Source organism: Streptomyces sp. NPDC093221 (assembly GCF_044753885.1).
Lineage (GTDB): Bacteria > Actinomycetota > Actinomycetes > Streptomycetales > Streptomycetaceae > Actinacidiphila.
The window spans coordinates 1-113,309 of the sequence record NZ_JBIVOA010000011.1; the positions used below are offsets into that span (position 1 = coordinate 1).

Annotated in this window: 96 protein-coding genes and 1 pseudogene (1 of these 97 running past the window's edge); 42 read left to right on the plus strand and 55 right to left on the minus strand. The window is 71.8% G+C overall.

The annotated features are described in order from the left end of the window. Together ACIQCJ_RS31260 and ACIQCJ_RS31265 are read right to left on the minus strand one after the other, a co-directional pair. The coding region (locus tag ACIQCJ_RS31260; RefSeq protein ID WP_402713202.1) for an alpha/beta fold hydrolase at window positions 1-598 on the minus strand (598 nt) is incomplete at its 3' end. A 279-nt stretch (window positions 599-877) separates the two neighbouring features. Beyond that, window positions 878-1,570 carry a PRC-barrel domain-containing protein gene (locus ACIQCJ_RS31265; protein ID WP_401720281.1) on the minus strand — a complete coding sequence of 231 codons (693 nt, stop codon included), beginning with the start codon at window positions 1,568-1,570 and terminating at the stop codon, window positions 878-880. Window positions 1,571-2,164: 594 nt separating this feature from the next. On the opposite strand from ACIQCJ_RS31265, the gene ACIQCJ_RS31270 reads away from it, so the two are divergent. Further along, window positions 2,165-2,650, plus strand: coding sequence for a hypothetical protein (locus ACIQCJ_RS31270; protein WP_402713422.1), 486 nt, complete (start codon window positions 2,165-2,167; stop codon window positions 2,648-2,650). Here ACIQCJ_RS31270 and ACIQCJ_RS31275 read toward each other — a convergent pair. Both ACIQCJ_RS31275 and ACIQCJ_RS31280 read right to left on the minus strand, forming a co-directional pair. Next, window positions 2,541-3,023 carry a helix-turn-helix domain-containing protein gene (locus tag ACIQCJ_RS31275; RefSeq protein WP_402713203.1) on the minus strand — a complete coding sequence of 161 codons (483 nt, stop codon included), beginning with the start codon at window positions 3,021-3,023 and terminating at the stop codon, window positions 2,541-2,543. The genes ACIQCJ_RS31270 and ACIQCJ_RS31275 overlap by 110 nt on opposite strands. Window positions 3,024-3,048: 25 nt before the next feature. Continuing rightward, window positions 3,049-3,582 carry a universal stress protein gene (locus tag ACIQCJ_RS31280; RefSeq protein ID WP_402713204.1) on the minus strand — a complete coding sequence of 178 codons (534 nt, stop codon included), beginning with the start codon at window positions 3,580-3,582 and terminating at the stop codon, window positions 3,049-3,051. A gap of 337 nt (window positions 3,583-3,919) precedes the next feature. On the opposite strand from ACIQCJ_RS31280, the gene ACIQCJ_RS31285 reads away from it, so the two are divergent. From ACIQCJ_RS31285 to ACIQCJ_RS31310, 6 genes are all read left to right on the plus strand, one after another. Next, the gene (locus tag ACIQCJ_RS31285; RefSeq protein ID WP_402713205.1) at window positions 3,920-4,783 is read left to right on the plus strand and encodes a slipin family protein; all 864 of its coding nucleotides are present in this window, start codon (window positions 3,920-3,922) and stop codon (window positions 4,781-4,783) included. Between the two features lie 94 nt (window positions 4,784-4,877). Then, entirely contained in the window at window positions 4,878-6,365 is a 1,488-nt protein-coding gene (locus ACIQCJ_RS31290; RefSeq protein ID WP_402713206.1) for an APC family permease, read from the plus strand. Further along, window positions 6,362-7,681 carry an arginine deiminase gene (locus tag ACIQCJ_RS31295; protein WP_402713207.1) on the plus strand — a complete coding sequence of 440 codons (1,320 nt, stop codon included), beginning with the start codon at window positions 6,362-6,364 and terminating at the stop codon, window positions 7,679-7,681. The genes ACIQCJ_RS31290 and ACIQCJ_RS31295 overlap by 4 nt, the downstream gene beginning before the upstream one ends. 55 nt (window positions 7,682-7,736) lie before the next feature. Continuing rightward, entirely contained in the window at window positions 7,737-8,759 is a 1,023-nt protein-coding gene (argF, locus tag ACIQCJ_RS31300; protein ID WP_355335120.1) for an ornithine carbamoyltransferase, read from the plus strand. 1 nt (window position 8,760) lies between these two features. After that, entirely contained in the window at window positions 8,761-9,729 is a 969-nt protein-coding gene (locus ACIQCJ_RS31305) for a carbamate kinase (RefSeq protein WP_402713208.1), read from the plus strand. 125 nt (window positions 9,730-9,854) lie between these two features. After that, window positions 9,855-10,343, plus strand: a complete 489-nt coding sequence (locus tag ACIQCJ_RS31310; RefSeq protein WP_402713209.1) for a universal stress protein — start codon at window positions 9,855-9,857, stop codon at window positions 10,341-10,343. 35 nt (window positions 10,344-10,378) lie between these two features. Here the strand turns inward: ACIQCJ_RS31310 and ACIQCJ_RS31315 are convergent. Further along, window positions 10,379-10,468: pseudogene (locus ACIQCJ_RS31315) on the minus strand (IS5/IS1182 family transposase); the annotation flags it as partial. 547 nt (window positions 10,469-11,015) lie between these two features. Between ACIQCJ_RS31315 and ACIQCJ_RS31320 the strand changes: the two are divergent. Then, entirely contained in the window at window positions 11,016-12,530 is a 1,515-nt protein-coding gene (locus ACIQCJ_RS31320; protein WP_401307627.1) for an endo-1,4-beta-xylanase, read from the plus strand. A gap of 209 nt (window positions 12,531-12,739) precedes the next feature. Beyond that, window positions 12,740-15,208 carry an excinuclease ABC subunit UvrA gene (gene uvrA, locus ACIQCJ_RS31325; protein ID WP_402713210.1) on the plus strand — a complete coding sequence of 823 codons (2,469 nt, stop codon included), beginning with the start codon at window positions 12,740-12,742 and terminating at the stop codon, window positions 15,206-15,208. 30 nt (window positions 15,209-15,238) lie between these two features. Here uvrA and ACIQCJ_RS31330 read toward each other — a convergent pair whose 3' ends face one another. After that, entirely contained in the window at window positions 15,239-16,537 is a 1,299-nt protein-coding gene (locus ACIQCJ_RS31330) for an amidohydrolase (protein WP_402713211.1), read from the minus strand. A gap of 394 nt (window positions 16,538-16,931) precedes the next feature. On the opposite strand from ACIQCJ_RS31330, the gene ACIQCJ_RS31335 reads away from it, so the two are divergent. Continuing rightward, entirely contained in the window at window positions 16,932-17,885 is a 954-nt protein-coding gene (locus ACIQCJ_RS31335) for a DUF5996 family protein (RefSeq protein ID WP_402713212.1), read from the plus strand. A 71-nt stretch (window positions 17,886-17,956) separates the two neighbouring features. Here the strand turns inward: ACIQCJ_RS31335 and ACIQCJ_RS31340 are convergent, their stop codons facing one another. Beyond that, window positions 17,957-18,589, minus strand: a complete 633-nt coding sequence (locus ACIQCJ_RS31340; protein WP_402713213.1) for an NADPH-dependent F420 reductase — start codon at window positions 18,587-18,589, stop codon at window positions 17,957-17,959. A 349-nt stretch (window positions 18,590-18,938) separates the two neighbouring features. After that, window positions 18,939-19,067, minus strand: coding sequence for an LPFR motif small protein (locus ACIQCJ_RS31345; protein ID WP_355335140.1), 129 nt, complete (start codon window positions 19,065-19,067; stop codon window positions 18,939-18,941). A gap of 227 nt (window positions 19,068-19,294) precedes the next feature. Between ACIQCJ_RS31345 and ACIQCJ_RS31350 the strand changes: the two genes are divergently transcribed. The 7 genes from ACIQCJ_RS31350 (at window position 19,295) to ACIQCJ_RS31380 (ending at window position 24,577) form a co-directional block, all read left to right on the plus strand. Further along, the gene (locus ACIQCJ_RS31350) at window positions 19,295-20,362 is read left to right on the plus strand and encodes an acyl-CoA dehydrogenase (protein ID WP_402713214.1); all 1,068 of its coding nucleotides are present in this window, start codon (window positions 19,295-19,297) and stop codon (window positions 20,360-20,362) included. Further along, window positions 20,359-21,129, plus strand: coding sequence for a PIG-L deacetylase family protein (locus tag ACIQCJ_RS31355; protein WP_402713215.1), 771 nt, complete (start codon window positions 20,359-20,361; stop codon window positions 21,127-21,129). Before ACIQCJ_RS31350 ends, ACIQCJ_RS31355 begins: the two co-directional genes overlap by 4 nt. Window positions 21,130-21,173: 44 nt before the next feature. Continuing rightward, complete coding sequence (locus ACIQCJ_RS31360; protein ID WP_402713410.1) at window positions 21,174-21,761, plus strand: class I SAM-dependent methyltransferase; 588 nt, start codon at window positions 21,174-21,176, stop codon at window positions 21,759-21,761. Next, window positions 21,758-22,480, plus strand: a complete 723-nt coding sequence (locus ACIQCJ_RS31365; RefSeq protein ID WP_402713216.1) for a glycosyltransferase — start codon at window positions 21,758-21,760, stop codon at window positions 22,478-22,480. The genes ACIQCJ_RS31360 and ACIQCJ_RS31365 overlap by 4 nt, the downstream gene beginning before the upstream one ends. 264 nt (window positions 22,481-22,744) lie before the next feature. Then, window positions 22,745-23,269: a hypothetical protein gene (locus tag ACIQCJ_RS31370; RefSeq protein ID WP_355335148.1), complete on the plus strand. Its 525-nt coding sequence runs from the start codon at window positions 22,745-22,747 to the stop codon at window positions 23,267-23,269. Between the two features lie 238 nt (window positions 23,270-23,507). Continuing rightward, entirely contained in the window at window positions 23,508-24,242 is a 735-nt protein-coding gene (locus ACIQCJ_RS31375) for a hypothetical protein (RefSeq protein ID WP_402713217.1), read from the plus strand. A 182-nt stretch (window positions 24,243-24,424) separates the two neighbouring features. After that, window positions 24,425-24,577, plus strand: a complete 153-nt coding sequence (locus ACIQCJ_RS31380) for a hypothetical protein (RefSeq protein ID WP_402713218.1) — start codon at window positions 24,425-24,427, stop codon at window positions 24,575-24,577. A 96-nt stretch (window positions 24,578-24,673) separates the two neighbouring features. Here ACIQCJ_RS31380 and ACIQCJ_RS31385 read toward each other — a convergent pair whose 3' ends face one another. After that, window positions 24,674-25,045 (minus strand): helix-turn-helix domain-containing protein, encoded by a 372-nt coding sequence (locus tag ACIQCJ_RS31385; protein WP_355335155.1) that lies wholly within the window; start codon window positions 25,043-25,045, stop codon window positions 24,674-24,676. Between the two features lie 83 nt (window positions 25,046-25,128). On the opposite strand from ACIQCJ_RS31385, the gene ACIQCJ_RS31390 reads away from it, so the two are divergent. Further along, window positions 25,129-26,037, plus strand: coding sequence for an NAD(P)-dependent oxidoreductase (locus ACIQCJ_RS31390; RefSeq protein WP_402713219.1), 909 nt, complete (start codon window positions 25,129-25,131; stop codon window positions 26,035-26,037). Window positions 26,038-26,077: 40 nt separating this feature from the next. Here ACIQCJ_RS31390 and ACIQCJ_RS31395 read toward each other — a convergent pair whose 3' ends face one another. From ACIQCJ_RS31395 to ACIQCJ_RS31405, 3 genes are all read right to left on the minus strand, one after another. Next, window positions 26,078-27,070: a GNAT family N-acetyltransferase gene (locus ACIQCJ_RS31395; RefSeq protein ID WP_402713220.1), complete on the minus strand. Its 993-nt coding sequence runs from the start codon at window positions 27,068-27,070 to the stop codon at window positions 26,078-26,080. A gap of 251 nt (window positions 27,071-27,321) precedes the next feature. Then, on the minus strand, window positions 27,322-28,221 hold the full coding sequence (locus ACIQCJ_RS31400) for a dihydrodipicolinate synthase family protein (protein ID WP_402713221.1): 900 nt from the start codon (window positions 28,219-28,221) through the stop codon (window positions 27,322-27,324). 28 nt (window positions 28,222-28,249) lie between these two features. After that, a complete protein-coding gene (locus ACIQCJ_RS31405) occupies window positions 28,250-29,869 on the minus strand; it encodes an amidohydrolase family protein (protein WP_402713222.1) in 1,620 nt (539 codons plus the stop codon). Between the two features lie 56 nt (window positions 29,870-29,925). On the opposite strand from ACIQCJ_RS31405, the gene ACIQCJ_RS31410 reads away from it, so the two are divergent. Together ACIQCJ_RS31410 and ACIQCJ_RS31415 are read left to right on the plus strand one after the other, a co-directional pair. After that, window positions 29,926-30,063, plus strand: coding sequence for a hypothetical protein (locus ACIQCJ_RS31410; RefSeq protein ID WP_402713223.1), 138 nt, complete (start codon window positions 29,926-29,928; stop codon window positions 30,061-30,063). 385 nt (window positions 30,064-30,448) lie between these two features. Beyond that, window positions 30,449-30,856, plus strand: a complete 408-nt coding sequence (locus ACIQCJ_RS31415) for a hypothetical protein (protein WP_402713224.1) — start codon at window positions 30,449-30,451, stop codon at window positions 30,854-30,856. Between the two features lie 25 nt (window positions 30,857-30,881). Here ACIQCJ_RS31415 and ACIQCJ_RS31420 read toward each other — a convergent pair whose 3' ends face one another. From ACIQCJ_RS31420 to ACIQCJ_RS31430, 3 genes are all read right to left on the minus strand, one after another. Beyond that, the gene (locus ACIQCJ_RS31420; RefSeq protein WP_402713225.1) at window positions 30,882-31,559 is read right to left on the minus strand and encodes an HAD-IA family hydrolase; all 678 of its coding nucleotides are present in this window, start codon (window positions 31,557-31,559) and stop codon (window positions 30,882-30,884) included. A 10-nt stretch (window positions 31,560-31,569) separates the two neighbouring features. After that, on the minus strand, window positions 31,570-32,619 hold the full coding sequence (locus ACIQCJ_RS31425) for an NAD(P)-dependent oxidoreductase (protein WP_402713226.1): 1,050 nt from the start codon (window positions 32,617-32,619) through the stop codon (window positions 31,570-31,572). 214 nt (window positions 32,620-32,833) lie between these two features. Continuing rightward, window positions 32,834-33,763, minus strand: coding sequence for a helix-turn-helix transcriptional regulator (locus ACIQCJ_RS31430; protein ID WP_402713227.1), 930 nt, complete (start codon window positions 33,761-33,763; stop codon window positions 32,834-32,836). Between the two features lie 250 nt (window positions 33,764-34,013). Between ACIQCJ_RS31430 and ACIQCJ_RS31435 the strand changes: the two genes are divergently transcribed. The 5 genes from ACIQCJ_RS31435 to ACIQCJ_RS31455 all read left to right on the plus strand — a co-directional run bounded on the left by ACIQCJ_RS31435 (window position 34,014) and on the right by ACIQCJ_RS31455 (window position 38,076). Continuing rightward, on the plus strand, window positions 34,014-34,343 hold the full coding sequence (locus ACIQCJ_RS31435) for a carboxymuconolactone decarboxylase family protein (protein WP_401854580.1): 330 nt from the start codon (window positions 34,014-34,016) through the stop codon (window positions 34,341-34,343). A gap of 185 nt (window positions 34,344-34,528) precedes the next feature. Beyond that, window positions 34,529-34,933 carry a cupin domain-containing protein gene (locus ACIQCJ_RS31440; RefSeq protein WP_391162779.1) on the plus strand — a complete coding sequence of 135 codons (405 nt, stop codon included), beginning with the start codon at window positions 34,529-34,531 and terminating at the stop codon, window positions 34,931-34,933. A 206-nt stretch (window positions 34,934-35,139) separates the two neighbouring features. Beyond that, window positions 35,140-35,907, plus strand: coding sequence for a glucose 1-dehydrogenase (locus tag ACIQCJ_RS31445; RefSeq protein WP_401720177.1), 768 nt, complete (start codon window positions 35,140-35,142; stop codon window positions 35,905-35,907). 67 nt (window positions 35,908-35,974) lie between these two features. Continuing rightward, window positions 35,975-37,066, plus strand: coding sequence for an aldo/keto reductase (locus tag ACIQCJ_RS31450; RefSeq protein WP_402713228.1), 1,092 nt, complete (start codon window positions 35,975-35,977; stop codon window positions 37,064-37,066). A 38-nt stretch (window positions 37,067-37,104) separates the two neighbouring features. After that, on the plus strand, window positions 37,105-38,076 hold the full coding sequence (locus ACIQCJ_RS31455; RefSeq protein WP_402713229.1) for an aldo/keto reductase: 972 nt from the start codon (window positions 37,105-37,107) through the stop codon (window positions 38,074-38,076). Window positions 38,077-38,157: 81 nt separating this feature from the next. Here the strand turns inward: ACIQCJ_RS31455 and ACIQCJ_RS31460 are convergent, their stop codons facing one another. Then, window positions 38,158-38,520, minus strand: a complete 363-nt coding sequence (locus ACIQCJ_RS31460; protein WP_391048055.1) for a hypothetical protein — start codon at window positions 38,518-38,520, stop codon at window positions 38,158-38,160. 153 nt (window positions 38,521-38,673) lie between these two features. Further along, window positions 38,674-39,330 (minus strand): TetR/AcrR family transcriptional regulator, encoded by a 657-nt coding sequence (locus ACIQCJ_RS31465; protein ID WP_402713230.1) that lies wholly within the window; start codon window positions 39,328-39,330, stop codon window positions 38,674-38,676. A 97-nt stretch (window positions 39,331-39,427) separates the two neighbouring features. Between ACIQCJ_RS31465 and ACIQCJ_RS31470 the strand changes: the two genes are divergently transcribed. Together ACIQCJ_RS31470 and ACIQCJ_RS31475 are read left to right on the plus strand one after the other, a co-directional pair. Then, window positions 39,428-40,078, plus strand: coding sequence for a CatB-related O-acetyltransferase (locus ACIQCJ_RS31470; protein ID WP_402713231.1), 651 nt, complete (start codon window positions 39,428-39,430; stop codon window positions 40,076-40,078). Between the two features lie 287 nt (window positions 40,079-40,365). Beyond that, window positions 40,366-41,499 carry a phosphatase PAP2 family protein gene (locus ACIQCJ_RS31475; protein WP_401307729.1) on the plus strand — a complete coding sequence of 378 codons (1,134 nt, stop codon included), beginning with the start codon at window positions 40,366-40,368 and terminating at the stop codon, window positions 41,497-41,499. 96 nt (window positions 41,500-41,595) lie between these two features. Here ACIQCJ_RS31475 and ACIQCJ_RS31480 read toward each other — a convergent pair whose 3' ends face one another. Beyond that, entirely contained in the window at window positions 41,596-42,840 is a 1,245-nt protein-coding gene (locus tag ACIQCJ_RS31480) for an MFS transporter (RefSeq protein ID WP_402713232.1), read from the minus strand. 53 nt (window positions 42,841-42,893) lie between these two features. On the opposite strand from ACIQCJ_RS31480, the gene ACIQCJ_RS31485 reads away from it, so the two are divergent. After that, the gene (locus ACIQCJ_RS31485) at window positions 42,894-43,718 is read left to right on the plus strand and encodes an AraC family transcriptional regulator (protein ID WP_402713233.1); all 825 of its coding nucleotides are present in this window, start codon (window positions 42,894-42,896) and stop codon (window positions 43,716-43,718) included. Here the strand turns inward: ACIQCJ_RS31485 and ACIQCJ_RS31490 are convergent. From ACIQCJ_RS31490 to ACIQCJ_RS31500, 3 genes are all read right to left on the minus strand, one after another. After that, complete coding sequence (locus ACIQCJ_RS31490) at window positions 43,671-45,200, minus strand: GDSL-type esterase/lipase family protein (RefSeq protein ID WP_355335236.1); 1,530 nt, start codon at window positions 45,198-45,200, stop codon at window positions 43,671-43,673. The genes ACIQCJ_RS31485 and ACIQCJ_RS31490 overlap by 48 nt on opposite strands. Window positions 45,201-45,339: 139 nt before the next feature. Then, window positions 45,340-46,485: a permease gene (locus tag ACIQCJ_RS31495; protein ID WP_402713234.1), complete on the minus strand. Its 1,146-nt coding sequence runs from the start codon at window positions 46,483-46,485 to the stop codon at window positions 45,340-45,342. Further along, window positions 46,385-47,056: an STAS domain-containing protein gene (locus ACIQCJ_RS31500; RefSeq protein WP_402713235.1), complete on the minus strand. Its 672-nt coding sequence runs from the start codon at window positions 47,054-47,056 to the stop codon at window positions 46,385-46,387. The genes ACIQCJ_RS31495 and ACIQCJ_RS31500 overlap by 101 nt, the downstream gene beginning before the upstream one ends. Window positions 47,057-47,186: 130 nt before the next feature. Between ACIQCJ_RS31500 and ACIQCJ_RS31505 the strand changes: the two genes are divergently transcribed. Further along, window positions 47,187-47,585: a helix-turn-helix transcriptional regulator gene (locus tag ACIQCJ_RS31505; RefSeq protein ID WP_402713236.1), complete on the plus strand. Its 399-nt coding sequence runs from the start codon at window positions 47,187-47,189 to the stop codon at window positions 47,583-47,585. A gap of 167 nt (window positions 47,586-47,752) precedes the next feature. After that, window positions 47,753-48,655, plus strand: a complete 903-nt coding sequence (gene htpX, locus ACIQCJ_RS31510; protein ID WP_402713412.1) for a zinc metalloprotease HtpX — start codon at window positions 47,753-47,755, stop codon at window positions 48,653-48,655. Window positions 48,656-48,831: 176 nt separating this feature from the next. Here htpX and ACIQCJ_RS31515 read toward each other — a convergent pair whose 3' ends face one another. From ACIQCJ_RS31515 to ACIQCJ_RS31540, 6 genes are all read right to left on the minus strand, one after another. After that, window positions 48,832-54,552 (minus strand): family 78 glycoside hydrolase catalytic domain, encoded by a 5,721-nt coding sequence (locus ACIQCJ_RS31515; protein ID WP_402713237.1) that lies wholly within the window; start codon window positions 54,550-54,552, stop codon window positions 48,832-48,834. Window positions 54,553-54,904: 352 nt separating this feature from the next. Continuing rightward, on the minus strand, window positions 54,905-56,272 hold the full coding sequence (locus ACIQCJ_RS31520) for a sulfatase (RefSeq protein WP_402713238.1): 1,368 nt from the start codon (window positions 56,270-56,272) through the stop codon (window positions 54,905-54,907). After that, window positions 56,269-57,759 (minus strand): sulfatase, encoded by a 1,491-nt coding sequence (locus ACIQCJ_RS31525; protein WP_402713239.1) that lies wholly within the window; start codon window positions 57,757-57,759, stop codon window positions 56,269-56,271. The genes ACIQCJ_RS31520 and ACIQCJ_RS31525 overlap by 4 nt, the downstream gene beginning before the upstream one ends. Beyond that, window positions 57,756-58,643 (minus strand): carbohydrate ABC transporter permease, encoded by an 888-nt coding sequence (locus ACIQCJ_RS31530; RefSeq protein ID WP_355335253.1) that lies wholly within the window; start codon window positions 58,641-58,643, stop codon window positions 57,756-57,758. The genes ACIQCJ_RS31525 and ACIQCJ_RS31530 overlap by 4 nt, the downstream gene beginning before the upstream one ends. Window positions 58,644-58,657: 14 nt before the next feature. Continuing rightward, complete coding sequence (locus tag ACIQCJ_RS31535; RefSeq protein WP_401307757.1) at window positions 58,658-59,665, minus strand: carbohydrate ABC transporter permease; 1,008 nt, start codon at window positions 59,663-59,665, stop codon at window positions 58,658-58,660. Further along, window positions 59,662-60,978 carry an ABC transporter substrate-binding protein gene (locus ACIQCJ_RS31540; RefSeq protein WP_402713240.1) on the minus strand — a complete coding sequence of 439 codons (1,317 nt, stop codon included), beginning with the start codon at window positions 60,976-60,978 and terminating at the stop codon, window positions 59,662-59,664. Before ACIQCJ_RS31540 ends, ACIQCJ_RS31535 begins: the two co-directional genes overlap by 4 nt. Before the next feature lie 246 nt (window positions 60,979-61,224). On the opposite strand from ACIQCJ_RS31540, the gene ACIQCJ_RS31545 reads away from it, so the two are divergent. Continuing rightward, complete coding sequence (locus tag ACIQCJ_RS31545; RefSeq protein WP_402713241.1) at window positions 61,225-62,400, plus strand: substrate-binding domain-containing protein; 1,176 nt, start codon at window positions 61,225-61,227, stop codon at window positions 62,398-62,400. Between the two features lie 21 nt (window positions 62,401-62,421). Next, entirely contained in the window at window positions 62,422-63,411 is a 990-nt protein-coding gene (locus tag ACIQCJ_RS31550; RefSeq protein WP_402713242.1) for a Gfo/Idh/MocA family protein, read from the plus strand. 86 nt (window positions 63,412-63,497) lie between these two features. Here ACIQCJ_RS31550 and ACIQCJ_RS31555 read toward each other — a convergent pair whose 3' ends face one another. From ACIQCJ_RS31555 to ACIQCJ_RS31565, 3 genes are all read right to left on the minus strand, one after another. After that, window positions 63,498-66,716 (minus strand): chondroitinase family polysaccharide lyase, encoded by a 3,219-nt coding sequence (locus ACIQCJ_RS31555; RefSeq protein WP_402713243.1) that lies wholly within the window; start codon window positions 66,714-66,716, stop codon window positions 63,498-63,500. An 82-nt stretch (window positions 66,717-66,798) separates the two neighbouring features. Further along, entirely contained in the window at window positions 66,799-68,280 is a 1,482-nt protein-coding gene (locus ACIQCJ_RS31560; protein ID WP_391162801.1) for a sulfatase-like hydrolase/transferase, read from the minus strand. A gap of 113 nt (window positions 68,281-68,393) precedes the next feature. After that, window positions 68,394-69,866 carry a sulfatase-like hydrolase/transferase gene (locus tag ACIQCJ_RS31565; RefSeq protein WP_402713244.1) on the minus strand — a complete coding sequence of 491 codons (1,473 nt, stop codon included), beginning with the start codon at window positions 69,864-69,866 and terminating at the stop codon, window positions 68,394-68,396. A 249-nt stretch (window positions 69,867-70,115) separates the two neighbouring features. Here ACIQCJ_RS31565 and ACIQCJ_RS31570 point away from each other — a divergent pair, with 249 nt between their 5' ends. Both ACIQCJ_RS31570 and ACIQCJ_RS31575 read left to right on the plus strand, forming a co-directional pair. Next, on the plus strand, window positions 70,116-71,495 hold the full coding sequence (locus ACIQCJ_RS31570; RefSeq protein ID WP_402713245.1) for an ROK family transcriptional regulator: 1,380 nt from the start codon (window positions 70,116-70,118) through the stop codon (window positions 71,493-71,495). Beyond that, window positions 71,492-72,481, plus strand: a complete 990-nt coding sequence (locus ACIQCJ_RS31575) for a formylglycine-generating enzyme family protein (protein WP_402713246.1) — start codon at window positions 71,492-71,494, stop codon at window positions 72,479-72,481. Before ACIQCJ_RS31570 ends, ACIQCJ_RS31575 begins: the two co-directional genes overlap by 4 nt. A 181-nt stretch (window positions 72,482-72,662) precedes the next feature. On the opposite strand, the gene ACIQCJ_RS31580 is transcribed toward ACIQCJ_RS31575, so the two are convergent. The 6 genes from ACIQCJ_RS31580 to ACIQCJ_RS31605 all read right to left on the minus strand — a co-directional run bounded on the left by ACIQCJ_RS31580 (window position 72,663) and on the right by ACIQCJ_RS31605 (window position 81,790). Next, a complete protein-coding gene (locus ACIQCJ_RS31580; RefSeq protein WP_402713414.1) occupies window positions 72,663-75,209 on the minus strand; it encodes a collagenase in 2,547 nt (848 codons plus the stop codon). 484 nt (window positions 75,210-75,693) lie between these two features. Continuing rightward, window positions 75,694-76,833 carry an ABC transporter ATP-binding protein gene (locus ACIQCJ_RS31585; RefSeq protein WP_402713247.1) on the minus strand — a complete coding sequence of 380 codons (1,140 nt, stop codon included), beginning with the start codon at window positions 76,831-76,833 and terminating at the stop codon, window positions 75,694-75,696. After that, window positions 76,830-78,008, minus strand: coding sequence for an ABC transporter ATP-binding protein (locus tag ACIQCJ_RS31590; protein WP_402713248.1), 1,179 nt, complete (start codon window positions 78,006-78,008; stop codon window positions 76,830-76,832). The genes ACIQCJ_RS31585 and ACIQCJ_RS31590 overlap by 4 nt, the downstream gene beginning before the upstream one ends. 1 nt (window position 78,009) lies before the next feature. After that, window positions 78,010-78,996: an ABC transporter permease gene (locus tag ACIQCJ_RS31595; protein WP_402713249.1), complete on the minus strand. Its 987-nt coding sequence runs from the start codon at window positions 78,994-78,996 to the stop codon at window positions 78,010-78,012. Continuing rightward, complete coding sequence (locus tag ACIQCJ_RS31600; protein ID WP_402713250.1) at window positions 78,993-80,039, minus strand: ABC transporter permease; 1,047 nt, start codon at window positions 80,037-80,039, stop codon at window positions 78,993-78,995. Before ACIQCJ_RS31600 ends, ACIQCJ_RS31595 begins: the two co-directional genes overlap by 4 nt. A gap of 14 nt (window positions 80,040-80,053) precedes the next feature. Further along, window positions 80,054-81,790: an ABC transporter substrate-binding protein gene (locus ACIQCJ_RS31605; protein WP_401307785.1), complete on the minus strand. Its 1,737-nt coding sequence runs from the start codon at window positions 81,788-81,790 to the stop codon at window positions 80,054-80,056. A gap of 224 nt (window positions 81,791-82,014) precedes the next feature. On the opposite strand from ACIQCJ_RS31605, the gene ACIQCJ_RS31610 reads away from it, so the two are divergent. Then, window positions 82,015-83,469, plus strand: a complete 1,455-nt coding sequence (locus tag ACIQCJ_RS31610) for an aminopeptidase P family protein (protein ID WP_402713251.1) — start codon at window positions 82,015-82,017, stop codon at window positions 83,467-83,469. 143 nt (window positions 83,470-83,612) lie between these two features. Here the strand turns inward: ACIQCJ_RS31610 and ACIQCJ_RS31615 are convergent, their stop codons facing one another. Next, window positions 83,613-84,323 carry a GntR family transcriptional regulator gene (locus ACIQCJ_RS31615; RefSeq protein ID WP_402713252.1) on the minus strand — a complete coding sequence of 237 codons (711 nt, stop codon included), beginning with the start codon at window positions 84,321-84,323 and terminating at the stop codon, window positions 83,613-83,615. Window positions 84,324-84,450: 127 nt separating this feature from the next. Further along, window positions 84,451-86,139 (minus strand): carboxylesterase/lipase family protein, encoded by a 1,689-nt coding sequence (locus tag ACIQCJ_RS31620; protein ID WP_402713253.1) that lies wholly within the window; start codon window positions 86,137-86,139, stop codon window positions 84,451-84,453. Between the two features lie 106 nt (window positions 86,140-86,245). On the opposite strand from ACIQCJ_RS31620, the gene ACIQCJ_RS31625 reads away from it, so the two are divergent. Then, window positions 86,246-86,989, plus strand: coding sequence for a TetR/AcrR family transcriptional regulator (locus tag ACIQCJ_RS31625; protein ID WP_402713254.1), 744 nt, complete (start codon window positions 86,246-86,248; stop codon window positions 86,987-86,989). 3 nt (window positions 86,990-86,992) lie between these two features. Here the strand turns inward: ACIQCJ_RS31625 and ACIQCJ_RS31630 are convergent, their stop codons facing one another. After that, the gene (locus ACIQCJ_RS31630; RefSeq protein WP_355335301.1) at window positions 86,993-87,541 is read right to left on the minus strand and encodes a DUF4383 domain-containing protein; all 549 of its coding nucleotides are present in this window, start codon (window positions 87,539-87,541) and stop codon (window positions 86,993-86,995) included. A 153-nt stretch (window positions 87,542-87,694) separates the two neighbouring features. Beyond that, the gene (locus tag ACIQCJ_RS31635) at window positions 87,695-88,393 is read right to left on the minus strand and encodes an RNA polymerase sigma factor (RefSeq protein ID WP_402713255.1); all 699 of its coding nucleotides are present in this window, start codon (window positions 88,391-88,393) and stop codon (window positions 87,695-87,697) included. A gap of 168 nt (window positions 88,394-88,561) precedes the next feature. On the opposite strand from ACIQCJ_RS31635, the gene ACIQCJ_RS31640 reads away from it, so the two are divergent. Further along, window positions 88,562-89,587: a MerR family transcriptional regulator gene (locus tag ACIQCJ_RS31640; RefSeq protein ID WP_402713256.1), complete on the plus strand. Its 1,026-nt coding sequence runs from the start codon at window positions 88,562-88,564 to the stop codon at window positions 89,585-89,587. Between the two features lie 224 nt (window positions 89,588-89,811). On the opposite strand, the gene ACIQCJ_RS31645 is transcribed toward ACIQCJ_RS31640, so the two are convergent. Next, complete coding sequence (locus ACIQCJ_RS31645) at window positions 89,812-91,908, minus strand: glycosyltransferase (protein ID WP_402713257.1); 2,097 nt, start codon at window positions 91,906-91,908, stop codon at window positions 89,812-89,814. 217 nt (window positions 91,909-92,125) lie between these two features. Between ACIQCJ_RS31645 and ACIQCJ_RS31650 the strand changes: the two genes are divergently transcribed. Continuing rightward, a complete protein-coding gene (locus ACIQCJ_RS31650) occupies window positions 92,126-93,475 on the plus strand; it encodes a glycosyltransferase (protein WP_402713258.1) in 1,350 nt (449 codons plus the stop codon). Between the two features lie 3 nt (window positions 93,476-93,478). Here the strand turns inward: ACIQCJ_RS31650 and ACIQCJ_RS31655 are convergent, their stop codons facing one another. Further along, the gene (locus ACIQCJ_RS31655) at window positions 93,479-95,008 is read right to left on the minus strand and encodes an SDR family oxidoreductase (RefSeq protein WP_402713259.1); all 1,530 of its coding nucleotides are present in this window, start codon (window positions 95,006-95,008) and stop codon (window positions 93,479-93,481) included. A 267-nt stretch (window positions 95,009-95,275) separates the two neighbouring features. Here ACIQCJ_RS31655 and ACIQCJ_RS31660 point away from each other — a divergent pair, with 267 nt between their 5' ends. The 4 genes from ACIQCJ_RS31660 to ACIQCJ_RS31675 are packed head-to-tail and all read left to right on the plus strand — an operon-like array spanning window position 95,276 to window position 100,174. Continuing rightward, window positions 95,276-96,568 (plus strand): polyprenyl synthetase family protein, encoded by a 1,293-nt coding sequence (locus ACIQCJ_RS31660; protein WP_401307811.1) that lies wholly within the window; start codon window positions 95,276-95,278, stop codon window positions 96,566-96,568. Beyond that, window positions 96,565-98,103: a phytoene desaturase gene (locus ACIQCJ_RS31665; RefSeq protein WP_402713260.1), complete on the plus strand. Its 1,539-nt coding sequence runs from the start codon at window positions 96,565-96,567 to the stop codon at window positions 98,101-98,103. Before ACIQCJ_RS31660 ends, ACIQCJ_RS31665 begins: the two co-directional genes overlap by 4 nt. Then, entirely contained in the window at window positions 98,100-99,170 is a 1,071-nt protein-coding gene (locus ACIQCJ_RS31670) for a phytoene/squalene synthase family protein (protein ID WP_402713261.1), read from the plus strand. Before ACIQCJ_RS31665 ends, ACIQCJ_RS31670 begins: the two co-directional genes overlap by 4 nt. Further along, a complete protein-coding gene (locus ACIQCJ_RS31675) occupies window positions 99,167-100,174 on the plus strand; it encodes a DUF5914 domain-containing protein (RefSeq protein WP_402713262.1) in 1,008 nt (335 codons plus the stop codon). The genes ACIQCJ_RS31670 and ACIQCJ_RS31675 overlap by 4 nt, the downstream gene beginning before the upstream one ends. Window positions 100,175-100,188: 14 nt before the next feature. Here ACIQCJ_RS31675 and ACIQCJ_RS31680 read toward each other — a convergent pair whose 3' ends face one another. The 13 genes from ACIQCJ_RS31680 to ACIQCJ_RS31740 form a co-directional block, all read right to left on the minus strand. Further along, entirely contained in the window at window positions 100,189-101,736 is a 1,548-nt protein-coding gene (locus tag ACIQCJ_RS31680) for an FAD-dependent oxidoreductase (protein ID WP_402713263.1), read from the minus strand. Next, the gene (locus ACIQCJ_RS31685; RefSeq protein ID WP_402713264.1) at window positions 101,733-102,611 is read right to left on the minus strand and encodes a class I SAM-dependent methyltransferase; all 879 of its coding nucleotides are present in this window, start codon (window positions 102,609-102,611) and stop codon (window positions 101,733-101,735) included. Before ACIQCJ_RS31685 ends, ACIQCJ_RS31680 begins: the two co-directional genes overlap by 4 nt. A 59-nt stretch (window positions 102,612-102,670) precedes the next feature. Continuing rightward, window positions 102,671-103,954: a lycopene cyclase family protein gene (locus ACIQCJ_RS31690; protein ID WP_402713265.1), complete on the minus strand. Its 1,284-nt coding sequence runs from the start codon at window positions 103,952-103,954 to the stop codon at window positions 102,671-102,673. A 595-nt stretch (window positions 103,955-104,549) separates the two neighbouring features. Continuing rightward, a complete protein-coding gene (gene dmpG / locus ACIQCJ_RS31695; RefSeq protein WP_402713266.1) occupies window positions 104,550-105,572 on the minus strand; it encodes a 4-hydroxy-2-oxovalerate aldolase in 1,023 nt (340 codons plus the stop codon). A 1-nt stretch (window position 105,573) separates the two neighbouring features. Next, complete coding sequence (locus ACIQCJ_RS31700; RefSeq protein ID WP_402713416.1) at window positions 105,574-106,527, minus strand: acetaldehyde dehydrogenase (acetylating); 954 nt, start codon at window positions 106,525-106,527, stop codon at window positions 105,574-105,576. A 95-nt stretch (window positions 106,528-106,622) separates the two neighbouring features. Then, window positions 106,623-107,483: a 2-keto-4-pentenoate hydratase gene (locus ACIQCJ_RS31705; protein WP_402713267.1), complete on the minus strand. Its 861-nt coding sequence runs from the start codon at window positions 107,481-107,483 to the stop codon at window positions 106,623-106,625. A gap of 187 nt (window positions 107,484-107,670) precedes the next feature. Continuing rightward, the gene (locus ACIQCJ_RS31710) at window positions 107,671-109,158 is read right to left on the minus strand and encodes an MFS transporter (RefSeq protein ID WP_402713268.1); all 1,488 of its coding nucleotides are present in this window, start codon (window positions 109,156-109,158) and stop codon (window positions 107,671-107,673) included. A gap of 210 nt (window positions 109,159-109,368) precedes the next feature. After that, window positions 109,369-110,181, minus strand: coding sequence for a 3-(cis-5,6-dihydroxycyclohexa-1,3-dien-1-yl)propanoate dehydrogenase (gene hcaB, locus ACIQCJ_RS31715; RefSeq protein WP_391048151.1), 813 nt, complete (start codon window positions 110,179-110,181; stop codon window positions 109,369-109,371). Beyond that, entirely contained in the window at window positions 110,181-111,038 is an 858-nt protein-coding gene (locus tag ACIQCJ_RS31720) for an alpha/beta hydrolase (RefSeq protein WP_355335344.1), read from the minus strand. The genes hcaB and ACIQCJ_RS31720 overlap by 1 nt, the downstream gene beginning before the upstream one ends. Then, entirely contained in the window at window positions 111,035-112,300 is a 1,266-nt protein-coding gene (locus tag ACIQCJ_RS31725) for an NAD(P)/FAD-dependent oxidoreductase (RefSeq protein ID WP_402713269.1), read from the minus strand. Before ACIQCJ_RS31725 ends, ACIQCJ_RS31720 begins: the two co-directional genes overlap by 4 nt. Continuing rightward, window positions 112,297-112,611 carry a bifunctional 3-phenylpropionate/cinnamic acid dioxygenase ferredoxin subunit gene (locus ACIQCJ_RS31730; RefSeq protein WP_355335349.1) on the minus strand — a complete coding sequence of 105 codons (315 nt, stop codon included), beginning with the start codon at window positions 112,609-112,611 and terminating at the stop codon, window positions 112,297-112,299. Before ACIQCJ_RS31730 ends, ACIQCJ_RS31725 begins: the two co-directional genes overlap by 4 nt. A gap of 49 nt (window positions 112,612-112,660) precedes the next feature. Beyond that, window positions 112,661-113,224 (minus strand): 3-phenylpropionate/cinnamic acid dioxygenase subunit beta, encoded by a 564-nt coding sequence (locus ACIQCJ_RS31735; protein WP_391048156.1) that lies wholly within the window; start codon window positions 113,222-113,224, stop codon window positions 112,661-112,663. A gap of 15 nt (window positions 113,225-113,239) precedes the next feature. Further along, window positions 113,240-113,309, minus strand: partial view of a Rieske 2Fe-2S domain-containing protein gene (locus ACIQCJ_RS31740; RefSeq protein ID WP_355335354.1) — the end only. The gene runs 1,289 nt beyond the window's last position; only the last 70 of its 1,359 coding nucleotides appear in the window; its start codon lies off the right edge, out of view — the gene reads right to left on this strand; the stop codon is at window positions 113,240-113,242.

The following is a 113,309-nucleotide window of genomic DNA, read 5'->3' on the forward strand; positions in this document are numbered from 1 at the left end:
CGCGGCTGTCGGACAGGAACGTCGCGCGGGCGAAGACGCGAGCCATGTCCGGGTCGGTCGCGCAGAACGAGGCGGTCAGCTCCTGGCCGAGTTCCGGGCGGTCCGCGTTGCCCATGATGACCGGGGCCATCGCCGCCGACCAGCCCAGATAGTTCGACTCCAGCGACTCCAGCAGCTCGTCGATGTCCTCGGCGCTGAACCCGCCCCGGTAACCGTCGTCGTCGATGTAGCAGGGCGACGGCGCGACCATCACCAGCCGGGACAGACGCCGCGGGGCCTTCGCCGCGGCGAGCACCCCGACCATCGCGCTGACCGAGTGCCCCACAAACGTCACGTCCCGCAGGTCCAGCTCCTCGCAGACCTCCAGTACGTCCCGCGCGTAGCCCTCCAGGGAGCTGTAACGCCGCTCGTCCCAGGCCGACGGGTCCGCCCGGCCGGAACCCACGTAGTCGAAGAGCACCACCCGGTAGCTCTCAGCCAATGCGGGAACCACCGTGCGCCACATGTTCTGGTCACAGCCGAACCCGTGCGCCAGCAGGAGCACCGGCCCGTCTGCACAGCCGGTGACGGTGACGTTGTTCCTGCGACGGATATCCATACCCGCCAGTTTCCCATCCCCCCGCCCCACCCCGGGCAGCGACCCGAGGCCGTGGCGGACTGCGGCCCGGCTTCCATCACCGCCGTCCGGCGGAGCGCCGTGCGAAGGGGGGCTCCGATCCCGTTCCGCCCGGATCGGCCGCTCTGCTGTTCCCTGGCCGTCAGGGGCGAGAGCAGCCATTGGCCCGCGTCAACGCCTGAGGGCACCGCAGGAGCCGAGACGTCGACACAGGGTCGCGGCTCGTGCCGTGCCGGTCAGCGGAGGCTCCCCCCCTGCGGCTCAGACAGGGTCTCCGTCGGCGACGCTCGGTGTGGGGTCATGGGCGAGGTCGACCGGCGGCAGGTCGCGTACCTCGTCCTTGGTCAAGCTGAGCCGGACGTCGCCGGTGACGCTGACGACCGCGTCGATGGGGATCGCGACGCGTCGCTTTCCCCACAAGTGGCCCTCGTCCAGCAGCACATGGCTGACGTGGTAATCACCCGTGTCCACGGCCAGGCCCTGGACCCGGCCGATCTCACCGTCGGTCGCGTGCACGGCGTCACCCCGGCGGATCTCCACCTCGCCGGTGGGAATACGGTCCCGCGTGATGAGGCGCGGCCCAGGAACCGGGAGAACGGGCCTCATGGCGACCGCGCCTGTCCCCATACCGAGTCCGTAGTAGGGGAGAGCGAAAATCTCGCCGCCCGCATAGCCCCACTCATTGTCCGGTGCGGGCACAAAATGCTTCTCGTCGGCGCTCGACAGAGCCTCGAACTCGGCCGTGGTGCAGTGCAGTGCGATCCGTGCGGCGGACTGGTCGATCAGACCGACAGGTACGAGGCGGCCGGCCGCGTGGTGGTACTTGGGCTCGATCACCAGGTGAGTGAGGGTCCTGGCGACCGGGTCGACGACCACCCGGCGCAGGACCCCGAAGGCGCCGTCCTCGTCGGAGACTTCTGCGCCGATGGTGAAGGGCCTCGTCGTGAGTGTCATGGCTTTTCCTCGTTCCGCATCGTGTGCGGACGCCCAGTGAGATCAGTGCGGGCGCCGGGGCGGTCGGTTGCGTACGTCGTACGTCCGGCCCCGCTGCGCAGTCTGTCCCGCGCACCCGCGGTCCGCGCAGATGCCGAACGGCCCTTCCAGGGGCCGAAGGGCCCTGCTCGGCAGTTCCCGTCGATCCACCGTCGCGGATGGATGCGTCCGATGGGATTATCACCTCGGGCCATGGTCGACGTGGTCGAACGCCGCTACAGTTGCCGTGACGTCCGTGACCCCGGCGGCATACCGCACAGTCGATACGGACGTACCTGAGGCGAGTGAGACGATGATCCATCGCCCGACCATCCGAGTGCTTCCGAGCGAGCTTCCGGACCGGCCCTGTCGCCTCCGGACTGCGCTGTTGGCGTGGTTGCCTCCACTCGCGTAACCGGGCCGCATGCCTCGCCACAGGCTCCGCACCAGTGCCCGGGCACCGCGTGACCGGAGCGCGGCACCGCGCGGCATTCCTTCCGCAGGTTCGCTCAACTCGTGCTCAATTCAGCGCCCGCGCCCGGTGACCGGGACCCGCGCTTCGAAAAGAGGTCCGCAGTGACTCTGCGCAGAACGAAGCCGGCCGCCGCTTCCACCCGGAACCGCGAAACCGAGCGACTCCTCGCCCGCCGACGCTCGATCATCATCTGGTGCGACCGCCACCTGATCGCCATCCACGCCCTGTCAGCCCTGATAACGGACGATCCGGTCGTGGTCGAAGCCGCCATGGCCGAAGTGCTCGCCGCACCGGACTCCGTCATCACAACGCATCGGACGCGCTCTTCACCTGTCCCACCTCACGTCCCCCACATAAGGGACCGGTGCCCCGAGACGGCGTCGGTCGCGCTCGACCGGGTGGAGCTGGCGCTGATGCTGATCGGTGACCAGAGCTGCGCCGACGCCTCGCAGCGGCTCGGAGTCTCCGAACGCTCCGTCAGCGTCCGCCTGAACGCGGGGTTGTCGGCCCTGTTCGCCCCGTGCGACGGCGATTCGGTCCGCTCCGTACTCCATGGTCTCCCGACCGTCCCCGTCCGCCGCGATTGACCCTGTCCGGCATTGAGGTCGCAAGCGGACGAACCGGTCCCCCGACGGCGCGTCTCACCGCGGCTTTCCTGACGGCCCCGCCGCGGCGGGATTCTGCCGCACGGCGATCCTGCGACCGGTGACCCGCCGGGGCACGATGGTGATCCGCCTCGAATGCGGTATCCGTGCCCGCCGCCTGTGCGGGCAGCGCGTCCGGTGCGGTTCTGAACGACACATTGCCCTGCGCAACCAGCTCCGCGACCGTCGTCTCCAGCGCGTTCGCCAACCGCGGCAGGAACGTGACGCCGGGCACAGCGGCCTCCTCCTCCACAAGCTGGAGGTAGCCACCCGCGGAACCAGCCCGTCCGGCGACCTCCTCGCGACTCAGCCCCAACTGCTCGCGCCGCGGCCGCAGGAGGTCAGCCGGCCAAGGCCGTCGCCACGGGGGCCACGGGCGGGAGTTCGCTGTGCCGGGCTGTGGTGCGGAGCTCCGGAACCGTAACGACGGGGCAATGGGATTCCCTGACGCACGCGCGGGTCACCGGACCGAGTTCGGTCGGCGAGCCGTCCCTGTACAGGCTCTGCCCGAGCGTCAGAAGCAGAGCGTCGTCGCTGTAGCGCAGGAGTACCGCGACCGGCGGCCCCTCGGCCAGCACCGCCCGCACGTCGGCGCCCGGATGGGCCATCCGGACTGCGGCCACCGCGACTTGGACCAGCCTCTGCCCGGACTCCCGGTCCTCGGCCGGTGTACGGCGCTCCGCCACGGTGGCATACGGCGCACGCCGACGGACCGACGGCTCCCAGGCGTGCACCGTCACCAGGGGCACCTTGCGTGCCTCCGCTTCCGCCACGGCCCATCGCAAGGCAGCAAGGGACGCACGGGAACCGTTCACCCCGACGACGATCGGCCGCGCTCCGGAAAATTCCCTCAGCTTGGTCTTTTGGATTTTCATAACTCCACGATGGTGCGGCACCGGTACGGCGGCCAAGGGCCGACCGGCTCTCCGAAATGGATTTGCGGCCAGTCCTCAGGAGAATCCGGTGGACGCAGGGGGCCGCTGAGCCGGAGAGGAGGGACCACCCGGCCCTACCGACGACGATCTGGCGCGGCGACGATGCGGATATGAACTACAGGACTGCGCAGACGAGTTGGACGAACGGGAGCGTCTGAGGGCTGCTGATACGACCTCCACCGGTCACATCCTCTCCGCCCGTCACGCACCGCCCGCGGTCCTGCCAGTCGATATGTCCTGGACCAGGAATCCGCCATCCTTTCTGAGGAGCAACGCAATGGCACTTCTGATTTTCCTTCTCGTCATCGTGGTCATCCTGGCCATCGTGGCCATCGCCATGGCGGTCAAGGTGATCAAGCAGTACGAGCAGGGAGTTCTGTTCCGGTTCGGGCGGCCGGTCGGTGCTCGTCCGCCGGGGCTGCGGTTCATCGTTCCGTTCGTCGACGTCCTGCACCGGGTGTCGCTGCGGACGGTCACCATGCCCATCCAGTCCCAGGGCATCATCACCCGGGACAATGTGAGCGTCGATGCGTCGGCCGTCGCCTATTTCCGAGTGGCGGACGCCGTGAAATCGGTGATCGCGATAGAGAACGTGAACACGGCGATCAATCAGATAGCGCAGACGACCCTGCGCAAGGTCGTCGGCCAGAACACCCTCGACCAGACGCTGTCAGAAACTGACCGGATCAATCTGGACATCCGCGAGATCCTCGACGTGACGACCACCGAATGGGGCGTCGAGGTCACCTTGGTCGAACTCAAGGACATCCAACTGCCCGACAGCATGAAGCGCGCGATGGCCCGCCAGGCGGAAGCCGAGCGGGAGAAGCGAGCGAAGATCATCAACGCCGAAGGCGAATCGATGGCCGCCGCCGCGCTCGGCGACGCCTCGGACATCATGATGGACCACCCGCTGGCGCTCCAGCTCCGCAACCTGCAGAGCCTGGTCGAGATAGGCGTCGACAAGAACACGACCGTGGTCTTCCCCGCCCCCCTCATGAGCACCATCGGCGAGCTCGGATCCTTCCTCGCCCGTGAGAAGGCAGCCGCCGCGGCCCCCGTACCGCCGACCGGCATGGTGAAGACCGTCCCCGTCCCCGTCCCCGTACTGAACGGCTCCAACGCCAACGCATCGGTGTGATCGACCGGTAGCGGCAGCCCGACGTGGACCGCCGGACTGCCGCTGCCGAGCCCCCAGCGTGGGCCGTCGTGAACAGAGGCGAGGAGGAACTCAGTTGAGTACGCAGGTGCACGATGAGGCGTCCGGAGAAACCTCGCACCCGACGAGTACGCACAAGACGGCGAAGAAGCGGCAGTTCGGACTGCCGACGGCCACCGCACTGGTCATCGGATCGGTGATCGGCACGGGAGTCTTCGCGCTGCCGAGTGCCTTGGCGCCGTACGGCCCGATCAGTCTGGTCGCGTTCGTCCTGGTCACCGTAGGCGCTCTGGCGCTGGCGTTCACCTTCGGGTCGCTGTCGAAGAGAGTGCCGGGTTCCGGCGGCCCGTACGTCTACGCCAGAGACGCCTTCGGGGACTTCGGCGGCTTCCTCAACGCGTGGTCCTACTGGATCACCGCCTGGGCCGGCAACGCCGCGATCGTCGTCGCGTGGGTCGGATACGTCGAGGTCTTCTGGAACACCGGGCACGCCAAGCTCTGGTCCGTCGTGATCGCCATGGCGGGTCTGTGGATACCCGCGGTCATCAATCTCTCCGGGGTGCGGAACATCGCCATCACGCAGAACGTCACGACCGTGCTCAAATTCATTCCCTTGCTGTTCATGGCCACCGTCGGGCTGCTGTTCATCAAGGCGCACAACTTCGGGCCGCTCAACCCCACCGGCACCTCGGCGACCGCGGCGATCTCGGCCGCCGCGGCCATCGCGCTGTTCAGCTACATCGGCATCGAGACCGCCTCGGTGGTGGCCGGCCGCGTACGTGACCCTCGGCGCAATGTCGGACGGGCCACGGTGCTGGGCACCATCGGCTGCGCCGTGGTGTACATCCTGGGCACGGTCACCGTGTTCGGCACGGTCTCCAACGCCGCCCTGCAGAAGTCCACAGCGCCGTTCACCGACTCGGCCGACGCCATCTTCGGCGGCCGTTGGGCCGGCCAGACCGTCGCCGTCGCGGCGATCGTCTCCGGCCTGGGCGCTCTGATCGGCTGGACCCTGGTCGTCGGCGAAATGCCCATGGCAGCCGCGAAGGACCGCCTGTTCCCGGCGGTGTTCGCCCGCGGCCGACGCGGCATACCCGCGTTCGGCATCATCAGCTCGACCTTCCTCGCCTCGGTCCTGACCGTGGTCAGCTACACGCGCTTCGAGAAGGTCTTCACCACGCTCGTCCTGCTCTCCGTGGTCACCGCCGTCATCCCCTATCTGTTCAGCGCGGCCGCGCAGTTGTACTGGCTCCTCACGCGCGGTCGGCAGACCCACTGGCAGCACCTGGTCCGCGACTGCGGAGTGTCCGCGGTCGCCCTCGTCTTCTCCTTCTGGTCGCTGGCCGGCAGCGGGTACCAGGCCGTCTACTACGGCCTGTTCTGCGTCCTGCTGGGTCTGCCCGTCTACATCTGGCTGAAGTCGGGGCGGGGCGAGTACGGCGAGAGCCTCGTCGTGCCCTTCGACAGCGCCGCCCTTCCCGAGGTCCCTGAGACCCCGGTGGGCAGTCGGCTCACCCCGGCGCCCGCCACCCGCACCACCGACACCGGAGAGATCCCGTCATGACGCGACCGACACAAGCTGTTCCCGCCGCCGAGCGCCCCGCCGACCGAGCCGCCGGGCAGACCAGGTCGACCCGCACGCCGGGAGTCCACTCCGAGGTCGGCCAACTGCGTGAAGCCGTTGTCCACCGCCCCGGGCTGGAACTCAGCCGCCTGACTCCCGGCAACTGCGACCAACTGCTCTTCGACGACGTGCTGTGGGCTGCCAGAGCCCGCGAAGAACACGACGCGTTCACCCAGGCCCTCCGCGACCGCTTCGTCACCGTGCACCATTTCGACGTACTGCTCGCCGAAACACTGGCCCTCCCCGAGGCCCGGGCGTTCGTGCTGGACCGCGTCTGCACGGCCGAACAGGTCGGACCCACCCTGGCAGCCCCGTTGCGGGCGCTCGCCGACGACACCGACTCCGCGACACTGGCCGAGCTGCTCATCGGGGGCGTCACTCGCACGGACCTGTCACCGCTGCGGGTACGCAGCCTGCGCTGGCAGACCCTGGACCCCGACGACTTCGTACTGGCGCCCTTGCCCAACACGCTCTTCCAACGCGACAACTCCGCCTGGATATACGGCGGCGTCACCATCAACCCGATGGCCAAGTCCGCCCGGCAGCGCGAATCGCTGCACAGCAGGGCTGTGTACGACTTCCATCCGCTCTTCGCCGACCGCACGTTTCCCCGCTACTACGGAGACGACGACAGCAATCACCAGCCGGCCACCTTGGAAGGCGGTGACATCCACGTCCTGGGGCGAGGCGCCGTCCTGATCGGAATGGGAGAGCGCTCCACCCCCATGGGCGTGGAAATCCTGGCCCGAGAGCTCTTCCGGACCGGTCAGGCCACCACCGTCATCGCCGTGCAGCTCCCGAAGTCCCACGCGTTCATGCACCTGGACACCGTCCTGACCATGATCGACACGGACACCTTCGTCCGCTACCCCAACCTCGACCCGAAGGACATGCGTACCTGGGTGATCGAGCCGGCCGACCCGCACGAGGTCGTCGAGCACGACACCGCGGCGCTGCACGTGGAGCAGCGCGACGACCTCTTCGCCACCATCGCCGACGCCTTGGGCATCGAGAAACTACGCGTCCTGTCCGCCGAGGAGGACGCGCGAGCCGCCGAGCGAGAGCAGTGGGACGACGCCAACAATTTCCTCACCATCGCCCCCGGCATCGTCGTCGGCTACGAACGCAACACCGTCACCAACAGCATGCTGCGCGACAACGGCATCGAGGTCATCAGCATCCCCGGCAGCGAGCTGGGCCGAGGCCGCGGCGGAGCCCGGTGCATGACCTGTCCCACTCAGCGCGACGGCATCTGAACCAGCTCCGCCCCGCCCGCACGCCGCCGTACCGCTCAGAAACGAGGTCCGCCCCATGACGACGACCACCGCCCCGACCACAGCCTTTCGGCATCCCGGTTCGCTCCTGAAGGAGACCGACCTCGACAAGCAGCAGTTCCTCGCGCTGATCACGCGCGCGGCGCAGCTCAAGCGCGACAGGGCCGGCGGCACCGAACGGCCCGCGCTGACAGGCCGGAACATCGCGCTGGTCTTCGAGAAGAGCTCCACCCGCACCCGCTGCGCATTCGAGGTCGCCGCACACCAGCAAGGCGCCCATGTCACCTACCTCGGGCCCGAGGGCTCCCACATCGGTCGTGAGGAGTCGGTACGCGACACGGCGCGGGTGCTGGGCCGGATGTTCGACGGCATAGAGTTCCGCGGTTTCGCCCAGGACACCGTGGAGCAGCTCGCCGACCATGCCGGCGTCCCCGTATGGAACGGGCTCACCGACTCCTGGCACCCGACCCAGACGCTTGCCGACGTGCTCACCATGACCGAGCACCACCCCGGCCCCATGTGGCAGATCGCGTACTGCTTCCTCGGGGACGGCCGCAACAACGTCGCCCGTTCGCTTCTCGTCACCGGCGCCCTGCTGGGCATGGATGTGCGGATCGCGGCGCCGCGCGAACTGTGGCCCCCCGACGACGTCATCGCCACCGCCCGGAACCTCGCCACGAACAGTGGCGCGCGCGTCCTGGTGACCGAGGACGTCGAGCAGGCCACAGCGGGCGCCGACTTCGTCTACACCGATGTGTGGGTCAGCATGGGCGAGTCCGACGAGCAGTGGAAGACGCGCATTCCGCTGCTCCTGCCGTACCGCGTCACCGAGAAGGTCCTGCTCGGCTCCGGCAAGCCCGACACCAAATTCCTGCACTGCCTGCCCTCGGTCCACGACAGCAGCACACCACTCGGTCAGCGCCTCAACGACCAGTACGGGCTCACCGGCGCCGAGGTCACCGACGAGGTCTTCGAATCCGCTCGATCGATCGTCTTCGACCAGGCGGAGAACCGCCTGCACACCATCAAGGCCGTCCTCGTCGCCGCGCTGGGTGACTGAGGTGCGCATCGTCGTCGCACTCGGCGGCAACGCGCTCCTGCGTCGTGGCGAGAAGCCCGATGCCGCGCTCCAGATCGGTCACATCCGCGCCGCGGCTGAGGCCCTCGCCCCGCTCGCCGCCGAGAACGAACTGGTCATCTGCCACGGAAACGGACCGCAGGTCGGCATGCTCGCGCTCGAAAGCGAGAGCGACACCTCGTTGACGCGCCCCTACCCGCTGGACGTACTCGTCGCCCAGACCCAGGGAATGATCGGTTACTGGCTGGTCCAGGAACTGCGCAACGCCGGGGTGACCAAGCCGATCCTCAGCATCGTGACCCAAACGGTCGTGGACGCGGAGGACCCGGCCTTCGCCAGACCGACGAAGTTCGTCGGACCGGTCTACGACCAGCCGCAGGCCCGCCTGCTCGCCGAACTCCACGGCTGGGACATCGCCCCCGACGGCGGACGCTGGCGACGCGTCGTGTCCTCGCCCCACCCGCAGCGCGTCCTCGAACAGGGCACCATCACCCACTTGCTCAGGCAGCAGTCCGTGATCATCTGCGGTGGCGGCGGCGGAGTACCGGTCACCGAAGACGACGCCGGACGGATCCACGGCGTGGAGGCCGTCGTCGACAAGGACTTCACCGCGGCGCTGATCGCCATCAAGGTGAACGCCGACCGGCTGCTCGTCCTCACGGACGTGCCGGGCGTGATGGAACACTTCGGCACACCCCAGGCGATGCTGCGCAGGCGGATCAATGTGGACGACATGAGCCGGATATCCGTCCCTGACGGCTCCATGGGCCCCAAACTCACCGCCTGCGCCCGATTCGTCACCGCGACCGGCCGGAAAGCGGCCATCGGCTCGCTGTCCCAGGCCGCCGCGGTCCTGAACGGCAGCGCCGGGACCACCATCGCCGAACACCGGCTCGGACAAGTGGACGCGCGCTCCCGAAACGGTGGCCGACGCGCCTCGGTGGACGGGTGACTCGAAGGAAGTGCGCACGGTCGACTGAGACCGAACAAAGGGCATGACCCGCACAATTCGAGCTTGAGACCCGAGCTTGAGATCCGAGCTTGAGATCCGAACGCAAACGATCAGCAGGAGTTCCGATGAAAGATTTGCCCGTGGACCAGACCGACCGGATCGTCGTGGGAGTGGACGGCTCCGCCGGGTCCGAGGCCGCGCTGCACTGGGCGATGGAGTACGCCCGACAGGTGGGGGCGTCACTCTCGGCGGTCGCCGCATGGCAATACCCCAGTATGTACGGATACTCCTGGGGCTACCTGCCGTCCATGCCCGACGGCGGAAACTTCGCCATTTCGGCCGAGAAATGCCTGGAAGAAACCGTCGCGCGCGTCGTGAAGAACCAGAACGGCAGCACGGTCCAGGTGGCAACCCGCTCGGTGGAGGGGCACCCGGCACAAGTCCTCACTGACGCCGCACGCGACGCCCGGCTGCTGGTGGTGGGAACCCGGGGACACGGCACCTTCGCCGGCGTCCTGCTCGGTTCCGTCAGCCAGCACTGCGTCCAGCACGCGTCCTGCCCCGTCGTAGTCGTTCCGCAGCCGGTCGCGACCAGCGACCCGGCCGACGAATAACCTCGCAGGAAGCAGGTGACCCCACCTCGATCAACCGCGCCCGCACACCGCAGAACCGGCACCAGCTTCCCGAACTGGCGCGGGCTCAGCCCGGTGACCGGGACTATCCAGGACGGCTCGCCGATCTGCGTTGGTTCGCCCGGACAGGGCGGGGCATGCAGATGTCAGACCCGCGGACGTACGAGGCGCAGCTCGCCTCGATCGCGAAAGCCAGGGCTCGGGAGAACGACGTTGCTGAAGCCCAGGCCCGGAGGATGCCCGAGCCCCAACTCCGTTCTGCCGGGGCGCGGGCGCGGCAGCGCCGCAGGAGCTTCACCGGCCTCGACGGGTACGGGCTGCCGCCTGCGGTGCGGCTGCTCGTTGCCGTGCGCACCCGGCCCGGTGGGACCGGAACATCTGGCGCGGCTGCGCGAGCGCGGCGAGGTGACCCATGGGATCGAAACTTTCGGTGCCTCGGACGTGCTCAGAAGCCGTCCAGCTATCACCCTGACCAGCAATAGTTTCCGAAACTTCTCCGAAAGTGTTGACACGTTTCGCGGGCGTTTCCACACTGAGTCCCCGAGGCGACGGCCCTGCCGACTCGGTGGAGCCGGAACGGTCGACGCCTACGAATCCGCGGGCGTGTCCCGCGTGTCCCCCCACGTTCTGTGAATCGGTTACGGAGGCTCTGCGATGAGCACAAAGGCCATACCCCCGCCCCCGCCCGGGACCCGACGACGGCTCAGCCGTGTCCACCGGGCCGTCGTCGCCGTCGCGACCGGCTCGGTCGTGGCGGCCACGGCGGTCCTGGTGGCGGCGGCTCCCTCGGGCGCCGCCGCGACGTCCCTCGGCGCGGCAGCCGCGCAGAGCGGGCGGTACTTCGGCACCGCCATCTCCTCGGGCAAGCTCGGCGACTCGGCCTACACGACGATCGCCGACCGCGAGTTCAACATGGTGACGGCCGAGAACGAGATGAAGATCGACGCCACCGAGCCCCAGCAGGGCCAGTTCAACTTCAACGGCGGCGATCAGGTCTACAACTGGGCCGTACAACACGGCAAGCAGGTACGCGGCCACACCTTGGCCTGGCACAGCCAGCAGCCGGGCTGGATGCAGTCCCTCAGCGGCAGCGCGCTGCGCCAGGCGATGATCAACCACATCAACGGCGTGGTAGGTCACTACAAGGGCAAGCTCGCCCAGTGGGACGTGGTGAACGAGGCGTTCGCCGACGGCGGTTCCGGTGGACGACGCGACTCCAACCTTCAGCGCACCGGCAACGACTGGATCGAGGTCGCCTTCCGGACGGCGCGGGCGGCCGATCCGAACGTGAAGCTCTGTTACAACGACTACAACATCGAGAACTGGAACGACGCCAAGACACAGGGCGTCTACAACATGGTCAAGGACTTCAAGGCCCGCGGCGTTCCGATCGACTGCGTCGGCTTCCAGTCCCACTTCAACAGCGGCAGCCCGTATAACAGCAACTTCCGTACCACGCTCCAGAGCTTCGCCGCTCTCGGCGTCGACGTGGCCATCACCGAGCTGGACGTCCAGGGCGCGTCGCCGACCACGTACGCCAACATCACCAACGACTGCCTGGCGGTCTCGCGATGCCTCGGCATGACGGTATGGGGCGTCCGGGACAGCGACTCGTGGCGCAGCCAGGACACGCCGTTGCTGTTCGACAACAGCGGCAACAAGAAGGCCGCGTACACAGCCGTCCTGAACGCTCTCAACGCGGCCGGAGGTGGCACGACCACGCCTCCCACCACACCTCCGACCACGCCCCCGACCACTCCTCCCACGACCCCGCCGGGCGGCGGAAGCAACGGTCAGATCAAGGGGACGGGTTCGGGGCGGTGCCTGGACGTGCCCAACTCCACGACGACCGACGGCACGCAGGTCCAGTTGTGGGACTGCTCCGGCGGCAGCAACCAGAAGTGGACCTTGACGTCGGACGGCGAACTCAAATCCCTCGGCAAGTGCCTGGACGCGGCCGGCACCAGCAACGGCGTCAAGGCGCAGATCTACTCCTGCTGGGGCGGCGCCAACCAGAAGTGGCGCCTGAACTCCGACGGCTCCATCGCCAGCACCCAGTCGGGACTCTGCCTGGACGCGGTCGGCACCGGGACCGCCAACGGCACCCAGATCCAGATGTACTCCTGCTCCGGCGGCAGCAACCAGAAATGGACATGGGCCGGCAACTGACCGCGCCCCGCTTCATCCGATGAGGTGAGGGACGTCTTCCGGCGCCATGGGGCCGCGCCGGAAGACGTCCCGTCGCGTGGACAGAAGGGGCCCGCGCGGCGCCCGGAGCACGGTCGCCGAAGGGGCCATTCGTGATCCGCCGGACAGAACCTAGGCCCGGTGGCGGCGCCTGTCGCGCGAATGCGGGCGCGATCGGGTAGTCAGGAATAGTGGACAAGGACGCGACCGACCCCTTCGTGCATGTCCGGGGCGCCAGTGAGAACAATCTGCGGAACATCGATGTCGACGTTCCGCGGGACGCGATGGTCGCCTTCACCGGCGTCTCCGGTTCGGGCAAGTCCTCGCTCGCGTTCGGCACCCTCTACGCGGAGGCCCAGCGGCGCTACTTCGAGTCCGTGGCACCGTACGCCCGAAGGCTGTTGCAACAGGTCGGCGCTCCGCATGTGCGGGAAATCACCGGACTGCCACCGGCCGTCGCCCTGCAGCAGCGACGCGGCTCCCCCAGCTCGCGCTCGACGGTCGGCACCATCACGACGCTGTCCAATCTGCTGCGCATGCTGTACTCCCGCGCCGGCACCTACCCGCCGGGGGCCGCGCGGCTGGAGGCCGAGTCGTTCTCACCCAACACCGCGGCAGGCGCCTGCCCGCAGTGCCACGGACTGGGCGTCGTGCACGACGTCGCCGAGGACCTGCTGGTCCCGGACCCCTCGCTGAGCATCCGCGAGGGGGCGATCGCCGCCTGGCCGGGCGCCTGGCAGGGCGCCAATCTGCGCAGTGTCGTGAGCGGCCTGGGGATCGACATCGACCGGCCGTGGCGCAGGCTCAGGAAGAAGGACCGGGACTGGCTGCTGTACACGGACGAGCAGCCCTCCGTGTACATCCAGCCGCAGGAGGACCGCGTCGACTACGGCTATCAGGGCACGTTCTGGAGCGCGCGCAAGCACGTCATGCACGTCCTCGCCGACTCCAAGAGCGACAAGATGCGCGAACGGGCGCTCCGGTTCGTCAGGAGTGTGCCCTGCCCCGAGTGCCACGGCAGCGGACTGCGGCCCGAGGCAATTGCGGTGACCTTCGCCGGACGTTCCATCGCCGAGATCAACGCGATGCCGCTCACCGAGGTCGTGGCGCTGCTGCGGCCCGTCGTGGAGCGGTCCGAGGCCGACGCCACCACGTCGACCGCCCGGTCCGGGGAGACGACCGAGGCCGCGGTCCGGATCTGCGGCGATCTCGTCGCGCGGATCGACGTACTGCTCGACCTGGGCCTGGGATATCTCAGCCTCGGGCGCCGCTCGACGACCCTGTCGCCCGGCGAGGCGCAGCGCCTGCGGATCGCCACCCAACTGCGCTCGGGGCTGTTCGGCGTCGTCTACGTCCTCGACGAGCCCTCCGCCGGGCTGCACCCGGCCGACGCGGAACCGCTGCTGGACGTGCTGGACCGCCTCAAGGCGGCGGGCAATTCGCTGTTCGTCGTGGAGCACGACATGGACGTCGTGCGGCGGGCGGACTGGGTGGTGGACATCGGCCCCGGCGCGGGTGAGGGCGGCGGACGCGTGCTGTACAGCGGCCCGGTCGCCGGTCTTGAGCGGGTCGCGGAGTCGGCCACGAGCCAGTACCTGTTCGGGCGCGCCCAGCCGCTCGAACATCGCCCGCGCACACCGCACGGCTGGCTGCGCCTGAGCGGCGTCTCACGCCACAATCTGCGCGATGTGTCCGTCGACGTGCCGCTGTGCGTGCTGACGGCGGTGACGGGTGTGTCCGGTTCCGGGAAGTCGACGCTGGTGACGCAGGTGCTCGCCGAGGTCGTGCGCGGCCACCTCGGGCTCGTACCCGAGGAGCCCGACGAGGCGGAGCTGGAGGTCGACGTCCAGGACGCGTCGGGGGTCGAGTCGTTCGACCGGCTGGTCCGGGTCGACCAGCGGCCCATCGGCCGGACTCCCCGGTCCAACCTGGCCACGTACACGGGGATGTTCGACGCGGTGCGCAGGCTGTACGCGGGGACGGAGGAGGCCAGGGCGCGCGGCTACTCGGCCGGGCGCTTCTCCTTCAACGTGCCCGAAGGGCGGTGCGAGACGTGCCAGGGCGAGGGATTCGTCGCGGTGGAGCTGCTGTTCCTGCCCGGCACCTACGCGCCGTGCCCGACCTGCCGGGGCGCCCGCTACAACGCCGAGACGCTGGAAGTCACCTACCGCGGCAAGAACATCGCGCAAGTGCTGGGAATGTCCGTCGACGACGCCGCCGGGTTCCTGTCCGCCGTCCCGGCCGCCTCCCGCAGTCTGGAGACGTTGCGCGAGGTGGGACTCGGGTACCTGCGGCTGGGGCAGCCCGCGACGGAACTCAGCGGCGGCGAGGCGCAACGCATCAAACTGGCCACCGAATTGCAGCGGGCCCGCCGCGGGCACGCGCTCTACCTGCTCGACGAGCCGACGGCGGGGCTGCACCCCTCGGACATCGCGCTGCTGCTACGACAGCTGCACCGGCTCGTGGACGCCGGCAACACGGTCGTCCTCGTCGAGCACGACCTCGACACGATCGCCACCGCCGACTGGGTCATCGACCTCGGACCGGGCGGCGGCGACGCGGGCGGGCGGGTGGTCGCGGCGGGGCCGCCGGACAAGGTGGCGAAGGCCCGCCGCAGCGCCACCGCGCCCTACCTCGCGGCCCGGCTCGCACGCTCCTGACGACGGAGCGAATCGCTGGCCACCGGCGCTTCAGCCGCGTCGGTCGTCGGGGCGGGCGAGCCGGGTCAGGGAGGCGACGACCAGGGCTTGCACGCCGGTGTCCAAGGTGGGCTGGAGGACCGGGGCGAAGCGGGCGCTGTGGTTGACGGGGATGTCCTGGGCGACGGTGCCGCGCCGCTCGGCCGCACGGTAGGCGTCGGGGTCGGTGCAGCCGATGCCCCAGTAGGTGTACGGGGTGCCGAAGGCGTCAGGGATGCGGCTGAAGTCCTCGCTGGCGCTCTGCAACGCGCTGGTACGGGCCCGCTCGCCGAAGTAGGCGGTGAATGCGGCGGAGACGTCGGCGGTGACGGCCTCGTCGTTGACGGTCGGCGGGAAGCGGCCGCCCTCTTCGTACTGCGGGTCCCGGGTCGCGCGGGAGGCGTCGCACTCGGCTGTGACGATGCGCCGCACGGCGGCCAGGACGGCTTCACGGGTGCCTTCGTCGTAGGTGCGCACATTGAGCTGGATCTCGGCCGTGTCCGGGATCACGTTGCCGGTCGTACCGGCGTGGACGGAACCCACGGTCAGCACGGCGGGCTCGGTCGCGGCCAGCTCTCGGGAGACGATCGTCTGAAGGCGGACCACGATCATCGACGCCATGACCACCGGGTCGATCGCGGCCTGGGGAGCGGAGCCGTGGGCACCCCGGCCGTGGACGGTGATCTTCAGATTGTCCGCCGCCGAGAGGAACGACCCGGAGCGGGTGCCCAGAGTCCCGGCGGGATAGGGCAGTACGTGCTGGGCGAACGCCACGTCCGGGCGGGGGACGCGGTCGGCGAGACCGTCGGCGAGCATGCGGTCGGCGCCGTCCCCGGGTTCTTCCGCGGGCTGGAACAGGGCGACGAGCGTGCCCTGCCACGACGTCGGGGAGGCCGCCATCAGCCTGGCCGCGCCCAGCAGACAGGTGACGTGCATGTCGTGGCCGCAGGCGTGGGCCACGGGGACGTCCCGGCCGGACGCGTCCGTGGCGGTGGCCGTGCTGGCGTACGGGAGACCGGTGTCCTCCCGGACCGGCAGCGCGTCCATGTCGGCCCGCAGCAGGACGACCGGCCCGTCGCCGTTGGCGAGTACGCCGACCACGCCGGTGCCGCCGACACCCGCGTGCACCCTGTAGCCCCACTCCGTCAGGCGCTCGGCCACCCGGGCCGCGGTCCTGTGCTCCTGGTGGCCCAGCTCGGGATGGGCGTGCAGGTCCCGGTAGACGTCCTCCAGCTCGGAACGGATTTCCGGCAGTCCGGCCAGGACGACGTCCGCGGGAGCCGCCGTACCGGTGGAATCGTCGATCGCCACAGCCGCCTGCTCCTCGCCGATGGGGGTTGCCCGGATGGTTGACCTGCTGGTCGACCAGCTCGATGACCCGACGGTAACCCGGCCCCTGCCGTGCTGCCTGACCTGGCATTCGTGATCACCGCTGCCGGGTGAGCCGGGGCCGCCCGCCGCCCGCGTACCCGCACCGGCCGCCTTCCGCCTTCCACGGGCGCGCCACGACGCGCGGACGGCCGTGTACGCACGCGTCGGCTCGGCGTCGATCAGACCGTGATCGGGCGGGAAGGGCCGTGACCGAGCGGGCAGGGCCGTGACCCGCGTGCGAAAATGGCCCTACGATCGCGCCACGATCCGCAAGCCCACGCGATCCACGATGCATCCCTTCTGCCGACCCGATCGACGCACTGGGAGGCTCTCGGTGAGCGAACGTCGCAATGGATGGCCGACGCTGGTCCACGAGGACATGGCGGCCATGGTCGGATACGTCAACCGGGTGGTGCAGGTCGCGGGCAAGTACACCCTCGACGAGCCCTTCGAAGTCGGCTGGGGAAACGTCGTCCTCGACGTCACTCCCCGCGGGCTCAGGACGCCGACGTTCCGGCGGCGAGGGGTGACCTTCGCGGTGCACTACCGCCTGCTCGACGGTGACGTGGTCGTCGAGGCCGACGCGGGCTCGCGGACGGTGCCCTTGTCGGACGGATCAGTCGCCGCGTTCTACGCGGCGTTCCGCGACGCGGCGGCCGAGCTGGGCATAACCCGGCCGCGTACCTCGCTGATCTGCGAGATTCCGGATTGCGAGCCGACCTTCGAGGACGATCACGTCGAACGCGCCTGGGATCCCGGCGTCGCCCGGCTGATGTGGCAAGCGCTGAACCTCGCCGCCGGCGGACTCGAAACGTGGCAGGCGCCCTTCCTCGGGCACCGCCCCCGGGTCGGGGTGATGTGGGGCGGCTTCGACCTGTCCGCGACACGGCACCGGGCGCGGCCCACCGAGCCGCCGCCCGATCGTCCGGCGTTCATGCAGAACGCCCAGCTCCGGGAGTACGTGGCGGTGGGATTCTCCTTCGGGGACGCCACAGCGCCCGGCGCCGGTATGTACGCCTACATCTGGCCTCAGCCGGACGGCCTCGACGGCCGGTCCTGGGGTGTCGACGGGGCGGTCTGGAATCCCGACGCCGGTCTGGTTCTCCTGCCGTGGGACAGGCTCAGGGAGACGGCCGACCCGCACCAGGCCATCGTGACGTTCGGTGACGCCGTCTACGACGCCGCCGTCGGGCTGTCGGGCTGGCCGTCCGACCTCATCGGGCCCCGCGTCGACGGCTGGTACATGAGCCGGACGCGGCCGGACGCCGTCCGGGTCCAGCGCCCCTGAACCGAGCTGGTTGGGCCGACTGAGACGCGGGCGCCCGGGCAGCCCTTCGCGGCGGACACGATGGGGACACCTCAGGATTCGGGAATGATCTTGATCGCGCTGGACCACTTCAGTCCGAGCCGGTCCTGGAGCGTCATGTGCAGGAACTGGAACGCCTCCAGTTCCAGGGCGCGGCGCAGCGGTCCGGCGTCGAGGGGGCGCAGGCCGCCGCTCGTGACGAATTCGGTGACGGTCGCCCGCGCGTCGTCGTCATCCGTGGCGATGAACACGTCCAGAGGCTGACCGGCCACTTCGCCGGCCACCAGCGTGGTCGCGAAGGTCGTGTTGAACGCCTTGACGAAGCGGGCCTGCGGAGCCTCGGCCGCGACCAGGCTGACTGCGGTCACGCCGGGCGGGGTGACGAGCGAGTCGAAGGTGGAGAAGTCGACGGGGTTGCAGATGTCCACGACGACCTTGCCCGCGAGGGCCCGGGCGTGTTCACGGGCCACCGTCTTCGCCGCCTCGAACGGCAGGGCGAGCACGGTGATGTCCGCGCCGTCCAGCGCGTCGAAGTCCGCGCCGCTCGCGTCCGCGCCGAGGTCGGCGGCGAGGGCGTCCGCCTTGGCCCGGTTGCTGTCCACGAGACGGACCCGGTGGCCGCCCGCGAGGGCGCGGGTGGCGATACCGCGGGCCATGTTGCCCGCACCGACGATCGTGATCTGCATGGCTGACTCCTTCTTCCGTCAAGGCCGACGAGGGCCGCGGCCGAGCGCCCGGAGAGGGGTATACGGCCGGCACCGTCCGGCTCCGTGCTCGGGGAGCGCGGCGACCGGCTCATCACGGTCGAGTGCGGCCAGAGCACACCGGGCCGTACGCACCCCGCCGGCACCGGTCACGGCCGAGGCGACGCTGCTCCGGTCCCGCCATGGTGCGGCGCCCTATGAAAAGCCCAGCTCAGGACGGTCCCGAGAACGTCGGCGACTCTGTCATCCTGCGGGAAGCGGCGGACGCCCGCATCCGGAGCGGTGACCCGAGACAAGCCCCCCGCGGCTCGACGCCAGGGTGCCCGAAGTGTCAGTGGTGACCGTGGGCTGTGTCGGACGCTCCGCCGAACAGGCGGCCCACGGCCCGGAACGGCAGGGACACCACCGTGGCGACAGCGCTGCCGATCTTTCCGAGTACATCTGCGATGGCCTTGAACATGGCTCACCCTCCTTCGGTACGCGGTGCCGTTGTCCGGCACCGCGTGTGGAGCCTCACCTGGTCCCCTACCCGGATAGTGGCCGCCCATGGGCTCTCCCGCTCATTCTCATGGGAACTGTCCACGCGACCGTGTAGGACGGCTCCCGCGGGGCATCCGGATGCGTACGCCACTGTCCCGGGTGAGGCTGTGAATGCGTACGAGTCGTCACCGAGGGAGGCCACCACACATGCGGAGCACCACGCGGCAGGACGGGCCCGCCACCGCTCCACCGGCGACCGCTCCTGGTCCGGCGGCCCACGACGCGGCGACGGGTCTTCCCGTCGCGGCGGCGGCCCGGGAGTCGGCGGAGCGTTTCGCGGAGCTGGTGGCCGCTCTGACGTCGGGAGCGCTGGACTGCCCGTTGCCGGGCTCGGGTCGTACGGCGGAGCGCTTCGCCGTCCTCACCTCGGTGGCCGAGCGGGATCTGTGCGCGGCCCGGCTCTTCGAAGGACACGTGGACGCGGCGGCGATCCTGGCGGAACTGGACGCGCCGCCGCCCCGGCCGGGAGAGCGGTGGGGCGTGTGGGCGGCCGAACCGCCGGGCGAAGGACTGCACGCCACCCGTGACCGCGACGGCTGGGTGCTGACCGGGCTCAAGCAGTACTGCTCGGGAGCCCACAGCTGCACCCACGCGCTGGTCACCGCGGCGACGGAGCGGGGAAAGCGGCTGTTCGCGGTACGGACGGGGGTGGCCGACGGCTGCCGCCCGGTGCCGGGCACCTGGCAGGCCGTCGGGATGGCCGGGAGCGACACCCCTGACGTGCGCTTCGACCATGTGCCCGGTGTGCCGGTCGGCGACGTCGGCGGCTATCTGAAGCGGCCGGGGTTCCAGCACGGCGGTATCGGCGTGGCCGCCTGCTGGTACGGCGGGGCCCGCGCCGTCGCCGACGTTCTGCTGCGCGCCGCCGCCGATCGCGGCCCCGACCCGCACACCGACGCGCACATGGGCGCGGTCGACATGCTGCTCCATGCCGCGGCGGCCGTGCTGAAGCAGGCCGCAGCGGAGATCGACGGCGATCCTTCCGACACCGGCGGCACCGCGCGGATGCGCAGCCTGCGCACCCGCGCGTTCGTCGAGTCCGTGTGCGCCGACGTCCTCACGCACGTGGGACGGGCCACCGGCGCCGGTCCGCTGTGCCACGACGAACGCCACGCCCGGAACACCGCTGACCTGACCGTGTACATCCGCCAACACCACGCCGAGCGCAACCTCGCCGAACTGGGCGGCCTCGCCGCCCGCAAGGAGCCGTCGTGAGCGAGCAACCAGGCCCGCCGCCCGCATACGCCAACCCCATCCAGGCGCCGGGCACCGACGAGGCGCTCTGGCGGGACTGGGACGGCTGGCGCGCGCTTCCCGAGCTGCGGCTGCCCGAGGCGGGCAGGGTGGTCGTGGTGGCCGCGCATCCCGATGACGAAGTGCTGGGCGCCGGGGGGACGATGGCGATGCTGGCGGACGCGGGGACCGCCCTCACCGTGGTCTCCGTCACCGACGGGGAACAGTCGCACGCCGACAGCAAAGCCGTCACGCCCGGGCGGCTGACACAGTTGCGCGCCGAAGAACTCCGCCAGGCCCTCGCGGCGTTGGGCACGGGCGCGGCCCACGTCGTCCGGCTGCAAGTGCCGGACACCCGGGTGGCCTTCCACGAGGACGAGATCGTCAAGGCACTCGTCCCGGTGGTGGAGGGCGCCTCGTTGTGCCTCGCGCCGTGGATCGGCGACGTCCACGGTGACCATGAAGCCGCAGGACGGGCCGCGCTCGCCGCCGCCGCGCAGGCGTCCGTGCCCTGCCTGATGTATCCCGTGTGGATGTGGCACTGGGCCCGCCCCGGCGACCCGCGTGTCCCGTGGCCTTCCGCGCACCGGGTCACCCTGTCCGCGGACGTCCAGGCCCGCAAGCGCGCCGCCGTCGCCCGGTTCGCCACCCAGGTCGAGCCCATCGGCCCCGCGCCGGAGGACGCCGCGGTCCTGCCGCCCGACGAGGTGGCCCACCACCTCCGCGCGCAGGAGGTGATGTTCCAGTGAGCCGGACGAACGCGGCGAGTACGCCCGCCGCCTACTTCGAGACGATGTACGGCGGGGGCGAGGACCCCTGGCACCTCGCCGAACGCTGGTACGAGCGGCGCAAGTACGACATCACCGTGGCCGCGCTCCCCCTGCCGCGCTACCGCCGGGCCTTCGAACCCGCGTGCTCGGTCGGTGAGTTGACTCGCCGACTGGCGACCCGTTGCGACGAGGTACTCGCCTGCGACCGGGTCGCGTCCGCCGTGGCGACCACTCGGCAACGTACCGCCGCAGCAGAGAATGTGACGGTACGTCAGCTCACACTGCCCGACGAGTGGCCGGACGGCTCCTTCGATCTGATCGTGCTGTCCGAAGTGCTCTATTATTTCGCCGCTCCCGATCTCGACAGGCTTCTGGACCGGGCCCGGACGGCGTTGGAGCCCGGCGGGCATCTCGTCACCGTGCATTGGAACCATCCGGTGCCCGAACACCTGTGGACGGGCACCGAGATCGCGGACCGCGTGACCGGCCTGCCCGGGCTGTCACTGCTCGCCGATCACCGCGAGGCCGACTTCGTCCTCCAGGTCCACGGCCGTGACCTGGCCGACGGGAGCAGCCCGCCCGGTCCCGCCGAGCGCGAGGGTCTGGTGTGAGGGTCGAGGCCATCGCCGTCGTCATCCCGGCGCACAACGAGGAGGCGCTCCTGCCCGCCGCGCTGGAGGCGGTCGCGGCTGCCGCGCGCCACCCCGCACTCGCCGCCGTGCGGATTCGCACGGTCGTCGTCGCGGACTCCTGCCGTGACGGCACGGCCCGGATCGCGCACCGGGCCGGAGCCCTCGTGGTGCCGGTCGGCTTCCGCAGTCCGGGCCGGGCGCGCGCCGAGGGCGCCGAGCACGCGCTGGCGGAGATCACCGTCCCGCACGAGCGGGTGTGGCTCGCCACCACCGACGCCGACAGCGCCGTACCCCTGCACTGGCTGGCACACCACAGCGCTCTCGCCCGTGACGGGTGGGACGCGGTGGTCGGCACCGTGACCGTGCCGACGGCGACCGCCCTCACCGTCCGGCACCAGCTCAGTTACGAAGCCACCCGTCCGGCCGACGGCGCCCACTGGCACCACCCCCATGTCCACGGCGCCAACCTGGGCCTGAGTGCCAGCGCCTACCGCGATGTGGGCGGGTTCCCGCCGCTCGACGTCGGCGAGGACCACGCACTGGTCGCCGCGCTGGTCGGCCGCGGTCATCGCGTCCTGCGCACCTCGGCCGCCCCTGTCATGACCTCGCCCCGTCTGCACGGCCGCGCCCGCGGCGGCTTCGCGGACTTCCTCGCCGCGCAGGCCGAACACACCGCCCGCAGCGAACCGGCGAGCTGACCGGCACGGCGTATCGGCCAAGGGGTACGCGGAACCACCGACGACCGACACCGCTGGCACCCGCGACGGCGCGGGGACCTCTCACCGCCACGCCATCGGGTGACGCGGCTCAGCCAGCCGGGTGACAGCGGCCACCGCGGGCTGCCGCCGGGCGGGCCGGTGCTCCAGGATCGGTGCCGCCGCCGTCTCCGGCGGGCCGCGCGTCGACCGCGCGCCCGTGACGCGCGATCAGATCGACCACGGCTGTTCGAGGAGTCCCACCCCATGCGTTCACGCGTCATCGCCATCATGGCCGCCGCTGCCGCCGCCACCGCGGCACTCGCGCAACCCGCCCACGCCGCCCCGCTCGTCGACGGGGTCTACCGTTTCGCGGCCCTCAAGGACGGCATGTGCCTGACCTGGCCCAAAACGAAGGCGCGCATCGGCATGGTGGCGCTGGGCGCCTGCACGGACACCGCCTCCACGTCGGCGAACTGGCAGGTACGGCAACGCCCCAACGGAACCATGGAGGTCTCCACACCGGACTCCGACCCGCGCACCTGCCTGGGCCTGACGACGGACTACCACGTGAAGGTCACCGACGCCTGCTCCGACAAGTACGCCGAGTGGACCGTCTCCTACGGCTCCGCAGGACCCGGCAGCGTCGTCTGGGCCGACATCGAGCACACCCCCAGCGACCACTCCAACTCGTGGGGGAAACTCGTCGACAGCCCCGACGTCACCGGCCGCATCGTCGTGCGGCAAGCCCCCATCGACCCGCACTACTGGGCTTTGCAGCCGGCCGGCTGAGACCTGTCCCGCACCGGCCGTCCACCGGGGCCCGGCCGGCAAGGCGCTGCCGCCTTCCTCCGACGGACGCTGCTACGGCCGCAGGGCCGTCAGGCGCCGACCGGGCGGGGCCGACCGGCACCCGTCTCGGGCCCTTGGGCCCCACGACACCCTGCCCTGCGCGCGGGAGCGTGGACAGGGCGGGACGCCACGGCGATACGCGCCCTCGGGAGTCCCGCCCCTCCCGAGGAGCGTCCGTATGCGCATCATCGTCAGCATCGACACCGACACCTTCGTCGGCGACGACGGTCTCGATCCGGCCGCCGCGTCGCTGGCCGAACTCCTCCGGGCCGGCCACGAGGTCGTCATCGTCCACGGCGCTCCCGCCGAGACCCAGGCCGTCACCGGATCGCGCTTGGTACGCGCGCTGGACTCCGTGCTCGTCGGCCGTACCGTGGTCGCGCTCGTGACCCACGCCCAGGTCGGCGCCCACGACCCGCAGGTGAGCCTGCCGGACCGGCCCCGCGTACGCCCGCAGGCCGTTCCCGAGGCTCAGGTCGTCCGCGAACTGCTGGCCGACGGCACCGTGGTGGTCTGCGGCGGCGGTATCCCCGTCCTACGGGAACGCGGCACCGCGCGCCTGCGGACCGTACCGGTGACGGTGGACCCGGATCGGACGGCGGCGCTGCTGGCCGTCGAACTGGACGCGGACATCCTGCTGTTCCTCACCGGCGCCACGCACCTGTTCGCCGCGGGAGGACACGGCCGCCCCAGGCCGCTGCTGCGGCTGACCCCCGACGAACTGTCCGGCGTACGTCTGCCCGAGGCCGTGATCACCCGCGCCGCGATCGCCGCCGACTTCGTCACCCGCACCGGCGGCGTCGCGGCGATCGGCCCGGTCGACAACGCCCTGGGCATCCTCCTCGGCACCACCGGAACCCAGATCCGCCCCGCACCCGCTTCGGTCAGGGAAACCGCGCCGTCATCCGACTGATCACCGGCACTATGGGGCCGTATGGACTCCCCCGCCGAAAACCGTCCGCTCCCCCATCCTCCGCCGGTCCGGCTCCGGCACGAACGGGTGGTGTACGCCAGGATGCGGGGCACGCAGGACCGCATGGCCGACGCCATCACCTCGTTCGCGGGCACGATGGGCTTCGTCTCTCTGCACGCGGCATGTTCGAGACGAATCTGCACTCGGAGGTGTGGTCGGCGCACATGGGCAAAGCCCTCGGCCTGGACCCCGAGCAGATCGAGGGCGAGGTCCGGGCGGCCCTTGCCGACAGCCGCACCCGAATGAGCACGGGAGGACGCGCCGCGGGCCCATAGGCCCCGACGAAGCGCACCGGGCCGAAGAACCACCCGTACGGCCGCAGGGCGGCTCACCGTGCCTGAGACGAGGTTCGGATCTGTACCGGACAGCCCTCAGCCGTGGGAGATCTCGGCCACCTCGACCACTTCGGAGCCTTCGCGACGCATCCGTTCGCTCCCCCAGACGCCGAGCGGCCCGAGCGCTTGATTGAGCGTGCGCCCGTGCTCGGTCAGGGAGTACTCCACCCGCGGCGGCACCTCGGCGAAGACCTTCCGGTGCACCAGTCCGTCCTCCTCCATCTCGCGCAGGTGCTGCGTCAGCATCTTCTCGCTCACTCCGGGCAGTCCGCGACGGAGCTCGGCGAAGCGGCGCACACGATGGGCGTCAAGTTCCCAGAGGATGAGTCCCTTCCACTTGCCGCTCACCACGTCGAGCGCGGCGTCGATGCCGCAGATGTAAGGCCCGCACCTCGGCGCCCTCGCCATCACTGATCCCCTTACTAAAAGGTAAGTACCGCAGAAAATAGTGGGTACTTCCCAGATTAGTGGCCCTCTCCGAGCATGAAGAGGTGAACGAACAACAGCACGGCACCACCAGGCAACACAGCACTGTCACCGTGATCGGACTCGGCCCGATGGGCCAGGCGATGACCCGTACCCTCCTCGCCGCCGGCCACCCGGTCTCCGTCTGGAACCGCACCGCCGGCCGGGCCGACGGCGTCGTCGCCGACGGAGCGGTCCTCGTACCGACACCCCGCGAGGCGGTCGAGGCAAGTGACCTCGTGATCCTCAGCCTCACCGACTACCAGGCGATGTACGACATCCTCGACAGCGCCACCGCGTCGCTCGCCGGCCGGACGCTGGTCAACCTGAGCTCCGACACCCCTGACCGCTCACGCGAAGCGGCATCCTGGGCGTCGGCCCACGGCGCCACCTTCCTCACCGGTGGTGTCATGGTCCCGGCACCGATGGTCGGCACGGACGCGGCCCACGTCTACTACAGCGGCCCCACCGAGGCGATGGAGAGCCACCGGCCGACACTGGCGCTGCTCGGCGCGCCGAAGTATCTGGGCGTGGATCCGGGTCTCGCCCAGATGATGTACCAAGCCCAGCTCACGGTATTCCTCACCACCTTGTCCGCACTGATGCACGCCACCGCGATGTTGGGCACCGCGGGAATGACGGCGAAGGAAGCGCTGCCGGAGTTGCTCTCCTCCGCCGACTCGATCGGCGCCATCCTCAGGGCCGGCGAAGCGACCCCCGGCACCGCGCTGGACGCCGGAGAACACCCCGGCGGGCTCAGCACGGTCACCATGATGGGCGCGACATCCGACCACATCGTCGAAACCAGCACGTCACTCGGCCTCGACCCCGCGCTCCCCCTGGCCGTCCAGGCCCACTACCGCCGCGCCATCGACAACGGCCACGGCAGCGACAACTGGACCCGCATCATCGACAGCATCCGAAAGCCGCACTGACCCCACCCGGCACCGTCGGAGGCGGGGATTTGAGGGAGCATCAGTTCGTCAGCACGACCACCAGCATCGCCAGCCAGCCCAGTGAGACGAAGACGGGAAGCAGCACCATCACGAGACCGGTCGGGGACGCCTGGAGCCACCCTGATCCCGGCTCTGTCAGCCGGCGTCCCACTATCCGCTGCCCACCGTGCCACGCCATGTGCTCTTCCAGCTCCACGACCGTGCTCTTGCGGGTCTGCAAATAGCGGCGTCCGTAGCGCAGCATGACGGCGAACGCCAGCCCGGAGACGAACCCGATCACCGTGATGACCGCTCCGACGCCCCGGGCCACTTCCTGTGACTGCGCGCCCTCTTTGCCGAGGGTAAACGCCAAGGTGGCCGCGAGGCCCGCGGTGATGTAGAGGAAGTTATTGAGCTTGTTCCAGTTGAGGAGGTCCTCATGCTTGTATAAGTCGACCGCGATCTCGTACTGGGTCTGCAACATCGACTCACGCGGCTTGCGCGAGACCCACACGACGCGCAGACGGCCGTCCGGCGGTCGCAACCGTGTCAGTTCCTCGAAGCCCAGCTTCCGGTGGAACTGGCTCGACGCCTCATTGAGCGGCTCGTTGACCACCGCAGCGATCACCGGGTTGGCCGTCCAGCGCTCCAGCACATGGTGGTACAGGCGTGACGCGACGCCCTGCCGCGACGCGTCACGGGCCACGCACACCTGCTTGATCACCAGGAAGCTGCCGAGCGTGGTCTTGATCCGGTGGTTCAGCCACTCGTCAGGTTCGATCTGGGCGTCGCTGTAGGCCAGGAGGAATCCCAGGACGTCGGTTCCCTTGACGGCCACGTAGAAGTGCTCGGCGCTCACCAGTCGCCTTTGGTACATCTCGTCGGTGTACTCCGACACCAGGAATCCGTCCCGGCTGGCCTCAACCGGGTCGATTCCGTCCAGATTCCTGGACTGTGCCAACGCGAAGATCATCGGGACATGCGCCGAAGTCGCCCGCACGATCTCGATCCCCGCTTGAGCAGGCGCGGTCACGCGCTCACCTCCCACTGAACAGGCGTTCCCAGGGCTCCGCGGAAAGCGTGTCCTGACAGCCCGTCGGATGCAAGAGCGCATGAAGTGGCGTCATGGCGAAGCGAATTCGGCCGGTCCCGGCTCAGGACCCGGCGCAGTCGCAACCGAGGCGTCGGCTGCTGCTCCGCCGGGCACCTGTGACCGGCCCGAGGCGTTTGCGGTGCGAGACGACCACGCCGGTGGTGATGTACGAGGTCGATGTGAAGAACCCCTCAGCGGGGCAGGTCGATCCCGGCTTCGCGCAGGAGCCGGGCGAAGGTGGTCGCGTGCTCGGGGGTGAGGGGGAGGGCCGGGAGTCGGGGAGGTCCGCTGGGGACGCCGACCAGGTCGAGGCCGGTCTTGATCGCGCTTGCGTACGGGTGCGCCTCGAGGAATTCGCAGATCGGAAAGATCTTCGTCCACTGCTCCCGTGCCTCGGCGATGTCGCCGCGGACCGCGAGGGTCTCGTAGAAGTCCGCGCACAGTTGAGGGATGACGCTCGCCGCTCCCCAGACTCCCGCCCGCGCGCCGGCGGCGATGCCGGAGAACGTGAGGGTGTCGTAGCCGTTGAGCGGCTGGATGACGTCCGCGTAGTGATGAAGGACCGTGGCGAACTTCACCGCGTCACCCCCGGTGTCCTTGAACGACGTCACGCGGGTGCTCCGGGCGAGCTCGGCCAACCGCCCGGCCGAGATGTCCAGTCCCGTGGCGTCCGGCAGGTTGTAGAACATGATGTCGATGTCCACCGCGTCGGAGACGGCCCCGTAGTGCGCCACGACCTCCTCCCAGCCGAGAGCGCCGTAGTAGGGGGGCACGATCATGACCGCCGTCGCACCGGCGTCAGCCGCGTGCCGGGTGAGGTCGATCGTCTCGCCGGTGGTCAACGCTCCGGTGCCCACGACGACGGGCACCCGACCGTCCACAGCCCTCAGGTAGAGGTCGGCGACCTCCTTCCGCTCCGCGTTGCTGAGCGTCGTGAATTCGCCGGTGCTGCCCAAGGGCACCACGCCGTGCACGCCCGCACCGACGATGTGCTCGACCTGGCGACGGACTCCCCCGGCGTCGACGGTCGAACCGTCAGCGCGAAAGGGGGTCACCACTGCCGCGAGTATGCCGCTGAACGGCGTTGTCATCGCTCTCCTTCGTCGTTCGTCGACGGGTTCACCGGGCTCGGAAGCCGCTCGTCGTCGGCCGGGTCCCGCGTCGTAGCGCGCGACCGCCGAGCTCGTCGGTCGGCTTTCCCCCGCGGAACGCGACGACGCCGTTGATGATCACGTGCCGCATCCCGTCGGCGTACTGGTGTGGGTGGGAGTAGGTGGCGAGGTCCCGGACCCTGTCGGGCTCGAAGATCGCGAGATCCGCGAAGGCGCCCTCGCGGATGACGCCGCGGTCGGTGAGACGCAGCGTCCGCGCGGGCAGGCTCGTCATCCGTCGGACGGCGTCCTCGATCCGCAGGACGCCGTCCCTGACGTACGGACCGAGAACGCGGGCGAAGGACCCGTAGGCCCGCGGATGCGTCGGGGCGTCGGTGTACGGCGGAGAGGCCGTCCACGCTTCGGCGTCGGAACAGACCGAGACCCATGGGCTCCGCAGCGCGAGACGGACGTTCTCCTCCGTCATCTCAAACAGCGCGATGATCATCTGCGAGTCCGCCACGACGATGTCCAGAAGCGTGTCGAGCGGATCCGCGTCACCGCGCCGCGTCGCGACCTGCGCGAGTGTCATGCCGTTCCACTCGCAGGTGTTGCCGCCCAGGAGCAGGATTCCGTCAGCGCCGCCCGCGCTCTTGTAGCAGTTGTCCCAGTCGGCGCCCGGGGCCCGGATGGCCTCCTTGACCGTTTCCCGGAAGTCCTCATGCGCGAGCTTGCCGCGCAAAGCGTCCGGGCCGCCGTCGTGGAATCGTGGGGGGACGCACGCGTCCAGGCCGGTAGCGCCCGCCTCGTACGGATAGACGTTGGCCGTGACGGCGAGGCCGCCGGCCCTGGCTTCCTCGATGCGCTGGATCGCGGAGGCCATCAGGGGCCAGTTGTCCCGGCCTGCCGCCTTCAGGTGGTAGACCTCGGCCCGGGCTCCCGACCTTTCGGCGATCCCGATGAGCTCGTCCAGGCTTTCGAGCAGGGAGTCGGACTCGTTGCGGATGTGCGAGATGTAGAGCGCGTCGTGCTCGGCGAGCACTTCCGCGAAGGCGGTCAGCTCGTCGGTCGAGGCGTACATGCCCGGGGCGTAGATGAGAGCGGAGCCCAGACCCAGCGCGCCGTCCGCCAGTTCTTCGTCGAGGAGCCGGCGGGCGGCGGCCAGCTCGTCGGGCGTCAGCGGACGGTCTTGCTGACCGGCGAAGGCCATGCGGAGGTTGTCCGCCCCGACGAAGCTCGCGACATTCGGTCCGACGCCCGCGTCGGCCATGTGGTTCAGGAAGTCGTTGATCCGCGGCCATTCATGCCGGACGTGGGTCCGCTCGGCGTAGTCCTTGGCGATGGCGCGCATCCGGCCCTCCACGGGGCCGAGCGAGTAGCCTTCGCCGAACACCTCGGTCGTGACGCCCTGGTAGAGGTCGGAGAGACCTCGGGGGTCACGCTGGAGCGACTCGTAGGCCTGGCTGAGCACGTTGATGAAGCCGGGCGCGACCAACGCGCCGGCGGCGTCCGCCTCGGGCACGTCGGTGTCGGGGACCTCGCCGACGTGAACGATCCGGTCACCCCGGACCAGTACGTCCGCGCGTCTGAGCGGTGCGCCGGTGCCGTCGGCGACAAGGCCGCCGCGCACCACCAGATCACTACGCATCCCGACTCCCCTTGAGCGTTCCGTCCGCCGGCGCGCGGCGGAGCCTGCCGACGGCTGTGCGCGCGACCGCCGCCGTACTCGCCGTGGTCGTGTCCGCCGGCGCGGTCGTCGACGTGTACCGCATCGGTGATTCCGGCGCGAAGGCGTCCTGGAACGACAACTACGACAAGCACCCGTCGGGACACAACGGCTGACGGGCACTCCGCACCTCGGCGCCGAAGGACTCCGATCGGCTTCCACGGACCTGCCTGTGAGGTCAACGGGACGCCGTCGCGGCCCTTCGGTCACCCGCGCGGGTGAGGTTCGGCGTGGGGCGGTTCGACCGGGCAAGGGGGCGGTGCGCCGGTGCGTAACTTGGTGCCGCGGCCCGCCGTCGGCGCGTCGGTGTCACCACATCCCCCCAGGTCAAGGGGTCTGTCATGAAGCGCGTCATCTCCCTCGTCGTTGGCATGGCCGCCGTTGCGGCCACTGCCTCAGGATGCGGCAGCTCCAGTTCCACCACGTCCCTCACCCCCCCATTCCAGCGCAGGCGCCACCACCGCGAGCGCCAGTGCCTCCGCGTCGACCGGCGGCGCCGCCATGGTGAAGACAGCGAACTCGCCGCTCGGTCAGATCCTGGTCGACGACTCCGGCAGGACCCTGTACCTGTTCAAGGCCGACACCGGGAAGACGTCGACCTGCAACGGATCCTGCACGCGGGCCTGGCCCCCGCAGACCACGACCGGAAAGCCCCACAACAGCGGCGTGACCGCCTCAATGGTCGGAACGAGCACCCGGTCGGACCACTCGACCCAAGTGACCTACCACGGCCACCCGCTGTACTACTTCGCCAAGGACACCAAGCCCGGAGAGACCAACGGCCAGGGCCTCAACGAATTCGGCGCGCTGTGGTACGTGGTCAGCCCCAGCGGCAACGCGGTCACCACCGCGGCCTCCGCGTCGGCCTCACCGTCGACCGGCTCCGCCAGCGGCGGAGGCGGGTACTGAGGCGCGGTCCCGTCCATCACTCCGCTCACCGGCGCAGCAGGTCCGCGGCGGCGAGACTGAGTACGCCGTCGTGCCAGGCGAGGCCGCGCAGGTCGCGGACGACGACGGGGGCGTGGGTGGCCAGGGCGCGCCGCCCGACCCCGACGACGACCGCGCCCGCCGCGGCTCCGGCCGCCGCCCCCGCGGCGCTGTCCTCGAAGACGACCGTCCGGGCCGGGGCGAAGCCCAGCTTCCGGGCCGCGGCGCGGTAGCCGTCAGGGGCTGGTTTGCCGTGGCTGACGTCGTCCGCGGTGATGAGCACGGGCGGAGTGGGCAGTCCCGCCGCCGCGAGGCGGGCCCGTGCCAGGAGGGTGACTCCGGAGGTGACCACCGCCCACCGCTCGCGCGGCAGGCTCGTGAGGAGGCCGAGGGCGCCGGGGAGCGCTGTGGTGGTGGCCGCGGCCTCGACCTCCATACGGTCGATCGCGGCGAGTGCCGCGGGCCGCTCGTCCGGGTCGGTCACCAGGAGGGCGACGGTGTCGGCCGACCGGCGGCCGTGCACCATGGCGGTCACCTGTTCCGGCGGCAGGCCGCGGTCACGGGCCCATTGGCTCCATGCCCGGTCGACGCCGTGATCGGAGTCGACCAGGACCCCGTCGTTGTCGAAGAGCAGGCCGTCGCAGGGGATGTCGAGCGCGGAGGCCGGGTGGGGCTGTGCGGTCATGGACGGTCCCTCAGGTCACGGGGCGGTTGCGGTAGCGGCCGACCAGTTCACGGGCGGCGGTCTGCATCCGGGCGGGCGGGAGTCCCTGGGCAATGAGGGTGAGGTCGTCGAGAACCATGTCGCCGATGGTCTCGAAGGCCGCCGGGATGCCGCCCGCGCGGTGTGCGGACAGGACGAGACCGTCGAGGGAGCGGGCCGGGTCGTCGGGGGCGACCGGTTCGTCCGGCCAGACGTCGATGCCGGCCATGACGCGCCCGCGCGCGACGTGGGAGAGGAGCGCCGGGTAGTCGACGACCGGGGCGCGGCTGACCAGGACGAGCCGGGCGCCGTCCGGGAGCAGGTGGAGCTCGCGCTCGCCGATGAGGTGGCGGCTTTCGTCGGTGACGGTGGCCAGCACGAACACGAAGCGGCTGCGGGACAAGGTCTCGTCCAACGAGGCGGGCAGTACACCGTGTTCGCGCAGGACACCGGGCGGCAGCCAGGGATCGTACACACGGATGGTGGGCCGGAAGGGGGCGAGGAGGCGGTTGAGGCCGCGGCCGAGGTTGCCGAAACCGACCAGGCCCACGTCGGAGCCTTGCAGCAGTACGGCGTCCGCGTTGCCGTCGGAGACGTACCGCTCCCGTCCCGCGCGGAAGGCGCGGTCCTCCCGGCTGATGCCCCGGGCGAGGTCGAGCGCGAGGGCGAGCGCGTACTCGGCGACAGCCGGGGCGTAGGCGGGGCCGCAGCCCAGGACGTGGATGCCGCGCTCGAAGCAGGTCGCGTAGTCGACGTTGGGGAAGAAGTTGCCCTCGACATTGAGCAGAGCCCGCAACCTGCCCGCGCGGGAGAGCCGTTGGGTCGGAAGGTCGGGCTGTCCGACGATCGCGAAGGCGTCGGGCAGGACCTCCTCCAGCGCTTCCTCGGAGGGCTCCTTCTCCAGGTCCACCACGGTGAAGCGGTCGCGGAGCGACCCCAGGGCGGCGGGGGTGAAGATGCGGTCCGTGCGCTGCGGGGCGGGGCGCAGGACCACAACTGGCCTGGCGGGTGCGGGGGTTGGGTCCGGGGCGGGCGTGCTCATAAGGCTCCTCGCGTACGTACGTCGGGACTTCGGACGACCAGGTCACGGTCCGCCGCCCTTGGCTTGGCGCCAGTCGCCAGGAGACCGACCAGCGGCGGCGGCCTTGTCGGCACGGCCACCCGCCAGGCTGCCATCGCGGACGTCATCATGCGTTCATGAGCGGGAGCGGGGGCGCCGGGCCGGGTCGTCGGCCGGTGTCAGGTGGCGCCGGGGCTCACTGGTGCAGGTGGCCGCCATGCGCCGCGCCGCCGGGGGAATGGTGCTCGGCGCCGACGGAGGGCCGAGGGCCGGGTCCGGTGGGTTCGAGGGTGGCGAACCAGGTGGCGAGCAGTTTCAGCGCGTCGTGGGCGGGGCTGCCGGGCTCGGCGCTGAGCGCGGTGAGGGTGAGGCCGGGGTCCGTGGGGACGGGCAGGGCCTCGAAGGCGAGGTCGAGGTCGCCGACGACGGGGTGGTGGAAGCGTTTGACGCCGGTGTGGTGCAGGCGGACGTTGTGCGCGGCCCACAGCGTACGGAATGCCTCGCTACGGGTGGACAACTCGCCGATCAGGTCGCTCAGTTCGCGGTTGTAGGGGTCCCTTCCCGCTTCGGTGCGGAGCAGGGCCGCGGCGGAGGCGCGCTGCGTGTCGAGTTCGGTCATGTACTGGTCGGCGCCCGGATTGAGGAACTGGTAGCGGGCCATGTTGACCGGGCGGGCGGGGTCCTGGAAGAGGGGCCAGTACAGGGCTTTGCCGAGGCGGTTGGTGGCGAGCATGTCGAGGCGGCCGTTGCGGATGAACGCGGGTGCGTCGGTCATCGCGTCCAGCAGTTGCCGCAGACCGGGCCGGACGGGCTGTGCCGTCCGGCGGCGTGCGGGGCGCCGGGTGGAGCTGGCGGTACGGGCCAGGTCCATCAGGTGGGCACGCTCGGACTCGTCCAGTCGGAGGGCGCGGGCGAGGGCGTCCAGGACGGCTTCCGACGTGCCGGAGAGGTTGCCGCGTTCCATGCGGGCGTAGTACTCGGCGCTGACCCCGGCGAGCAACGCGACCTCCTCGCGGCGCAGCCCGGTGACCCGGCGGTGGCCTGCGGCGGGCAGACCGGCCTGCTGGGGGGTGATCCTGGCGCGGCGGCTGGTGAGGAACTCGCGGACCTCGCTGCGGTTGTCCATGCCTTCGAGGCTACGACGATCCCGAGCGGTGAGGGGTGTACTGCCAGTACACGTATCAACGGGTCCTTCCGCACGCCTGCGACCTGCCGTTTCATCGTAGACAGGCCGGTTGACGGCCGTCCGCCGCTGCGCTGGCACCCCCGGTGAGGGCAGGGCGGAATGGAAGCGGACAGACGCCCGCGCCGTCGTTCGAGAGGGCACCCGCGCCGTCGCATGAGAAGGCGCCGGGCCCCCGTGGAAGGAGACCGTGATGCCGGAGGACCAGCAGCCCGGAGGACCGCGTCAGCAGTTCGGGGACATCGCCCCGGCACTGGCCGGATACACCGAGGACGTGCTGTTCGGGCAGGTGTGGGAAGACCCGGACCTGTCCTCGCGCGACCGCAGCCTGGTGACCGTGGCCAGTCTGATCAGCAGCGGCAGCACCGAGCAGCTCGCGTTCCACCTCGGCAGGGCGAGGGAGAACGGGCTGAGCGACAAGGAGCTGATCGCGACGGTCACGCACCTGGCGTTCTACGCCGGATGGCCCAAGGCCATGTCCGCGCTCACGGTCGCCCGCCAGGTATTCGCCGACGGCGCCTGACCCGGGGCCGCCAGGCACACGCGACACCGCGTGACCCGCCGCCCGGCAGGCACTCGCCGACACCGCCTGACGCAGGGCCCGCCAGGCACTCGCCGACACCGCCCGGCCCGGCTTCGCTCCGCGCGCGGCCGTCACCCGCCGCGCGTGAGTCGGCCGCCGCTTCACGGACACAAGGAGAGACGACCATGGAGATCATCCAGCCTCCCGCGACGGCGAAGCTGCCGCCGGAGATGTTCACCGGAGACGCGTGGGCGGACGTGATCCACCGCGGCGAGGACCCGTCCCGCGTGCGGATGAACATGGTGCGCTTCGCGCCCGGCGCCCGTACCGCCTGGCACTCGCACGGCCTGGGCCAGACCCTCTGGATCGTGGAGGGCATCGCCCTGGTCCAGTCCCGCGGCGGCGACATCGTCGAGGCCCGCCCCGGGGACGTCATCGTCACCCCCGCCAACGAGGTGCACTGGCACGGCGCCGCGCCGGACCGCTTCATGGCGCACATCGCGCTGTGGGAGGGCGACGACGTCGACTGGCTGGAGCACGTCGGCGACGCCGAGTACACCGGCCCCCGGCGCCCCGCCCGCACCTCCTGACCAACGGCCCGCACGGTCACCGCGTACGTCCGCGTGCCCCTCGCCGACGGCGCTCCCGTACCCGGCGCGGTCGCCGAGGCGCGTCCACGGCCCGGCGCCCTGCCCCGGACCGCCCTGCCCCGGACCGCCCTGCTCCGCACACCGCCCTCCTCCCCCGCGCCATACGGGCCGCGAATGACACCGGCCCGGAGATTGGAAACCCTCCCGTGAACCCCCAGTACAGCTTCGAGGGGCAGGTCGCCCTGGTCACCGGCGCCGCCTCCGGCATGGGCCTGGCCACCGCCCGCGCCTTCGCCCGGTCGGGCGCCGCGGTCGTCCTGGCCGACGTCGACAAGGACGCCGTGGACAAGGCGGCCAAGGAACTCACCGACGCCGGTCACCAAGCCCTCGGCGTGGTCTGCGACGTCACCGACGAGGCCCAGGCCGCCGCCGCTGTCGACCGCGCGGTGGACGCCTACGGCCGCCTGGACATGGCCTTCAACAACGCCGGCATCCAGGCCCCGCCCACGGACGCCGCCGACGAGAGCGCCGAGAACTTCGACCGCGTCAACGCCGTCAATCTGCGCGGCGTCTGGGCCGCCCAGAAGCACGAACTGCGCCACATGCGCACCCAGGGCTCCGGCGCGATCGTCAACTGCTCCTCGCTCGGCGGCCTGGTGGGCCTGCCCGAGCGCGCCGCGTACCACGCCTCCAAGCACGGCGTCATCGGCCTCACCAAGAGCGCCGCCGTCGAATACGCGCCCCGCGGCATCCGTATCAACGCCGTCTGCCCCGGCACCATCGACACCCCGATGGTCTCCGGCATGCTCGAAAGCCAGGCGGACGCCATGGCCGAGATCCTCAAGCAGCAGCCCATCGGACGGCTCGGCCGCGCCGAGGAGGTCGCGCAAGCCGTTCTGTGGCTGTGCAGCCCCGGCGCCAGCTTCGTCATCGGCGCCGCTCTGCCCGTCGACGGCGGCTTCACCACCCACTGACAACCGCCGTCCGACGCGGCGGCGCCGCGCAGCCGCCCGCCCCCGCGCCACGTAAGGAGCCCACGTCATGGAGTACCGCCGTCTCGGCACCAGCGGAACGCTGGTGTCCAACCTGTCCCTCGGCACGATGAACTTCGGCACCCCGCAGACGCCGGAGGACGAGGCGTTCGCGCAGATGGACGCCTTCCTCGACGCCGGCGGCAATCTGCTCGACACCGCCGACGTCTACAACGGCGGAGTGGCCGAGGAGACCGTCGGCCGGTGGCTCGCCGCCCGCCCGGACGAGGTCACCGACCGCGTCGTCCTCGCCACCAAGGGCCGCACGCGCACCGGCACCGACCCCAACGAGGCCGGAACCTCGCGCCGCCACCTGGACCGGGCGCTCACCACGTCCCTGCGCAGGCTGGGAGTCGACACCGTCGACCTCTACCAGCTCCACGCGTGGGACCCCCTGACACCGATCGAGGAGACGCTGGCCTTCCTCGACTCCGCCGTCCGTGCGGGGAAGATCCGCTACGTCGGCCTGTCCAACTTCACCGGATGGCAGCTCCAGCTCGCGGTCTCCACCGCGCGGGCGTACGGCCTCCCGGTGCCGGTGACCCTCCAGGCCCAGTACAACCTCGCCACCCGGCAGACCGAGTGGGAGATGACCGCCGCCGCCCGGTACAACGGACTCGGCATCCTGGCCTGGTCCCCTCTCGCGAGCGGCTTCCTCACCGGAAAGTACGAGCGCGGCGCGCGGCGGGCCGCCGACACCAGGGCCGGTCAGGACCACGCCCTCTACCAGTACACCTCCTCCAACTACGAGCACTCCGACCGCACATGGGACGCCGTGGACGCGCTGCGCGAGGTCGCCCGGGACAACGGCGTCACGCCCGCCCAGGCCGCCCTGAGCTGGGTCGTCAACCGCCCCGGCGTCACCTCCGCCATCGTCGGCGCCCGCACCGTGCGGCAGCTCACCGGCAACCTCGCCGCCGCGGACCTGCGCCTGGACCCGGACTCCGTCACCGCGCTGGACACCGCGAGCGACCCGGACCCGGCCCCGTACCCCTACGGCCCTTTCGGCTCCGCCCAGCGCGACCGCACCGCCAACGGCCCCGAGGCCCTCGGCGCCCTCATCGACCAGCACGCCGAGTCCGGCGGCGCCGGGCGGCACTGATCCGTTCACGGACGTCCAGCACGAAAGGGAGCCTCACCATGGAGTACGTCCGCCTCGGCGCCACCGGCCTGAAGGTCAGCCGGCTCGCGCTGGGCTGCATGAGCTACGGCGACCCGGCCGTGCCCGGCGCCCACCCGTGGGCCCTGACCGAGGACAAGGCGGGACCGTTCTTCCGGCAGGCCGTCGACCTGGGCATCACCTTCTGGGACACCGCCAACGTCTACCAGGCGGGCACGTCCGAGGAGATCACCGGCCGCGCGATCCGCGAGTACGCGCGGCGCGAGGACATCGTGCTCGCCACCAAGGTCCGCGGCAGGATGCACGACGGTCCCGGCGGCGAGGGCCTGTCCCGCAAGGCCGTCCTCGAACAGGTCGACGCCTCCCTGACCCGGCTGGGCACCGACTACATCGACCTGTACCAGATCCACCGCTTCGACGACGACACCCCGGTCGAGGAGACGATGGAGGCGCTGCACGACATCGTGAAGGCCGGGAAGGTCCGCTACCTCGGCGCGTCGTCGATGTACGCCTGGCAGTTCGCCAAGCTCCAGCACGCCGCCGACCTCGGCGGATGGACCCGCTTCGGGTCCATGCAGAACCAGTACAACCTGCTGCGGCGCCAGGACGAACCCGAACTCATGGCCATGTGCGGCGACATGGGCGTGGGGCTCGTTCCCTACTCCCCGAACGGCAAGGGCCGCCTCGCCCGCCCCGCCGGTGAACAGAGCGCCCGTTCCCGTACCGACCACGTGGTGCGGTCCTTCGACAGCCCCCACGACGGACCCGTCATCGACGCCGTCCAGCAGGTCGCCGCATCCCGCGGCGTGCCCATGGCCCACGTCGCACTCGCCTGGGTCCTCCGCAACCCGCTCGTCTCCGCGCCCATCGTCGGCGCGACGCAACCCCACCACCTTCAACAGGCCGTGGACGCGCTCGACTTGAGCCTGTCGGACGAGGAAGCCGCCGCGCTGGAGGCCCCCTACGTCAACGCCGGACCTTCCTGGTTCTGATCACGGATCCGCGTGACGGGGCGTGCGGTTCCGCCGCGTCGGACCCTTCCGCGCCCCGCGCGCACCGGACATGACGCTGCGTCAGCCGGCGGCGTAGGCGCAGCCGCCCGCGGTGATCGTGGTGCCGGACACCGCTGCCAGCGAGCAGGTCGCGATGACGTTGGAGGCGTTGAAGGGCACCCAGCGCCCGGAAATGAGCACCTCCTCCACGAATTTGGCCAGGTGGAAGACGTACGTGGGACCGGAGTCCGCCCAGCCGGGGCAGGCTGTGGTCGTGGTCGTCAGCGGCGAGGTGATGTTGTTGGGGTTGCCCGCGGCCCTCACCGAACCGCCCGAACAGTTGACGGCGGTCGCGGCATCGGCCGACGGTACGGCGGCCAGGGCGAGGACGGCGGCGGATCCCACGGCCACCGCGAGGGCGGTGGCGCGCTGCATGTGCTTCATGGCTTCCCCCTGCTGCGGCCGAACGCGCGTCGGCCGTCACCGACATTGTGGGAAGGCCCACCCGCCCGGTTCCAGACGCCCCCGATGGCAACTTCCTGCGCGCGTCGGCCGGAAGGCCGGACGGAAGGGGCCCCGCCGCCGGTCCCGCGCGGTTCATGGCGTGGCGGCGGGGGGCGGGTGGGGTGGCGCGGTCGGGGCTCGGCGGGTGGAGAAGGCCCCTGCGGCGGCGGCCAGGGCCGCGGTGTGCGCGGCGCGTTCGGGGAGTCGGGGGTCCGGGTCGGCGCGCAGGAGTACCAGCTCGTGGTAGACGGGCGCCGTGGCGGCGATCAGCAGGCTCCGCGCGTCTGTCTGCGGGGTGGGGAGTTCGCCGCGCTCGACGGCGCGCTCGACGAGGATCTCGCACTGGGCGTACCGGTCGGCCCACAGTTGCCGCTGGGCCAGCGCGGCCTGTTCGGAGTGGAACGAGGCGGCCATCAGGGCGACGGCGAACGACGGCTGTACGACCAGGGACTCCTGGATCTCCTGGTTGAGGGCGGTCAGATCGCCGAGCAGCGAGCCGGTGTCCGGCGGTATCCAGTCGATCTCGCCGGCGGCGCCGATGACGTCGACGAGCAGGCCGCCGACATCGCGCCACCGCCGGTAGACCGTGGCGCGGTGCACTCCGGCCCGCGTCGCGACGCCCTCGATCGTGAGTCCTTCGTGGCCGCTCTCGGCCAGTTCGGCTCGCACCGCGTCGAGAACCTGGGCGCGGACGCGGGCGGTGCGACCGCCGGGACGGCGGTCCGATGTCGTGTTCAGCGGGTCTGTCATCGGCAGTCATTATCCGGTTGATCCAGGCGGCAGGGCCGTGCCAGCATCTTAACGCGACGCTTGTCGCTCTAACCGCCGGAGAGGAACCGCCTCCACGATGCCGCCCGTTCCCGCCGACCCCACCGTGCTCCACCCGATGCCCGAGCACCCCCGCGTGGTGCTGCTCAAGCCGTTGGTGAAGTCGCCGCTGATCGAGGTCGGCGACTTCTCCTACTACGACGATCCGGACGACCCGACCGCGTTCGAGACGCGCAACGTTCTCTACCACTACGGTCCCGAGCGGCTCGTCATCGGCAAGTACTGCGCGCTGGGGACGGGCACCCGGTTCCTCATGAACGGCGCCAACCACCGTATGGACGGCCCTTCCACCTTCCCGTTCCCCACCATGGGAGGCTCCTGGGCGGAGCACTTCGACCTGATCACCGACCTGCCCGGCCGGGGCGACACGGTCGTCGGCAACGACGTGTGGTTCGGGCACGGCGCCACGGTGATGCCCGGCGTACGCATCGGTCACGGCGCGATCCTCGCCGCGGGCTCCCTGGTCACCCGCGACGTCCCCGACTACGGCATCGTCGGCGGCAACCCCGCCCGGCTCATCCGCACCCGCTACGACGCCGCCGACATCGCCCGGCTCCTCGCCGTGGCGTGGTGGGACTGGCCGGTGCGGCACATCACCGGGCAGGTACGGACAATCATGTCGGGGACCGTCGCCGACCTGGAGGCCGCCGCGCCGACCGACCAGCCCTGACACCGCACACAGGTCGCCTACGACGACGATCCGGCCGACCGTCCAGCAGCGGCAGGCCGATCCGGTCGGTGAGGGCGTGCGAGGGCGTGCGAGGGCGCCATCAGGTACTCCCCGTACCCGTCGAGGTCATCGATCTGGTAGATCACCGGCGCGGCGGCCCGGCGGCGGCCCGGCCGCGATACGTAGCCGCGCCGCGGCCTCACCCGGTGCCACTGAACCCGCCGACCGAGGGCAGACGAACTCGTACGCGTCACGTACGACGTCGCCACCGGGAGACAGGGGAGAACGTGTTCGGGAACGTCGCTCTGCCGATCGCGACCGTCAACCGACCAGGGCCCGGCCGACTCGCCCGCGCGCTGCCCGAGGCGGCCCTGCTGGCGGCGGTGTACGCGGGCTACAAATACGGCCGCAAAATCGCCAACGGCCATACGGACGACGCGTTTCCCCACGCGCACTCGGTGTGGGGCCTGGAGCGCGCCCTGCACCTGCCGAGCGAACGGCTCGTCCAACGCGCCGCCATGCACTGGGAAACGGTGATCCACGCCGCGAACTACTTCTACGCGACGGTGCACTTCCCGGCGATGGCGCTCTTCCTCGGCTACATGTTCCTGCGCCGCCCGACGCATTACGTGTGGATCCGCCGCGCGATCGTCGTCCAGACCGCGCTGGCGCTCGTGGGCCACCTGCTCTACCCGCTCGCCCCGCCCCGGATGCTCACCGGCTCGGGCATGGTCGACACCGCGGCCCGCTACGGTCCCGCCGTCTACCACGGCACCCCGCAGAACCACTCCATGTCCAACCAGTTCGCCGCGATGCCGTCCCTGCACGTCGGCTGGGCCCTGGCCATCGCGGTCGGCATGATCGCCGCCCACCGCTCCAGGGCGCGCTGGCTGTGGTTGCTCCACCCCCTGATCACTCTCCTGGTGGTGGTCAGCACGGCCAACCACTACTGGCTCGACTGCGCCGTGGGCTGCGCTCTGCTGGGTCTGGCGATCCTGATCATCCCCTCGGCCACCCCGCGCCCGCGCGGAGTCGCGCTCCCCGCACCGGGTAGACGCCCCCGTATGACGCAGCCTGCCGACCACACGAGCCCTTCCCCGCTCTCCCCCGCCCCCTTCACTCCCGCCGCCGAGCCCGACCGCGGCACCCGCCGATGGGGCCAGCGCCTTTACGTGCTGGGCGCCCTCGTCTACGTCGCGGGAATCACCATCGCCCTCCTGACGGCCCACCCCACGGCCCGCGCCGCCGTGTGGACCGTCGCCTGGGCCGCCCTCGTCCTGGGCGCCGGAGGCGCGGGACTCCTCTGGATCCGCCGCCACAAGGCGACGAAAGCCCGGGCCGAAGCGCTCAGCGAACCGCCGGTGGAAGCACCGGCGGAGGCGCGGACCGAACCGCGCACGGAAGTCCGCCACTTCGACTGAGCCCCGCGCGCCGCGCCGCTGACCCGCTTCCCCAGCGGTGCGGCGCGGTGCGGCTCCCCGCGGGGCAGAACAGCCGAACCCCGGTCCTGCGCACGCCTACGCACGCTTGCGCAGGACCAGCCAGGAAGAGGCGAGGACCCCGGCCCCGGCCGCCGCGCCGAGGACGAGCAGCGTGGTCCGAGGGGTGAGGTACTGGAGCACGATGCCGCCCGCCACCGCCGGTAGCGAGAGCCCGACGTAGCCGGCGAGGAAGAACCCGGAAAGGCTCTCGCCGAGCTTGTCGGGAGGCGAGAGGGCGACGACGCTGCCGAGGGTCCCCTTGTACAGGATCGCGGCCCCGGCGCCGATCACGCCGCCGCCGGCCAGGAACAGACCGAGGCTGGGAGTGGGCAGCCAGGCCGCCACGACGACCATCGCCAGGCCGGCGAGGTCGATCGGGAGGCCGACGACGAGCAGTCGCCTGACCGGCCACGTGCCGGTGGCGACCAGGGCCACGATGCCGACGGCGCACGCGATGAAGATCGCCAGCCCCGCCATCGCCAGTGACGTGTCGCCGATCACCGTGGCCAGGAACGTCCCGGCCAGGCCCAGGAAGATGGCGACTCCGGCGTAGGCCACGAACACCTCGACCAGCAGCCCGAAGTACCGGGGCCTGGCATGGATCGGGACCGAGACCCGCTGGGGGCGGTACGGCGGCAGGGGGCGCGGCCGGTGGCGGGTCTCGGGTGACGCGATCAGGGCGATCGCCCCGACGACCAGAGCGGCGAGCAGCACCAGGTAGGGCAGGACGAGCGGGTGCGGCGCGTACTGGGCCAGCAGGCCCGCGCACAGTCCGCCGAGGCCGAGCCCGCCGAAGTTGGCGCCCGCGGCGGCCAGTTGGGGTCGCCGGACGGTCTCGGTCCCGGGGCGGTGTCCCGTGTGCAATTCGTTGAGGTAGGCGGTGGCGGTGGAGACGGTGAGACCCACGGCCACCCCGGTCAGGACGCGCGCGACGAACAGCCCGGCCAGGCCGGGCCAGAAGATGAACACCACCGCGCTGACGCTCGACAGGCACACGGCGGCGAGCAGGTGGACGCGGCGGCCGTGGACGTCGGAGAGGTGACTGGCGAGGGACAGGCTCGCGACCACGCCCACCGCGTAGGCGGCGAACACGATCGTCACCATCAGCGACGAGAAGTGATCCCGGTCGGCGTAGAGCACGTAGAGCGGGCTCGGCGCGGTGGAGAAGGCGAGCACCGCCAGGAAGACCCAGGTCGCGGCCCAGAAGCCGAAATGGTGATGGCGCGGAGAGGGCACCGGTCGTAGTGAGGCGACGGGTTGCCCGGTGGTGGAAACGGTCATGAGTCCAAGATCGTCATTCCCCGCCCGACCTACCACCGGTATAGTGCCAGGTGATGCCGGAAAGTAGCCACATCGTCGACAACGCGCTGGAGATGGGCAGCCTGCCGCTCCTGCACGGCGACCGTGTCCCGTCGCACCGCCACGGGCAGGGCCATCTCGTGTACCCCGCCACCGGTGTGCTGTCGGTCACGACCAGGGAAGGCACCTGGATCGCACCCGCGACCCGGCTGGCCTGGACGCCCGGCGGCTTCGAGCACCATCACCGGGCCTACGGGTTCACCGACATGCGGGTCATCTTCCTCCCGGCCGCCCTCGCCGTCCGCCTCCCGGACCGCCCCGCGGTGTTCGCCGTCTCGGCCCTGGTCCGCGAGGTCCTACTCGCCCTGACCGACGACACCGACACGCCCCGGTCACCGACGGCCCGCGACCGGCTGCGCGCCGTCGTCATCGACGAACTCGTGCCCGCCTCCGAGGAACCGTTGCACCTGCCCGAGCCACGTGACGACCGGCTCCGCGCGCTCAGCCGCCTCCTGCACGACGACCCCGCCGACAACGCCACCTTGACCGAACTCGGCACGCGGGTCGGCGCCGGCCAACGGACCCTGACCCGGCTCTTCCACGACGAGCTCGGCATGAGCTTCCGGCAGTGGCGTACCCAACTGCGCCTCCACCACGCCCTCACCCTCCTCGCCGCCGGACACACGGTCACCCACACCGCGGCGGCCTGCGGATGGGCCAACCCGACCAGCTTCATCGAGGCCTTCACCGCCGCCCTCGGAGCGACCCCCGCCCGCTACCGCCACGATCCCGACGCCCGGCGGCCGATCGCCTCACCGCACCGGAGCCGAGGGCGAGGAACTGTCCGTGGTACCGGGTGACGTGCCGTCCGTGGGCGCGTCGCTCGGTGTGTTGCGGAGCTCGGCGAGTGCCTGCTGGTCGGCGAGGGCGATGGCCAGTTCACCGGCGGCGGTGGGGTGCAGCGGAGCCTGGTCGGCGGCGTTCTGGACGAAGGGCTGCTCGCTGCACAGCCGGTGGCCTTCGAAGTCCGGCTGGGCGGTGGCGAAGTGGAAGGCGTCCGCGCCCTGCTGAAGCACGGCGTTGAGGTTGGCCAGGCGGGATTTGAGGACCTTCACCTTGGCCTCGGTGAGGCCGTCCTTTTCGAGGCACCTGATGTCGGGGCCGAAGGGCTCGTAGTACTGGTTGATGAGCACGTCGGGGTGGTGAGGGAGGTCGGAGAGCTGCTGGAGCAGATCGAGGTAGTTCTGCGAGAACGTCGAGAGCTGCTCCTTGAAGTACGCCGTGGACGCCTTGTCGTCGCAGACGGGCGCTTTGGCACACAGGCCCGTCAGCACGGCCCAGTTCATGTCGTTGGCCCCGACGCTGACGATGATCACCGACGCGCTCGACGCGCGCTGCGCCACCGCGAGCTGCGGCGGTACGGCCTGGTCGCCGCGGAGCTGTACGCCGAGGAGGCCGTCGGTCACGGTCGCGCCCTGGCAGGCGAGGTTCAGCACGTTCCAGTCGTTGACCCGGCCGAGAACGGCGGCGAACGCGTCGGAACTGCGCCCGCAGGTCTTGTCCAGCGCGCTGGGGTCCTTGACCGGCTGGTTGCCGATTCCCGCGGCGGTGGAGTCGCCCAGCACCACGGCGTGCACGCCGGTCAGCTGCGGTCCCTTGGCCGGGGCGACCGGCTCCGTCGGCGCGCGCCCCACCAGGTCGTCGAGCGTACGCACCTGCCGGAGCGCCTGAGGAGTGCCGGACGCCATGAGGTACACGCCGAGCGCGTTGACGGCGCTCACGGTCAGGACGCACACACCGACCATCGTCAGCGTGGTACGGCGCGGGGCGCGCCGGATTCCGGCCACGGCCACCGCGACGACGGCCGCGCAACCGGCCGCGATGAGGAGCTCCCAGACGCAGTAGCGGATCCACCCGGCGGCCAGTTGCCGGCTGAGGGTCAGCTGGAGTGTGTCGTGGTCGTCGGACCGGACGATCTGGTTGACCTGCGAGTTGATGCTGATGTCCGCGAGCTTCAGGCGCGGCCGGATCGGTCCCTGGAAGTGCGGCTCGGTCGCCAGCGCTTCTCCGAACAGGTCGAGTTCGCCGGGTCCTGACAGGCTGAGGTCGGGCGCGACGGCGCCCACTTCGACGGTCTGGCCCGCCGCGGTGACGGACTGCATCGGGGTGAGACGTACCGCCAGCCAGATGGACGCGACGCAGACCGCGAGCAGCGCGACGACGGCCAGGAGGCTGTTCCGGCCGCGCCGGAGCCAGCGGCCTTTCGCGCTGCCGCGCCGGGGGCGGGCCACCGCCTCGTCGTCCCGGCGTTCTTGGAGGATCGGCAGTTCTGCTTTCGGCATGTCCCTCGCTCTCCGGCGGCGCCGGCCACTGATCGCACATCATCCGTTATATGGACGATACGACGTCCACCGCGCGGGATGTCGCGTCGGTGGGTCTGCGGAGGGTGATCCGTTCCGCCGTCAGCGGGCCGATTCGGCGTCAGCGGGCCGGTCCGCCGTCGTGCCCCCGGACGCCGCCCTGACCGTCCGGGCCCTCGGGCGCCCCTCCCATCATGCGGAGCATGGGGATTCCGCCGGTCCGCCAGAAGCGGATCACCAGTGCGGCGCCGACCAGGAGGAAGACGATGTTGAGCCAGGTCGTGTAGTCCCAGGAGATCCCGGCGGTGGGAATCCTCGCGTCGGCCTGATCGGGAATCAGGCCGAGCCCGCCGAAGACGAACTCGACGGCGTATCCGGCGACGACCATGGCCGCGTAGAAGGCGCCGAGCAGGTACAGCGCCATGCGGGCGCCGTAGTACCGGCGGTAGATGTTCAGGACGGGCAGGATCAGCAGGTCGGCGAAGAGGAAGGCCACGACCCCGCCGAAGCTGATGCCGCCCTTCCACAGCACCACCGCCAGCGGCACGTTCCCGATCGAGCAGACGAAGGACAGCAACGCCACCACGGGACCGATCAGCGGGCCCCACAGCTTGGACGCCAGCGGGTGGCCGTCGAAGAAGAACGCGCCCCAGAAGGCGTCGGGTACCCAGGCCGCGACGGCCCCCGCGACGAACAGACCGATCGCCAGGTCGCGCGCGATCGCCGCCCATTCCATGACGAAGACGTGCGCCACGGAGGTGAGGCCCTCGCCGGACAGCAGCCGCCGGGCGAAGGAGCCCTGCCGCCGCACGGACATGTCCATCGCCGCGTGCCCCTCCATCGAACCCGCCAGCCCGCGCCCGGCCTGCTCACGGGCCTGCCGCACCAGCGGCTCGCGCAGGGTGAGCCGGAAGACGACCGCGAGTACCAGGATCATGACCGGGCCGCCGGTGAATTCGGCGGCGGTGAACTGCCAGCCCATCAAGAGGGCGAGGATCACGCCGAGCTCGACCACCAGATTCGTGGAGGCGATCTCGAAGGCCATGGCCGCGGTGAAGTCCGCGCCCTTGCGGAAGAGCGAGCGTGCCAGCGCGACGGCCGCGTACGAACACGACGAGGACGCAGCCCCGAGAGCCGAGGCCCGCAGGAGCGTACGCGGCCGGTCGTCACCGAGCAGTCGTACGACCGTGGACTTGCGCACGATCGCCTGGACCACCGCGGACAACGCGAATCCCAGGATCAGCGCCCACGTGATCTCCCACGTCATCGACCCGGTGATGGACAACGCGTGCAGGAGTGGGTGCATGGCCCCCATCCTCGTGGGTGGGGGCCTGCCATCCGGGCAATGACGTCTCCGCCCGCGTCATACGGAGCGGCCTTTCGTCGGCGGAACGGATCGCTTCCGGCGGGCGGCCCGGATCCGGGGGCGGCGGCCCGTCGCCCTCGGCGTAGTCGAAGAGCCCGTCGGCGCCGGTCAGGCCCAGCACCCGCTGGACGGCCGGGCTGACGGCGGTCAGCCGGAGTACCGCTCCGGTGCACTCGGCCACGCGCCGGGCCCGGAGCAGCGCGTTGAGCCCGCCGCAGTCGAAGAAGGCGACGCCGCTCAGTTCCAGGCTCAGGCTGTCGCTCTCGCACAGCAGATGGTCGATGAGGACGCGGGCGAAGGTGTCCGCGCCGGTGAAGTCGATCTCGCCGCTGACCGTGACGACCGTGTGGCCGGCGCGCTGGCTCACCCGTACGGCCAGGGCGTCGGTCGGATGGGTGATCATCCGGGAGGTGTGGACCGCCGCGCCTGCGTCGTCGTCGTGCGCGGAGAGTCCGCGATCCCATTCGGACATGTCGAGGGCCCTCGCCTTCCCGATCCGGTGGCCACACCAAGTTTGTGGGCGGGCAGCAGAGGCGTCAAGCAAAACGTGAATCTGTGTTCATGCTTTGCGGATCGTGAATCGGAGATCCTACGATAGGGCGATGGACGATTCTGAGCCGCGCCCCGCCACCGGATGGACGTTCCTGACCAATCACGCACGTGTCCTGGCCGTCATCGCCCGCGACCCCGGGAGCCGGGTGCGGGACATAGCGGCGCGCTGCCTGCTCACCGAGCGCGCCGTACAGAAGATCATCGCCGACCTGGAGAGCGAGGGGTATCTCACGCACACCCGGGTCGGACGCTCCAACCTCTACGAGATCCCGGCCGGCACGGTGTTGCGCCACCCCGCCGACATGGGCCCGACCGTCGCGGACCTGCTGTCGATCCTCACCGTCCACCGGAACGGTTCCGAGCCCGAGCCCGAGCCCGCAGCCAAGCCCGAGCCCGCAGCCGCAGCCGGGTCCGGGTCCGAGTCCGGGTTCGAGTCCGGAGCGCGCTGACCTGCGCCGACGGGCACCCCTCGGGGCCGGGGCCCGGCTGCCCGGCACCGTCTCGCGGGCGACCTCGCGGAGCATACTGGGAGGTAGTGGACCACGGCGGCCGACCGCCGCACACGGCGGGTCGGCGGGCCGGGTCCGGCCCGCTTGAGATGAGGTGGTGAGCGGTGGTGCGCTCCCGGTTCGCGCCCGACTGGCGGCTCACGATCCGCATGGTGACGGTGATGTTCCTGCTGGGCCTGGTGTTCGTGGCCTTCATCGCCGTGCTGGTCGCGCTGCTGAAGTCCGTGGTGGTCGTGGTGGTCATCGCGGCCGGCGTGCTGGCGGCGCAGTACTGGTTCTCGGACCGGATCGCGCTGTTCGCGATGCGGGCCCATGAGGTCACCCCGCAGGAGCAGCCCGAACTGCACGGCGCGGTCGACCGGCTGTGCGCCCTGGCCGACATGCCGAAGCCGCTGGTGGCCGTCTCCGAGATGGACCTGCCGAACGCCTTCGCCACCGGCCGCAACGCCGACCACGCCGTGATCTGCGTGACGACCGGTCTGCTGCGGCGCCTGGAACCGGGCGAGCTGGACGGCGTGCTCGCCCACGAGCTGTCCCACGTCGCCCACCGGGACGTCGCGGTGATTACCATCGCCTCCTTCCTGGGCGTGCTCGCGGGGCTGCTGGTGCGCTTCGTCTTCTACTCGGAACTGTTCGGGCGGGGCCGCCGCGACCAGAACACCGCGGCGCTGCTCGCGATGATCATGGCGGTGTCCGTGGTCGTGTACGGGCTGAGCTTCCTGCTGATCCGGGCGCTGTCCCGGTACCGCGAACTGGCGGCCGACCGCAGCGCGGCCGAACTGACCGGACGCCCCTCCGAACTGGCGTCCGCGCTGGTCAAGGTGAGCGGCACCATCGCCCGTATCCCCACCGAGGACCTGCGCACCGTCCGGGCCTTCAACGCCTTCTTCTTCACCCCGGCCCTGAAGGAGGGCTCGGCCCTCGCCTCGGTCTTCTCCACCCACCCCAGCCTGGAACGCCGCCTGGACGCCCTGGCGAAGCTCTCCACCGAGATGGGCCTGCGCGCCTGAGCGGTCGGCGCCGCCCGTCGAGGTCGTCGGGATGAGCGGGCGCCCGGACGCCTGGCCTGGGGTCGGACCGGCGCACAAGAGTGCCCCGCGCCGACGGCCGGTGCCAGAGCTGAGGTGGCGGCCGTGGGCGCGGGGCGGTCTTCATGGGGGTTGGTCGGCCGGTGGCCGACGGCGGGTCAGCGCACGCGGATGTGCGTCTGGGTGGAGGAGCCCTCGATCGACGAGTTGCCGACGTAGACCACCTTCAGAGTGCGCAGGCCCCGGGTGCTCATCTTCAGCGAAGCCGAGGCGGTGCCTCGGGCCGTGAGTTTGAGGGTCTTGACCCGGCGCCCGTTCTCGTAGACCAGTACGTTCCCGCCGGGCGTGCCCGCCGTGGACGAGACCGTGACCTTGAGCGTCACCGACTGGTTCTTCTTCAGCGATGTCGCGGAGAGCCCGACTGCGACCCGCGACTTCGCCGCGGTGACCTTGGCGGTCTGCGGCGAGGTCGACGACGCGGATGCCTTGCCCGACTTGGACGCGGTCACCGTCACCGACAGCCGGTGCCCGATGTCGGCCTTGACCGGCCGGTAGGCCGACGCGGTCGCGCCGCCGATCAGCCGGCCGTCGCGCCGCCACTGGTAGCGGAAGGACAGGCCCGTGGTGTTCCACGAACCGGTGGTCGCGGTCAGCGCCGAACCGTACTTCGGCGTCCCGCCGATCTGGGGCGCGACCAGGGCCTTGATGGTGTCCACGTCCGCCAGGTCGACCACCACCGAGTGCACCGGCTCAGGGTTGCCGGCCACATCGGTGGAGAAGAAGTCGACCGTGTGCCGGCCGAATCCCTTGACCGAGGGGGTCTCCCCGGCCAGCACCTTCCAGGCGCTCCCGTCGATCCGGTAGGTCGTCGACGCGACGCCGCTGAGCGCGTCCTGGGCGGTGAGGCCGACCGTGGCCCGGTCCGCCTCCGCCGTCCCGGACTTGCGGGTCACCGCGACCTTGGTGACGGGAGCGGTCCCGTCGATCCACACCGACGCCGTCCGCTGACCGGTGGAGTTGCCGGCCGCGTCCTTCGCCCGGTAGGAGACCGCGTGCTTGCCGTCCCCGCTGACCAGGACGGGAGCGACGTACGCCTGCCAGCCGGCGGACCCGCCGACCTCGACCGTGGGAGCGGCGTCCCGGTTGTCGACGGCGGTGACGGCCACCGAGGCGTCGCCCCGGTACCAGCCGTTGTCGCCGGGCGCGGCGGCACTGGTCACCGTCGCGGAGGCCAGCGGAGCCAGGCTGTCGGCGGGCACCGGCAGCACCCAGCTGTCGGCGATCGACGGGTCGAAGTAGCCCGAGGCGTCGAGCGGGAACTCGTACTTGATGCGTACGGTGCCGTCGTTGGCGAGCGCGGCGGGGGTGTCGATGACCGTCTGGTAGGTCTTCGTGCCCATACCGGTCTCGGTGCGCTTGAGCGTGTACGTCTTCACCAGGGTGTCGTTGACGTAGATGTTGTACTTCTTCGTCCTGGCGCCGTCGAACGTCTCCCGGTTGCGGAGCATGAACGGCTTGCCCGGCGTCACGTGCGCCACGGCCGAGTACCACGAGCCCGGGTTGGCCGAGTTCGCGTAGCGTCGGTCGAAACCGGCTTCGGTGTTCGTCCCGCTGGCCGGTGCGGCCATGATCGCGTGGGCCTTCTCCGAGGCCGCGTTGCCGAAGTCGATGTAGTCGAGGACTTCCTGGGTCGGCGGCGCCGGGAGGTTGACCGTGATCTTCGCGGCCTTGTCGGCGAGCGTCACACCCTGGTCGACGAAGTGGACCTCGGCGGCCTGGTCACCCGCGACGGTCTCCAGTCCGGGGAACAGCGGCAGGACGACGGTCTTGGTCGCCCCGGGCTCGATCGTGACCCGGTCGGAGGCGGGCGGGGTCTTCCACCCGTCCGGCACGGCCGCCGTGAGCTGGCCCGACACCGCCGAGCCGCCGTTGTTCCTGACCGTCGCCGTCAGGGTCGCCTTCTCGTCCGAGCCGTCGACCGGACCGGCCGACGTCACGGTGGTGATCTCGACGCCCGACGTCACCGAGACCCACGGCGTCGAGTCGTTCAGGGTGAAGGTGCCGTACTGGCTGGTGAAGGTCAGCTTGACCGACGCGTTGTACGTGCCGGGCTTCTGGTGCTTCGGCACGCGGACCGTGAACGGCAGTTGGACGCGGTCGCCCGCTCCCAGCGTGTCCTTGGCCGAAGCGGTCGGGTCGACATTCCAGTCGTCGACCGTCACGACGGCCTTCAGGTCGCGGATCGCGGCCGTACCGGCGTTCGCGATCTCGACCGTTCCGGGGATGTTCGCGCCGGGGCCGCCGGGCTCGGCGACGGGCGGGACGACCACCGAGATTCCGAGATTCGCGGCGACCGCCTTACCGAACAGCGCCTCGATCGCGTCCAGGCGCGCCGTCAGGTCGTTCTTGACCGGTCCGTCGACCGACGAGCCGGCCAGCCAGGTCCTGAGGGTACGGATCGGCGCGACGCCCTCGCTCAGACGCTGCGACGCCTGACCGGAGTCGCCCGCGACGTCCGCCGCGACGGCGTCCTCGACCTTGCCGCTCGCGGTGTCGAGCGCGGCACCGACACGGGCGCGGTCGTCCGCGCCGAGGTCGCCCGCCGCCGCCAGGTCACCGGCGTGCGCGTCGGTCTTGTGGATCTCGGTGACGATGTCGCCGAACAGGGCTCGCTTGGCGTCGGAGTGGATCGCGTACGTACCCGAGCCGACGGTGAACGTGACGACGCCGTCGGCCACCGAGACGTCGCTGACGCCCTCGGCCTTCGTGATCGGCGTGCCGCCCTCGGTCACGGCCTCGATGTTGCGGGCCGGGACGCTGACGCGCGAGGTCGTGTTGACCGGGACCGTGATGTCCAGGGACATTCCCTGGTCGGTCTTCTTCCAGCTCGACCCGATCGTGCCGTACACGGACTCGTAGGTGCCCTGACCGCTGGTCAGGTCGCCGCCCACGGCCGGGGCGATCCTCGACTCCTTGTAACCGGCCTTGAGCGCCGAGATGCCGCCGATGTTCTGGTACATCCAGTCACCGACCGCGCCGTAGGCGTAGTGGTTGAAGGAGTTCATGCTGACATCGCCGAAGCTGCCGTCGGGGTTGATGGAGTTCCAGCGCTCCCACATCGTGGTGGCGCCGTGCTCGATCTCGTAGCCCCACGACGGGTAGTCCTTCTTCAGGATCATCGTGTAGGCCAGGTCGGAGCGCCCGATGCTGGTGAGCGCGGGGAGCAGCCACGGCGTTCCGAGGAAGCCGGTCGTGAGGTGGTAGTCGGAGGTCTTGAGCTTGGCGACGAACTTCTCGGCGACCTTCGCACGCAGCGCGGGATCGGTCACGAGGTTCATGCCGAGCGCCATGGCGTACGCCGTCTGGCTGCCGCCCTGGACGGTGCCGTCGGCCGCCACGAGCTTCGCGGTGAACGCGGCGCGCACATCGGCGGACAGCTTGGCGTAGGTCGCGGCGTCGGCGTCCTCACCGATCGCCTTGGCCATCTCCGAGAGCATGCGCGCGTCTTCGGCGTAGTACGCGGTGCCGAGGACGTCCGTGCCGGTGTTGTCGTCGAGGTTGAGCCAGTCGTTCCAGTTGCCGCGCGCCGAGTCGATGAGGTCGTCGCCCGCGCCCTTCTTCACGAAGCCCAGGAACTTCGTCATCGAGGCGTAGTTGGCCCGCACGATGGCGTTGTCGCCCTGCGCGTGCCACACCGCGTACGGCACCGTGACGGCCGAGTCGGACCAGCCGAGGCCGCTGCCGAGGTCGATCGTCGGCACCGACGGCGCGATGCCCGGGTAGTTGCCGTCGCTGTAGGCGGAGTCCCGCAGGTCGGTCGTCCACTTGTTGAGGAAGGCGCGGGTGTCGCGCAGATAACTCGCGGTCGGCGCGAAGACGTTGATGTCTCCGGTCCAGCCCAGGCGCTCGTCACGGGCCGGGGTGTCGGTCGGGATCGACAGGAAGTTGCCGCGCTGTCCCCACGAGATGTTGCTCTGGAGCTGGTTGAGCATCGCGTTGGAGGTCGTCAGCGTTCCGGTCGCCTTGAGGTCGGAACCCCAGACGACGCCGGTGACGTCGCCGAGCGCGGGTGCGCTCTTGATGTGGGAGATCTCGAGGTAGCGGTAGCCGTGCTGGGTGAACTTCGGTTCATAGACGACCGTGCCGGTCGCGCTGAACGTGTAGTAGTCGGTGACCTTCGCCGCGCGGAGATTGGCGGTGTAGAGGCTCCCGTCCTTGTTCAGGACCTCGCCGTAGCGGATCTTGACGGTCTGTCCCGCGACACCCTGGAGGCGCATCCGGGCGACGCCGACCATGTTCTGGCCGAGGTCGTAGATGTAGGTGTCGGCGGCGGGACTGGTCCGCGTCAGCGCCGGAAGCTCGCCGGTCACGCGCACGGGCTCATCGGGCTGGGCCACGAGCTTGGCGGTGTCGGAGGCGCCGATCGTGACGGGGTTCCACGCCGCGTCGTCGTAGTCGGGGCGGTCCCAGCCGGGCTGTTCGGCCCGCGCGTCGTACGTCTCGCCGTCGATGTTGTCGGCGGCCGCGTAGGGACCCGAGTGGCTCTTCCACGTGCTGTCGGTCTTGACGATCTGGTGCGTTCCGTCGGTGTAGTCGATGCGCACCTGCGCGATCAGGCCGACGGAGTTGCCGAACATGCCGGGGCCCCACATGCCGACCTTGCCGGCCCACCAGCCGTCACCGAGCTCCGCGCCGATCGCGTTCCGGCCGTTGCCGACCTGGTCGGTGATGTCATAGGTCTGGTACTGGACGCGCTTGCGGTAGTCGGTGTCGCCGGGGGCCAGGAACTGGTCGCCGACCTTCTTGCCGTTGAGCTCCAGCTCGTAGGTGCCGTGCGCCGAGGCGTACACCCGGGCCCGCGCGACCGTCTTGCCGGGTTCGGTGGTGAACTCCTTGCGCAGCAGCGGCAGATTGCTGTCGCTGGTCCGCAGGATCACGTCGAGCTTCTTCTCCACGAGCAGCCCGTCCGGCGTCAGGGCGCCGCCGGTGAACGGGTTCTCGGTCCCGGAGAAGTCGGTCCGGAACAGTACGTCACCGGCCTTCGAGGTGACCTTGACGGCGTGGATGTGCGCGGCCTCCGGTCCCTCGTTGGCGAGGTCCTGGCGGAAACCGATGAAGCCCTTGGCGAAGGTGGTGTCGGTCCGGCTGTCGATCTGGGCGCCGTCGAGCTTCGTGGTGATCGTCGGGCCGTCCACGGTGAGCGACAGGCGGTGCGTGCCGGTGAGCAGTTGGGCGGACGTCAGCGTCGTGATCGGGATGTTCCCGAGCAGGGAGAAGCCGCCGTTGACCTTCTTGTGCGGCCGGAACTTCGGGACTCCGGTCCCGTCCGCGGTGCTGATCTGCCACATGTACGCGTTGCCGGTGTCCGACGCGCGCAGGTAGACGCCCAGCGCCAGGTTGTCGAGGGTGAAGTCGATGTCCGTGGTGTAGTCGTTCCACTTGTCGATCTCACCGCCGGCGGACTTGCCGATCCAGTCGCCGGTCCACTCGGCCGCGTCGAGGATGCCGGTCTCGAACCAGCCGGGAGCGCTCCAGTCGCTGGCCCGGCCGTCTCCGTCCCAGACCCTGGCCTGCCAGTAGTAGCGGGTCTGCGAGGTCAACTTCGGCCCGCCGTACCGCACATCGAGCTGGTCGCTCGACGCGACCTTCCCCGAGGACCACACGTCGTCGGCGGCAGCGCTGGTGCCGACCCGGACCTCGTACGCCGTCTGCACCACGCCACGGGCGCTCGACGTCGACTTCCAACTGAACGTCGGGGCGTCGCCCGCGATGCCGAGCGGGTTGGTCCGGGCATTCGTCTGAAGAGCGCCGACCGTGAGGCCGTTCCCCTGCGCCGCGGCGGCCGCCGGGTCGGCGGCCAGGAAGGCGACGGCAAGCATGACGAGCGCCGCGAGCAGAGCGATCAGGCGTCGCCCTCCGGACGCGGCGGGTGGAGCGGGAAGTCCGGCAACTGGTCTGGCAGGCGTCATGTCGACGGGCCTTTCGTGGCAAGTTCGTGGCAAGAGAAAGCCCTCGCGGCTCTCGCCACGAGGTGAAACGTTCCAAAAATGATGTGACGGCTGTCTCATGTCAAGAGTTTGGACAAGATCAGCACGCGCTTGACCGTGCCAAGGTGCGCGACCGCACCACCTGACACACGTTCATCGCCGATTGAAACGACACACAATTGAGCTGGACCAGCGGCGCGAGGCGTTTCCCGGAGGGCCGGGCGACGGAGCGGGGCGCGAGGTCTCAGTAGGGAATCGCGAAGACGCGGTCGCGGGTCCGGCTCGCGACGCCGTCGGGGAGGACGAGGCGTTTGAGGAAGTCCGTGTCCCCGGTGTCCAGGCACCATTGGAGCAGCGTCGCGCGCAGCCGTTCGCGCAGGGCGTCGTGGCTCTCCTCCACCGCCAGGTTCCGGGTCTCGCCCGGATCGGCGCGCAGATCGTGGAGTTGTTCGCGCCAGCGGCCCCAGCTGTAGACCGTGTATTTGTGGCGTGCGGTGATCAGTGAGCGCCCGCGCGTCAGGGGCGGGTCCGGACGTTCGAAGAGCGTCTCGACCACGATGTGGTCGTGGCCGCAGGGTACTTCGGGGGCGGCCAGGAGGTTCCTGCCGCGCAGTCCGGGCGGGGCCGGGACCCCCGCCGCGGCGCACAGGGTGGGGAGCAGGTCCAGACCGACGGAGACCAGCGCGTCGCTCACCCCGCCGCTGCCGCGACCGCCCGGCGGCCGGATGACGAGCGGGACCCTGACGGCTTCCTCGAAGAGCGCGGTCTTCTGGTTCCACGCGTGGGCCGCGTCGCCGTCGCCGTGGTCGCTGGTGAACACCACCAGGGTGTTGTCGGCCGCGCCCGTGGAGTGCAGCGCGTCGAGCACGGTGCCCAGTGCCGCGTCGGCCCGCTCGACCAGGCGGGCGTAGGTGTGACGGTACCGCCGCCAGTCGTCGGGGGTGTAGCCGGCGGTCCCGTACACCGCGGCCTGGACGGCCTGTTCGTGCCGGATGGCCTCGGGTTCGTAGGGATGACGGCCGAAGTTCGACGGGAGCGGCGGGGCTCGGCGTACCGGAACCGCGGGCACGTCCCCGTACGGCATGGGCTGGTCCCTGGCGTACTCGCAGACGGTGTGCGGATCGTCGAAGGAGGCGACCAGGGCGAAGGGCCGGTCGCCGGGCACGCGGGAGGTGAGCCAGCGCGCGCAGGCGTCGGCCAGACCGGCGTCGCCGAACGGGCGCAGCACGGTGAAGCCGTCCTCGGGCGTCGCGCTCGCAGTCCGCGCGTGCCACTTGCCCGCGTAGAGGGTGTCGTAGCCGGCGGCCCTGAGCAGGTGGCCGAGGCTGTCGGGACGACGGCCCGGATCGCTGCCGGGGGCGGAGGAGGCCGGGGCATTGCCGTTGACGCCCAGTTCGTGCGGGTACCGCCCGGTCAGCAGGCTGCCGCGCGCCGGGACGCACAGCGGGAAGGTGGTGTAGGCACGGTCGAAACGGGTGCCCTGCGCGGCGAGGCGGTCCACGTGCGGTGTCGCGACATGACCGGCGCCTGCGCAGCCGAGCATGTGCGCCGCGTGCTGGTCGGTCAGCAGCACGAGGATGTTGGGGCGTTCGGCCCCGGCGGGGGCCTTCATCGCGCGGCGCCACGGGACGCCTGACCGGGGTCCTCCGTCTGCTTCCGCGCTCGCGCCGTCCACGCCGCCAGGGCCGACCGGCCCGGCCACGGATCGCCGGTGCGGTCCAGTTCGCCGGTCAGCGCCGCCGCGAGGGCGACCGCCTGGGCGGACCGGTCCGCGACGACGTCCGTGCGCTCATAGGGGTCCGCCGCGAGGTCGAACAGCCGTACCGTGATCGTGCCTTCGGGTCCGTACGCGGCCACCAGCTTGTGCGTGCGGGTGCGCAGGCCGCGGATGTCGGGGTCGCCGGGCCCGGCCGCGGGTCCCAGATACAGCGCAGCCCCTGGCCGTACGGCGCCCCGGTCGCCGGGCGGTGCGAGCAGCGCCCCGGACAGGTCGCGCCCCTGCGTGCCCTCGACGATCGCGTCCGCCACGCCGAGCAGGCCCAGAACGGTGGGCGCGACATCGGGTGAACTCAGCAGCAGGTCGTCGCGGCCGGGCGGGACGTGGCCGGGCCGGGAGACCAGGAACGGCACGCGCATCGACTCCTCGTAGGGCACGTTCTTGTACATCAGACCGTGGCTGCCCAGTTGCATGCCGTGGTCCGAGGTGAACACCACGAATGTGTCGCCGGTCAGCCGGTGCTCGTCCAGGGCGGCGAGCACCCGGCCGATCTGGTGGTCCACGCCGGTGACCGCGGCGTAGTAGGAGGGCGCGGCGCGTGCGGCCTCGGCGGCCTCCGGACGGTCCCAGTCGACGTTCGGCCGGGTCAGCAGTTCCCGCGCTGACCGTGTCGAGTAGCCGTCCAGGTACCGCTGCGGCACCTGGTCGAAGGGCTGGTGCGGCGGGTTGTAGGACAGCACGAGGGCGAACGGCGTGCCGCCGCGGTGGTAGTCGCGTGCCGCGCCGTCGAGGAAGGACAGGGCGACATCGGTCTCGTGCTCGGCCGACCACTGGTCGACCCTGACCGGGGCCTCGCGGGGCGCGTCGCCGGTCCAGTAATGGGGCCGGGCGTGGTCGTCGCAGCAGCCGTGGGAGTACCAGAAGCCGAAGCCGTGCCTGCGGTCAGGCGCGGTGTACGCGTCCCAGACCCGGCCGTCCTCGCGGACGCCTTCCCCGGCCGCCGCGTCCGCCGGCACCGGGGCCTCCAGATGCCACTTGCCGATGTAGCCGAGCGCGTACCCCTCGTCGGCGAGGACGTCCGACCAGCACCGTGTTTCCGGCCGCAGCCCCACGCCGAGTTCGGCGGTCGCGGAGTTGACGTTGAGGTGGACGCCGTTGCCGTACGGGTAGCGTCCGGTCATCAGCATCGCCCGACAGGGGCTGCACACCGGGTAGTTGCTCACCGCCTGCGTCAGCACCCTGGATTTTTCGGCCAGTTCGTCGAGGGCCGGGGTGCGGACCGGGTCCTCGCCCAGGAAGCCGAGGCAGCCGGCCCGCCACTGGTCGGCGATCACCAGGACGAGATTGGGGCGCCGTACGGAACCGTCCTCCCCCGGTGTCATTTGCCCATCCCCAGGGTGAGACCTTCGGTGAGCCGCCGTCCCAGCCAGATGTAGACGACCAGCATGGGCAGGACGACGATGCACAGCCCGGCGAACAGGCCGCCCCAGTCGGCGCCGCTGTACGTCTGCTGCTGCACGAAGGAGATCAGCGCGATCGGCAGCGTGTAGTTGTCGGTGGACTGGAGCAGGGTCAGGGCGAGCAGCGTCTCGTTCCAGTGCGCGATGACCTGGAGAACGAACGCGGTGACGATGCCGCCGCGGGCGACGGGCAGCATGATCCGCCAGAAGGTGGCGGCCGGGGAGACCCCGTCCAGGGCCGCGGCCTCCTCCAACTCCTTCGGCAGCGAACGGAAGAAGCCGGTCAGCAGGAAGACGGTGAAGGGCAGCGAGACGCCGATGTAGACCAGATTGAGGCCGAGCAGGCTGTCGGTGAGGTAGACGCGGTTGAGCATGACGAACAGCGGGATGAGGATCACCTGCACCGGCACACCGAGGCCGAGCACGAAGAACAGCGTGAGTCCGCGGCTCAGTCGGGTGTCCTGCCGTGACAGGTAGTACCCGGCGGGCGCGGCGACGGCGACGGTCAGCACCGAGGAGATCCCGGTGACCACCACCGAGTTGAACGCCGCCCGCCCGAATCCGCTGACCGTCCAGGCGTGCACGAAATTGTGCGCGGACAGCGAGTGCGGCAGACCCCACGGCGAGGAGAGGATGGACCGGGTGTCGCGGAACGACTGGAGCACCAGCCAGACCAGTCCGGCGACGTTGGCGGCGACGAACAGCCAGGTCACGGCCACGCCCGCGGTGCGCAGCGGGCTGCGTCCGCCGAGCGGTGTCCGGCCGCGCGGCCCGGCCGGCCGTCTGACCTGCAAGAGGGAACTCATGGGGTACGCGCCTTTCAGAACTCGACGGCTTCCCTGCGCATCAGGCGCCGCAACAGCACGACGAGCACGGTGACCAGCAGGAGGGAGAGGATCGCCGACGCCGTGGCCGCCCCGTAGGAGGGCACCGAGTCGCCGGAGAAGGCGGTGGCGTAGGTGTAGACGGCGGAGGTCCAGGTCTTGGTGGGCGGGATGCCGTTGCCGCTGCTGCCGCCGAAGATCCAGACGATCTCGAAGATCTTCACCGAGGAGATCGTCCACAGGACCGCGCAGACTCCGAAGACGTCCCAGGTCAGCGGGAGGACGACGTAGCGGAGCCGCTGGAGGGCGCCGGCGCCGGCCAGCGCGCAGTCCTCGTAGTAGCTGACCGGGATGCGGTCGACACCGGCCATCAGGATGGTGGTGAAGTAACCGGTCGTCATCCAGGTCATCGTGACCATGATGAGCGGGAACATGTTGTCCTGGGACAGCCACTGCGGCGGGGAGTGGATGCCGAGGTGGGCGAGCAGGGAGTTGGCCAGGCCGTCGGGGTTGAAGATGAATCCGACCAGGACTCCGTAGACCAGGGCGTTGACCAGGTGCGGGAAGAAGATGATCGACCGGACGACCTTGCGGCCCGCCATGTCCCGCAGGATCAGGGTCAGGGCGAAGCTGATCGCGAAGACCGCGATGCCGACGAGGAAGAGCAGCTTGAGGGTGTTGCCGAGCGACTCCATGAACAGGTCGTCGTGGAAGAGCCGGGTGTAGTTGCGCAGTCCCGCCCAGGTCATGGGCCCGGAGCCGGCCCAGTTGTGCAGGCTGATCCAGACCGCGCCGCCGATCGGCGCCACGAAGACCACGGTGTAGAGCAGCAGGGCCGGGCCGACGAACGGCACGAAGAGCCGCCGTCGCTGCCGGGCGAGCGTTCCGCCCGCCGCGGTGCCGCCCGGACGCGCCCGCTCGGGCCGCACCGGTCCTGGCTCCTGGCCGGTCGCGGAGTCGGCGGCCGGGCCGGTGTCGGGACCGGCCGGTGCGGTCCTGATCACTGCGGCTGGTCCTTCCAGTACGTGGCCTGGGCCCCCTGCATCTGGTGCACGAACTCCTCGGCGGAGATCTTGCCGAAGAAGAGTTCGTCGTCCTTGGCCCAGAACAGCTTCTCGTTGTAGCCGGGGAAGGCCACGCCGTCGTTCTGCTGGTGGAAGGAGTCCGCCTGGTCCAGTGCCTTCTTCACGTCGGCCATCTCGGGCGAGGTGGCCGCGTCCGCGCGGACCGGGATGACCTTGGCCTGCCGGCCCATCGCGTCCTGGTACTTCTTGCCGAGCAGGAAGGCGGCGAACCGCTGCGCGTCCTTGGCGTCGTCGGCCTTCTTCGGTACGGCGAAGCCCACGAAGTCGGCGCGCATGCTGGAGTGACCGGCGGCGGTGACCGGGAAGGGGAAGGCCGCGTACGCGAAGCCCTTGGCCGCGTAGGTGGCGGACTCGGTGGGCAGCCACGAGCCGTTGAACATCAGCTCGGCCTTGCCGTTCGCCCACTTCTGCTGCTCGGCGGGCCACTTGCTCGCCTTGTAGCCGTCGATCAGGTAGCCGCCGCGGACGAGTTGCTCGACCTTCTTGGCGGCGTCCAGCACGGCCGGGTCGAGCCACGCCTTGCCGGTCCGGTCGGAGGCGACCTTCTTGAGCCCGCCGGGTCCGAGGTTGCGGACGATCAGGGTGGACATGAACGCGGCGTTGTAGCCGGTCACGTCGCCGTCCGCGGCGAGCGGGGTCCGGCCGTCCTTCTTGATCCGGTCGAGCAGGGCGATGAACTCGTCCCAGGTGCGGGGCGGGTCGCGTCTCAGCTCGGGGTGGGCCGCGGCGTCGTACCAGACGGCGTCGGAGGTGATGCTGTACGGCACCATCCAGGGCCGGCCCGCCGCGTCGTCGATGTCGATGGTCTTGAGGTACTTGGCCGGGATCAGCTTGCCCGCGGTGGAGCCGTCGACCTCGGTGTCGAAGGCCGAGGTCAGGCCGAGCGACTGCTGGGTGGCCACCAGCGCGGGGACGAGCTTCACATAGGGACCGTCGACCAGGTCGGGCACATTGTTGGTGTTCAGCGCGGGCACCAGCTTCTGCAGGTTGTTCCGCCCCTGCCACTGGACCTTGACCTTGATGCCGGTCTGCTTCTCGAAGTCGGTGACGGCCAGGGCGAGCACCTTCTGCTGCGGCTCGCCCTCCTTCCACATCGACCAGTAGGTGAACTGCCGGGACGAGCCCGACGAGGAGGTGGCGCCCGAGCACGCCGTCGCGGCGCACAGGAGGACGCCCACGGCGCCCAGCGCGACCGGGAGCTGCCAGCGATGACCTGAGATATGCGTGCCCATACTTCCCGCCTCTGGATGAGGGCAGTGGATGACTGCTCTGTGCGGCCCACTGTCACGAGCGCGGAAGAGAGCATTCAAGACGTATTGCGTCCCGAATCCGCTTGGTAGTCGGCGGATGCTCCGCCGTCACCGGAGAAGTCCGCCGGTCCGTCATGAAGCCGTCCCTGATTAGTCCTTTATTGCTCTCCTGCCGGGCGCGACAATCGGAGCGGACCACGCTCGGCGACACTCCAGCAGAGGGACGACATGGCCGATTCATCCCGTTCCGGTGGCAGCCGCCGCAGGACCGGCTCGGTGCGGGACACCGCCGCGCGCAACCTCAAGTTCCAGTCGCTCGCGGCGGAACTGCGCCGCGGCATCCTGGCCGGCGACTGGCCCACCGGCGCGAAGCTGCCGACCGAGAGCGGGCTGTCCCAGGAGACCGGCCTGTCGCTGACCACGGTGCGGCGCGCCTTCGACCTGCTGGTCGAAGAGGGTCTGGTGGTACGGCGGCAGGGCTCGGGCAGCTTCGTGGCGAGTCCCCGGCAGCAGGCGCCGCGCACCCGGCGGACCGTGGGCGTGCTCGTCCCCGACACCAAGCTGTACTACCCCCGGGTGCTCCAGGGCATCGAGGAGGCGCTGTCCGCGGCCGGTGTCGGCCTGCAACTCGCCACGTACCACTACGACCGCGCCGAGGAGGACCGCGACCTGGACTTCCTGCTGGAGTCCGGCGTCGACGGGCTGCTGCTGGTGCCCACCTTGACCGGGATCGAGAACCCCGGGGTCCGGGCCGGTGAGCTGATGTCGCTGCCGGTGCCCGCGGTCCTGCTGGAGCGGCGGCTCATCGACGCGGGTCCCGGTGACCGTACCGAGCACGTCTGCTCCGACCATCTGGGCGGCGCGTACGACGCGGTGCTGCACCTGCACCGGCTGGGGCACGAGCGGATCGCGCTGATCACCCGCAGCCGCAATCCGACCGGGGTCGCCGTCGCGCTGGGTTTCCGGCGGGCGATGGACGACCTCGGGCTGTCGGGGAGCTTCCGCCACGAAGCCGAGAAGGCGCAGTGGACCGCCGCGCTGGCGGACCGGATGATCGCCGACCTGATGGAGTCCAGGACGACCGCGGCCCTGGTCTTCGGCGACCGGGAGGCGATTTTGCTGGAGGCCGCCGCCCGACGTCACGGCACGCAGATCCCGGGGCAGTTGGCCCTGGTCTCGTACGACGACGAGACCGCGGACATAGCGGAGGTGCCGCTCACCGCGGTCTCCCCGCCGAAGTACCGGGTCGGCCGGATGGCGGCCGAGGTGCTGCTGCGCCGGCTCTCCGAGGGCGACGCCTGTCCCCTGCACCAAGTGCTGCTCCGCCCGCGGATCGTCGTGCGCGCCTCCTGCGGGGCCGCCGCGCTCCGCGCGGAGCCGCGACCGCTCCCCGAGATGTCCTGAATCCCACCGACAAGGAGTTCCATGCGTATCGGACTGATCGGCGCGGGCGCGGTCGCGGACCTGCACGCCCTGGCCGCGGACCGGATCGCGGACACCCGCCTGACGGCGGTCTGTGACCTGGAGGAATCGGCGGCCCGCCGGGTCGCCGCGCCGCACGGGGCCGCGACCTTCACCGACTACCGCGACCTGCTCGCCTGCCGCTCGGTCGACGCGGTCATCGTCAACACCCCGCACGCGCTCCACAGCCGGATGGTCCTGGACGCCGCCGCGCACGGCCTGCATGTGCTGGTGGAGAAGCCGATGGCCACCACCCTCGACGACTGCGACGCGATGGCCGCGGCCTGCGCGCAGGCCGGGGTCACCCTGGCAGTCGGGCACATCCAGCACTTCCTGCCCGACAAGTGCGCCGCCGAGCGGGCGATCGCCGACGGTGTGCTGGGCGCGCCGCTGGCCGTGCACGACTACCGCAGCACGGACTACCGGCCCGGCACCCGCTCCCCCTGGTTCTTCTCCCGTGAACTGGCGGGCGGCGGCGCGCTGATGAACATCGGCGCCCACTGCCTGGACCGGTCGGTCTGGCTGGGCGGCGCGCCCGCGGTCTCGCTGACCGCCGCCGTCACCGAGCGGTTCGGCGCGCCCGTCGAGACCGACGGCACCGTCGCGCTGCGGCTCGCCAACGGCGGGCTGGCCGGTGTCTCGGTGATCTCCGACCCGCCCCACAAGGTCGACGAGCTGACCGTGGTGTGCGAACGCGGTTCGGTGGTCGCCGACCCGCGGGCGGGAACGTTTCTGCGCATCGACGGCCGCACCCGGCAGATCCACACCCCGAGTGGTACGGACATCCCGGACGCCTTCCGGGAGCAGCTCGCCGACTTCGTCGCGGCCGTCGGCGGCGCCGCCCCCCGGGTCACCCCGGAACACGGCCGCCACATCGTGGAACTCGTCCTGGCGTCGTACGCCTCGGCCGCGACCGGAGAGCCGGTCGGGCTGGGCGCCGCGCAGAGCGTCTGACGCCGACGCCCGGAAGGGCCGGTGCCCGGGAGGAAACCCCCGGCACCGGCCCTTCCCGTCGCCCGCTCATCCGCCGCCCGGCGCCTTCACGCGGACCGCAGCCGGATCTGTACCCCCAGGCCGAGGTGGCACCGGACGTCCACCGAGGTCAGGCCGCCGTGCACGACGGTGCGGACCTCGGTGTGGGGCTCGGCGGTCCGCCAGGCGCCACGCAGGACCAGCCGCAGCCGGTGGGTGCCGCCCCGGCTGTCCCGCCAGGGCCTGGTGAACGGGCTGAGCACGCCGACGAACGCGCCGTTCCGGTCGTACTGGTCCCGGTCCCGGCCCTCGTACAGGCGCAGGTCCGGATCGGTGACGGACAGCACGAGGCCGCCCGAGTCCGGGCGCGCGAGCAGCAGCGAGGGCGTGTCCACCGCCGTGATCGGGCCGCCCGCCGCCAGGGTGCGCTGCGGCTCGAAGACGGCGTACGCGGTGATCCCGGTGGCCCGGTCGTGCACGACGTGCGCGCCGTCGTCATGGCGCAGCACCGAGTACGGCGCGATCGTCGGGTCGGCCATCCGCGCCGCGAAGTCCCTCATGTCCTCCGGTGTGGCGTCCACGATCAGGGCGTAGGCGTAACGGCCGCCGCGCGGCGCGCTCCCGTGGTCGAGCCACGCGGTGGCGAAGTCGGCGGTACCGGGTGTGCCCGTGCTCTGGTCGGGAGCGGTCTGGGAGGCGCGGGTCAGGGCGAGCCGCTGGCCCGGCGGTATCCAGTAGCCGTTGCCGACCGGGTCGATCAGCCACGTCGGGTCGGACGGCGTGCGGTCGACGGCGTAGGGGAAGTCGGCGACCGCGCCCAGGGCGCTGTGGATCACCGGCTCCGAGGGCTCGGCCAGGTGGCACTGGAAGAGCGTGGTCCGCGTCGGGTGGACGGAGTCGTCGTTGCGGATGCCGGAGCCGAGGGCGATGACCCGCTCGTCGAAGAGGAACACCGATTTGCGTGCCCGGTGCGAGGGGTTGAAGACGGGGTGTTCGCGCAGGTCGATCGCGAAGACGGCGTGCCGGTCGTCGATGGTACCCGCGCCGCCGAACCGCGACTCGGTGAGCGGCATCTGCTCGATCGCGCCCGCGAGGTTGGACCGCAGCTCTTCGTAGGGCAGGCGGATGGCCGTGGTGCCCGGCCACTGGTTCCAGTCCCAGCCGGGCTGCCGGAATCCGCTGGCCAGGTTGTCGACCGGGTCGCCGCGGCCGAGGACCTGGATCTGGCCGTAGGTGGTGTACCGCCCGTAGAGGTTGTCGGTGGCGTAGATCTCGGTGCTCCACAGGTAGCGGTTGTGGCCGCGGACCGCGACCAGCCAGTTGTCGCGTCGGTGGAGGGCCAGCGCGCTGTGGTTCATCGCCCAACTGCCCGTCGGCGCGGCTTCCGCCGTGACGCCCGCGGCGGCCAACCGCTGGGCCAGCGCCTTCTGTACGGAACTCGGCTTGGCGGGCAGCAGGCGCAGGAACGCGGCGCCCACCTCGGGGTCCAGCTCCCGCGAGCCGTCCGGGGACCCGGCGGTGGTGAGCGACTGGTAGGGCGGCAGGGCGAGCGCGGTCAGACCGGTGGGGTGGCGGGCGGCCAGCGACAGCGGCCAGTCGGAGGCGTTGGCGTAGACGCGCATCCGCAGCAACGCGTCCTTGTAGCGGCCGTGTGCCGCCTCCCCGACCCGGAAGGCGGTGCCGCTGAGGATGTCGACGGTCGGGGCCGACCCCTTGTAGCCGTCGCGGGCGTAGTCCGGGTACATGCCCAGGTGGTGGAAGACGGAGCCGTCGGCCTTGAAGCCGTCCATGATGCCGGGCGAGACGGTCAGGGCGGCGTCCAGCCAGCGCCGCAGCGCGTGCAGGTGCGCCACTTGCCCGGCCGGGGTCGGCATGAGCAGGGCGGTGCCGAGCAGGCCCTGGAGGTTGGTGTTGAGGATGTCGAAGATGCCGCCGTAGGACTCGGCGTCGCCGAAGTCCTGGAGCAGTCGGCCGAGTCCGGTGAACCAGGCCAGGTCCTCCCGGACACCGTCCAGCAGCCCCCGCTCGGCCAGGGCGTCACGGATCAGGTGGACGGAGTCGTAGAAGCCGCGGAACTGGTAGCCGAGGTGGTGGATCGTGCCCTGGCAGCTCCCCGCCGCCCAGCCCTGTTCGCGGAGGTGGTCCAGGATCCGTACGTACAGATCGGTGAGCCGGGTCCGGTGCGCGTCGTGCGACGCGGCGTCGTACGCGCAGGCGATCTGGTACATCAGGTCGGTGACCTGGCGCAGCGGGCTGCCGGCGACGAACGCGTTGAGCGCGGCGGCGATCCGCGGCGGGTAGATCTCCGTCTGGTAGGAGTCGACGGCCCGGCCCGGCGCCCGCTCACCGGGGTACGGCACACCGAGGCCGTCGGTCGCGGCGGCCAGCGCCGCCACCGCCGCGTCGTCCACCGTGAGGGACTTGCGCAGGACCGCGTGATAGCGCCGGGTCACCTCGGCGAGCGAGGCGCTCTCCCCCGCTGTGGGCTCGGGTTCCGGCAGCGGGTGCGCGGCGAGCCGGTCGGCGTACGAGAGCAGGGCCAGCCAATGGGCGTTGGCGGCCCGGTCGCCCTCGCGGTTGACGAACGGCACCTGCCGGTCACGGGTGGGGTGGTCGGGGCGCAGTTCGGTGTTGACGATGAGCTGGTCGAGGTGGAGGGTGCCCGCGCCGGAGCGCCGGGGCGCGACGAACCGCAGGGTGTCCATGCCCGCGCGCGGCTTTCCCGACAGGTCGTACCCGTAGCGGATCCACACGGTCCGCCAGCCGGTGAAGCCGAGGTGGATCTCGCACCACGCGTCGGCGCGCCGGCCGCGCCCGAACTCCACCCGGAGCACGTCGTCGAGGGCCCGGTCGTTGTGGATCCACACGGCGAAGGTGTCGACCGTCCCCATGGTCGCCTGGTCGTCGCCGTCGCGATACGCGTCGGGTGCGTAGCGCAGCGGGGTACGGATCTCCAGTTCGGCGCCCGGCCGGTAGTCCCAGCGCAGGGAGTGCGGGCCGATCCGGGCGGTGGCGGCGCTGATGCTCACCCGCGAGCCGGGTCCGGTGCGCAGGTGCTCGGGTATCCGGGTCTCGAAGAGGAACACCGGCGGGTCGAGGGCGAGTGCCTGGTCCTCGACGGTCGGCGCGTCCGCGGCCTGCCCCGGGGGGCCGGCCGCGGCGCCGTTCGCCGCCGGGCTGTCGGCCGCCGCCGGTGCGGCCGCGACGGGCAGCGCGGCGGCGGCCGATCCGAGTGCGGCGCCGATCAGCGCCGTGCGTCGCGTGAATCCTTGGGGCTGCTCTGGCATGGTCTGTCCTCCGGTACTCCCTCGCCGGGTTCCCGTGAGGGGAGGGGTTCGCCTGCATCACAGCGGCCGGGGACAGAACGATTCAAGAAGGACTGAACGGCGGATGCGGCGGTTGCCACTCGGGGTCGTCGAAGGCGCCGAGCGGGTCCGCGTCCGGAGCGTCGGCGCCGCCCCGTCCGGCGTCCAGCGGCGCGCGCTGCCCGGCTCCGGTGACCGGCAGGCGGCTGCCGTCCCGCGCCGGGTCCCCGTGTTCCGTGAACCACGCGTCGAGCCGGCGCCGCAGGTCGCCGACGCGTTCGCGGTGCGCCGGGTCGGCGACGAGGTTGACGCGCTCGCCCGGATCGGCGGCCAGGTCGTACAGCTCGTGCGGACCGTGCGGGTACCGGTGGACGTACTTCCACTCGGCGGTCCTGATCATCCGGACGGGACCGTACTCGTCGTAGACGACCACGGGCCGGGGCGGCGGCGGCTGGCTCGGCCGGCCGGTCAGCAGCAGTGGCGCGAAGGATCTGCCGGGTCCGGTCTCGAACGGTTCCGCGTCCAGCCCGGCGCACTCCAGCAGCGTGGCGGCGAAGTCGTACGCCGACAGCAGTTCGTGGCGCACCGAGCCCGCGCTGATCCGGCCGGGCTGCGCGATGATCGCCGGGACCTTGACCGAACTGTCGTACATGTTCTGCGGAAAGGTGCCGTTGCCCTTGCCCCAGATGCCGTGGTGGCCGCAGTTGAAGCCGTTGTCGCTGGAGAACACCACCAGCGTGCTGTCGGTGAGGCCCAGGTCCGCGAGGGTCCGCAGGACCTGTCCGACGGCGGTGTCCATGGCGGTGACGGAGGCGAAGTAACCGACGAGGGCGGCCCGGACGTCGGCCTCGCCGCCGACCGGTACGCCGTCGACCAGCGGCTGCCACGGGTGCGGTTCCTCCTGCGGGCAGGTGTCGAACGCGCAGTCCGCGTAGAGGCGTTCGACCTGCGGCGGGTGCTGGCCCTTCCAGGGCTTGTGCGGGGCGGTGAAGTGCAGCGAGAGGTAGAAGGGCTCCTCCCGTCCGGCCTCGCCGTTCAGGAAGTCCACCGCGTCGTCGGCCAGGACGTCGGTGAGGTATCCGGCGGCCGGTTCCCTCGTGCCGTGCCGGTACATCGGCGCGTCGTGGTAGGCGCTGCCGCCGCTCTCGTGCGCGTACCAGTGCGTGAACCCGGGGCGCGGCCGGTCGTTGGCGCCGAGGTGCCATTTGCCGGACAGCCCCAGCCGGTACCCGGCGTCGGCGAACTCGTCGGTGAACAGCCGCTGTCCGGCGAGGAAGTCCTGGCCGTCCGGGCCCGCGTGGCCGCCGGAGAGCCAGTCGTGCACCCCGTGGCGGGACGGGATCTGGCCGGTGAAGAGGCTGGCCCTGGCCGGTGAGCAGACCGGGGAGGTGCAGAAGAAGTTCTCCAGCCGGGTGCCGCTCTCGGCGAGCGCGTCGAGGGACGGGGTGAGGATCTCGTCGTTGCCCGCGCAGCCGAGGGCCCAGTGGCCCTGGTCGTCGCTGAGGATGAGCAGGACGTTCGGGCGCCGCGGGTCGTGGCTTGCCATGGTGGGTCTCCCTGGTGGGCTGATGGTGAGGTGGGTCGCGGGGCGCGGGCGGACGGGCCCGGCGGTCGGGGGCGGGCCGGTGCGGGACGGCCGGGCCCGGGTGACCGGCCGGTTCAGCCGAGGTCGTCGGCCACGCCGTCGAGGTCCGGTGCGCGGTGGCCGCCGATGTCGGCCGTGTAGCCCATCCAACTGTGGGCGGGGTCGCCGCGGCGCAGCAGTTCTCGGTAGAGCCGCCCGGTCAGCTCCCGCCTGACGTCGGCGTACGCCGGGGACCCGTGGACATTGCGCAACTCGTGCGGATCGCGGTCCAGGTCGTACAGCTCGTGCACGCTCTCCGGGTTGTGGACGAGCTTGTACCGGCGGTCCCGGATCATGCGCTGGGAGTACGGGAAGTGGTGGCCGTGGAATTCGGCGACGACCTCGGTCCGGTCCAGGACCGCGCGCGCTCCCCCGGTGTCGCCGGTCAGCAGCGGCAACAGGCTGTCTCCGTCGCAGGGTTCGGGGGCGGGCAGGCTCGCGATGTCCAGCAGGGTGGGGTTGAGGTCGGTGAGCGTGGCGAAGGCGTCCGAGACCTGGGCGGGCCCACCCGGAACCCGGGCGATGGCGGGGACGCGGTAGATGTCCTCGTACATCGCCGGGCCCTTGTCGTTCAGCCGGTGGCCGCCGGTGAACTCGCCGTGGTCCGCGGTGAAGAACACGGCGGTGTCGTCGCCCAGGCCGTACTCCTCCAGGGCGCGCAGAATCCGGCCGATCTGGTGGTCGATCATGGTGACGTAGCCCCAGTAGACGGCGATCAGCTTGCGCCAGGCGTCCGCGTCGAAGGCGTCGGCCGACCAGTATTCGCTGTAGCGGCGCTGTACGTCGGGCTTGCCCGCGAAGGTCTCGGCCATCGACTCGGGCAGCACGACATCGTCCGGGTCGTAGAGGTCGTAGTAGTGGTCGGGCACGAGATAGGGCAGATGCGGTCCGAACCAGTGGCAGGACAGCATGAACGGCCGCCCTGACGTGCGCCGGCCGGCGGCGTACCGCTCCAGCAGCGCGAGGGTGCGGTCGGTGAGGAACGCCTCGACGGTGGCCTCGACGGGCTGCCGCAGCCGACCCGCGATGAGGTGGCCCCGGCCGACGCCGTTGGCGGCGGTGCCGAAGACGGGGTCGGTCACCGCGAACGGCGGCAGGCCGCGGTCCGCCAGCCATCGCTGGTACGACGGCTGGCGTACGGGGTTGAGCGCGCCGGGCAGGTGCTCGCCGTCCAGGCCGTGGTGCTCGGGGCCGTGCTCGCGGCCGATGTGCCACTTGCCGACGTGGCCGACCTGGTAACCGGCCGCCCGCAGTTGGGGCCAGAGCAGTGGCTGGCTCTCGTTCAGCTCGTCCTGGCCGCCGGCGGCGCGCTCGGGGTTGGCGAGCAGGCCGTGCCGGAACGGGTGCAGGCCGGTGGCCAGCGACGCGCGTGCCGGTGTGCAGATCGCCGTCGGAGTGTAGAACCGGTCGAACCGCGTCCCCCGCGCCGCGAGTCCGTCCAGGGCCGGGGTCTCGACGACGGTGTTGCCGTACGCGCCGAGGGTGTCCACCCGGTGCTGGTCGGTCATCAGAAAAAGGATGTTGTGCGGGCTCACCGACCGCCGCCCCTCCGCTCCCGCCGCTCGCGGCGCTGTCGTCGCTTGGTCGGCTCCCGTGCACCGTAAGGACGGCCCGGCATTTTGGTCAACCCTCGGGACTAATCACCGGCCGATGGTCCCCGAATCCGGCGAGCACCTCACCGCCGAAGGCACTGACCAGCGCGGATGGATTAGTCCCGAAACTTGACAGAATCCACGGCGCGGTCCGATCATGCGGACATGCCAGACCGACGCGGAGCCGCACTGCACCGACTGCGCGCCGCCCACGAGGCGGCGGTGCTCGGCGAATTGCGGCGCGCGGGAGCGCTGAGCCGCGCGGAGCTGATCGAGCGGCTGGGGCTCTCCCGCACCACCTTGTTCACGATCGTCTCGGACCTGCTCGCCCGTGAGGCCGTCGTCGAGCGCCCGATGACCGCGCCGGACGGCACCTGGGCGGCGGGCTCCGGCGGCGGTACGGGGACGGCCGCCGCGACCGCATCCCCGGCGGACGGCGCCCCGGACCCGACCGCCGACACGGGCGCCCGCACCGGCACCAGGCCGCCGAGGGGTCCCGGCCGCCCGGCCATGGCGGTCTCCCTCAACCCGCGCGGCGCGCAGCTCATCGGCATCGGGCTGCTTCCGACCCGCTTGCAGATCGTGATCGCCAACCACGCCCACGAGGTCGTCGCCCGGTCCAGCACCGCGCTGCGGGCGGAGGCCGGACCTGACGAGCGGGTGGCCGCGGTCGTCGCCGCCGTCGGCGAACTGGTCGCGGAGCGCGGGGTGAGCCTCGCCCCGGTGACCGGCGTCGGCCTCGGCCTGCCGGGGCCGGTGCGGCGCCCGGACGACGAGCGTCCGCCGGACCCCGCGGACCGGGCGGCCTCCGCGGCCCGGATCGTCGCCGGGCTCGGCGACCACTTCGAGGCGCCGGTGGTCACGGACAACAACACGCGGCTGGCCGCGCTGGCCGAGATCACCTGGGGCGCGGCGCGCGGCCTGTCCGACATCGTGTATCTGCACTGGTCGCAGGGGGTCGGCGGCGGGCTCGTGGTGGACGGCCGACTGGTACGCGGCGCGCACGGCGCGGCGGGCGAGATCGGCCACACCAGTTGCGACCCGCGCGGAGCGGACTGCTACTGCGGAGGCCGCGGCTGCCTGGAGGGCGTGATCGGCATCCCCGCGCTGCTGGCCGAGTGCCGCGCCAGAGGGGCGAGCGTCCGGGACGCGCGCGAACTGGTGGCGCGGGCCGCGTCCGGCGAGCGACCGGCGGCCGACGTCGTGGCCGGGGCCGCGACGGCGGCGGGCCGTGTGCTCGCCGCGCTCGCCGCCCAGACGGACCCCGCGTGCGTGGTGATCGCCGGTGAACTCGCCGCCCTCGGCGCTCCAGTCCTCGACACGGTCCGCGCGCAGCTCACGGCGTTCTCCCTGCCGGCCGCCGCGCGGACCATCCCCGTCAGGGCCTCCACGCTCGGCGACGACGCCGCGGCCCAGGGCGCCGTCGCGATGCTGCTGCACGCGGCGGGCGAGCGGGTCGACGTCCTCGTGGACGGCGGTGCGCCGCCGCCGGGACGCCGCGGCGATCCGGCCGCTGGCGCGGGGGACGCCGGTGGTGCCCGGTGACGGCGTGCTGCGGCCCCGGCGGTCACGGCGGAACGGCCGAGGCCGGAGCCGGGACGGGATCCGAACTCACGCCTCCGCCACGGAACTTCGCCGTTCCCGACCGCCCGCGCGCGGAGGTGCTGCGCGGCATGGTCGCCGTGCCCGCAGGCCCCTATCTGATGGGCGGCGACGACGAGGACGCGTTCCCCGACGACGGCGAGGGGCCGGTGCGCGAGGTGACGGTCAGCGCCTTCCGCATCGACGCGACATGCGTCACCAACTCCCGCTTCGCCGTGTTCGTCAAGGCCACCGGCTACCGCACCCAGGCCGAACTGAGCGGCTGGTCCTACGTCTTCGGCGGCTTCGTGCCTCCGCGGGCGCGGCACGCGGTGCTTCCCGGCCGCGTGCCGGGCGCGCCGTGGTGGCGAGCTGTCTCGGGCGCCTGCTGGCGCTCGCCCGAAGGCCCCGGCACCTCGATCGGGGAGCGCGGCAACCACCCCGTGGTGCACATCTCCTGGCACGACGCCGTCGCCTACGCGGCCTGGGCGGGCAAGCGGCTGCCCACCGAGGCGGAATGGGAGAAGGCCGCACGCGGCGGACTGGTCCGGGCCCGCTTCCCCTGGGGGGACGAGCTGACCCCCAACGGGCGGCACCGCTGCAACATCTGGCGCGGCGACTTCCCGGTCCGCAACACCCGCGAGGACGGATATCTGGGCACCGCGCCCGCCAACGCCTTCACTCCCAACGGCTACGGGCTCCACAACGCCTCGGGCAATGTCTGGGAGTGGTGCGCGGACCGGTTCTCCCCCGACTGGCACGCCGCGCCCCGGCCCGAGACGCGGGTCGACCCGGTGGGTCCTCCCGACGGCGACAACCGGGTGCTGCGCGGCGGTTCGTATCTGTGCCACCACTCCTACTGCAACCGCTACCGGGTCGCCGCCCGTACCTCCAACACTCCGGACAGCACCACGGCGCACGGCGGCTTCCGGTGCGCCGTCGACGACTGACCGGCTGACCGACCGCCTTGTCGACCGACTTACCCACTGACCGACCGGCCGGAAGCGAGGGGTCGCCCCGCTTCCGGGGTACGGGCGGCCCGGAGGGCGGACAGCGGTGGTGACCGCTGTCCGCCCCTTCGGACCGTGGTGCCTCCTGTTCCGTGCGCCCGCTACCGGCAGGCGGCCGGGATCAGTAGGACGTGGTGACCGAGGCTCCGCTGAAGCCCTGGACGGCATAGAGGCTGACGTAGACGTAACCGGCCGCCGGGTTGGTGACGGTCAGGGTGTGGGCGTTGCCGCTGCCGGTGGCCTTGCTGGTGTAGCTGGCGGTCGTGGCCCACGCGGTGTTGCTGTAGTAGAGGTCGGCGTTGCCGGTCCCGCCGGCCGAGGTGATCTTCAGGGTCGTGGTGCCCGCGGGCAGGTAGAGGTACAGGTAGGCGTAGTCGCCGGTGGGCGCCGACAGATTGCCGCGCTTGCAGTTCTTGCCGAGCTGGTTGACGTCGGCGCCGGTGCACTCGGGCGCCGTGCCGCCGCCGCTGCCGACCGTGACCGTCTGCGACGTGGTGTTGGTGGCGCCGCCGTTGTCGGTGACGGTCAGTGTCACGGTGTACGTGCCCGCGGCCGTGTACGTCCTGGACGGGTTGGCGGCGGTGGAGGTGGTGCCGTCACCGAAGTTCCAGGCGCGGGAGGCGATGGTGCCGTCGCTGTCCGTCGACCTGTCGGTGAAGGCGGCGGTCAGATTGCTGACGGCCGAGGTGAAGGCGGCCGTGGGCGCCTGGTTGCCGGGCGGGTTGCCGCCGCCGATGCTGCCGCAGTTCCCCACCGCGCACTTGGTGAGCCAGGCGTCCCAGTCACTGTTGTAGCGCGTGCCGATGGTGCTGGTGAGCAGGGTCTGCGCGGCGGCGTAGTTGCCACTGCGGTAGTCGGCGAGCAGCGCGGTGACGTCCGCCGGGTGCGACTGGAGCATGTAACGCACCGCGAGGTAACCCCAGTTGTAGACCAGGGTCTGGCCCGAGTCGTAGGTGTTGCCGAAGATCGACCGCAGGGTGTAGCCGTGCGTCGCGGCCTGGTTCTGCGCGTCGGTGTAGACCACGTTGCGGTAGGAGTAGGAGACGTACTCGGCGAAGCCCTCGATCCACCAGATGGTGGTCGGCGTGGCGGTGCTGGCGGTGAAGTCGCCGTAGGTGTCGAACCGGCCGTCGAGGTAGTGCGTGTACTCGTGGTTCAGGTTCCAGATCTGGAAGTCCGGGCGCACCCACTCGGCCTCGTAGGCGATGAAGCGGGGCTGGTTTCCGGCCGCGGCCGGGTCGCCCTCCAGGTACATGCCGCCGTTGTTGGTGTCGATGCCGTACATGGCCCCGGCGTATGTCTGGTAGTCGGTGCTGGAGTTGAAGACCACCACCTCGATGGTGGAGTTGTTGTCGTTGGCGACGGGCCCGCTGTCGTGGACGAGGCCGTGGAAGTACGCGTCCTGGGCGCGCAGGCTGGCGCAGGAGGAGCTGAGCTGAGCGGCCGTCATGTCCTGGGCCAGGATGCGGATGCTGGAACTGCACGTGTAGTTGGACGTGAGCACCGAGCTCTTGAGCCGGTCGGCGAGGTTGCACGTGTCGTAGTACGAGCAGTTCGACGCGTCGTAGTAGCTGGTCATCTCGGCCAGGCCGACCCACAGGGCCGCGGTGGGTCCGGTGATGGCGGTCCGGCTGAGCAGCGCGGCCACCAACGGGCTGGCCTTGGCGCGCAGGGCCGACTCCTGGAGGAACCGGCCCAGTTCACGCCCGGCGTTGGACGTCAGGTACGCCTGGTCGGTGCTCAGCAGCGCCAGGTGCGAGCCGGCGAAGTTGTACAGCGTGTCCAGCACACTCGGGTCGGCCACGACGGCCGCGACGAAGTCCGGGAACTGGTGGCCGCGGAACAGCACGGTGTAGACGTTGTTGACGGCGTTGAGCATGTACCAGGACGCGTCGTACGAGCTGTTGTAGCCGTTCAGCAGCCGCTTGACGACGTACAGGTAGCGGGCGTCCTGCTCGGAGCTGTCGATCAGGGTGACGGCCTCGGCGAGGGCCTCGCCGTTGGCGTCGGTGACGTCGCCGGAGTGGGCGCTGGCGAAGAAGGCGTCCAGGGCGCTGCGGATGGCCGTGACCATGGCGGTGCCGTAACTGCCGACCGCCGAGGAGTTGTAGTACTGGACGTAGTAGCCCGCCCGCAGGTAGAGCACGAGCTGCGGCATGCCGGTGCTGCTGTCACCGGGGTAGGCGGCCGAGCCGTCGCGCATGGCGTAGGCGACGGTGGTCATCTGCGCCTCGCGGAAGGCGTTGTAGGCGTCGGTGCCGGTCAGGTTGAACAGCGTGTTGACGCAGTCCGTGGTGGACGCCCTGATCTGGGCGACGAGGGCGCTGCCGGTCCGGCCGGTGAAGTCCGAGGCGTTGCATGTCGCCGCCGCGGTCAGGCCGTTGGCCCTGGCCTTGGCCCGCGCCGCGGCCTTCATGGACGGCGCGGAGTGGCTGACCACCGGCGCCGTCGGCGCGTCGTAGTCCTGCTTGAGCGCGTCCTTGGACGCGGGCAGCGGCGCCCGGTCGGCCGCGCTGAGCGAACCGGCTCCGGTGTGGTCGGACTTCGCCGCGGCGACCGTGGCGGGCTGGGCCGCCGGGCCGGGGCGGGTGGCCGCGGTCCCGGCGGGCTTCGGCTGCGCTGCCGCGGCCCGTTCCGGGTGGATCAGCATGCCGATGCCCAGGCACATGGCCAGGGCGAGTATCAGGAACCCGGTGAGACTTCGTCGTACCGGTTGGGTGTTCACGTGCCGCCTCCCAGCGGTGTGTGCCGCGCTCCGTTGCGCGGCGAGGGGGGATTCGCGGTGCACCCGTCCGGGCCCGCCCGGCACTGTGGGGAGTGGGCGGTGCGGTCCCGGACGGACCGCGAGCCGTGCCTCAGCTTTTGGCATGAGCACGGCTTTCAGGTTGTGCGCCATGTACCATTGCACATGTCACATCGCTTGGGAACCCTGGGTGGAGAACTCGCGAAAACGGCCTGGGGCCACCGGAATTCCGGTGGCCCCAGGCCGTTTCCCCGCTCCCCCGCGCCCGGGAATTCCCCGCGCCCGGACCGCGCCCGGACCGCGCGCAGGCGGACACGGCGGAGCCGCTCGACCCCGCTGTTCGGCGCACGGAGCAGCCCTGCCGACCGGACCCGTGCTTCCGGTCAGGCGGCCCCGTCAATCGGCTCCCTCAATCGGCGTCCGGGAAGTGGCAGGCGACCTGTCGGCGCGGCGGACCGGCCAGTTCGGGGCGGGTGACGCCGCAGATCTCCTGTGCCTTGTGGCAGCGCGGGTGAAAGGCGCAGCCCGACGGCGGCGCCGCGGGACTGGGCGGATCGCCGCGCAGCACGATCCGCTGCCGCACGCGTTCCACCGCCGGGTCGGGTACCGGCACCGCCGACAGCAGCGCCGCGGTGTACGGGTGCGCGGGGCGCTCGTACACCTGGGACTTGTCACCGATCTCGACGACACGGCCGAGGTACATCACCGCCACCCGGTCGCAGACCCGCTTGACGACCGAGAGGTCGTGGGCCACGAACACGTAGGCCAGGCCGAGTTCGTCCTGGAGACGTTCCATCAGGTTGACGATCTGCGCCTGCACCGAGACGTCGAGCGCCGAGACGGGTTCGTCCGCGATGACCAGCCGCGGTTCGGTGGCCAGGGCGCGGGCGATGCCGATCCGCTGCGCCTGCCCGCCGGAGAACTCGTGCGGATACCGGTCGAGGTGTTCGGGCAACAGGCCGACGAGGTCGAGCAGTTCGGCGGCGCGGATCCTGGCCCGGCCGGCCGACGTGCCCTGCGCCAGGAGCGGGTCGGTGACGATACGGGCCACGGTCTGCCGGGGGTTGAGCGAGGAGTACGGGTCCTGGAAGACCATCTGGATGTGCCGCCGCAGCGGCCGGAGCCGCCGCTGGCCCAGATGCGTGATGTCCTGTCCCGCGAACCGGATACTGCCGGCCGTGGGTTCGAGCAGCCGCACCACCATCCGTCCGGTGGTGGACTTGCCGCATCCCGACTCGCCGACCAGCCCCAGCGTCTCACCGGCCGCCAGGTCGAAGCCGACCCCGTCCACCGCGCGCACCGGGGCCGTCGCCCTGCCCAGCCGCCGTCGTCCGGGGAAGGTCTTGACCAGGCCGCGGACCGACAGCAACGGCGGGTCGCCGCCCGGTTCCAGGGCGGGCGGCGGTCCGCCGTCCGCGGCGGCGACGGGTTCGAGGTGCCGTCGCCGGTCGGGGGCGGTCCCGGCGCGCTGTCCGTTCGTATCGGCGACGGCCGCCCCCGTACCGGGGCCTGATCCCGTCACCGGTCGTGCTCGGTCCGTGCGCTTCATCGCGTTTCCTTGACGGTGAGGGGCGGCCCGCTCCGGGCGTCCGCGGGCGGATCGGCGGCGGACCGCGCCGCCGTCGTCAGATGACAGGCGGTCAGATGCGCCGGGCCGGGCGGGGCCGCGGCGGCCTCTCCCCCGTCGCCGGAGACCCGTGGGACCCCGGCGGCTCCCCCGCCGCCCTTCCCCGGCGGGGCCGACCCCGCGCCGCGCACCGCCTCCAGGGCCGGGCGCCGGGTGGCACACCGCTCCCGCTCCGGCTCGGACGCGACCGCCGCCCGGGGGCAGCGGGGCAGGAAGGCGCAGCCCTCGGACAGGCTGAGCAGCGAGGGCGGTGAGCCCGGGACGGTACGCAGCGGCGCGTCGTCCGCGTCGTCCAGCCGGGGCAGCAAGTCGAGCAGCCCGCGGGTGTACGGGTGGGCGGGCTCGGCGAACAGCGCGTCCACCGTGGCCTGTTCGGCCGCCCTGCCGCCGTACATCACCAGCACCTCGTGGGCGACGCGGGCCACCACTCCCAGGTCGTGGGTGATCATCACCACCCCCAGACCGCGTTCCTGCTGGATGCGGGCGATGAGTTCGAGGATCTGCGCCTGCACGGTGACGTCCAGCGCGGTGGTCGGCTCGTCGGCGATGAGCAGGTCCGGCTCGCAGGCCAGGGCCATGGCGATCATCACGCGCTGCCGCATGCCGCCGGAGAACTGGTGCGGGTACTCCGCGACCCGCCGGGCGGGTTCGGGGATGCCGACCTCGCCGAGCATCTCCACCGCGCGGCGCCGGGCGACCGCCCGGCCGGAGCGGAAGTGCCGCCGGTGCGCCTCGGCGATCTGCTCCCCCACCGTGTAGTAGGGGTGCAGGCTGGACAGCGGGTCCTGGAAGACCATCGCCATCCGGCGCCCGCGCAGCGCGCTCAGTCGCGCACCGCTCAGACCGGTCAGCTCCCGGCCGCCCAGCGCGATGGAACCGGTGACCTCGGCGTCCTCGTGCAGTCCCATGACCGCGAGCGAGGTGACGGACTTCCCGGAGCCCGACTCCCCGACCAGGCCGAGGGTCCGCCCCTTCTCGACGGTGAAGCCGATGCCGTCGACGGCCCGTACCGGACCGCGCTTGGTGCGGAAGGAGACGGTGAGGCCGTCCACGCGCAACAGCGGCGGCGTGGCCGCGGCGGCGGTGTCCTGGTCCATCTCAGTACCTCACCCTCGGGTCGATGACGGCGTAGAGCAGGTCCACGACGAGGTTCGCGCCGACGATGAAGAAGGCGGCCAGCAGCGTGACGCCGAGGATCACCGGCTGGTCGGAACGGCGGAGCGCGTCGAAGAAGAGCTGTCCGACACCGGGAATGCCGAAGATGCTCTCGGTGATCACGGCGCCCGCCAGCAGGCCGCCGAGGTCCATGCCGAAGAGGGTCAGGACCGGTGTCATCCCGGAGCGCAGCCCGTGCTTGAGCACGACCGTGCGCTCGGGCATGCCCTTGGCCCGCGCGGTCCTGATGTACGGCTGGGCCATCGCCTCGATCATCGAACTGCGGCTCTGGCGCGCGTACATGGCCGCGTACAGCAGGGCCAGGGCGATCCAGGGCAGCAGCAGGTTGGACGCCCAGTGCACGGGGTCGCGGGTGAGGGCCACGTAGGACGGATAGGGCAGCACCCCGGCGATGCGGACCGCTCCCCAGATCAGCACCATGGCGGTGAAGTAGACGGGAAGCGAGGCGGTGGCGACCGCGCCGACCATCAGTCCGCGGTCGGCGAGCGACCCCTTCTTCAGGGCGGCGGTGACTCCCGCGCCCAGCCCGAGGACGAGCCACAGCACGGCCGAGCCGACCGCGAGCGAGACGGACACCGGCAGCCGGTCGGTGAGCAGGCTCCACACCGGCAGCGAGTTCTCGTAGGAGTAGCCGAAGCAGGGGAAGCCGCAGTGCACGGCGTGCGGGCCGCTGCCCAGGTCGCGGCCCGCGAAGATACCGGTGAGGTAGTCCGCGAACTGCCGCCAGACCGGCAGGTCGAGGCCCATCACGTGACGGACCTGCTCGACGCGTTCGGTGCTGCAGGACTTTCCGCAGGCCGCCGCGGCCGGGTCGGCGGGCAGCAGATAGAAGATGGTGAAGGTGATGGCGCAGACGGCGAGCAGCACGCCCGTCACGCCGATCAGCCGGCGGATCACGTAGAGCGTCACGACCGCCCTCCCCGCGGGTCGAGGATGTCGCGCAGGGCGTCGCCCAGGACGGTGAAGGCGAGGACCGCCAGAAAGAGGAAGACGCTGGGAATCACGAAGAACATCGGATCCGTGTCGTAGTAGACGACGGCCTGGGAGATCATCTGCCCCCAGGACGAGGTGGGGGGCCGCACACCCACGCCCAGGAAGCTGAGCGCCGCCTCGGTGCTGATCATGCCGGGGACGAGCAGGGTGGTGTACGCGATGACCGGCCCCGACACGTTGGGCAGAACCTCGCGGGCCAGGATGCGCGGCGCCGTGGAGCCGCCGACCCGTGCCGCGTCGACGTACTCGCGGTGCCGGAGCGACAGCGTCTCGCCGCGGACGATGCGCGCGATACCGGGCCAGCCGAACAGGCCGATGACGCCGGTCATCAGCGCGACGCGGTTGACGTCCTGGGCCACCGACATCATGGCGATCATGAAGATGAGGGAGGGGAAGGACATGGTCAGGTCCATCAGCCTGCTCAGGACGCTGTCCACCCGCCCGCCGAAGTAACCGGCGGTGATGCCCGCGGCGGTGCCGACGACCACCACGATGGCCGTGGCGGCGAAGGCGATCATCAGCGACACCTGCGCGCCGTACACGACGCGGGCGAACAGGTCGCGTCCGGTGGCGGGTTCGACGCCCAGCCAGTGGTCGGCGCTCATCCCGCCGAACGAACCGCGGGGCATGCCGCCGAGGTAGGGGTCGATGGCGCTCTCGTCGAACTCGTCGGGGCGCCAACCGCCCAGTCGGGCCAGGAGCGGCGCCGCGACGGACACGACGACCAGCACGACGACCACGACGAGGGAGCAGCGGGCGGCGGGCTCGTGCCACAACTGCCGCCAGGCACGCCGCCACGGGCCGCCGCTGGTGTCAACTAAGCCGCCGGACAGGTAACGTGATGGTACGTCAGATACCTTCGGATCGGTCGGACGCATCGGATTCGGCAGGTCGGTGGAGCCGCTGGGCCGCGACCGCCCGGCGCGCCGACGCCGGGCGGTCTTCCGCTCTGTGGTCATGCCGGTGGCGCCCTTCACCCCTGGCTCTTAGCGGGGTCCTTGAGACCGATCACCGCGAAGTCGAACTGCCCGGTCCACGCCGAGTGGCCGAACGCGCCCGCCACGTTGGTGCCGACCAGCAGCGGCTTGCGCTGCCACAGCAGCGGTACGGCGGGCGACTTGTGCATGATCGTCGCGTCGAGGCCGATCCAGGCGACCTTGGTCTGGTTGGCGTTGGACATCGCGGCGATCTGGTCCATCCGCCGCTCCACCGAACTGTCGCGGAACTGCGAGAAGTTGCCCTGGTTGCCCTTGGCCTTGATGGTGCGCCCGTCGAAGACGAAGGGCAGGAAGGTCGAACCCGAGGGGTAGTCGGGACACCAGCCGCTGAGCGTCATGTCGGGTGCGTGGGCGGTGTCACCGACCGTGTCGTAGAAGACGGACGGGTCCACGACGTCGATCCTCACCTTCACCCCGGCCTTGGACAGCGACGCCTGAAGCGCTTCGGCCCTGGTCTTGTCCCCGGTGGCGACGGTGAGCGTGGCGTCCAAGGACGGCTTGCCCGCCTTGGCCAACAGCTCCTTGGCGCGCGCCGGGTCGCCGGACGGCGGCACGTTGTACACCGGGGCGACGAACCCGCCGGTCAGCAGCGGCGGCAGGTAGTGGGTGGCGATGTCGTTGAGCGCCGGTCCGCCGTCCGCGGTGACCTGCGCCGACCTGTCGACGGCGTACTGCATGGCCTCGCGGACGGTGGGATCGGTGAACGGCCCGCGCGCGGTGTTGAGATAGAGCATGTCCGTGCAGCCGGTCGGCTCGGCGGACAGCCGCTCCCGCACCGACCGGTTCGGCAGCACCTTGGCGACGCTGGCCGCACTGAGATTGGCCCATTCGACGGCCGAGGCGTCCGCGCCCGAGCTCGCGATCAGCCGGTCGTCGATCTGTCCGCCCTGCAGACCCATCGTGACCACGATGCGGTCCGGGTACGCCTTGCGCACCTGGTCGGTCCCGGGGCTCCACCGCGCGTTGCGGACCAGCACCATCTCCTTGCCCCGCTTGTAGCTCTCGATCTTGTACGGCCCGGAGGAGAACGGCCGCAGGTCGTACCGCACCCCGGTCTCGCGGGCCTTCGGGACCGGCGAGAAGGTCGGCAGGGTGACGGTGTACGAGAACTCGGCGACCGGCCGCTTAAGGTGGAAGACGATGGTCCGGTCGTCCGGCGTCCGGATGGAGTCCAGCTCCTTGCCGGTCAGCGGCCCGGTGTAGCCGTCGGTGTCCGCCAGGTACTGCCGGGCGTAGTCGGGGCCGCCGGTCAGGTCCGGCGAGAACGACCTCTCGACGTTGTACTTCACGTCCTGCGCCCTGATCGGGGTGCCGTCCTCGTACGTCAGGCCCGGTTTGAGGGTGAAGGTCCACACCCGCCCGTACTCCGAGGAGCGTCCGAGGTCGGTCGCGAGGTCCGGCACGATCGTGCCGCCGGCGGTTCCGGGCGCGGCCTTGAAGGTGGTGAGCGTCCGGTAGAGCAGCCGGGTGCCGAAGTCCATGGTCGGCATGACCCAGTTGCGGGCGGGGTCCAGGTGGTCGAAGTCCTGATTGGACAGCACGGTGAGGGTGCCGCCGCGCTCGGGAGTACCGCCGATGACGGTGCCGGTGGCCACTCCCGGGGCCTTGTGCTCTCCGTCCCTGCTCTTGGTGTCGGCCGAGCAGGACGTCGCGGCGAGGGCCAGCGAGGTCGTTATGCCGATCGCCAACGCGACGCTGATGCGCTTGGTCATGGTGTGTCACTCCGTTGTGAGTTCCCGGCACCGCGACCGCCTTCAAGGGGTGAGAAAAGGGCGGCCGCCAGGACACCTGTGCGATGTGACTCGTAACATAGTAATGTGACATTGCATTGACAAGCCGTCAGCTCTCTCGTTACCGATCCGTGCCTCACCCTCCTCGTTCGCCCTGTTCGGCCGCTTTCCTCGTTCGCGCACCGACCCGAAGGAGTCGCGCACCGATGACCGAACCCACCACCACACCGCACACCGGCAGCCACGATCTGCCGGTGTCCTCCGCTCTGGGCGACTTCATGGCCACCGCCTGGGCGCCCAGCCCTCTCCCGCCGGAAACCCGGCTGCCCGCAGAGGAGTTGACGACCGGTCGCCGCGCCCGGCTCTCCGCCCGGTTCCCCGGCGAGCGGCTGATCATTCCGGCGGGACGGCTCGCCGTACGGTCCAACGACACCGACTACCGCTTCCGCCCGCACACGGCGTACGCCTGGCTGACCGGCTTCACCGGCGAGGACCAGCCGGGAAACGTCCTGCTGATGGAGCCGGCGGGCAGCGGCCATCAGGCCGTGCTGTACCTGCGGCCCCGCTCGCCCCGTACCGGCCAGGAGTTCTACCGGGACCGCCGTTACGGCGAGTTCTGGGTCGGCCGACGTCCCGACCTCGACGAGGCCGCCGCCCTCAGCGGGCTGCGCTGCGAACACCTGGACGACCTGGTCAAGCCGCTGACCGGAGCCTCCCCTCCGGTCCGGCTGCTGACCGGAGTGGACCCGGCCGTCGAGGAGTTGGTCGGCTCCGGGAACCACCAACCCTCCGGTGACGCGGAGTTGGCGACCGTCCTCGCCGAACTCCGGCTGGTCAAGGACCCCTGGGAAGTCAGCCAACTGCAACTCGCCGTCCACCACACGACGAGCGGCTTCGAGGACGTGGTCAGGGCGCTGCCCCAGGCGCTGCGGCACCCGCGCGGCGAGCGCTGGATCGAGGGAGTGTTCGCCCTGCGGGCGCGCGCCGAGGGCAACGGGGTCGGCTACGAGACCATCGCCGCCTCCGGCGCGCACGCCTGCGTCCTGCACTGGATACGCAACGACGGCCCGCTGGACCCCGCGGGACTGCTGCTCCTGGACGCGGGAGTGGAGACCGACACCCTCTACACCGCCGACATCACCCGCACCCTGCCGCTGTCCGGCCGCTACTCACCGGCCCAGCGCACCGCGTACGAACTGGTGCTGGCGGCGCAGGAGGCGGGCATCGCCGCGCTGCGCCCGGGGGCGCGCTTCCGCGACTTCCACCTGGCCGCGATGCGGGTCATCGCCGAGGGGCTGTACGACTGGGGCGTCCTGAAGATCCCGCCGGAACAGGCGCTGAGCCCCGACAGCGGCGTGTACCGCCGCTGGACGCTGTGCAGCAGTGGTCACATGCTCGGCATGGACGTGCACGACTGCGCGCGCGCACGGGCCGAGACGTATCTCGACGGGGTTCTGGAGGAGGGGCAGGTGCTCACCGTCGAGCCCGGACTGTATCTCCAGCCGGACGACGAGACGCTGCCGCGCGAACTGCGCGGCATGGGCCTGCGGATCGAGGACGACCTGGTGATCACCGCCGACGGCGCCAGGCTCATGTCCGGTGCGCTGCCACGGACCCCCGACGCGATCGAGGAGTGGATGGGCGGCCTCCTCAACCCCTGAGCGGTCGGGGTCGGCGTCCGGCGGCGACGCCCGCCGGACGCTCCCGTCGGTGACGGCATCGTCCGCTGCCGGGCGACGCCCCGGACCGTACGTCAGGCGGTCCCGTACGTCAGGCGATCCCGTACGTCGGACCATCCCGCACGTCAGGCGGTCCCGAGCTGGAGTCCGTTGGGCGTGGTCGCCGCCCCCTCGGCGCCGTCCGCCCACAGTGAGCGAACGTGGCCCAGGTGGCGGCTGATGCACTCCTGCGCGCCCTCGGAGTCGCGGGCGAGCATGAGGTCGAGCAGTTCGATGTGCTCCTGGGCGGACGCCACCAGTCGACCGGTCTCGTCGAGCCAGTTCAGCCCGTACAGCCGAGAACGTTTCCGTAGGTCGCTCACGACCTCCACCAGATGGCCGTTCCCGGCCAGGGCGAGCAGTCCGAGATGGAACCGGCGGTCGGCCTCCAGATAACCGATCAGGTCGTGTCCCCGGGCCGTCTCCACGATCTCCAGGGCGAGCGGTCGCAGCGCTTCCAGCTGCTCGGGGGTGGCCACCGCGGTGGCCCGTCCGATGGTGGGGACTTCGATCAGCGCGCGGATCTCGGTGTACTCGTCGAGATCGCGTTCGGTGATCTCGGTGATACGGAAGCCCTTGTTCCGCACCGCCTCGACGAGTCCTTCCTTGGCGAGGTCGAGCATCGCCTCGCGGACCGGGGTGGCCGAGACGCCCAACTCGGCGGCCAGAATGGGCGCGGAATACACCGCACCGGGCCGCAGTTCGCCCGCGATGAGAGCGGCACGCAGAGCGTTGGCCACCTGGTCGCGCAAGTGCTCCCGTACGGGAATGACGCCGCGCGACGACAAATGAGCCATGACCGATCCTCCAGACACACGAACTCCCAGCATACAATGTGACGTTGCCCCACAGGGAGGGACCGGGTTCCGGATCCGGAGTCCCGCCGGGCCGTGAGCCCGGCGGGGACGGGCGTCGCGGCAGCGGTCAGCCGCCGACGGTCCGCCAGAAGCCGCACTGGTGTTCCCGGGCGAGGTCGACCGGCTCCGTCTTCCCCGCTTGCAGGGACTGGACGTGCCGGCCGGTGCCGAAGCGCGGCCAGGGCGCCGCGCCGGGGCCGTTCGGATCGCCCGTGTGGGCGAACTGGGCCCAGTAGCGGATCATCGTGTCGGCGAGTCGGCGCTGGGCGGGGGTGGCCGGACCGGGGAGCTGCTCGTCGGCGAAGAGGTACTGCAACTCGCTGCCGTGGAACGCTCCGGTGGGGAAGTCGGGCTTCTTGAGGGTGCTGAACCAGGGTGCCTCGTCGTCGGCGAACTCGTAGGCGTAGGTCGGCACGTGCTGGTCCAGGGCCCGGTCCCGGTCGAGGACGGTGCACCCCCAGGCCCAGTCGGTGACGACGGCGGACAGCGCCTCGCCGGGGGACGTGAAGCGGTCGGCGGGGTAGCGGGCCAGGACGCGGGCCGCGTCGGCCGGGGTGAACAGTGTCCGGATCTGCTGCCGGTAGTCGGCGTCGGTCGTCGTCCGGCCGGTCACGGCCTCGATGGCCGCGGTGAACAGCCGGTGTTCGTCCCGGGTCGTTCCCTGGATGACGGGGACCCGGTTGAAGTGGCCGGTGGCGAACGCCTGTTCCGGGCTCACGGGCAGAACGCCGCCGCCGACCGTCGGCCCTGACCCGACTCCGTCGTCGGACCACTTGAGGAGTTCCTTCACGGGTGCGGCGCGCAGACAGGCCGCCGCTGTCCGGAGGTCGGAGCAGCCGACCTTTGCCGCGACGTCGAGTCCGTGCCGCTCGCGCTCCGCGCGCGGCAGCGGGAACCAGGTGGGCGGGCCCGGTGACCAGTGGCGTCCCGTGCACTCGGCGCTTTGCAGGATCGCCCTCTGGAACAGGCCCGTTGACCCCGGCGCGACGAGATGCGCGCAGACGCTGGTGCCACCGGCCGACTCGCCGAAGAGCGTGACGTTCGCCGGGTCGCCGCCGAATGCCGCCGCGTTGCGCTTCACCCAGCGCAACGCCGCCTGCTGGTCCTCCAGTCCGAAGTTGCCCGACAGGTGCTCGGCCGGGCCGTGGTCGAGGGCGGGATGGTCGAGGAATCCGAAGACACCGAGCCGGTAGTTGACGCTGACCACGACCACCTTGCCCTGACTGGCCAGGCGCTGTGCGTCGTAGAGGCTTCCGGCGCCGTTGATGAAGCCGTTGCCGTGGATCCACACCATCACCGGCAGCTCGCGGGCGCCGCCGCTCGCGGGCGTGGTGACGTTCAGGTAGAGGCAGTCCTCGCTGTTGCTCTGCTCGTCGATGAGCCCCGCCGACTGTGCGCATCGGTTGCCGGGCTCGGTCGCGGTCCGTATGCCGGCCCAGGACGCGGCCGGTTGGGGCGACGCCCAGCGCAACCGCCCGACCGGCGGGGCGGCGTAAGGAATCCCCTGGAACATCCGGGTGTCCGTGCCGAGGCGGCCTTCGACCAGGCCGGTGTCCGTCCTGACCACGGTGGCGGGACCGCCTCGGCCGCCCTCCGCGCGCTGGGCCGGCTGCGTGTGTCCGGCGGCGCAGCCGGTCATGGCGCCGCTGATCATGACGGCGCCGAGCAGAGCGGTCAGCAGGACCCGTAGGCGCGGTCGCGCCCTGACCTGTGGCCTGCGACGTCCTGGGGCGCGGTTCTGACCTGGGGGATTCATCGGCGTTCACATCCTCAAACAATTCGTGTGGGGTCCACACTAATATAAAGTGTGAGGCGCCCACAAAGTCAATTCCCCCCGGGGACGAGACATGGAGATGAGCCCGATGACGACCGGTGACGACGAGGCGCTGCCGCCCGGCCTCGCCCTGGCGTGGGGACTGGCCCCCAAAACGGGACGGCTGGGCCGGAAGCCCTCGCAGAGCGTGGAGGGAATCGTCGAAGCGACGGTCGCACTGGCCGACGCGGAAGGCTTCGCGGCCCTGTCCATGCCGAACATCGCCAGGCGGGTGGGACTCACCGCCAACGCGGTCTACCGGTACGTCAGCTCGCGGGACGAACTGCTGGTCCTGGTCGCGGAGACCGCGTGGGGCCCGGCGCCGGAGCTGGAAACCGGCGCGGACCGGTGGCGGGCGGCTGCCGCCCGTTGGACCAGGGCGATGATCGGGCGCTGCGACACGCACCCGTGGCTGCCCGACCTGCCCATCCGCGGGGCGCCCGCGACCCCGAACCTGCTGCGCTGGACGGAAGTGCTGCTCGAAGCGCTCACCGGGGCCGGGCTGAGCACCGCCGAATCGCTAGGGTGCGCGCTGCTGCTCGACGGCTACGCGCGGCGCATAGCCGCCGCCCGCCGCGACGTGCGCGACAGCACCGCGGCGCCGGTGCAGTCGGCCGCCGTGGCGCGCTTCCTTCAGCCGCTCCTGCACGAGCACGGATATCCCATCCTCGCGGCCATGATGGAGCGCGAGGAATACGACGACGACATCGCCGACGACGACGTGGACTTCGGCCTGACCCGGATCCTGGACGGAATCGAGGCCCTGATCACCCGGCGGACGACGGCCCGCTGAACGTCAGCGCGGCTGCGCGCCGGGGGCGCGGGGCGCGAGGGCGGGGCGGGGCGCCGCGGACGGGGCAGCGGCGGCGGCCTCGCGGTCGGCCTGTTCGGGGTGACGGCTGCGCCAGTACGGGTTGTCGTGCGGGAGGCGGCTGCTGACGCGGCCGTACATCCCGAACGTGATGATGAGCAGGCCCATCACGAAGCTGAAGATGACATTGGGCATACGGAAGTTCAGCACGTTCGCCGACCGGTCCAGAACGGCGAGATTGACGAAGCCGCTCAGGAGGAACAGGGCGCCGACGGTCATGTTCAAGGTGGAGGCGAAGTTACCGCCGACGATGCCGCCGAGGATCAGGGCGGCGCCCACCACCAGGGAGATCACGCTCAGCGCGCCGTTGGTGCTCAGACCGGCGACTTTGGACCCGTGGGTGTCGAAGAAGCCCAGCGCGTCAGCGAACCCGAGTGCTCCGAAGACGATCAGCACCAGGCCGCAGAAGGCGGCGCCGAAGCGGTAGACGGTGGCCAGGTGGTGATCGCGCGGGAGTTCGTCCTGCAGCTTCATCGCCGTCTCCTCTGTGGGGCGGGCAGATCCGTATGTCGCGGATGTACTGCTTTCGCACTCTCCAGGGTGGCCCTTTTGTCCGGATCTCTCATCTCGCAGCGTTTTTGCAGCGTGTCGTGTCATGGGCGCTACGGCCTCCGGGGCCGCCCCGCATCAGCCGAGCGCGGTGTCCGCCTGGAGGAGCGCCCGCAGTCTGAGCAGCCCGCGGCGCGAATGGCTCTTGACCGTGCCGAGCGGCAGACCGGTGCGCTCGGAGATCTCGGCGTGGGTGAGGTCCCAGTAGAAGGCCATGCACAGCACCTGCTTCTGGGCGGCGGGCAGCTTGGCCAGTTCACGGGTCACGAAGACCCGGTGGAGCGCGGCGTCGGGCTGAGCGTCGGCGTCCGGCTCGGGCGGCAGGGCGGAACCGGCGTTGGCCACGAGTACGGAGCGGCGGGTGCGGGCGGAGAGCGCGTCGGCGATCTTCCGGTGCGCGATGCCGATCAGCCATCCGGCCAGGGACCCGCGGTCCGGCCGGTAGCCGTGCCGGCCGCGCCACGCGGCGAGGAAGACCTGCTGGGTGACGTCCTCGGCCTCGCGTGCGTCGCCGAGCGACCGGCGGGCGAGCGCGTGGATCAGCCCGCCCCAGCGGTGGTAGGCGGCGGCCACGCAGTCCTCGTTGCCCCGCACCAGACCGGCCGCCAGCTCCGAGTCGGCCAGGCCCAGCTCGGCCGGTTCCCACAGCGGCGCGTCGGACCCGCCCCGGCCGTCGGCGGAGCGGGCGGGCGCCGGTACGGCGGGGGGAGCGGGTGCGGCGGCAGCGGATGCGGACGCGGGCTCGTGCGCGGGTTCCGCGACGGTGCGTACGGTCATGGAGCTGCCCTTCTTCGGTCGGGTTCCTGCCGGGCGGGCCGCGAGCCGCCGGGAAGCCCGGCGCGCGGGGCCGCTTGCCGCCGATGCGGCGGGGTCGGCTCGTCCTAGCGTGCGAATCACCGGCCAGGTGGAGCAACTCGCACCGTTTCTGCGTCGTATAGTGAAGAGATGAGCGAGGAGACGGGTGGGACGCAGGGGGCGTCGGGAGCGCGGGAGCCTGTCGAGGCCGGGATCGCCACGGGTGCGCTGGCGCGGCGGCTCGGGGTGTCCGCCACGACGGTGCGGTCGTGGGACCGGCGGTACGGGATCGGCCCGGCGGTCCGTTCGGACGGTCGGCACCGGCGCTGGGCTCCGCGGGACGTGGCCGTTCTGGAGGAGATGTGCCGGCTCACCGCCTCGGGCGTGCCGCCCGCGGAGGCGGCCCGCGCCGCTCAGGCCGCCGCCGGCACCGCGCCCGCGCCCACGAGCCCGGCGTCGGCCGGGGCGCCCCGGCGCGCCACTCGGCAACCGGCCGCCGGGAGCGGCCTGCCGCTCGGGGATGTCCGGCAGGAGTGCCGCGGGCTCGCGCGGGCCGCGGTGCGGCTGGACGGCCCGGCGGTGGACGCCCTGCTGACCGACCTGGTCGAGCGGCACGGGCTGGTCGTCGCCTGGGAGGAGGTGATGGCGCCGACCCTGCGCGCCGTCGGCCGCAAGTGGCAGACCTCCGGGGAGCGGTACGTGGAGGTCGAGCACCTGCTGTCCTGGCACGTCTCGTCGGCGCTGCGCCGGGTCCGCGCGGCGCCGACCGTCACCGGGGCGGCGCCCGTACTGCTCGCGTGCGTGCCCGGCGACCACCACACGCTTCCGCTGGAGGCGCTCACCGCGGGGCTCGGAGAGCTCGGCCTGTCGACCCGGATGTTCGGCGGGGCGGTGCCGGTCGACGCCCTGGACGAGGCCGTACGCCGGATCGGCCCGGCGGCCGTCGTGCTGTGGTCCCAGTCCCGCTCCACCGCCGACCGCCCGCTCGCCCGGCATGTCGCGGCCACCAGCTGGGGCGTCAAGGGCGCCCGTACCCATCCGATGGTCTTCCTCGCCGGTCCCGGCTGGGCCGGCCCCCTGATGCCCGGCATGCTCAGACCCCAGGGCCTGCGCGACGCCCTGTCCGCCCTGAGCCGCATCGGCTCCCCCACCCCACCACCCACCGCCGCCCCCTGACCCCCTCCGGGGGGGTACGCCCGGAACAGTCCTCGGCCGAGGCCGAAGCAGGCTCAGCGGCAGCCCGTGGACGCCCCGGCCAGCAGCCGACACCGCCGCAGGCCGACGCGCACGCACCGGAAGCCCCGGGACGCCGTCCGGGTGGCCCTCAGCCGACATCGCCGCAGGCCGGTGGGCGGCTCGCCTCCAACCTGGCGGTACGACCTCGCGTCGCGGCTCGGGCGTCAGTCGGGGGTTCCGGGCGGGGCGGTGGCCAGGTATTCCTCGACCAAGGCGGCAGCCGTAGAGGTGAGGGTGTAGCCGGAGGTGACCGTGGCGCGGCCCCGCGCGGCGAGGGCGCGGGCGGCGGAGGGCGGCATGTCCAGCATCCGTTCGAGGCCGAGGCCCAGGGCGGGTGCGCTGGAGGTGTCCAGCAGTACGCCGTTGTCGCCGTCGCGCAGATAGTGGCGTACTCCCCCGCGTTCGGGGGCGGCGGTCGGCAGGCCCGCGTCCATGGCTTCGAGCACCGCGATCCCGAACTCCTCCTTGGCGCTCGGGCAGACGTACCAGGCCCGCGCCCCCGACGCCGGGTCGGCCAGCGCCCGCTCCAGGCGGCGTACGCGGCTGTTGGACAGGGCCGTGAGCAGGACGAGCCGGTGGGCCGCGCCGGGGTGCCGGGCGAGCAGGCGGCCGATCCTGGCGCGCATCGCGGTCTCGGCGGCCGACGGACGGTCGGAGGCGCCGCCGATCAGCACGAGGGAGGACCGCCGGTACAGGCCCCGCTCCAGCCAGGCCCGTACCAGCATGTCCTGCTGTTTGACGGGGTGCAGCCGTCCCACGGAGAGCAGCAGCGGCTCCCGCAGGGCGTCCGGGCCGAGCGGCGCCCGCCGCGCGCCGCCGCTACCGCCCCCGCCGAGGACCATGCCCAGCAGATCCGCCCGGTCGGACGCCTCGGACGCGGCCGGTACGTACGGCTGGATGCCCTCCGGTGGCGCGGCCGGGCCCGCGCCGTCCCGCGCGGCGGCCAGTTGGGGGAAGTGGCGGACGAGTTCGGAGGCGTCGCCCTGCTGTCCGGGTATGGCGACCACGCGTGCGGCCCGTTCGACCAGCCGGTCGGCGACGAACACCCGGTGCAGGTCGTCGCGCAGGTCGTCGGAGGCGGCCGGGGCCCGGCCGTGGCGTACGGTCATCTGCCGGTGCGGATCGGGCGTCGCGGTGAACACCAGCCGGGCTCCGAGGCGTTCCGCGGCCTGGGCCATGGCGAGCGAGCCGTCGTCGGCATAGCGCGCGTGCAGGACGTCCAGCCGTGCGCCGAGGCCGCCGAGCAGCCGTACGGCCCACCAGGCCAGCGCCTCGCGGTGGGCGCCCATCTCGTGCTGGCCGAGGGGGTGTTCCGCGTCCACGGGGAGCCGCAGCACCCAGTGCCCGGGGCCGCGGGCGTGCAACAGGCTGTCGTCCCGCGCCAGTTCGCTGCGGCAGGCGGTGACCACCGTCACGACGGCCGCGACCGCGCCGGTGTCGGCCAGCGCGTTCCCGAGGCCGCTGAGCAGCACGCTCAGGCCGCCGCTCAGCCCCTCCCCCGGAGTGTCGAGGCCGCCGAGCAGCATCGGCTGGGCGACGAGCAGACCCGGCCTGCGCGCCGCCGCGGGCAGCAGCGGGTCCTGGCCGGGGAGCAGCATCAGCCGCTCGTACGGGTCTTCCGCCTCGGCGGAGACCGGCAGCAGGGACGCGCCGCCCGGCACACCGGCGAGGTAGCGCCAGGCCGCGTGGCGGGTCGCGCGGTCGCCGGCCGCCGCGAGTTCGGCCGCCTCCTCCGGCTCCAGCGGCCGCAGGCCCCGGGCCGTGGCGACGTCCAGCAGGGCCGCCGTCGCGGCCCCGGCCGGGCGGTGGCGCAGCGCCTCGCGCAGCGCGTCGCGCGCGCTGTCCGCGCCGTGCACCCGCAGCGCGTCCGGCCACGCCTCGGCCGCGGCGGCCCGCAGCCGGTCCGAGCCACCGGCGTGGCCGGTCAGCGTCTCGGGGCTGTGGGCCAGGCCCATCCGGCAGGCGCGGCGGAGTCGCGCCAGTGACAGGTCCTCCGCCTCCCAGGCGATGCCCTCGGGGAACGGCCAGCCGTACTCCGCCTGCGTGAGGTTCAGCAGCGCCCCGGCGCCCGCGCCCGCGGCGGCGGGCCGGATCCGGCCGGTCCAGAAGGTCGAACGGAGGTCGACGAAGACGTCGTCGTCCGGCGCGGGCCCCGTGCGTGCGCCCGGACCGGCGAAGACGTTCCCGGTGACCGTCCCGTCGCCGGCCGCTCCCGTGGCGGAGCCCGCCGCGGGGGCGGTCGGCAGTGCGATGTCTTCCATGGCGGCCTCTCCCGTGCGAATGGGGCTGCGGATCGTGCACAGTCATCGCTTCCGTGCGGCCGAGCGGATTGGATGCACTTCGGGCGCCGGTTCTGCCTCACGGCGCGCACGCCCCTGACCTGGCAGGATCTGCCGTCGCAGCCGCGCCGCACGCCGTCGTGGAGTTCCGCGGGGGCCGCGTCGGCGTACGCGGACACCGCTCGACCGAAGGAGTCCCATGGCCCGGATCGTGGTGGTCAGCCCGCCCTTCCAGTCGCACGCCCGGCCGCTGTCGGTCCTGGCGGGAGCCTTGCGGCGGGCGGGCGACGAGGTGCACTTCGCGTGCGCGCCCGCCTTCGAGGAGCTGGCGCGGGAGGCGGACATCGGTTTCGTGCCGCTCACGGTGACGCGGAACGCCAATACGGGGATCGCGGAGACGACCGAGCAGGACACGGCGGAGGCGGCGCGTCTCACCGAGTTCCTGGACGCCACCAGGGCGGGCGCGGTGCCCGCGCTGCTCGCCCAGGCCCGGCACCGAGGCGCCGACATGCTCGCCGACCCGGAGCGGATCCTGGCGGACCTGCGGATTCTGCACGACCGGCTGCGGCCGGACTGGTACCTGGTGGACCAGCTCAATTACCCGGTGACGCTCGCCCTGCACTGCCTCGGTCTGTCGTACGCCTCCTACTGTCCCGGACATCCCGGCTACCTGCCAGCGGGCCCCGACGCCTTCTTCGGCGAACCCTGCGCCTGGCCCGCCGGGATCCGGCCGCGCCCCGCCGAGCGGGCGGCGCTGCGCACCGCGGTACGGGCGAACGACGCGGCCTTCACCTCGCTGTTCGCGGACTTCGCCGCACTCCACGCCCCGCACCGGCCGCCGCCCGGCCGGGCGTTCGCGCTGACCTCACCGCACGCCGTCGTCTACTGCTACCCGCCGCTTCCCGGCCTGCCCGTACCGCCCGAGGGGCGCGAAGCCCTCTACGCCGGTCACTGCACCGCGCAGGACGCGCCGGTTCTCGACCCGTACTGGCGTGGTGCGGCCGACCGGCTGCGGGCGGCGGCGGGGAAGGTCGTCCTGGTCGCCTTCGGCACCTTCCTGTCGGCCAGGGACGACGTGCTGCGGACCGTGGCGCGCGGCGTGCTGGAGCGCTGTCCGGACGCGGCGGTCGTCCTGGCGGCCGGGGACCGTACGGCGGCGGTCGCGGATCTGGCGGGCCCGCGGGTGTGCGTCGCGGCCTCCGTGCCGCAGCGCGCGCTGCTGGCGGAGGTGGACGCGATGGTGCACCACGGCGGCAACAACTCCTTCACCGAGTGCGTCGCCGCGGGCGTCCCGGCGCTCGTCCTGCCGTTCTCCAGCGACCAGTTCGCCGTCGCCCACGACGCCGAGCGGGCCGGGGCGGCCCTCGTCCTGGACCCGGCCGCGGCGACCGGGCGGGAGATCGGGGACGCCGTGGCCTCACTGCTCACCGCGCCGCCGCCCGGACTCGGGCGGCTGTCCGCCCGGGTCTGCGAGCGGGGCCCTGACTGGGCGGCCGTCCGGCTGCGGGCCGTGATGGCCGCCCGCCAGGAGCGGCCGGTCGCCCCGTAGCGGTCAGTGGGTGGTGACCGGCCGCGGGCTCGGGGCGGACCTGCCCTGTTCCGCCGCCTTGGCGATGTTGCGTGCCATGCCGCCGAAGACGAACGCGTGGAAGGGCGAGATGCTCCACCAGTAGGCGTGGCCGAGCAGCCCGCGCGGGTGGAACAGCGCCCGCTGCCAGTACAGGGTGCGGCCCTGGTCGTCCCGGTCGGCGTGCAGCTCCAGCCAGGCCAGGCCCGGCAGTCGCATCTCGGCGCGCAGCCGGAGCATCGTGCCGCGGTCGATCTCCTCGACCCGCCAGAAGTCCAGGGAGTCCCCGTTCCGCAGATGAACGGCGTCACGGCGTCCGCGGCGCAGCCCGACACCGCCCGCGAGGCGGTCGAGCCAGCCGCGGACCGCCCAGGCCAGGCCGAAGGAGTACCAGCCGTTCGTGCCGCCGATGCCCTCGATCACGCGCCACAGCGCCTCGGGTGAGGCGTCGACCACCTGCTCGCGGCGGTCGGTGTAGAGGCTGCCGCCGGACCAGTCGGGGTCGGTGGGCAGCGGGTCGCTGGGCGCGCCGGGCAGCGAGGCGGAGGACCAGCGGGTCGTGACCTGTGCGTCCTGGACCCGCCGCAGGGCCAGGGCCAGGGCGCGGCGCAGCGGGAAGGGCTGGCCCTCGCCGTCCGGCACGTAGCGGGCGATGTCGTGCTCGGAGCAGACCACCTCGTGCCGCAGGGACTCCGCGAGCGGGCGGGCGATCGACCGGGGCACCGGGGTGACCAGTCCGATCCAGTGGCTGGACAGCCGTGGGGTGAGGACGGGGACCGGGACGATCAGGCGTTTGGGCAGACCGGCGATCGCCGCGTAGCCCTGCATCATCTCCCGGTAGGTGACGACGTCCGGGCCGCCGATGTCGAAGGGGCGGCTGACCTCCGGCGGCATGGCGGCGCTCCCGACGAGGTAGCGGAGCACGTCGCGGACGGCGATGGGCTGGATACGGGTACGGACCCAGCTCGGGGTGACCATCACCGGCAGCCGTTCCGTGAGGTAGCGCAGCATCTCGAACGACGCGGAGCCCGATCCGATGATCACCGCGGCGCGCAGCGCGGTGGTGGGCACCCCCGAGTCCAGCAGGATGCGGCCGACCTCGGCGCGCGAGCGCAGGTGCGGCGAGAGTTCGGCCTCCGGTACTCCGCCGGGGGTCAGGCCGCCGAGGTAGACGATGCGTCCCACCCCTGCGGCGCGGGCCTGCTCGCCGAAGACCCGGGCCGCCTCCCGGTCGGTCTTCTCGAAGCCGGAGCCGATGCCCAGCGCGTGCACGAGGTAGTACGCCACGTCCACGTCGCGCATCGCCGCCGCCACCGAGTCGGGATCGGTGACATCGCCCTGGACCACCTCGGTGTCGTGCACCCATGGGTGGTCGCGGAGCTTTCCGGGTGAGCGGGCCAGGCACCGGACCCGGTACCCGGCGGCCAGCAGTTCGGGCACCAGGCGTCCGCCGATGTAGCCCGAGGCCCCGGTGACCAGGCACAGCGGCCCGGGTTCGGTGGCATCGCTGATCATGAGCAGCTCCGTTCCGCGCGTTGTGTTCCCCCCACCGTCCCCCTTCACGGTCTCTTCCGCGCGGCCCGGTCGGCCGGATGCGGGCCGGACCACCCGCATGCGGAGATTCGTCGACAGTGACCCGATGTGGCGGCGTGATCACGATGGGTCACTCGTGGTGAGGTGTTTTCGCCCCTCCCGGCAGCAGTGGACGTCCGCTGCATCCGCGGGGGCGTCCCGGACGGAATGACCGAAGACGAAGCCGAACGACGCGAGGAGAGGAAGTCGATGAGGCGCATCGCGGCGGACGAGCACCCCTCCCCCGGTGAGCAGGCGGCCAGGGGCGCCCCGTACGACGCTTCCGCACGCGTCCTTGTCCCCCGCCCGCCGGACCCCGCGGCCGTGGACGCGGACGTCGCGGACCACGTCGGGCGGGTGCTGGCCCATGAGCTCGGCGAGCGGGTGGCGGCAGCGGCGGCGATCGACGCGGTCTTCGCGCGGGACCTCGCCGAGCGGGTCGCCGGGTTCACCCTGGGCGGCGGCAAGCGCACCCGGTCGCAGTTCCTGTGGTGGGGGCTGCGGGCCGCGGGTGGCGGCGGGTCCGCCGAACAGGTGCACGCGGCGCTGCGGATCGCCGCCGCGGTGGAGCTCGTCCAGACCTGCGCGCTGGTGCACGACGACGTGATGGACGGCTCCGCGCTGCGGCGCGGACAGCCCGCGGTCCATCTCGACCTCGACGCGCAGTACCCCTGCGCGCGCCGGTCCGGCCCCGCCGAGCCCTTCGGCCGGGCGGCAGCCGTCCTGGTCGGCGACCTCGCGCTGGCCTGGGCCGACGACACCGTCGCGGCCACGGCGCTGCCCGGCGACACCTCCCGCAGGGTGCGCGTGCTGTGGCAGGCCATGCGCACCGAGATGGTGGCCGGGCAGTACCTGGATCTGCACGGGCAGACCACCGGTGCGCGGTCGGCCGCGCGGGCGCTGCGCACGGCCCGGCTGAAGAGCGCGCTGTACTCCGTCGAGCGCCCGCTGGCGCTCGGGGCCGCTCTGGCCCGCGCGGACGAGGAGACCACCCGGGCGCTGTGCGCGGCGGGCCGACAGGCGGGCATCGCCTTCCAGTTGCGCGACGACCTGCACGGGGTGTTCGGCGACTCCGCGTACACGGGCAAGCCGACGGGCGAGGACATCCGCGACGGGAAGCCGAACTACCTGATCGCGGTGGCCCGCGACCACGCCGAGGCCGCGGACGACCGGCAGGCCCTCGCCCTGCTGGACACGGCCGTCGGCGACCCGCGGTTGTCCGACGGCGATCTGGACCGGGTACGGGACCTGCTCGTCTCGACCGGCGCGCGGGCCGCCGTCGAGCACCGGATCGAGAAACTGGCCGCCGACAGCGCCCGGTTCCTGGCGGGCGCGACGCGCGTCGGACCGGTTGCCAGGGCCCGGCTCCTCGACCTCTTCCAACGCGCCGCGGGCGTATGCCCGGACGGGCGGTCCGTACACCACGCCCCGCACCCGCAGGACCGACCGGCAGCCGCCGGACCGGGCCCGCGGGAAGCCGCTGCCGCAGGAGACCACCGATGAGAACAGTGACGGGACGCACCGACCATGTCGTGGTGGTCGGGGCCGGGCTGTCCGGGCTGTCCGCCGCGCTGCACCTGCTGGGCGCGGGACGCCGGGTGACGGTTGTGGAGCGCGCCGCGCTGCCCGGCGGCCGGGCGGGCAGGATCGAGCGGGGCGGCTACCGGATCGACACGGGTCCGACCGTGCTCACCATGCCCGACCTGGTCGCGGAGGCGTTCGCGGCCGTCGGCGAGACGATGACCGACCGGCTGGACCTGATCGCGCTGCACCCGGCCTACCGGGCCTTGTTCGCCGACGGCAGCCGCCTCGACGTGCACACCGGCGCCGAGGCCATGGAGGCGGAGATCGAACGCTTCGCCGGTCCGGCGGACGCGGCGGGCTACCGGCGGCTGCGCCGCTGGCTCACCGACCTCTACGCGGTCCAGATGCGGCGGTTCATCGACGCCAACTTCGACTCGCCGCTCCAGCTCGTCCACCCGGACCTGGCCCGGCTCGCGGCGCTGGGCGGCTTCGGCCGACTCGACGCCCGCATCGGCGACTTCGTCTCCGACGAGCGGCTGCGCCGGGTCTTCACCTTCCAGGCGCTGTACGCGGGCGTACCGCCGGCCCGCGCGCTCGCCGCCTACGCGGTGATCGCCTACATGGACACCGTCGCGGGCGTCTACTTCCCGCGCGGCGGCATGCACGCGCTGCCGCGGGCGATGGCGGACGCGGCGGCCGACGCGGGGGCCGACTTCCGGTACGGGCAGGACGTCACCCGGCTGGAACGGTCCGGCGACCGGATCACCGCGGTCGTCACGGACCAGGACAGGATCGCCTGCGACGCGGTGGTGCTCACCCCCGATCTGCCGGTCGCCTACCGGCTGCTCGGCCGGACCCCGCGCCGGGCGGTCCCGCTGCGGCACTCGCCCTCCGCGGTGATCCTGCACGCGGGCACCGACCGCACCTGGCCGGAGCTGGCGCACCACACGATCTCCTTCGGCGCCGCGTGGAAGGACACCTTCCACGAACTGACCCGCGCCGGGACCCTGATGTCCGACCCGTCACTGCTGATCACCCGGCCGACGGCGACCGACCCGCAACTGGCCCCGCCCGGCAAGCATCTGCACTACGTCCTGGCGCCGTGCCCCAACACCGCCATCGGTCCGGACGCGCGCGCGTGGGGAGAGCTCTCGCCGCGCTACCGCGACAGCCTCCTCGCCGAGCTGGAGCGGCGCGGCCTGACCGGGATCGGCGCCGCCATCGAGGAGGAGTCCCTGGTGACGCCCGCGGGCTGGACGGCGGACGGGCACGCGGCCGGTACGCCGTTCTCCGCGGCCCACACCTTCGCGCAGACCGGCCCATTCCGTCCCCGGAACCTGGTGCGAGGCACCGAGAACGCGGTGCTGGCCGGCTGCGGCACCACGCCGGGCGTCGGCGTGCCGACCGTGCTCATCTCCGGCAAGCTCGCCGCGGCCCGCGTCACCGGGCCGCGCCCGCGGCGGCCGTCCCCGCCCGCCCGGACCCGGCTCGCGACGGAAGGCACCCCGGCGTGACCGCGCGCGAGCTGGACGCGGCCGGGATCGACGCGCCCGCGCTGCGCGCCGCGTACGCGCGCTGCCGACAGCTCAACGCCCGGCACGGCAAGACGTACTTCCTCGCCACCCGGCTGCTCCCGGTCGAGCGGCGACCGGCCGTGCACGCGCTGTACGGCTTCGCCCGCTGGGCCGACGACATCGTCGACAGCCTCGACCGGACGCGGACCCTCCAGGAGCGGGCCGCCGCGCTCGACGCGCTCCAGGAGGAGCTGGCGGCCGGACTGCGGCACGGGAACAGCAAGGAGCCGGTGGTGCGGGCTCTCGCGCACACGGCCGCCGTGTACGACATCGACCACCGGCACTTCACCGACTTCATGGCGGCGATGCGCAGCGACCTCGAAGTGCGCGACTATCCGACGTACGCCGACCTGCGCGGCTACATGCACGGGTCGGCTGCGGTGATCGGCCTCCAGATGCTGCCGGTGCTGGGCACGGTCGTCCCCCGCGCGGAGGCCGCCCCGCACGCCGCGGCACTCGGTGTCGCCTTCCAGCTCAGCAACTTCCTGCGGGACGTCGGCGAGGACCTGGACCGCGGCCGGGTCTATCTGCCCGCGGACCTGCTCGCCGCGCACGGCGTGGACCGCGGCCTGCTGCTGTGGAGCCGGACGACCGGCGCCCGCGACGCACGGATCACCGAGGCGCTGCGGGCCGCCGCGGAACTGACCCGGGGCGTCTACCGGGAAGCGGCGCCCGGCCTGCCGATGCTCGACCCGGTGGCCAGGCCGTGCATCCGGACCGCTCTCGTGCTCTACGGCGGGATCCTGGACGCGATCGAGGACGACGGGTACGCGGTCCTGCACCGCCGTGCGGTGGTACCGCGCGAGCGGCGCGCGGCGGTGGCGCTCGACGGGCTGGTCCGGCTGGGCGCGGCGCGGCTGCGCGCCCGGGGCGGCGCGACGGCACCGGAGCCGGAGGACCGAGGGCAGGCTTCACGGACGCAGGGGCGGCCACGTCAACCACCGCGTGAACGGCCGTCGTCGGTGGGCCCGTCGTGGTCCCGCTGGGAGAAGGAGAACATGTCGTGACCGACCACCGGCCCGGCCGCTTTCCGCTGCGGCTGCGCCGCGACCCGGCCGGCTGGGCGCAGCAGCGGCCGACCTGGCGCGACGCGGCGCCGCGGCTGATCGGCGACGCCCTGAAGCGGGCCCTGGCGCGGCCGTCCGGCAACTGGTTCGTCGTCGGCGGCTCCCGCGCCGTCAAGGACGGCCGCCCGTACGGCAGGACCGTCGGCGGCACCGAGGTGGTGCTGTGGCGGGACGCGGCGGGCACGCTGCGCGGCGGCCCCGGCGCCTGCCCGCACCTGGGCGCGCCGCTCAAGGACAGCTCGGTGCGCTGCGGGACGCTGATCTGCCACTGGCACGGCCTGTCCCTGAAGGGCGCGCCGTTCGCGGGCTGGGAACCGTACCCCGTGCACGACGACGGGCTGCTGGTCTGGGTGCGGCTGGACGGGGTGGGCGGCGAGGAGCCGACGGCCGCCCCGCTGGTGCCGGTCCGGCCGGAGCCCGCGGGCGCCTTGGCGGCGGTCTATACGGGTTTCGGGGTGTGCGAACCGGAGGACGTGGTCGCCAACCGGCTCGACCCGTGGCACGGCGGATGGCTGCACCCGTACTCGTTCGTGGACCTCACGGTGGTCGGCACACCCACTGGCGATGCCGACGCGGCGCACGACGCCTTCGCGGTGGACGTGTCCTTCAAGGTCGCCGGACGGGCGGTGGTGCCGGTGCGCGCGGTGTTCACGGCGCCGGAGCCCAGGACCGTGGTCATGCACATCACCGAGGGCGAGGGGCGGGGTTCCGTGGTCGAGACGCACGCCACGCCGCTCGGCCCCGACCGGTCGGGGCGTCCGCGGACCGCGGTGGTGGAGGCGGTGGTCGCCGCGTCGGACCGCCGCGGGTTCGCGGTCGCGCGGGCCGCCGCCCCGGTGCTGCGCCCGCTGATGCGCGGGGCCGCCGGGCGGCTGTGGCGCGACGACCTGGCGTACGCGGAGCGGCGGTGGGCGCTGCGCGCCGCCGGCCGCTTCCCGGGCTGACGGCGCGCGGCCCGTCACGTGTCCCCGAGGGCCGCCAGCGCCCGCAGTACGGCCGAGCGGCCCCGCTCCGGGACCGTCCAGAGCGTCTGGCCGCGCACGCCCCACCGCTCCAACAGGGCGTTGGCGGCCAGGAAGCCGGTGGTCGCCGCGCGTTCCATGAGGGCGACCGGGAGGTCGGTGCGGACCGCGTCGCCCGCCACCGTGACGGTCGGGTGCGGGGTGCGGACGGTGGGCCGGTCGTGGAAGCCGCCCACCGGGAACAACGGGCAGTCCGCGCGCCATTCGTGCCGCTGGTCGACGATCGAGGCGTGCGCCGTCTCCGGATACACCCGGTGCATCTGCCGCACCAGCCGCTCCTGGGCGGCGGGCAGGTCGTCGGAAGCGTAGGCGTACGCGTGCAGTTCGACCACCGAGCCGCCGGTCCTGGCCGCCCAGCGCGCCGCCTCGCCCTCCCAGCGCTCCAGCACGCTGATGTTGTCGAGCGGGCCGAAGCCGCTGGTGCCGAGGAAACCCGGCCGGTCGGCGGCGACCGGGCGGTCCAGCCAGAGCCGGGAGACGAGGAACGGCGGCGCGGTGCGCAGCCGTTCGGTCCGCTCCCGCCACGGCGCGTCGCACAGGCCGGGCGAGGCGGCGGCCAGGCGGCGCAGGCCGCCGCTGTCCAGGGCGAGGACGAGGGCGTCGAAGCGCCGCGTCCTGCCGTCGGCGGTGACCGTCGGGCCGTCGGGCCCCGACGACCCGGCCGCGCTCACTTCGGTGCCGGTGCGCACGTCCGCGCCGTGGCCTTCCAGGTAGCGGCCGAGCGGCTCCCACAGCGCCTGGGGGTACGGCTCGTCGGGGACGTCGAAGAGCAGGCCCTCGCTGGAACCGAGGAAGTAGATGTGGAACATCAGGACCAGCTCCGCGGCCGAGAGTTGACGCGGGTCGGCGAAGAAGCTGCGGGAGAACACCTCGAAGGCGAGGTGCTGCGCGGCGTCGGGGAAGCGGATACGGGCCAGGAAGTCGGCGGCGCTGACCGTGTCGAGGCGTGCGTAGACCTGCGGCACGCGCACGTCCAGCAGGGGCAGGGCGGCGGCCGGGTTCATCCGGAGCAGGTCCCGCCAGCCGAAGGCGGGGCTGAGGGCGACGAAGCCGAGGGCGCTCCACGGCGGGGTGCGCGGGACGCGCGCGAAGCTGTCGTACAGGCCGCTGCTGTGCCGCAGCGGGTAGTCGGGCAGCGCGGTGAGCATGCCGAGGGAAGGGTCGGCGCGGCGGAGCAGGCCGCGCAGGTTGTAGTACTGGCGGAAGAAGGCGTGGAAGCCGCGGCTCATGGTGGCCGGTGAGCCGTCGGCCAAGTCGGTGGACCAGCCGGCCAGTCGTCCGCCGAGGCCGCGCTCGCGCTCGTACAAGGTGACCCGGGCGCCGCGCTCCGCCAGGCCGGTGGCGGCGGCGAGCCCGGCGATGCCGCCTCCGATGACGGCGACCTCGGGGGCGTCGGCGCCGAAGCGGGGGCGGCCGGGCAGCGCGGGAATCGTCCGGGCGCGCCGGTCGCGGCCACGGCGGGGCGCGGCGGGGCGCCCGGTCACCGCGGGTCCCCGTGCTGGTTGCGGAGCTGACGCTGACGCTGCGGCTGCGGCTGCGGCTGCGGCTGCGGCTGCGGCTGCGGCTGCGGCTGCGGCTGCGGCTGCGGCTGGGCCAGACTTCGGGGCGGGTGGGGTGGCCCCTGTTCCGGCTCGGCGTGCGGCGGGTCCTGGGGTACGCGGCCGAGCACGGTGTGGGTGATGCCGGTCTGCCAGCCGGGCAGCGGCAGGACGCGGACGGAGCCGAATCCGGCGCGGCGCACCCGGTCGCCGAGGGCGGCGGCCGTGTCGAACGCGACGACGCTGGTGTAGAGGTGGCGGTAGAGACCGGCGTCGCCGGTGAGCCGTCCTGCGGGCAGCACGACGCCCTTGCACACCCCCGCCCAGACCGCCCGGTGCGCGGCGCTCCCGCCGAGCGCGTACTCGTGCACGGCCAGTCGGCCGCCGGGGCGGAGCCGGTCGCGGACGGCGGTGAGGACGCGGTCAGGGTCGGCGACGTTGCGCACGAGATACGCGGCGAACGCGGCGTCGAACCGCCCGGTGACGAAGCCACCTTCGGCCAGCTTCTCCACGGGCGCGTGGAGGAAGGAGACGGTGGCGGGCCAGCGTTTGGCGGCCGCCCGCTCCAGCATCCCGGCGGAGGCGTCCACCGCCGTGATCTCGGCGAGCGGAGCGGCGGCGAGCAGCGCGGCGGTCGAGGAGCCGGTGCCGCAGCCGAGGTCGAGCAGGCGCAGCCCGGCCCCGCCGTGCGGCAGCCGCAGCCGCCGGGCGGAGCGGCGCAGGTGCGCGTGGTAGCCGGGGTTCATCGCGGTCAGCCGGTCGTAGCGGGCGGAGCCGTGGTCGAACGCCGACGACAGCTCGTCGTCTCGCAGCAGGGGCATGGGGCGGACTTCCTGTTGGGGGGCGGCATCGGGGCGGGCGGCGTCGGGGCGGGGCGGCATCAAGGGGCCGCACCGGGGCGGCGGCTCACGGGCGCGACGGGAGGCGGGTCGGGTCTGCGGGCGACAGATTCGCCGGGCTCGCGCCTGCGCAGGAAGGGCAGTTCGGCCACGGTCCGCAGCATCGGGGCGACCGGGGTGCTCAGGCCGATCAGGAAGTCCTCCCCCGGTCCTGAGCCGCCGTCGAGGAAGCGCAGCAGACGCTCGGTCGGCACCCGGCGGAACAGCCCGGTGAAGAAGTCCGCGCCGTCCACCCGCCCGGTGTCCAGCGCCCGCAGCATGACGGCGTCCATCGCCCGGGAGCGGCGCGAGTGCGGGGAGGGCGGTACGGGGGCGCGGCGCGGCCGGCCGCCGACCGTGGGATCGCCGGTCAGGAGGGCGTCGGCGACGGCCCGGGTCTGCCGCTGGACGGCGGCGAAGGTGTAACCGGTCGACGCGCGGGTCGCGCCGCCCGCCGTGCCGATCCGGAACACCGAACGCCCGGCGCGCGGGGTGAACCGCCCGTCGGTCATCGGGATCACGCCCTGCTCCACGCCGGTCACCTCGAACCGGCCGAGCCTCAGCACGTCGTCGGTGTAGTGCCGCAGCGCCGCGTCGTACCGCGCCGTGTCCAGGACCCCGGCGGAGAATTCCGTGTACTCCACGAGCGCCTGCCGTGGCCCGAGCGGCAGCACGTAGCCGAAGGACAGCCCGTGCGCGGGACGCGGTGTGCGGAAGTCCATCAGGTCGGCGACCGAGGGGGCGAAGGCGTCGTCCGCGGTCCGGACGAACCAGCCCCTGAAGTGCTGGAGCAGCGTCGTGCGGGCCGCGGGGAGCCGTGGGAGCGGGCGGGAGTCGAAGACCCAGCGGGCGTTCAGCTCCAGGGGCCGACCTGCCGTGTCGTGCCCGGAGACCCGCGCGCCGGTGGCCGTGTCCTGGACGGCCTCGACCGTCGCCTCGATCCGGCGGCAGCCGTCCGGTCCCGACAGGCGCTCGTCCACCAGCCGTTCGAAGGCGCCCGACCGCAGCATCTTGTAGCGGAACGGCGCGGGATCCGCCACGGTGGCCGAGCCGTCGGGTCCCCGGACCCGCAACCGGTCCCAGGAGGCGGCCAGGACCGCGTCGTACGGGCCGCCGGGCGGCTCCCAGAAGCACCAGGTGCGCTCGGGCGGTCGCAGCGGACCGGACGGCGCGTCGACCAGCACCACGGCGGGCCGGTGCCGGGCGGCCGAGGGCGCGCACAGCCGGTGGGCCAGCGAGAGCCCGGCCGCGCCCGCACCCACGATCACGACGTCCGCGTCCCGCACTCGTGCTCCTCCCGGCGCGACGAACACCTGGCCGTCCGGGCCCGGCTGCCGCGTTGCAGATCTTTCCGCAGCGAAGGCCCGGTTGGATGCACGCGGGGCGCGCGGCGAGCGGCGATCACGCGAATGGGGATGCCGTACGAGGAGCGATCCACCGGGACCGGCCGCCCTGGGAATCGCGCAAGACAGCTGTGGGGGGCGGGTGTTGGGCGCGGCTGCTGGCGGCGGGCCTCACACGAGCCGCGCGATGGAGTCCGCGAGCGACGCCGCCCGGTCGGCCGCTTCACCGGCCGGGACGGCGACAGGTTCGTGGCCGAAGCGCCGACAGCTCTCTTCGTGGATCTCCCCGAAGACCGGCGACTCCCGGCAGGCGATCCGCCGCGCACGTCCTGGGGGTCGCGCGCACCATGCCCGCCGCCACCCGTCGTTGACGGCCGCGCCCGCTGTGCGCGCTCTCGGGGGCCGCTGGGGCCCGTCTCAGGCGTGGGCCCGCGCCGGAGACGGGCCCCGGCGGCCCGCGCGGTGGGCAGCCGCCGCGACGATCCGGCTTCCCCCCACCGCGCAGGGCAGCTGCGGGCCCGCGCCGGTCGCGGCCGTCTCAGACGGACGGGCTCTGGGCCGCCACCAGGTCGAGCGCGATGTCGACGATCATGTCCTCCTGGCCGCCGACCAGGCGTCGGCTGCCGCACTCCATGAGGATGGTCCGGACGTCCACGTCGTAGCGGGCGGCGGCGGCCTCGGCGTGCCGGAGGAACGAGGAGTACACACCGGCGTATCCGAGGGTCAGGGTCTCCCGGTCCACGCGCACCGGGCGGTCCTGCAAGGGCCTGACGATGTCGTCGGCGGCGTCCTGGAGCCGGAACAGGTCGCAGCGGTGCTGGTATCCGGAAATGTTGGCGACGGCGATGAAGGCTTCGAGCGGGCAGTTGCCCGCTCCCGCGCCGTGGCCCGCAAGCGAGGCGTCCACGCGCCGGACGCCGTTCTCCACCGCGACCACGGAATTGGCGACCGACAGCGACAGATTCTCGTGTGCGTGGATGCCGATCTCGGTGGCGTCGTCGAGCACGTCCCGGTAGGCCCGTACGCGGGCGGCGACATCGGCCATCGTGAGCCGCCCGCCGGAGTCGGTGACGTAGACGCACTGCGCACCGTAGGACTCCATCAACTTGGCCTGCCGCGCGAGCTGTTCGGGCGGGGCCAGGTGCGAGAGCATCAGGAAGCCCGAGACGTCCATGCCGAGTTCGCGCGCCGCGGCGATGTGCTGCGCGGAGATGTCCGCCTCGGTGCAGTGCGTCGCGATGCGCACGGACCGCACGCCGAGTTCGTACGCCCGCTTCAGCTCGTGGATCGTTCCGACGCCCGGGAGCAGCAAGGTGGTCAGGCGGGCGTGCCGCAGGACGTCCGCGGCTGCCTCGATCCACTCCCAGTCGGTGTGGGATCCGGGACCGTAGTTCACCGATCCCCCGGCGAGTCCGTCGCCGTGCGCCACCTCGATCGCGTCGACTCCGGCGGCGTCGAGGGCGGTGACGACGCGTCGCACGTCCTCGGGGGTGATGCGGTGGCGTACGGCGTGCATGCCGTCCCGCAGTGTCACGTCCTGTACGAATATCTCAGCCGACATCTCAGACTCCTGCCTTCGCCGCGGCGATCCGCTCGGCGACCCGCAGGGCCGCCGAGGTCATGATGTCGAGATTCCCGGCGTAGGCCGGGAGATAGTGCGCCGCTCCCTCGACCTCCAGGAAGACCGACACCTGGTGGGTGGGGCTGTCGGCCCCGGCGTCCAGCAGGCTGTGCACGGGCTGCCCGGCCGGAATGCGGTCGATCTGCACCCGCTGCTTCAAGCGGTAGCCGGGCACGTAGGCGGCGACGTCGGCGACCATCCGCTCCACCGACGCGCTGATCCGTTCCCGGTCCTCGGCGTCGGGCGCCCGGACGAGGGCGAAGACGGTGTCGCGCATCATGAGCGGCGGTTCCGCGGGATTCAGGATGATGATCGCCTTGCCGCGCCGCGCCCCGCCGACCCGCTCGATGGCGGCGGCCGTGGTCTCGGTGAACTCGTCGATGTTCGCCCGGGTGCCGGGCCCCGCGGACTTCGAGGAGATCGAGGCGACGATCTCCGCGTACGGCACCGGCACCACCCTGCTGATGGCGGCCACGACCGGGATGGTGGCCTGGCCGCCGCAGGTCACCATGTTCACGTTGGGCGCCGCGAGATGCTCGTCGAGGTTGACCGCCGGGACGACGTACGGCCCGATCGCCGCGGGCGTGAGGTCGATGAGCCGCTTGCCCAGCGGTGCCAGCTTGGCGGAGTTCGCTTCGTGGGCCTTGGCCGACGTGGCGTCGAAGACGATGGCGATGTCCTCGACGCCGGGTAGCCGCAGCAGACCGTCGACGCCTTCGTGGGTGGTCGCGACCCCGAGGCGGGCCGCGCGCGCCAGCCCGTCGGAGGCGGGGTCGATGCCGACCATGGCCGCCATCTCCAGGTGCCGAGCGTTGCGCAGCACCTTGATCATGAGGTCGGTGCCGATGTTGCCCGATCCGATGACGGCGACTTTCGTCCTGGCCGCACCCGCCATACGCGTCGCGCCCGTTGCCGTCGTCGCGTCCGTCGTACGTGTCGTGCCCGCTGTCTTCGTCGCGTCCGCCGTACGCGGCGTGCCCGCTGTCTCCGTCATGCCCGCTCTCCCTTGCCGAACCGCACTTGCACCGCGCCGAGCCCGGACAGCCGGGCGACGACGACATCGCCTTCGACGACGGGACGCATCGGACCGAGCGCGCCGGACAGCACGAGCTGCCCCGCGCGCAGCGGATCGCCGAGTTCCCGCGCGGTCCGGGCGAGCCAGACGACCGCCGCGACGGGGTCGCCCAGGCACGCGGCGCCGGTGCCGGTGGAGACCTCGTCGCCGCCGATCGACATCGACATCCGCTGCTCCACCGGGCTGAACGCGTCGAGCGAGAGCCGCCGCGGGCCGATGACGTACGCCCCGGCCGAGGCGTTGTCGGCGACGGTGTCCGCGAAGCTGATGTCCCAGTCGGCGATCCGGCTCCCGCACACTTCGAGGGCCGCCGAACCCCAGGCGATCGCGCCCCGGACCTGAGCGTGGTCGAGCGGGCCTTCGGCCAGATCGTCGCCGAGCATGAACGCGATCTCGGCCTCGACCCGCGGCTGCGTCACGCGGTCGATCGGGACGGTGTCACCGCCGAGGAACGCCATGTCGTCGAAGAGGACGCCGAAGTCCGGCTGGTCGACGCCGAGTTGCTCCTGGACCGCCGGTGAGGTGAGGCCGATCTTGCGCCCCACGACGCGGGCGCCGGCCCGCAGGCGGTGCGCGGCGACGGCGGCCTGTACGGCGTAGGCGCTCGGCAGGTCGTCCGCGCCGATCAGGTCGCGGACCGGTGCGCAGGGCACGCCGCGCGCCGCGGCGTCGATGAGCCGGGCCGCCGCGGCGGCGACGGCGGCCTCGTCGGCCGCGGCCGGCCGGCGGGGTGCGCCGGCCCCGTGCGGGCGTGTGGATGATCGGGAAGAAACCATGGTGGTGTGCCACCCAACAGAACAGGGGCCACCGGAGATCCGGTGGCGACGGCCGAATGATTGGCAGAGGTTGTCGTCGGTGCCTTTTCGCCGAGCATCCGACGCGGTGGTGACCGGCCGGACCGGGCGGCAGCGTCGCCCGGCCCGGCCCCTCCTCAGGAAGTCAGGAGGTCACAAGGTCAGTTGGTCAGTTGGTCAGTTGGTCGGCCGGTGCGCCGACGGACGGCTGCGCGGACGCGGGCACCCGTCCGCGGCGGGCGGAGTAGCAGATGAAGGCGACCAGGACGTCGCAGCAGCCCGCGACGAGCAGACAGATCCGGAACCGGTCCTCGGCCGGCACCCCGGGGACGGCGGCGACACTCTTCGACTGGAGGATGCTCGAATAGACCGCCGGGCCGAGCGCACCGGAGATCGTCATGATGATGCCGATCATTCCGATCCCCATTCCGGTGAGTTCCGCGCGGACGCTGCTCTGGATGGAGCTGAACAGTCCGACGCCCACCAGGCCGCTGCCGACGCCGTAGACGCACGCGGCGACCAGGAACGACGCCACGGAGGCGCCCCCGGACATGGCCAGGATCAAGGTCAGCGCGGCTGCGCAGTGACAGGTCGCGCCGACCCCCGCCACCAGCAGCGGCCTGGTACGAGCGCCGAGGACGCCCGCGCCGATACCGGCGAGCGCGCCGAGCAGCGAGTAGGGCAGCAGCAACAGCCCGGTGTCCAGGGCGTCGTACCCGAGGCCGTATCCCGCGGCGGAGGGCGTCTGGACGTAGAACGGGATGAGGAAGGTGACCGACTGGATCGCCATGCCGATCGTGAAGCCCGCCACGACCGTCCGCGCGACGGTCCCGGACCTCAGGAGCGCCAGATGGAACACCGGGGTCTTCGACCGCTTCTCCAGCGTCACCCACACGGCCCCGCCCGCGAGACCGGCAGCGGCGAAGCCGATCGCCTTCGCCGACGAGATGCCGTCGGATCCGGCCGTCTTGATGCCGTAGAGCAGCAGGACGATCCAGGCGACCAGGCCGATCACGTTCCCGATGCCGAACGCGGCCGTGGCGTCGCGGGAACTCGACGGGATGACGGCCCAGACGCAGATCCCCACCACGACGTACACGACGGTCGCGCCCAGGAAGAAGTCCTGCATCGAGACCCGGCTCAGCGCCAGCCCCCCGGCGACGAGCCCGACTCCGGCCCCGACGGCCTGTGCGACCTGGCTGACGATCACCGCGGTGTGCACCGAGGAGCCCGCCAGGTGGCGGCGCAGGACGCCGACGCCGAGCTGACCGGCCGCGGAGCCGAGTCCCATGACCGCCGCGCCGATCAGCATCGCGGGGAAGGTGTGCGAGATGCCCGGCACGAGCATGCCGGTCGCGAGGAGCGCGGCGCCCAGTGTCGCGGCTCCGCGGTCGCCGAGCACGTCCGCCAGCCGCGGCAGCAGGATCGTGCTGACGCCGCCGCCTATCAGCAGCAAGGTGAGCACCCACGCGACGTCGCCGACCGTCAGGTGGAACTCGCGCTGCACCACGGGAAGCAGCGGGGTCAGCATGAAGGTCACCGCGGACGAGGTGAAGCCGAGCAGCGCGGCCACGGCGATCAGGGGATTCCTCCCGCGGGTACGGACGGGTCTCTCGACGCGCGGTCTTTCCTGGTGGTGTGTTTCGCTGTGCGTCATCGCACTGCCTCTCCTCATGTCATGAACGCCCCTGGGGCCATCCCCGCCGCGGTGTCGGCACCTGCGAGCGGAGGGCGGGCCGCTCGGCGAGCGACCGGTGACCGGAGTATGTGATTCGGCCAGGTGAGCGGCCAGCAATACGTTCTGCCTGGGGGAACGCGGCCGAAACACGTCACCGCCGGGAGCGGTGGGACGGCGCGCGGGACAGCGTTACGGCGCGGGGTCGGGGCGGCGCGGGGTGCCCACGGCGCTCACGTCGAGGACCGCGCCGGTCACGGTCGCGGACTCCTCGCGCGAGGCGAGCAGGACGTACGGGGCGACGTAGTCCTCGGCGCTGGGGGCCAGGTCGAGGGCGGAGTACCGACGGAGCCGGTCGCCGGTCGGCAGCATGTCGCTGATGGAGGTGTCGCCCAGCGCCATGGCGCGCGGCCCGCGCAGATCGGTCGCCATCCCGCCCGGCGCGACGGCGTTCACCCGCACGCGCGGCGCGAGTTCGTAGGCCAACTGCGCGACCAGTCCGACTCCGGCGTGTTTGGACGCGGTGTAGAGCACGCCGCCGCCGCGTGGGTACAGGGCAGCGTTGGACAGGGTGAAGATCATCGATCCCCGCCGCTCGGCGAGCGCCTGGGCCGCCGCCCGGGCGCCGAGCAGGTAGCCCTTGACGTTCACGCCGAACAATTCCTCGTAGCCGCTCTCCAGTTCGGCCATCGACATGTCGAGCGCCGCCCGGCCGAAGTCCCACAGGCCCGCGTTGCCGACGAACGTGTCGAGTCCTCCGAAGGCCGACACGGCCGCTTCGACGGCGGCGGTGTTGTCTTCTCCCGAGGTGACGTCACCGCGTACGCCGCGTACGCGGTCGCCGTGCGCCTCCCGCAGGTTGTCCAGTTTCTCCGGCGACCGTTCGAGCACCGTGGCCGTCGCGCCCTCGGCGACGAAGCGGTCGACGACGGCCCGGCCGAGTCCCGAGCCGCCGCCGGTCACCAGCACCGACAGCCCGGCGAGACGCCCCTGTCCGGCGGCCATCAGTGGTGTTCCAGGAAGTGCTTGACCGTGGCGTTGAACTCGGTGGCGTGTTCGAGCTGCGCCCAGTGACCGCAGCGGCCGAACATCAGCAGCCGGGAGTCCGGGATGACCGCGTGCGCGCGCAGGCTGGTCTCGTAGTGCACCGTACGGTCGTCCCGGCCGTGGATGATCAGCGTCGGCACGTCGGACCGCGCCATCTTCTCCCCCGCCTGCGCGAAGCCGGTCGCGCCGACGCCCGCGCGCATCACCTCCAGCCAGTTGCGCAGGTGCTCCGGCCTGCTCACGGCGGTGCGCGAGCGTTCCTCGGCCAACTCGCGGGTGGCGTGGGCCGGATCGAAGCACATCACCTCGACCAGCTTCTGGAAGTTCTCCGGTGAGGGGTCCTCGTAGGTGTCGAAGATGATCCGGATGCCTTCGGACATGCCGTTCGGCGCCATCACGTTGACGCCCCAGATGCCCGAGCCCATGGTCACCAGGTGCGAGACCCGCTCGGGGTGCTCGGTGGCCATGACCATCCCGATCGCGCCGCCCATGGAGTTCCCGACGAAGGCGGCGCGGTCGATGCCCATGGCGTCCATCAACTGCGTGACGGCCGCGCCCTGGTCGCGTCCGGTCGCCACGCTCTGCGGGTTGGAGTCGCCCCAGCCCGGCATCGTCACGGCGACGCACCGGAAGTCGGCGGCGAGCGCGCGGATGTTGGCCTCGAAGTTCGACCAGCCGGTGGCGCCGGGCCCGGTGCCGTGGATCAGGAACACGGGATCGCCGTCACCGGCTTCGTTGATCTGGATCTGGTAGTCGGCGGTGTCGACCAGCCGGTAGGTGGAGTCGTGGGTGATCTCTGAGGTGACGGTCGTCATTGCGCGCTCTTTCTCACGAGGTGCTGTTTGAGTGTTCCGCGCAGGTCGAGGCCGGGGTCGGACAGCAGTCGGCTGTCGACCGGCACGTTTCCCGCGATGAGCCGCTTCACCACGCCGACCTCGCGGGCGGCGCCCATGCCCGCTGCCGCCGCGATCCGGCCGTGGCGCAACCAGAAGGCGAGGAACCGGTCGGGTACCGCGCCCTCCCGGAGGACGAAGTCGTCGCTGCGCCGGGGCCGTCCGATGATCTGCAACGTGGTGTCGTACTGGTCCGACCACGCGTAGGGCGGCGCGGTGTACCGCACCGGGCTGCCGGCGATCGTGCTGCCCACCGCCGTACCGTGCCGCTGCGCCGCCTCCCAGTGCTCGAGCCGGCCGCGGGCGGTCAGGTGCGGGTGCGGCTGGCTCGCGACATCGCCGGTCGCGTAGATCCACGCCCGGCTGGTCTGGCCGAACTCGTTGACGGGGATGCCCCAGTCGTCGACGTCGATACGTGCCGTACGGGCCAGTTCCGTCCGCGGGCGTACGCCGATCCCGACGACGACCGTGGCGGCCGGTACGCGGCGGCCGTCCGACAGACGCACCGCCTCCACGCCCGCCGGGGAGCCGAGGAATTCCGTGACCGTGACGCCGGTCAGCAGCCGCACCCCGTGGTCGCGGTGCAGCCGCGTCATCAGGTCCGCCACGGCCGGTCCGAGCACGGAGGCCAGCGGATACGGCTGCGCTTCGACCACGGTCACCTCGATGCCGCGCCGACGGGCGACGGCGGCGAGTTCGAGGCCGATGAAGCCCGCGCCGATGATGACCAGCGGGCCGCCGCGGGCCAGCCGCGCGTGGAGCCGTACCGCGTCGGCGGCGTCCCGGAGCGACAGGACGTTGTCGGCGTCGGCGCCGGGCGTGGTGAGGCGGCGCGCCGCGACACCGGTCGCCAGCACCAGCCGCCCGCAGCCGAGGACGTCGCCGCCGCTCAGCCGTACGGTGAGCGCGGCCGGATCGATGCCGACGACGCGTTCGCCGAGCCGCAGCGCGATGTCGAGGTCCTGGTAGACCGACGGGGGCTGGATGGGCACGAGACCGGCCGACTCCCCGTCGAGCAGTCCTTTCGACAACGGCGGCCGTTCGTAGGGAAGGTTGGGGTCCGCGTCGACCAGCGTGACTCTGCCCCGGTAGCCGTGGCCGCGCAGGGCCACGGCCGCGCAGACTCCGGCGGCGCTGGCCCCGACGATGACGCAGCTCTGGCCGGGGACGGCCGACGTGCTCAACTCCGCTCCGGTATCTCGACCATGACGTCGTCGCCGTCCAGCTTCACCTGGTACGTGCACAGCGGGAGGGACGCGGGCGGCGACAGCACGGAACCGGTCCTGAGGTCGAACTTCGCGAAGTGCCAGGCGCATTCGACCTGGTCGCCGTCCACGTATCCGTCGGCCAGCGAGGACTGGCCGTGCGTACAGGTGTCGTTCAGGGCGAAGAATTCGCCGTCCGCCCTGAACACGGCGACGGGCGGCACCGTCGGCATCTGGAGTGCGTCACCGTCGTCGAGTTCGTCGACGGAACAGGCACGGATCCACGGCATTGCTGCACCTTTCGGTAGGCGCGGGACGGCGCGCGGGGGCGGGTCGGGGTCAGAAGAAGTTGCTGAGGTTGCCGGACTGGAGCACCGTCTGGTCGAGGTAGACGAACCGCTTGGCGATCGCGAGCCCGTTCTCCGTACGCCGCAGCGTGTCCTCGCGCCGGCCGACCCACTGGTCGGTGTCGCTCTTGAGCCGGGTGCGGTAGAGCAGGAAATTGCTCTGCACCACGAGTTCGTCGCCGCTGTCCTCGGTCACCCGGACGTTGGTGATGAGGTGCCGGGTACGGGACGGCGGGTCCTCGGCCCACGAGGTCCCGGTGGCGAACTTCTTGGCCCGCGTCCGGAGGAACTGCTTGTCCTCGTCGAAGTAGGCCATCTCGCCGGGCTTGGTGAACTCCAGGTGCAACTGCCGCCTGGTCATGGTCCGTCGCAGCGGCATGAAGTAGTGGGTGTCCTCGGTGAAGAGGCCGACCCACTCCTCGTACTGGTGGGCGTCGAGCAGCGCCGACTCGTAGGAGTAGAACTGCTCCACCTCGTGCTGCCGCAGCAGCGTGTCGAGGTCGACGGCGTGCGCGGCGGGCACGGCACGCGCTGCGGGTACGGCGTGAGTCGTCATCGCGGGCTCCTGGGCCTAGTAGCGGTCGTGGGGAGCCGTGCTCTTGCGCAGCCCCTCCCACGTGGGGTTGCGGAGCCACTCGCGC

What these genes read in the sequence shown, in the direction of transcription:
- ACIQCJ_RS31265 (WP_401720281.1), bottom strand. Translation starts at nt 1,570, where the DNA reads ATGACACTCACGACGAGGCCCTTCACCATCGGCGCAGAAGTCTCCGAC.
- ACIQCJ_RS31280 (WP_402713204.1), bottom strand. Translation starts at nt 3,582, where the DNA reads ATGAAAATCCAAAAGACCAAGCTGAGGGAATTTTCCGGAGCGCGGCCG.
- ACIQCJ_RS31285 (WP_402713205.1), top strand. Translation starts at nt 3,920, where the DNA reads ATGGCACTTCTGATTTTCCTTCTCGTCATCGTGGTCATCCTGGCCATC.
- ACIQCJ_RS31295 (WP_402713207.1), top strand. Translation starts at nt 6,362, where the DNA reads ATGACGCGACCGACACAAGCTGTTCCCGCCGCCGAGCGCCCCGCCGAC.
- argF (WP_355335120.1), top strand. Translation starts at nt 7,737, where the DNA reads ATGACGACGACCACCGCCCCGACCACAGCCTTTCGGCATCCCGGTTCG.
- ACIQCJ_RS31310 (WP_402713209.1), top strand. Translation starts at nt 9,855, where the DNA reads ATGAAAGATTTGCCCGTGGACCAGACCGACCGGATCGTCGTGGGAGTG.
- ACIQCJ_RS31320 (WP_401307627.1), top strand. Translation starts at nt 11,016, where the DNA reads ATGAGCACAAAGGCCATACCCCCGCCCCCGCCCGGGACCCGACGACGG.
- ACIQCJ_RS31340 (WP_402713213.1), bottom strand. Translation starts at nt 18,589, where the DNA reads ATGCAGATCACGATCGTCGGTGCGGGCAACATGGCCCGCGGTATCGCC.
- ACIQCJ_RS31345 (WP_355335140.1), bottom strand. Translation starts at nt 19,067, where the DNA reads ATGTTCAAGGCCATCGCAGATGTACTCGGAAAGATCGGCAGCGCTGTC.
- ACIQCJ_RS31350 (WP_402713214.1), top strand. Translation starts at nt 19,295, where the DNA reads ATGCGGAGCACCACGCGGCAGGACGGGCCCGCCACCGCTCCACCGGCG.
- ACIQCJ_RS31360 (WP_402713410.1), top strand. Translation starts at nt 21,174, where the DNA reads ATGTACGGCGGGGGCGAGGACCCCTGGCACCTCGCCGAACGCTGGTAC.
- ACIQCJ_RS31370 (WP_355335148.1), top strand. Translation starts at nt 22,745, where the DNA reads ATGCGTTCACGCGTCATCGCCATCATGGCCGCCGCTGCCGCCGCCACC.
- ACIQCJ_RS31375 (WP_402713217.1), top strand. Translation starts at nt 23,508, where the DNA reads ATGCGCATCATCGTCAGCATCGACACCGACACCTTCGTCGGCGACGAC.
- ACIQCJ_RS31380 (WP_402713218.1), top strand. Translation starts at nt 24,425, where the DNA reads ATGTTCGAGACGAATCTGCACTCGGAGGTGTGGTCGGCGCACATGGGC.
- ACIQCJ_RS31385 (WP_355335155.1), bottom strand. Translation starts at nt 25,045, where the DNA reads ATGGCGAGGGCGCCGAGGTGCGGGCCTTACATCTGCGGCATCGACGCC.
- ACIQCJ_RS31400 (WP_402713221.1), bottom strand. Translation starts at nt 28,221, where the DNA reads ATGACAACGCCGTTCAGCGGCATACTCGCGGCAGTGGTGACCCCCTTT.
- ACIQCJ_RS31405 (WP_402713222.1), bottom strand. Translation starts at nt 29,869, where the DNA reads ATGCGTAGTGATCTGGTGGTGCGCGGCGGCCTTGTCGCCGACGGCACC.
- ACIQCJ_RS31415 (WP_402713224.1), top strand. Translation starts at nt 30,449, where the DNA reads ATGGTGAAGACAGCGAACTCGCCGCTCGGTCAGATCCTGGTCGACGAC.
- ACIQCJ_RS31420 (WP_402713225.1), bottom strand. Translation starts at nt 31,559, where the DNA reads ATGACCGCACAGCCCCACCCGGCCTCCGCGCTCGACATCCCCTGCGAC.
- ACIQCJ_RS31425 (WP_402713226.1), bottom strand. Translation starts at nt 32,619, where the DNA reads ATGAGCACGCCCGCCCCGGACCCAACCCCCGCACCCGCCAGGCCAGTT.
- ACIQCJ_RS31430 (WP_402713227.1), bottom strand. Translation starts at nt 33,763, where the DNA reads ATGGACAACCGCAGCGAGGTCCGCGAGTTCCTCACCAGCCGCCGCGCC.
- ACIQCJ_RS31435 (WP_401854580.1), top strand. Translation starts at nt 34,014, where the DNA reads ATGCCGGAGGACCAGCAGCCCGGAGGACCGCGTCAGCAGTTCGGGGAC.
- ACIQCJ_RS31440 (WP_391162779.1), top strand. Translation starts at nt 34,529, where the DNA reads ATGGAGATCATCCAGCCTCCCGCGACGGCGAAGCTGCCGCCGGAGATG.
- ACIQCJ_RS31450 (WP_402713228.1), top strand. Translation starts at nt 35,975, where the DNA reads ATGGAGTACCGCCGTCTCGGCACCAGCGGAACGCTGGTGTCCAACCTG.
- ACIQCJ_RS31455 (WP_402713229.1), top strand. Translation starts at nt 37,105, where the DNA reads ATGGAGTACGTCCGCCTCGGCGCCACCGGCCTGAAGGTCAGCCGGCTC.
- ACIQCJ_RS31460 (WP_391048055.1), bottom strand. Translation starts at nt 38,520, where the DNA reads ATGAAGCACATGCAGCGCGCCACCGCCCTCGCGGTGGCCGTGGGATCC.
- ACIQCJ_RS31465 (WP_402713230.1), bottom strand. Translation starts at nt 39,330, where the DNA reads ATGACAGACCCGCTGAACACGACATCGGACCGCCGTCCCGGCGGTCGC.
- ACIQCJ_RS31470 (WP_402713231.1), top strand. Translation starts at nt 39,428, where the DNA reads ATGCCGCCCGTTCCCGCCGACCCCACCGTGCTCCACCCGATGCCCGAG.
- ACIQCJ_RS31480 (WP_402713232.1), bottom strand. Translation starts at nt 42,840, where the DNA reads ATGACCGTTTCCACCACCGGGCAACCCGTCGCCTCACTACGACCGGTG.
- ACIQCJ_RS31485 (WP_402713233.1), top strand. Translation starts at nt 42,894, where the DNA reads ATGCCGGAAAGTAGCCACATCGTCGACAACGCGCTGGAGATGGGCAGC.
- ACIQCJ_RS31490 (WP_355335236.1), bottom strand. Translation starts at nt 45,200, where the DNA reads ATGCCGAAAGCAGAACTGCCGATCCTCCAAGAACGCCGGGACGACGAG.
- ACIQCJ_RS31495 (WP_402713234.1), bottom strand. Translation starts at nt 46,485, where the DNA reads ATGACGTGGGAGATCACGTGGGCGCTGATCCTGGGATTCGCGTTGTCC.
- ACIQCJ_RS31500 (WP_402713235.1), bottom strand. Translation starts at nt 47,056, where the DNA reads ATGTCCGAATGGGATCGCGGACTCTCCGCGCACGACGACGACGCAGGC.
- ACIQCJ_RS31505 (WP_402713236.1), top strand. Translation starts at nt 47,187, where the DNA reads ATGGACGATTCTGAGCCGCGCCCCGCCACCGGATGGACGTTCCTGACC.
- ACIQCJ_RS31515 (WP_402713237.1), bottom strand. Translation starts at nt 54,552, where the DNA reads ATGCTTGCCGTCGCCTTCCTGGCCGCCGACCCGGCGGCCGCCGCGGCG.
- ACIQCJ_RS31520 (WP_402713238.1), bottom strand. Translation starts at nt 56,272, where the DNA reads ATGAAGGCCCCCGCCGGGGCCGAACGCCCCAACATCCTCGTGCTGCTG.
- ACIQCJ_RS31525 (WP_402713239.1), bottom strand. Translation starts at nt 57,759, where the DNA reads ATGACACCGGGGGAGGACGGTTCCGTACGGCGCCCCAATCTCGTCCTG.
- ACIQCJ_RS31530 (WP_355335253.1), bottom strand. Translation starts at nt 58,643, where the DNA reads ATGAGTTCCCTCTTGCAGGTCAGACGGCCGGCCGGGCCGCGCGGCCGG.
- ACIQCJ_RS31540 (WP_402713240.1), bottom strand. Translation starts at nt 60,978, where the DNA reads ATGGGCACGCATATCTCAGGTCATCGCTGGCAGCTCCCGGTCGCGCTG.
- ACIQCJ_RS31545 (WP_402713241.1), top strand. Translation starts at nt 61,225, where the DNA reads ATGGCCGATTCATCCCGTTCCGGTGGCAGCCGCCGCAGGACCGGCTCG.
- ACIQCJ_RS31550 (WP_402713242.1), top strand. Translation starts at nt 62,422, where the DNA reads ATGCGTATCGGACTGATCGGCGCGGGCGCGGTCGCGGACCTGCACGCC.
- ACIQCJ_RS31555 (WP_402713243.1), bottom strand. Translation starts at nt 66,716, where the DNA reads ATGCCAGAGCAGCCCCAAGGATTCACGCGACGCACGGCGCTGATCGGC.
- ACIQCJ_RS31560 (WP_391162801.1), bottom strand. Translation starts at nt 68,280, where the DNA reads ATGGCAAGCCACGACCCGCGGCGCCCGAACGTCCTGCTCATCCTCAGC.
- ACIQCJ_RS31565 (WP_402713244.1), bottom strand. Translation starts at nt 69,866, where the DNA reads ATGACCGACCAGCACCGGGTGGACACCCTCGGCGCGTACGGCAACACC.
- ACIQCJ_RS31570 (WP_402713245.1), top strand. Translation starts at nt 70,116, where the DNA reads ATGCCAGACCGACGCGGAGCCGCACTGCACCGACTGCGCGCCGCCCAC.
- ACIQCJ_RS31580 (WP_402713414.1), bottom strand. Translation starts at nt 75,209, where the DNA reads ATGTGCCTGGGCATCGGCATGCTGATCCACCCGGAACGGGCCGCGGCA.
- ACIQCJ_RS31585 (WP_402713247.1), bottom strand. Translation starts at nt 76,833, where the DNA reads ATGAAGCGCACGGACCGAGCACGACCGGTGACGGGATCAGGCCCCGGT.
- ACIQCJ_RS31590 (WP_402713248.1), bottom strand. Translation starts at nt 78,008, where the DNA reads ATGGACCAGGACACCGCCGCCGCGGCCACGCCGCCGCTGTTGCGCGTG.
- ACIQCJ_RS31600 (WP_402713250.1), bottom strand. Translation starts at nt 80,039, where the DNA reads ATGACCACAGAGCGGAAGACCGCCCGGCGTCGGCGCGCCGGGCGGTCG.
- ACIQCJ_RS31605 (WP_401307785.1), bottom strand. Translation starts at nt 81,790, where the DNA reads ATGACCAAGCGCATCAGCGTCGCGTTGGCGATCGGCATAACGACCTCG.
- ACIQCJ_RS31610 (WP_402713251.1), top strand. Translation starts at nt 82,015, where the DNA reads ATGACCGAACCCACCACCACACCGCACACCGGCAGCCACGATCTGCCG.
- ACIQCJ_RS31615 (WP_402713252.1), bottom strand. Translation starts at nt 84,323, where the DNA reads ATGGCTCATTTGTCGTCGCGCGGCGTCATTCCCGTACGGGAGCACTTG.
- ACIQCJ_RS31620 (WP_402713253.1), bottom strand. Translation starts at nt 86,139, where the DNA reads ATGAATCCCCCAGGTCAGAACCGCGCCCCAGGACGTCGCAGGCCACAG.
- ACIQCJ_RS31625 (WP_402713254.1), top strand. Translation starts at nt 86,246, where the DNA reads ATGACGACCGGTGACGACGAGGCGCTGCCGCCCGGCCTCGCCCTGGCG.
- ACIQCJ_RS31630 (WP_355335301.1), bottom strand. Translation starts at nt 87,541, where the DNA reads ATGAAGCTGCAGGACGAACTCCCGCGCGATCACCACCTGGCCACCGTC.
- ACIQCJ_RS31635 (WP_402713255.1), bottom strand. Translation starts at nt 88,393, where the DNA reads ATGACCGTACGCACCGTCGCGGAACCCGCGCACGAGCCCGCGTCCGCA.
- ACIQCJ_RS31640 (WP_402713256.1), top strand. Translation starts at nt 88,562, where the DNA reads ATGAGCGAGGAGACGGGTGGGACGCAGGGGGCGTCGGGAGCGCGGGAG.
- ACIQCJ_RS31645 (WP_402713257.1), bottom strand. Translation starts at nt 91,908, where the DNA reads ATGGAAGACATCGCACTGCCGACCGCCCCCGCGGCGGGCTCCGCCACG.
- ACIQCJ_RS31650 (WP_402713258.1), top strand. Translation starts at nt 92,126, where the DNA reads ATGGCCCGGATCGTGGTGGTCAGCCCGCCCTTCCAGTCGCACGCCCGG.
- ACIQCJ_RS31655 (WP_402713259.1), bottom strand. Translation starts at nt 95,008, where the DNA reads ATGATCAGCGATGCCACCGAACCCGGGCCGCTGTGCCTGGTCACCGGG.
- ACIQCJ_RS31660 (WP_401307811.1), top strand. Translation starts at nt 95,276, where the DNA reads ATGAGGCGCATCGCGGCGGACGAGCACCCCTCCCCCGGTGAGCAGGCG.
- ACIQCJ_RS31665 (WP_402713260.1), top strand. Translation starts at nt 96,565, where the DNA reads ATGAGAACAGTGACGGGACGCACCGACCATGTCGTGGTGGTCGGGGCC.
- ACIQCJ_RS31685 (WP_402713264.1), bottom strand. Translation starts at nt 102,611, where the DNA reads ATGCCCCTGCTGCGAGACGACGAGCTGTCGTCGGCGTTCGACCACGGC.
- dmpG (WP_402713266.1), bottom strand. Translation starts at nt 105,572, where the DNA reads ATGTCGGCTGAGATATTCGTACAGGACGTGACACTGCGGGACGGCATG.
- ACIQCJ_RS31700 (WP_402713416.1), bottom strand. Translation starts at nt 106,527, where the DNA reads ATGGCGGGTGCGGCCAGGACGAAAGTCGCCGTCATCGGATCGGGCAAC.
- ACIQCJ_RS31705 (WP_402713267.1), bottom strand. Translation starts at nt 107,483, where the DNA reads ATGGTTTCTTCCCGATCATCCACACGCCCGCACGGGGCCGGCGCACCC.
- ACIQCJ_RS31710 (WP_402713268.1), bottom strand. Translation starts at nt 109,158, where the DNA reads ATGACGCACAGCGAAACACACCACCAGGAAAGACCGCGCGTCGAGAGA.
- hcaB (WP_391048151.1), bottom strand. Translation starts at nt 110,181, where the DNA reads ATGGCCGCCGGACAGGGGCGTCTCGCCGGGCTGTCGGTGCTGGTGACC.
- ACIQCJ_RS31720 (WP_355335344.1), bottom strand. Translation starts at nt 111,038, where the DNA reads ATGACGACCGTCACCTCAGAGATCACCCACGACTCCACCTACCGGCTG.
- ACIQCJ_RS31730 (WP_355335349.1), bottom strand. Translation starts at nt 112,611, where the DNA reads ATGCCGTGGATCCGTGCCTGTTCCGTCGACGAACTCGACGACGGTGAC.
- ACIQCJ_RS31735 (WP_391048156.1), bottom strand. Translation starts at nt 113,224, where the DNA reads ATGACGACTCACGCCGTACCCGCAGCGCGTGCCGTGCCCGCCGCGCAC.